The organism is Hymenobacter sp. BRD128 (assembly GCF_013256625.1).
Lineage (GTDB): Bacteria > Bacteroidota > Bacteroidia > Cytophagales > Hymenobacteraceae > Hymenobacter.
This window is the reverse complement of sequence record NZ_CP053908.1, coordinates 3,598,511-3,709,108: the sequence shown is the minus strand read 5'-3', so window position 1 is coordinate 3,709,108 and position 110,598 is coordinate 3,598,511. Positions and strand designations below refer to the sequence as shown.

At 62.2% G+C, this 110,598-nt stretch carries 113 protein-coding genes, 2 tRNA genes and 1 pseudogene (2 of these 116 only partly in view); 66 read left to right on the top strand and 50 right to left on the bottom strand.

The window, feature by feature from the left end:
• From GKZ68_RS16475 to GKZ68_RS16460, 4 genes are all read left to right on the top strand, one after another.
• A protein-coding gene (locus GKZ68_RS16475; protein ID WP_173116691.1) for a hypothetical protein crosses the window boundary here: on the top strand, window positions 1-549 show its 3' portion. 27 nt of this gene lie to the left of the window's left edge; the window shows 549 of its 576 coding nt (coding positions 28-576); the start codon falls outside the window, past its left edge; the stop codon is at window positions 547-549.
• A 77-nt stretch (window positions 550-626) separates the two neighbouring features.
• Window positions 627-803 (top strand): hypothetical protein, encoded by a 177-nt coding sequence (locus GKZ68_RS16470; RefSeq protein WP_173116689.1) that lies wholly within the window; start codon window positions 627-629, stop codon window positions 801-803.
• Window positions 754-1,038 carry a hypothetical protein gene (locus GKZ68_RS16465; protein ID WP_173116687.1) on the top strand — a complete coding sequence of 95 codons (285 nt, stop codon included), beginning with the start codon at window positions 754-756 and terminating at the stop codon, window positions 1,036-1,038. The genes GKZ68_RS16470 and GKZ68_RS16465 overlap by 50 nt, the downstream gene beginning before the upstream one ends.
• A gap of 12 nt (window positions 1,039-1,050) precedes the next feature.
• Entirely contained in the window at window positions 1,051-3,096 is a 2,046-nt protein-coding gene (locus GKZ68_RS16460; protein WP_173116685.1) for a prolyl oligopeptidase family protein, read from the top strand.
• A 20-nt stretch (window positions 3,097-3,116) separates the two neighbouring features.
• On the opposite strand, the gene GKZ68_RS16455 is transcribed toward GKZ68_RS16460, so the two are convergent.
• The 4 genes from GKZ68_RS16455 to GKZ68_RS16440 all read right to left on the bottom strand — a co-directional run bounded on the left by GKZ68_RS16455 (window position 3,117) and on the right by GKZ68_RS16440 (window position 5,505).
• A complete protein-coding gene (locus GKZ68_RS16455) occupies window positions 3,117-3,419 on the bottom strand; it encodes a DUF4286 family protein (protein WP_173116683.1) in 303 nt (100 codons plus the stop codon).
• A 29-nt stretch (window positions 3,420-3,448) separates the two neighbouring features.
• Window positions 3,449-3,889: a DUF6526 family protein gene (locus GKZ68_RS16450; protein ID WP_173116681.1), complete on the bottom strand. Its 441-nt coding sequence runs from the start codon at window positions 3,887-3,889 to the stop codon at window positions 3,449-3,451.
• 116 nt (window positions 3,890-4,005) lie between these two features.
• Window positions 4,006-4,392 carry a hypothetical protein gene (locus GKZ68_RS16445; RefSeq protein WP_173116679.1) on the bottom strand — a complete coding sequence of 129 codons (387 nt, stop codon included), beginning with the start codon at window positions 4,390-4,392 and terminating at the stop codon, window positions 4,006-4,008.
• 141 nt (window positions 4,393-4,533) lie between these two features.
• A complete protein-coding gene (locus tag GKZ68_RS16440) occupies window positions 4,534-5,505 on the bottom strand; it encodes a cation diffusion facilitator family transporter (RefSeq protein WP_173116677.1) in 972 nt (323 codons plus the stop codon).
• Window positions 5,506-5,755: 250 nt separating this feature from the next.
• Between GKZ68_RS16440 and GKZ68_RS16435 the strand changes: the two genes are divergently transcribed.
• A complete protein-coding gene (locus tag GKZ68_RS16435; RefSeq protein ID WP_173116675.1) occupies window positions 5,756-6,913 on the top strand; it encodes a zinc dependent phospholipase C family protein in 1,158 nt (385 codons plus the stop codon).
• A gap of 116 nt (window positions 6,914-7,029) precedes the next feature.
• On the opposite strand, the gene GKZ68_RS16430 is transcribed toward GKZ68_RS16435, so the two are convergent.
• From GKZ68_RS16430 to GKZ68_RS16410, 5 genes are all read right to left on the bottom strand, one after another.
• Complete coding sequence (locus GKZ68_RS16430) at window positions 7,030-7,728, bottom strand: ATP-dependent Clp protease proteolytic subunit (RefSeq protein WP_173116673.1); 699 nt, start codon at window positions 7,726-7,728, stop codon at window positions 7,030-7,032.
• 89 nt (window positions 7,729-7,817) lie between these two features.
• Window positions 7,818-8,084, bottom strand: coding sequence for a hypothetical protein (locus GKZ68_RS16425; protein WP_173116671.1), 267 nt, complete (start codon window positions 8,082-8,084; stop codon window positions 7,818-7,820).
• A 4-nt stretch (window positions 8,085-8,088) separates the two neighbouring features.
• Complete coding sequence (locus GKZ68_RS16420; RefSeq protein ID WP_173116669.1) at window positions 8,089-8,649, bottom strand: RNA polymerase sigma factor; 561 nt, start codon at window positions 8,647-8,649, stop codon at window positions 8,089-8,091.
• A gap of 139 nt (window positions 8,650-8,788) precedes the next feature.
• Window positions 8,789-11,263, bottom strand: coding sequence for a TonB-dependent receptor (locus tag GKZ68_RS16415; RefSeq protein WP_173116667.1), 2,475 nt, complete (start codon window positions 11,261-11,263; stop codon window positions 8,789-8,791).
• A gap of 265 nt (window positions 11,264-11,528) precedes the next feature.
• Entirely contained in the window at window positions 11,529-11,858 is a 330-nt protein-coding gene (locus tag GKZ68_RS16410; protein ID WP_173116665.1) for a hypothetical protein, read from the bottom strand.
• Window positions 11,859-12,099: 241 nt separating this feature from the next.
• On the opposite strand from GKZ68_RS16410, the gene GKZ68_RS16405 reads away from it, so the two are divergent.
• The 6 genes from GKZ68_RS16405 (at window position 12,100) to GKZ68_RS16380 (ending at window position 21,042) form a co-directional block, all read left to right on the top strand.
• Window positions 12,100-12,615 (top strand): hypothetical protein, encoded by a 516-nt coding sequence (locus GKZ68_RS16405; protein ID WP_173116663.1) that lies wholly within the window; start codon window positions 12,100-12,102, stop codon window positions 12,613-12,615.
• A 128-nt stretch (window positions 12,616-12,743) separates the two neighbouring features.
• Window positions 12,744-13,211 carry a hypothetical protein gene (locus tag GKZ68_RS16400; protein ID WP_173116661.1) on the top strand — a complete coding sequence of 156 codons (468 nt, stop codon included), beginning with the start codon at window positions 12,744-12,746 and terminating at the stop codon, window positions 13,209-13,211.
• A 113-nt stretch (window positions 13,212-13,324) separates the two neighbouring features.
• Window positions 13,325-15,154, top strand: a complete 1,830-nt coding sequence (htpG, locus tag GKZ68_RS16395; RefSeq protein WP_173116659.1) for a molecular chaperone HtpG — start codon at window positions 13,325-13,327, stop codon at window positions 15,152-15,154.
• A 107-nt stretch (window positions 15,155-15,261) separates the two neighbouring features.
• Window positions 15,262-16,875: a carboxylesterase/lipase family protein gene (locus GKZ68_RS16390; RefSeq protein ID WP_173116657.1), complete on the top strand. Its 1,614-nt coding sequence runs from the start codon at window positions 15,262-15,264 to the stop codon at window positions 16,873-16,875.
• A 181-nt stretch (window positions 16,876-17,056) separates the two neighbouring features.
• Window positions 17,057-20,092 (top strand): AsmA-like C-terminal region-containing protein, encoded by a 3,036-nt coding sequence (locus tag GKZ68_RS16385; protein WP_173116655.1) that lies wholly within the window; start codon window positions 17,057-17,059, stop codon window positions 20,090-20,092.
• Window positions 20,093-20,196: 104 nt separating this feature from the next.
• A complete protein-coding gene (locus GKZ68_RS16380; RefSeq protein ID WP_173116653.1) occupies window positions 20,197-21,042 on the top strand; it encodes a DUF4382 domain-containing protein in 846 nt (281 codons plus the stop codon).
• A gap of 27 nt (window positions 21,043-21,069) precedes the next feature.
• Here the strand turns inward: GKZ68_RS16380 and GKZ68_RS16375 are convergent, their stop codons facing one another.
• The 7 genes from GKZ68_RS16375 to fumC form a co-directional block, all read right to left on the bottom strand.
• Entirely contained in the window at window positions 21,070-21,681 is a 612-nt protein-coding gene (locus GKZ68_RS16375; protein ID WP_173116651.1) for a thioredoxin family protein, read from the bottom strand.
• Window positions 21,682-21,785: 104 nt separating this feature from the next.
• Window positions 21,786-22,277 (bottom strand): DinB family protein, encoded by a 492-nt coding sequence (locus GKZ68_RS16370; RefSeq protein ID WP_173116649.1) that lies wholly within the window; start codon window positions 22,275-22,277, stop codon window positions 21,786-21,788.
• A 145-nt stretch (window positions 22,278-22,422) separates the two neighbouring features.
• Window positions 22,423-22,881 (bottom strand): hypothetical protein, encoded by a 459-nt coding sequence (locus GKZ68_RS16365; protein ID WP_173116647.1) that lies wholly within the window; start codon window positions 22,879-22,881, stop codon window positions 22,423-22,425.
• A 65-nt stretch (window positions 22,882-22,946) separates the two neighbouring features.
• Complete coding sequence (locus GKZ68_RS16360; protein ID WP_254244041.1) at window positions 22,947-23,363, bottom strand: diacylglycerol kinase family protein; 417 nt, start codon at window positions 23,361-23,363, stop codon at window positions 22,947-22,949.
• Entirely contained in the window at window positions 23,338-23,931 is a 594-nt protein-coding gene (locus GKZ68_RS16355) for a GNAT family N-acetyltransferase (RefSeq protein ID WP_173116645.1), read from the bottom strand. Before GKZ68_RS16355 ends, GKZ68_RS16360 begins: the two co-directional genes overlap by 26 nt.
• Before the next feature lie 66 nt (window positions 23,932-23,997).
• Window positions 23,998-24,615 (bottom strand): hypothetical protein, encoded by a 618-nt coding sequence (locus GKZ68_RS16350; RefSeq protein WP_173116644.1) that lies wholly within the window; start codon window positions 24,613-24,615, stop codon window positions 23,998-24,000.
• Window positions 24,616-24,704: 89 nt separating this feature from the next.
• Window positions 24,705-26,114: a class II fumarate hydratase gene (fumC, locus tag GKZ68_RS16345; protein ID WP_173118495.1), complete on the bottom strand. Its 1,410-nt coding sequence runs from the start codon at window positions 26,112-26,114 to the stop codon at window positions 24,705-24,707.
• 132 nt (window positions 26,115-26,246) lie between these two features.
• Here fumC and GKZ68_RS16340 point away from each other — a divergent pair, with 132 nt between their 5' ends.
• From GKZ68_RS16340 to GKZ68_RS16325, 4 genes are all read left to right on the top strand, one after another.
• A complete protein-coding gene (locus GKZ68_RS16340; protein ID WP_173116642.1) occupies window positions 26,247-26,423 on the top strand; it encodes a hypothetical protein in 177 nt (58 codons plus the stop codon).
• 240 nt (window positions 26,424-26,663) lie between these two features.
• Window positions 26,664-28,922 (top strand): M28 family metallopeptidase, encoded by a 2,259-nt coding sequence (locus tag GKZ68_RS16335; RefSeq protein WP_173116639.1) that lies wholly within the window; start codon window positions 26,664-26,666, stop codon window positions 28,920-28,922.
• A 202-nt stretch (window positions 28,923-29,124) separates the two neighbouring features.
• The gene (locus GKZ68_RS16330; protein ID WP_173116637.1) at window positions 29,125-31,290 is read left to right on the top strand and encodes a S9 family peptidase; all 2,166 of its coding nucleotides are present in this window, start codon (window positions 29,125-29,127) and stop codon (window positions 31,288-31,290) included.
• Between the two features lie 293 nt (window positions 31,291-31,583).
• Entirely contained in the window at window positions 31,584-32,549 is a 966-nt protein-coding gene (locus GKZ68_RS16325; RefSeq protein ID WP_217275392.1) for a proline iminopeptidase-family hydrolase, read from the top strand.
• A gap of 5 nt (window positions 32,550-32,554) precedes the next feature.
• On the opposite strand, the gene GKZ68_RS16320 is transcribed toward GKZ68_RS16325, so the two are convergent.
• From GKZ68_RS16320 to GKZ68_RS16305, 4 genes are all read right to left on the bottom strand, one after another.
• The gene (locus tag GKZ68_RS16320; protein ID WP_173116633.1) at window positions 32,555-33,577 is read right to left on the bottom strand and encodes an energy transducer TonB; all 1,023 of its coding nucleotides are present in this window, start codon (window positions 33,575-33,577) and stop codon (window positions 32,555-32,557) included.
• Between the two features lie 95 nt (window positions 33,578-33,672).
• Window positions 33,673-34,311: an RNA polymerase sigma factor gene (locus GKZ68_RS16315; RefSeq protein ID WP_173116631.1), complete on the bottom strand. Its 639-nt coding sequence runs from the start codon at window positions 34,309-34,311 to the stop codon at window positions 33,673-33,675.
• Between the two features lie 85 nt (window positions 34,312-34,396).
• Complete coding sequence (locus GKZ68_RS16310) at window positions 34,397-34,747, bottom strand: hypothetical protein (protein ID WP_173116629.1); 351 nt, start codon at window positions 34,745-34,747, stop codon at window positions 34,397-34,399.
• Between the two features lie 82 nt (window positions 34,748-34,829).
• On the bottom strand, window positions 34,830-35,096 hold the full coding sequence (locus tag GKZ68_RS16305; protein WP_173116627.1) for a hypothetical protein: 267 nt from the start codon (window positions 35,094-35,096) through the stop codon (window positions 34,830-34,832).
• Window positions 35,097-35,251: 155 nt separating this feature from the next.
• Between GKZ68_RS16305 and GKZ68_RS16300 the strand changes: the two genes are divergently transcribed.
• The 3 genes from GKZ68_RS16300 to GKZ68_RS16290 all read left to right on the top strand — a co-directional run bounded on the left by GKZ68_RS16300 (window position 35,252) and on the right by GKZ68_RS16290 (window position 38,072).
• Window positions 35,252-35,653 carry a hypothetical protein gene (locus tag GKZ68_RS16300; RefSeq protein ID WP_173116625.1) on the top strand — a complete coding sequence of 134 codons (402 nt, stop codon included), beginning with the start codon at window positions 35,252-35,254 and terminating at the stop codon, window positions 35,651-35,653.
• Window positions 35,654-35,770: 117 nt separating this feature from the next.
• The gene (locus tag GKZ68_RS16295) at window positions 35,771-36,799 is read left to right on the top strand and encodes a hypothetical protein (RefSeq protein WP_173116623.1); all 1,029 of its coding nucleotides are present in this window, start codon (window positions 35,771-35,773) and stop codon (window positions 36,797-36,799) included.
• A 94-nt stretch (window positions 36,800-36,893) separates the two neighbouring features.
• Complete coding sequence (locus GKZ68_RS16290; RefSeq protein ID WP_173116621.1) at window positions 36,894-38,072, top strand: SMP-30/gluconolactonase/LRE family protein; 1,179 nt, start codon at window positions 36,894-36,896, stop codon at window positions 38,070-38,072.
• Here GKZ68_RS16290 and GKZ68_RS16285 read toward each other — a convergent pair.
• On the bottom strand, window positions 38,048-38,734 hold the full coding sequence (locus tag GKZ68_RS16285; RefSeq protein ID WP_173116619.1) for a hypothetical protein: 687 nt from the start codon (window positions 38,732-38,734) through the stop codon (window positions 38,048-38,050). The genes GKZ68_RS16290 and GKZ68_RS16285 overlap by 25 nt on opposite strands.
• Window positions 38,735-39,182: 448 nt before the next feature.
• On the opposite strand from GKZ68_RS16285, the gene GKZ68_RS16280 reads away from it, so the two are divergent.
• The 8 genes from GKZ68_RS16280 to lpdA all read left to right on the top strand — a co-directional run bounded on the left by GKZ68_RS16280 (window position 39,183) and on the right by lpdA (window position 49,173).
• A complete protein-coding gene (locus GKZ68_RS16280; RefSeq protein ID WP_173116617.1) occupies window positions 39,183-42,122 on the top strand; it encodes a 2-oxoglutarate dehydrogenase E1 component in 2,940 nt (979 codons plus the stop codon).
• Between the two features lie 139 nt (window positions 42,123-42,261).
• Window positions 42,262-43,932 (top strand): 2-oxoglutarate dehydrogenase complex dihydrolipoyllysine-residue succinyltransferase, encoded by a 1,671-nt coding sequence (gene odhB / locus GKZ68_RS16275; RefSeq protein ID WP_173116615.1) that lies wholly within the window; start codon window positions 42,262-42,264, stop codon window positions 43,930-43,932.
• A gap of 194 nt (window positions 43,933-44,126) precedes the next feature.
• Entirely contained in the window at window positions 44,127-44,837 is a 711-nt protein-coding gene (locus GKZ68_RS16270) for a Crp/Fnr family transcriptional regulator (RefSeq protein ID WP_173116613.1), read from the top strand.
• 433 nt (window positions 44,838-45,270) lie between these two features.
• Window positions 45,271-45,723, top strand: coding sequence for a hypothetical protein (locus GKZ68_RS16265; RefSeq protein WP_173116611.1), 453 nt, complete (start codon window positions 45,271-45,273; stop codon window positions 45,721-45,723).
• A gap of 68 nt (window positions 45,724-45,791) precedes the next feature.
• Window positions 45,792-46,475, top strand: a complete 684-nt coding sequence (locus tag GKZ68_RS22205) for a carboxypeptidase-like regulatory domain-containing protein (protein WP_173116608.1) — start codon at window positions 45,792-45,794, stop codon at window positions 46,473-46,475.
• A gap of 163 nt (window positions 46,476-46,638) precedes the next feature.
• A complete protein-coding gene (locus GKZ68_RS16255) occupies window positions 46,639-47,019 on the top strand; it encodes a hypothetical protein (RefSeq protein ID WP_173116606.1) in 381 nt (126 codons plus the stop codon).
• Between the two features lie 129 nt (window positions 47,020-47,148).
• Complete coding sequence (locus GKZ68_RS16250; RefSeq protein ID WP_173116604.1) at window positions 47,149-47,667, top strand: hypothetical protein; 519 nt, start codon at window positions 47,149-47,151, stop codon at window positions 47,665-47,667.
• Between the two features lie 99 nt (window positions 47,668-47,766).
• Window positions 47,767-49,173, top strand: a complete 1,407-nt coding sequence (gene lpdA, locus GKZ68_RS16245) for a dihydrolipoyl dehydrogenase (RefSeq protein ID WP_173116602.1) — start codon at window positions 47,767-47,769, stop codon at window positions 49,171-49,173.
• Between the two features lie 78 nt (window positions 49,174-49,251).
• Here lpdA and GKZ68_RS16240 read toward each other — a convergent pair whose 3' ends face one another.
• The gene (locus tag GKZ68_RS16240; protein WP_367949231.1) at window positions 49,252-49,518 is read right to left on the bottom strand and encodes a DUF805 domain-containing protein; all 267 of its coding nucleotides are present in this window, start codon (window positions 49,516-49,518) and stop codon (window positions 49,252-49,254) included.
• 340 nt (window positions 49,519-49,858) lie between these two features.
• On the opposite strand from GKZ68_RS16240, the gene GKZ68_RS16235 reads away from it, so the two are divergent.
• Together GKZ68_RS16235 and GKZ68_RS16230 are read left to right on the top strand one after the other, a co-directional pair.
• A complete protein-coding gene (locus GKZ68_RS16235; RefSeq protein ID WP_173116600.1) occupies window positions 49,859-50,203 on the top strand; it encodes a hypothetical protein in 345 nt (114 codons plus the stop codon).
• A gap of 116 nt (window positions 50,204-50,319) precedes the next feature.
• Window positions 50,320-50,601 carry a hypothetical protein gene (locus tag GKZ68_RS16230; protein ID WP_173116599.1) on the top strand — a complete coding sequence of 94 codons (282 nt, stop codon included), beginning with the start codon at window positions 50,320-50,322 and terminating at the stop codon, window positions 50,599-50,601.
• Window positions 50,602-50,671: 70 nt separating this feature from the next.
• Here the strand turns inward: GKZ68_RS16230 and GKZ68_RS16225 are convergent, their stop codons facing one another.
• Window positions 50,672-51,517: a hypothetical protein gene (locus GKZ68_RS16225; protein WP_173116597.1), complete on the bottom strand. Its 846-nt coding sequence runs from the start codon at window positions 51,515-51,517 to the stop codon at window positions 50,672-50,674.
• Window positions 51,518-51,638: 121 nt separating this feature from the next.
• Between GKZ68_RS16225 and GKZ68_RS16220 the strand changes: the two genes are divergently transcribed.
• Window positions 51,639-52,403, top strand: a complete 765-nt coding sequence (locus tag GKZ68_RS16220) for a hypothetical protein (protein WP_173116595.1) — start codon at window positions 51,639-51,641, stop codon at window positions 52,401-52,403.
• A gap of 76 nt (window positions 52,404-52,479) precedes the next feature.
• Here GKZ68_RS16220 and GKZ68_RS16215 read toward each other — a convergent pair whose 3' ends face one another.
• A complete protein-coding gene (locus GKZ68_RS16215) occupies window positions 52,480-52,938 on the bottom strand; it encodes a cold-shock protein (protein ID WP_173116593.1) in 459 nt (152 codons plus the stop codon).
• A 106-nt stretch (window positions 52,939-53,044) separates the two neighbouring features.
• Entirely contained in the window at window positions 53,045-53,662 is a 618-nt protein-coding gene (locus GKZ68_RS16210; protein WP_254244040.1) for a pseudouridine synthase, read from the bottom strand.
• A gap of 123 nt (window positions 53,663-53,785) precedes the next feature.
• On the opposite strand from GKZ68_RS16210, the gene GKZ68_RS16205 reads away from it, so the two are divergent.
• The 4 genes from GKZ68_RS16205 to GKZ68_RS16190 all read left to right on the top strand — a co-directional run bounded on the left by GKZ68_RS16205 (window position 53,786) and on the right by GKZ68_RS16190 (window position 57,754).
• On the top strand, window positions 53,786-54,655 hold the full coding sequence (locus GKZ68_RS16205) for an SDR family oxidoreductase (protein WP_173116589.1): 870 nt from the start codon (window positions 53,786-53,788) through the stop codon (window positions 54,653-54,655).
• Between the two features lie 125 nt (window positions 54,656-54,780).
• A complete protein-coding gene (locus GKZ68_RS16200) occupies window positions 54,781-55,455 on the top strand; it encodes a hypothetical protein (RefSeq protein ID WP_173116587.1) in 675 nt (224 codons plus the stop codon).
• A 201-nt stretch (window positions 55,456-55,656) separates the two neighbouring features.
• On the top strand, window positions 55,657-57,108 hold the full coding sequence (locus tag GKZ68_RS16195; protein ID WP_173116585.1) for an aldehyde dehydrogenase family protein: 1,452 nt from the start codon (window positions 55,657-55,659) through the stop codon (window positions 57,106-57,108).
• Between the two features lie 46 nt (window positions 57,109-57,154).
• Window positions 57,155-57,754 (top strand): Uma2 family endonuclease, encoded by a 600-nt coding sequence (locus GKZ68_RS16190; RefSeq protein ID WP_173116583.1) that lies wholly within the window; start codon window positions 57,155-57,157, stop codon window positions 57,752-57,754.
• A gap of 1 nt (window position 57,755) precedes the next feature.
• On the opposite strand, the gene GKZ68_RS16185 is transcribed toward GKZ68_RS16190, so the two are convergent.
• From GKZ68_RS16185 to GKZ68_RS16165, 5 genes are all read right to left on the bottom strand, one after another.
• Window positions 57,756-58,166: a hypothetical protein gene (locus GKZ68_RS16185; protein WP_173116581.1), complete on the bottom strand. Its 411-nt coding sequence runs from the start codon at window positions 58,164-58,166 to the stop codon at window positions 57,756-57,758.
• Between the two features lie 92 nt (window positions 58,167-58,258).
• Window positions 58,259-58,612, bottom strand: a complete 354-nt coding sequence (locus GKZ68_RS16180) for a hypothetical protein (RefSeq protein WP_173116579.1) — start codon at window positions 58,610-58,612, stop codon at window positions 58,259-58,261.
• A 104-nt stretch (window positions 58,613-58,716) separates the two neighbouring features.
• On the bottom strand, window positions 58,717-61,677 hold the full coding sequence (locus tag GKZ68_RS16175) for a response regulator (RefSeq protein ID WP_173116577.1): 2,961 nt from the start codon (window positions 61,675-61,677) through the stop codon (window positions 58,717-58,719).
• 236 nt (window positions 61,678-61,913) lie between these two features.
• Complete coding sequence (locus GKZ68_RS16170) at window positions 61,914-63,551, bottom strand: GMC family oxidoreductase (RefSeq protein ID WP_173116575.1); 1,638 nt, start codon at window positions 63,549-63,551, stop codon at window positions 61,914-61,916.
• The gene (locus GKZ68_RS16165; protein ID WP_173116573.1) at window positions 63,448-63,915 is read right to left on the bottom strand and encodes a hypothetical protein; all 468 of its coding nucleotides are present in this window, start codon (window positions 63,913-63,915) and stop codon (window positions 63,448-63,450) included. The genes GKZ68_RS16170 and GKZ68_RS16165 overlap by 104 nt, the downstream gene beginning before the upstream one ends.
• 99 nt (window positions 63,916-64,014) lie before the next feature.
• Between GKZ68_RS16165 and GKZ68_RS16160 the strand changes: the two genes are divergently transcribed.
• Window positions 64,015-64,185 (top strand): hypothetical protein, encoded by a 171-nt coding sequence (locus GKZ68_RS16160; protein WP_173116571.1) that lies wholly within the window; start codon window positions 64,015-64,017, stop codon window positions 64,183-64,185.
• A gap of 10 nt (window positions 64,186-64,195) precedes the next feature.
• On the opposite strand, the gene GKZ68_RS16155 is transcribed toward GKZ68_RS16160, so the two are convergent.
• Window positions 64,196-64,336 carry a hypothetical protein gene (locus GKZ68_RS16155; RefSeq protein WP_173116569.1) on the bottom strand — a complete coding sequence of 47 codons (141 nt, stop codon included), beginning with the start codon at window positions 64,334-64,336 and terminating at the stop codon, window positions 64,196-64,198.
• Window positions 64,337-64,368: 32 nt separating this feature from the next.
• On the opposite strand from GKZ68_RS16155, the gene GKZ68_RS16150 reads away from it, so the two are divergent.
• A complete protein-coding gene (locus GKZ68_RS16150) occupies window positions 64,369-64,929 on the top strand; it encodes a type 1 glutamine amidotransferase domain-containing protein (RefSeq protein ID WP_173116567.1) in 561 nt (186 codons plus the stop codon).
• Between the two features lie 109 nt (window positions 64,930-65,038).
• Here GKZ68_RS16150 and GKZ68_RS16145 read toward each other — a convergent pair whose 3' ends face one another.
• Together GKZ68_RS16145 and GKZ68_RS16140 are read right to left on the bottom strand one after the other, a co-directional pair.
• A complete protein-coding gene (locus GKZ68_RS16145; RefSeq protein WP_173116565.1) occupies window positions 65,039-65,530 on the bottom strand; it encodes a hypothetical protein in 492 nt (163 codons plus the stop codon).
• A 26-nt stretch (window positions 65,531-65,556) separates the two neighbouring features.
• The gene (locus GKZ68_RS16140; RefSeq protein WP_173116563.1) at window positions 65,557-66,240 is read right to left on the bottom strand and encodes a porin family protein; all 684 of its coding nucleotides are present in this window, start codon (window positions 66,238-66,240) and stop codon (window positions 65,557-65,559) included.
• A 107-nt stretch (window positions 66,241-66,347) separates the two neighbouring features.
• On the opposite strand from GKZ68_RS16140, the gene GKZ68_RS16135 reads away from it, so the two are divergent.
• Window positions 66,348-66,421: transfer RNA gene (locus GKZ68_RS16135), tRNA-Val, on the top strand.
• 59 nt (window positions 66,422-66,480) lie between these two features.
• On the opposite strand, the gene GKZ68_RS16130 is transcribed toward GKZ68_RS16135, so the two are convergent.
• Entirely contained in the window at window positions 66,481-66,909 is a 429-nt protein-coding gene (locus GKZ68_RS16130; RefSeq protein WP_302051995.1) for a BLUF domain-containing protein, read from the bottom strand.
• Between the two features lie 191 nt (window positions 66,910-67,100).
• Between GKZ68_RS16130 and GKZ68_RS16125 the strand changes: the two genes are divergently transcribed.
• Window positions 67,101-67,307, top strand: a complete 207-nt coding sequence (locus GKZ68_RS16125; protein WP_173116559.1) for a YqaE/Pmp3 family membrane protein — start codon at window positions 67,101-67,103, stop codon at window positions 67,305-67,307.
• Window positions 67,308-67,339: 32 nt separating this feature from the next.
• Here the strand turns inward: GKZ68_RS16125 and GKZ68_RS16120 are convergent, their stop codons facing one another.
• Complete coding sequence (locus tag GKZ68_RS16120) at window positions 67,340-68,866, bottom strand: GH3 auxin-responsive promoter family protein (protein WP_173116557.1); 1,527 nt, start codon at window positions 68,864-68,866, stop codon at window positions 67,340-67,342.
• Window positions 68,867-69,087: 221 nt separating this feature from the next.
• Window positions 69,088-69,825, bottom strand: a complete 738-nt coding sequence (gene lptB / locus GKZ68_RS16115; protein WP_173116555.1) for an LPS export ABC transporter ATP-binding protein — start codon at window positions 69,823-69,825, stop codon at window positions 69,088-69,090.
• Window positions 69,826-70,348: 523 nt separating this feature from the next.
• Between lptB and GKZ68_RS16110 the strand changes: the two genes are divergently transcribed.
• The 8 genes from GKZ68_RS16110 (at window position 70,349) to GKZ68_RS16075 (ending at window position 80,323) form a co-directional block, all read left to right on the top strand.
• A complete protein-coding gene (locus GKZ68_RS16110; protein ID WP_173116553.1) occupies window positions 70,349-72,202 on the top strand; it encodes a DUF4331 domain-containing protein in 1,854 nt (617 codons plus the stop codon).
• Between the two features lie 30 nt (window positions 72,203-72,232).
• Window positions 72,233-76,060, top strand: a complete 3,828-nt coding sequence (locus GKZ68_RS16105; protein WP_173116551.1) for a DUF4331 family protein — start codon at window positions 72,233-72,235, stop codon at window positions 76,058-76,060.
• Between the two features lie 78 nt (window positions 76,061-76,138).
• Window positions 76,139-76,348, top strand: coding sequence for a PID-CTERM protein-sorting domain-containing protein (locus tag GKZ68_RS16100; RefSeq protein ID WP_173116549.1), 210 nt, complete (start codon window positions 76,139-76,141; stop codon window positions 76,346-76,348).
• Between the two features lie 189 nt (window positions 76,349-76,537).
• A complete protein-coding gene (locus GKZ68_RS16095; RefSeq protein ID WP_173116547.1) occupies window positions 76,538-77,044 on the top strand; it encodes a phosphoheptose isomerase in 507 nt (168 codons plus the stop codon).
• Window positions 77,034-77,432: a DoxX family membrane protein gene (locus GKZ68_RS16090; RefSeq protein WP_254244039.1), complete on the top strand. Its 399-nt coding sequence runs from the start codon at window positions 77,034-77,036 to the stop codon at window positions 77,430-77,432. The genes GKZ68_RS16095 and GKZ68_RS16090 overlap by 11 nt, the downstream gene beginning before the upstream one ends.
• A gap of 75 nt (window positions 77,433-77,507) precedes the next feature.
• Window positions 77,508-78,920 (top strand): APC family permease, encoded by a 1,413-nt coding sequence (locus tag GKZ68_RS16085; protein WP_173116545.1) that lies wholly within the window; start codon window positions 77,508-77,510, stop codon window positions 78,918-78,920.
• A gap of 16 nt (window positions 78,921-78,936) precedes the next feature.
• Entirely contained in the window at window positions 78,937-79,509 is a 573-nt protein-coding gene (locus GKZ68_RS16080; RefSeq protein ID WP_173116543.1) for a Crp/Fnr family transcriptional regulator, read from the top strand.
• Between the two features lie 73 nt (window positions 79,510-79,582).
• Window positions 79,583-80,323 carry an SDR family oxidoreductase gene (locus GKZ68_RS16075; RefSeq protein ID WP_173116541.1) on the top strand — a complete coding sequence of 247 codons (741 nt, stop codon included), beginning with the start codon at window positions 79,583-79,585 and terminating at the stop codon, window positions 80,321-80,323.
• Between the two features lie 8 nt (window positions 80,324-80,331).
• Here GKZ68_RS16075 and GKZ68_RS16070 read toward each other — a convergent pair whose 3' ends face one another.
• Genes GKZ68_RS16070 through rocD form a run of 5 tightly spaced genes read right to left on the bottom strand, consistent with a single transcriptional unit; the run spans window position 80,332 to window position 84,372 of the window.
• Window positions 80,332-81,054, bottom strand: a complete 723-nt coding sequence (locus tag GKZ68_RS16070) for a DUF92 domain-containing protein (protein ID WP_173116539.1) — start codon at window positions 81,052-81,054, stop codon at window positions 80,332-80,334.
• A gap of 4 nt (window positions 81,055-81,058) precedes the next feature.
• Window positions 81,059-81,574 carry a GNAT family N-acetyltransferase gene (locus GKZ68_RS16065; protein ID WP_254244038.1) on the bottom strand — a complete coding sequence of 172 codons (516 nt, stop codon included), beginning with the start codon at window positions 81,572-81,574 and terminating at the stop codon, window positions 81,059-81,061.
• Window positions 81,575-81,583: 9 nt separating this feature from the next.
• On the bottom strand, window positions 81,584-82,570 hold the full coding sequence (gene hemB, locus GKZ68_RS16060; protein WP_173116537.1) for a porphobilinogen synthase: 987 nt from the start codon (window positions 82,568-82,570) through the stop codon (window positions 81,584-81,586).
• A gap of 56 nt (window positions 82,571-82,626) precedes the next feature.
• The gene (locus tag GKZ68_RS16055) at window positions 82,627-83,157 is read right to left on the bottom strand and encodes a hypothetical protein (RefSeq protein ID WP_173116535.1); all 531 of its coding nucleotides are present in this window, start codon (window positions 83,155-83,157) and stop codon (window positions 82,627-82,629) included.
• 12 nt (window positions 83,158-83,169) lie between these two features.
• A complete protein-coding gene (rocD, locus tag GKZ68_RS16050; RefSeq protein ID WP_173118492.1) occupies window positions 83,170-84,372 on the bottom strand; it encodes an ornithine--oxo-acid transaminase in 1,203 nt (400 codons plus the stop codon).
• 167 nt (window positions 84,373-84,539) lie between these two features.
• Between rocD and GKZ68_RS16045 the strand changes: the two genes are divergently transcribed.
• The 7 genes from GKZ68_RS16045 to GKZ68_RS16015 all read left to right on the top strand — a co-directional run bounded on the left by GKZ68_RS16045 (window position 84,540) and on the right by GKZ68_RS16015 (window position 87,497).
• Complete coding sequence (locus GKZ68_RS16045) at window positions 84,540-84,695, top strand: DUF5522 domain-containing protein (RefSeq protein ID WP_173116533.1); 156 nt, start codon at window positions 84,540-84,542, stop codon at window positions 84,693-84,695.
• A gap of 124 nt (window positions 84,696-84,819) precedes the next feature.
• The gene (gene rpmB, locus GKZ68_RS16040; protein ID WP_173116531.1) at window positions 84,820-85,059 is read left to right on the top strand and encodes a 50S ribosomal protein L28; all 240 of its coding nucleotides are present in this window, start codon (window positions 84,820-84,822) and stop codon (window positions 85,057-85,059) included.
• A gap of 210 nt (window positions 85,060-85,269) precedes the next feature.
• On the top strand, window positions 85,270-85,452 hold the full coding sequence (rpmG, locus tag GKZ68_RS16035; protein WP_133659579.1) for a 50S ribosomal protein L33: 183 nt from the start codon (window positions 85,270-85,272) through the stop codon (window positions 85,450-85,452).
• A gap of 8 nt (window positions 85,453-85,460) precedes the next feature.
• Window positions 85,461-85,616 carry a DUF4295 domain-containing protein gene (locus GKZ68_RS16030; protein WP_173116529.1) on the top strand — a complete coding sequence of 52 codons (156 nt, stop codon included), beginning with the start codon at window positions 85,461-85,463 and terminating at the stop codon, window positions 85,614-85,616.
• A 192-nt stretch (window positions 85,617-85,808) separates the two neighbouring features.
• A complete protein-coding gene (gene ftsY, locus GKZ68_RS16025; RefSeq protein WP_173116527.1) occupies window positions 85,809-86,786 on the top strand; it encodes a signal recognition particle-docking protein FtsY in 978 nt (325 codons plus the stop codon).
• A gap of 88 nt (window positions 86,787-86,874) precedes the next feature.
• Window positions 86,875-87,318 (top strand): hypothetical protein, encoded by a 444-nt coding sequence (locus GKZ68_RS16020; RefSeq protein WP_173116524.1) that lies wholly within the window; start codon window positions 86,875-86,877, stop codon window positions 87,316-87,318.
• A gap of 105 nt (window positions 87,319-87,423) precedes the next feature.
• A tRNA-Asn gene (locus GKZ68_RS16015) sits at window positions 87,424-87,497 on the top strand.
• Between the two features lie 95 nt (window positions 87,498-87,592).
• Here the strand turns inward: GKZ68_RS16015 and GKZ68_RS16010 are convergent.
• From GKZ68_RS16010 to GKZ68_RS16000, 3 genes and pseudogenes are all read right to left on the bottom strand, one after another.
• Window positions 87,593-87,931 carry a DUF3500 domain-containing protein gene (locus GKZ68_RS16010; protein ID WP_173116522.1) on the bottom strand — a complete coding sequence of 113 codons (339 nt, stop codon included), beginning with the start codon at window positions 87,929-87,931 and terminating at the stop codon, window positions 87,593-87,595.
• Between the two features lie 73 nt (window positions 87,932-88,004).
• A pseudogene (locus GKZ68_RS16005) lies at window positions 88,005-89,692 on the bottom strand (sodium/solute symporter).
• An 88-nt stretch (window positions 89,693-89,780) separates the two neighbouring features.
• Entirely contained in the window at window positions 89,781-91,412 is a 1,632-nt protein-coding gene (locus tag GKZ68_RS16000; protein WP_173116520.1) for a glycoside hydrolase 43 family protein, read from the bottom strand.
• A gap of 135 nt (window positions 91,413-91,547) precedes the next feature.
• Between GKZ68_RS16000 and GKZ68_RS15995 the strand changes: the two genes are divergently transcribed.
• The 12 genes from GKZ68_RS15995 to GKZ68_RS15940 all read left to right on the top strand — a co-directional run bounded on the left by GKZ68_RS15995 (window position 91,548) and on the right by GKZ68_RS15940 (window position 104,028).
• Entirely contained in the window at window positions 91,548-92,618 is a 1,071-nt protein-coding gene (locus GKZ68_RS15995) for a hypothetical protein (RefSeq protein WP_254244037.1), read from the top strand.
• 73 nt (window positions 92,619-92,691) lie between these two features.
• Complete coding sequence (locus tag GKZ68_RS15990) at window positions 92,692-93,486, top strand: NTP transferase domain-containing protein (RefSeq protein WP_173116518.1); 795 nt, start codon at window positions 92,692-92,694, stop codon at window positions 93,484-93,486.
• Between the two features lie 135 nt (window positions 93,487-93,621).
• Window positions 93,622-94,479 (top strand): transketolase, encoded by an 858-nt coding sequence (locus GKZ68_RS15985; protein WP_173116516.1) that lies wholly within the window; start codon window positions 93,622-93,624, stop codon window positions 94,477-94,479.
• 8 nt (window positions 94,480-94,487) lie between these two features.
• Window positions 94,488-95,441 carry a transketolase family protein gene (locus tag GKZ68_RS15980; RefSeq protein WP_173116514.1) on the top strand — a complete coding sequence of 318 codons (954 nt, stop codon included), beginning with the start codon at window positions 94,488-94,490 and terminating at the stop codon, window positions 95,439-95,441.
• A 53-nt stretch (window positions 95,442-95,494) separates the two neighbouring features.
• Window positions 95,495-96,793: an aminotransferase class III-fold pyridoxal phosphate-dependent enzyme gene (locus tag GKZ68_RS15975; protein ID WP_173116512.1), complete on the top strand. Its 1,299-nt coding sequence runs from the start codon at window positions 95,495-95,497 to the stop codon at window positions 96,791-96,793.
• A gap of 209 nt (window positions 96,794-97,002) precedes the next feature.
• Window positions 97,003-97,809, top strand: a complete 807-nt coding sequence (locus GKZ68_RS15970; protein ID WP_173116510.1) for an SDR family oxidoreductase — start codon at window positions 97,003-97,005, stop codon at window positions 97,807-97,809.
• Window positions 97,810-97,888: 79 nt separating this feature from the next.
• Window positions 97,889-98,416, top strand: a complete 528-nt coding sequence (locus GKZ68_RS15965) for an HAD family hydrolase (RefSeq protein WP_173116508.1) — start codon at window positions 97,889-97,891, stop codon at window positions 98,414-98,416.
• A gap of 132 nt (window positions 98,417-98,548) precedes the next feature.
• Window positions 98,549-99,433: an N-acetylneuraminate synthase family protein gene (locus tag GKZ68_RS15960; RefSeq protein ID WP_173116506.1), complete on the top strand. Its 885-nt coding sequence runs from the start codon at window positions 98,549-98,551 to the stop codon at window positions 99,431-99,433.
• Window positions 99,434-99,645: 212 nt separating this feature from the next.
• Window positions 99,646-100,680 (top strand): sterol desaturase family protein, encoded by a 1,035-nt coding sequence (locus GKZ68_RS15955; RefSeq protein WP_173116504.1) that lies wholly within the window; start codon window positions 99,646-99,648, stop codon window positions 100,678-100,680.
• On the top strand, window positions 100,677-101,060 hold the full coding sequence (locus GKZ68_RS15950; RefSeq protein ID WP_173116502.1) for a multidrug efflux SMR transporter: 384 nt from the start codon (window positions 100,677-100,679) through the stop codon (window positions 101,058-101,060). The genes GKZ68_RS15955 and GKZ68_RS15950 overlap by 4 nt, the downstream gene beginning before the upstream one ends.
• 71 nt (window positions 101,061-101,131) lie before the next feature.
• A complete protein-coding gene (locus GKZ68_RS15945; protein ID WP_173116500.1) occupies window positions 101,132-102,259 on the top strand; it encodes a hypothetical protein in 1,128 nt (375 codons plus the stop codon).
• Window positions 102,205-104,028 carry a hypothetical protein gene (locus tag GKZ68_RS15940; RefSeq protein WP_173116498.1) on the top strand — a complete coding sequence of 608 codons (1,824 nt, stop codon included), beginning with the start codon at window positions 102,205-102,207 and terminating at the stop codon, window positions 104,026-104,028. The genes GKZ68_RS15945 and GKZ68_RS15940 overlap by 55 nt, the downstream gene beginning before the upstream one ends.
• A gap of 9 nt (window positions 104,029-104,037) precedes the next feature.
• Here GKZ68_RS15940 and GKZ68_RS15935 read toward each other — a convergent pair whose 3' ends face one another.
• From GKZ68_RS15935 to GKZ68_RS15925, 3 genes are all read right to left on the bottom strand, one after another.
• A complete protein-coding gene (locus tag GKZ68_RS15935; RefSeq protein ID WP_173116496.1) occupies window positions 104,038-104,541 on the bottom strand; it encodes a DUF2721 domain-containing protein in 504 nt (167 codons plus the stop codon).
• 125 nt (window positions 104,542-104,666) lie between these two features.
• Window positions 104,667-105,470, bottom strand: a complete 804-nt coding sequence (locus GKZ68_RS15930) for an alpha/beta fold hydrolase (RefSeq protein ID WP_173116494.1) — start codon at window positions 105,468-105,470, stop codon at window positions 104,667-104,669.
• A 269-nt stretch (window positions 105,471-105,739) separates the two neighbouring features.
• On the bottom strand, window positions 105,740-107,077 hold the full coding sequence (locus GKZ68_RS15925) for an NAD(P)/FAD-dependent oxidoreductase (RefSeq protein ID WP_173116492.1): 1,338 nt from the start codon (window positions 107,075-107,077) through the stop codon (window positions 105,740-105,742).
• Between the two features lie 169 nt (window positions 107,078-107,246).
• Between GKZ68_RS15925 and GKZ68_RS15920 the strand changes: the two genes are divergently transcribed.
• The gene (locus GKZ68_RS15920) at window positions 107,247-107,852 is read left to right on the top strand and encodes a DUF4136 domain-containing protein (protein WP_173116490.1); all 606 of its coding nucleotides are present in this window, start codon (window positions 107,247-107,249) and stop codon (window positions 107,850-107,852) included.
• A gap of 67 nt (window positions 107,853-107,919) precedes the next feature.
• Here GKZ68_RS15920 and GKZ68_RS15915 read toward each other — a convergent pair whose 3' ends face one another.
• Entirely contained in the window at window positions 107,920-109,356 is a 1,437-nt protein-coding gene (locus GKZ68_RS15915) for an acyl-CoA synthetase (protein ID WP_173116488.1), read from the bottom strand.
• Window positions 109,317-109,634, bottom strand: a complete 318-nt coding sequence (locus GKZ68_RS15910) for a hypothetical protein (RefSeq protein ID WP_173116486.1) — start codon at window positions 109,632-109,634, stop codon at window positions 109,317-109,319. The genes GKZ68_RS15915 and GKZ68_RS15910 overlap by 40 nt, the downstream gene beginning before the upstream one ends.
• Before the next feature lie 122 nt (window positions 109,635-109,756).
• Between GKZ68_RS15910 and GKZ68_RS15905 the strand changes: the two genes are divergently transcribed.
• Entirely contained in the window at window positions 109,757-110,203 is a 447-nt protein-coding gene (locus tag GKZ68_RS15905; RefSeq protein WP_173116484.1) for a DUF2141 domain-containing protein, read from the top strand.
• Between the two features lie 4 nt (window positions 110,204-110,207).
• Here the strand turns inward: GKZ68_RS15905 and GKZ68_RS15900 are convergent, their stop codons facing one another.
• Window positions 110,208-110,598 carry the 3' portion of a YdeI/OmpD-associated family protein gene (locus tag GKZ68_RS15900; protein ID WP_173116483.1) on the bottom strand. 41 nt of this gene lie beyond the right edge of the window, so the window shows 391 of its 432 coding nt (coding positions 42-432); its start codon lies off the right edge, out of view — the gene reads right to left on this strand; the stop codon is at window positions 110,208-110,210.

Genomic DNA, 110,598 nt, shown 5'->3' with positions numbered 1-110,598 from the left:
GCACCGGCGCTGCTGGCGGCCGCCCTGCTGCGCCCCCTGGCTAGCCCCGCCCAAACGCCCCTCGGCCAGCCCTCGCTCGATGAGGCTAAGGTGCAAATCTGGTGCGCCACGGCCCGCTACGTGTATGCCGATGCCGGCCGGCCGCAGCTGCAGCGCACGCTGCGCTGCGAGGGCGGCAACCTGGCTGCGCTGGCCGCGAGCCTGCGGCCCGACAGCCTGCGCATCTACTCGGTGCTGTATGCGCCCATTGAAGGCAAGGGCAAGATTTATAAAGGGTTAAAGGATAATCCGGCCCGGTTGGCGGCGCTCACCAAAGCTATTATCAGCAAGCTGAAAGCCTCGCCCGCCCGGCAGCGCGACCCCGCCCGGCTGGCCGGCCTGCAAACCTTGGAAAAAAAGCTGACCGACTACGTGCAGACCGGCCTGCCACCTACCGACCCCGCCCCCGCCCCCCAGGCCGCTGCCGAAGCCAACTCTAACGCCGGCCTGGCCGAAGCCGCCGAGGCTAGCGGCGGGGCTACCCCCCCGCCCGCCCCACCGCGCCCGTAGCCGCCGAGCCACTGCTGAACCGTATTTTTGCCCCGCTAGCTCTTATTCTGAGCATTTTAAGCCTGGTACTTTACGGGATGCTGCGCCTGAGCCTGGGCCGCGAGCTGCGCCGCGCCAGTCCGCCGGCCAGCCGCGAGTTCACGGCTGCCCAGCGCCAGCAAATCGAGGAGCTGGTAGCCCAGCGCGTAGCTGAAAACCAGCGCGTTGCCCACCTTACCCCTGCTGCCGACCCTGATGCGCAGCGGCCGGGCTAGCCACGGCCGCGGCTGCGCCGTATGGGGGGAGATGATGCGCCCAACTTCTCTTTTTATCGGTATGTTGGCCGGGCTGCTGCTGTGCGGCTGCCGCATCTCGAGTTCGCATGCGCCGGGCTATAAGGAAGCCGTGCGCACCAATGCCATTTCCAATAAGCACCTTGTCAGCGAGCCGCCCGCGCTGGAGCGCCCCGCGCCCCGCGTGGGGCCGGACTCCGCAACCATTGTGCACTAGTTTTTTCCCGGTTTGACTTACCCCGCCGCCCGCCGCGACCCGCAGCCCGATACCTACTTTGGCACCTCGGTGCCCGACCCCTACCGCTGGCTCGAAGACCCCGACGCGGCCGAAACCCAGGCGTGGGTGACGGCCGAAAACGAGGTCACGTTTGCTTACCTCGACCAGATTCCGTTTCGTAGCCAGCTGCGCGAGCGCCTCACCCAGCTCTGGAACTACGCGCGCTACGGGGTGCCTAGCCGTGAGGGCGACTTGCTGATTTTCAGTAAGAACGATGGCTTGCAAAACCAGGCCGTGGTGTACGCGGTGCCGGTAGGCCAGTCGCTCGACGCGGCCGAGGTGCTGCTCGACCCCAACCAGTTTTCGGAAGATGGCACCACCGCGCTCATGGGCCTGCACTTCAGCCCCGACCACCGCCACCTGGCTTACACCACCAGCGGGGGCGGCTCAGACTGGCAGCAGATTCGGCTGCTCGACCTGGCCAGCCGCCAGCCCCTGGCCGAAACCCTGGACTGGGTAAAGGTGTCGGATGTGGCCTGGGCCGGCGCGGGTTTTTACTACAGTGCCTACGACGCGCCCCGGCCCGGTGAGGCTGCGCTGGCCGGTAAAAACGAGTTTCACAAGGTATACTACCACCGCCTGGGCACGCTCCAAAGCCAAGACGAGCTGGTGTACGAAAACCCCGACATGGCGCTGGGCTTCCGCATCGCCAGCACTACCGAGGATGAGCGCTGGCTGTGCCTGAGCCTCACCGATGGGCTAGCCGATGGCAACCGCCTGCTGGTGCGCAACCTGCGCGACCCTAGCCAGGCCACCACCTGGACCACGATTCAGCCCAGCTATGAGTTTGACACGAGTGTAATTGGCAACGTGGGCGACGAGCTGTTGCTCTATATCAACGACCACGCGCCCAACTACCGCGTGGTGCGCGTGCACCCTAGCCGGCCCACCGAGTGGCACGACGTTATTCCCGAAGCCGCTGAAAAACTCGAAGGTATTAGCCAGGCGGCGGGCTGCCTGCTCGCTACTTACCTGCACGATGCCAGCTCGCAGGTGAAGGTGTATGCGGAGGGTGGCGAGTTTCGGCACGAAGTGGCGCTGCCGGCCATCGGCACGGCGGGCGGCTTTGGCGGGCGCCGCACCGATGAGGTGCTGTATTATGCCTTCACGTCGTTTACGTACCCGACTACGATTTATCGCTATGACCCGGTGGCTAACGTGAGTACCGTGTTCAGGGCGCCGCAGGTGGATGTGCAACCGGCTGATTATGAAACCACTCAGGTTTTTTATGCCAGCAAGGATGGGACGAAAATCCCGATGTTCATCACCCACAAAAAAGGGCTGGTGCTGGATGGGCAGAACCCGACCTACCTCTACGCCTACGGGGGCTTCAACGTGAGCCTTACGCCGGGCTTTTCGGTGGCTAGGCTCCTGTGGCTGGAGCGGGGTGGCGTGCTGGCCATCCCGAACCTGCGCGGCGGCGGCGAGTACGGCGAGGCCTGGCACCAGGCCGGCATGACGCCCCACAAGCAAAACGTGTTTGATGACTTCGTGGCGGCGGCCGACACGCTCTTTGCCCAGGGCTACACCAGTCCGGAGAAGCTAGCCATCGCGGGCGGCTCGAATGGCGGCCTGCTCGTGGGCGCGATTATGACGCAGCAGCCCGACCTGTGCCGCGTGGCCCTGCCCGCCGTGGGCGTGATGGACATGCTCAAGTACCAGAAATTTACTATCGGCTGGAATTGGGCGCCCGAGTACGGCACCTCCGACGACGAGGCGCAGTTTCATAACCTGCTGGCCTATTCGCCTTTGCATAATCTAAAACCCGGTACCGCTTACCCGGCCACGCTCATTACTACTGCCGACCATGATGACCGCGTGGTGCCCGCGCACTCCTTCAAGTTTGCCGCCGAGCTGCAACACTGCCAGGCCGGAGCTAGCCCCGTGCTCATCCGCATCGACGTAAATGCCGGCCACGGCGCCGGCAAAAGCACCCAGCTCCAGATAGCCGAGTGGGCCGACATGTGGAGCTTCACGCTGTTTGAAATGAGCAAGTAGCGCGAAGCCGGAGCGCCACGCTACTCCACCACCTCCAGCACGGTGCGGAAGGAGTGGTATTTGCCCGCAAATTTTTGGTCCATTTCCTGGCGCAAGGCGGGAGCAAAGTGCTGCTGATACGCCTCGAGCTGGTCGAGGCTAATGCTGAAGTACTGCGCGGCGTAGGTTACGCCGTTGTCCTCCTCGTTGAGCAGGCGCAGCAACTGGCTGCGGATAAAACAGCCCGTGCCCACTACTTCGGCCATGTGGTGCTCGCGCATGTAGGCAACCCACTCGTCGGCAATGCTGGGCTCTAGGCTGGTGGTGACGTTGTAAAGAATCATAAGCGTAAGCGGAAAATGGCGGGCTAGCCTCAGACGCGCATGCCATCGAACTGATAGTCGTTGATGCGGGCCAGAATGGCCTTGGCGTCGAGTTTCTCGGCGGCGGCGGCCTGGGCCAGGGCGGGCAGCTCCTGGTCGCCGGCCAGGCGCAGGGTAAGTATTTGCTTGAGAGTCAGGTTTTTTTCGAGCGCGGCAAAGCGCTGGCCGCTCAGCTCAAAATACCGCTGGCGCACTTCGAGGCGGGCTAGCCGGTCTTGCAGCGTGAGGGCGTAGTGCTGGCGCAGCATCACCAGGGTAATAAAAAACAGCAGCGTGACGGCCGCCAGCGAAAACCACAGCCGCGAAATTTCGGAGTCGTCGCCGGCCACGCCCACGTAGCGCCGCACCGTGTAGCCCACCATCAGCAGCGTGAGGGGCAGCAGCACAAAGTGGTGCAGCGGGTAGTAGCGGGCAGGGTTTTGGGCGGCCATGAGGCGAAAATGCAAGGCTGGTGAGTAAAAACAAGCATACGGGCAAAATGAAAAAAGCTCCGGTCCGGGCCGGAGCTTTTTCAATTACCTTAGGCAATGAGCTTTAAGAAAGCTACTTACATACCCTTGCGGGCATCTTTTGCGGCTTGCTTTTCCATTTTCATCTGGCTCTTGGCGGCTTTCTCCTGGGTGCGGGCAGCCTTGGCATTCTGGCGCTCCATTTTGAGCTGCTCCTTCTGCTGCTTGGCCTGCTGGCGCTGGGCCTTCATCTGGTGCTTGAGGTCGCGGGCCTGGCTCTGTTGAGCTCTGAGGGCCCGGCGGTTTTCGGCTACCGACTGGTCGGCCATCCGGCGCTGGTCGCGCTGCTGGTCGTAGGTAGCCTGGGTGCTCTGCACCGTTTGCGGCGTGGCAACGGCCGGGTCAGTAGTCGTGGTTTGGGCGTGGGCCGAAGTGGTGGCGAAGCTGGCTAGCCCGAAGGCTGCCAAAATAACGAGAGATTTCATCAATAAAAGCCTTTTAAAACAGGCTGGCCTTTCAACGAAATCGGCGCTCAATGGTTGGGCTGGCGTAGCAAATAATAACCCGTTGCGCTAGAAAAAGGACCCTGTTTACCAGGGCTTTATCTGAAAATTATCCCCTCCGCTTTAGTGCGTATGATTGCTCAGCGCCCCAGCCGCGGCCGGCACCGCGCAGCCGCTTTGGCAGCCGTGCTCCAGCTCCGTATCCTCGACCTGCACCGTGCTGTGGTGGATGTGAAACTCGCGCAGCAGCCCTGCCGAGAGGCTGGCCAGCCACGTAGCATCGGCGCCGCCGGGGCGCACTAAGTGGGCCATGAGGGCGGTGTCGTGGCCATCACTGCTCATGCTCCAGATGTGCAGGTCGTGCACGCTCTGCACGCCCGGCTGGGCCAGCATAAATTGCTGAACTTTCTCTAGGTCAATGCCATTGGGCACGGCTTGCAGGCCTAGCCGGATGGTATCGCGCAGCAGGCCCCACGAGCCCGCAGCTATCACGGCCAGCAGCCCGAGGCTGATAAGGGGGTCGAGCCAGGCCCAGTGCGTAAAGTAGGTGATGGCCCCGCCCACCACCACGCCCAGGCTCACCAGCGCATCGGTGAGCATGTGCAGATAGGCGCCGCGCACGTTCACATCGCCCTTCTGCCCGGCCCGGAACAGCCAGGCCGTGAAGCCATTAACCAGAATGCCGGCCCCGGCCAGCCCCATTACGGCCACGCCATTTACGGGCTCGGGGTGGCGCAGGTGGTCGATGGTTTCCCACAAAATGAAGCCGAGCGCGCCGTAGAGCAAGGCCGCATTGAGCAAGGCCACCTGGATGGTGGCGCCCCGGTAGCCAAACGTGTAGCGCCCGGTGGCCGGGCGGCCGGCCAGCCAAGCCGCGCCCCAGGCCAGGGCCAGGCTCAGCACGTCGCTCAGGTTGTGGCCGGCATCGGAGAGCAGCGCGGCCGAGTTGGCCCACAGCCCGCCGATAACTTCAGCCACTACGAAGGCTAGGTTCAGCCCAATGCCGATGGCGAAGGCGGCGCTAAACTTGCCTCCGGCTGGCGGGGCGGCGTGCACGTGGCCGGCGTGCGAGTGGTCGTGGTGGTCGTGGGGCATAAGGCAAAATAGGTAAGCTTTCTGCTTGAACGCAGGTGCGGGGCGCGAGATTCAGGGGAGTAAAAGGAAAGCTATCGGCAGGGGAGCCGGCTAGCCGGGGCAATCGCAAGGTAGCGCTCGCGGCCCGGCGGCTTGGCGAGTGGCTAGCTGGGGTAATAAATCTTCGGCAGCGCGTAGGGGGGCGGTGCGGCTAGGGTATCCTCAAGGGGAAAAGCGGCTGGTTGCCAAATTTTCAACTCAGCCCGCTGCTATGCGTTCATCTTTTGCCAAACCAAGCCCGCTGCTGCTGCTAATTATCTGGCTGGGAATCAACCTGCCAGCCGAGGCTTTCTCGGCGCTGGCCCATCTGGCCGTAGTAGATTCCTGCTGGACCCGGGGGCTGGTGCCGGCGCTTCAGGCGCGCTACCCCGGCGCCACCGCGGCCCAGCTCGACGAGGCCCGCAGCTACGCCTACGGGGGCGCGCTGCTCCAGGACCTGGGCTATTTTCCCGGCAACGCATCGCTTTTTTCCGACCTCACGCACTATGTGCGCAGTGGGGAGTTTGTGGAGGCCTTGCTGGCCGATGCCCGCGACCGCAACGAGCTGGCCTTCGCGCTGGGCGCGCTGAGCCACTACGCGGCCGATGCCAGCGGCCACCCGGCGGGTACCAATGCCGTAACCGGGCTGGTATTTCCGGAGCTGCCCGCCGCGCCGGGCACTGCGCTCACGTATGCCCAGGCGCCGGCCCAGCACACGCAGGTTGAGTTTGCCTTCGACGTGGCCGAGCTGCAAGCGGGCCACTACCGCAGCGAGGAGTTTCACGCCCGCATTGGCCTGCGTGTGTGCCGGGCGCTGCTGGAGCGCAGCTTTCGACGCACCTACGGGCTGCCCCTGGGCCGGGTGCTGCCCCACGTGCCCGAAGGGCTGGCGGCCTTTCGCCTGGTGGCCACGCAGCTGCTGCCGGCAGCCGTGCGGGCCAGCCAGTATGTACCCCAGGCGCGGGTGCGCCAGCTGCCGCTGGCCGAGCAACTGGCCTATTACCGGCGCCTCAACTCGGCCCGTTTTTGCCGGGCGGGCCGGCGGGCCGACCACCTAAGCCTGCAAATGCGCCTGCTGGTGTGGCTGGTGCCCACGCTGCCCCGGCTGGGCGTAGCCCGGCTGCTGGCCTTCCGCCCGCTGCCTGCTGCGGCCGTCGCCACCATGCGGGCCGGCTTCGCTACGGCGCTCGGTAGCTACTCGGCGCTGCTCGGGCACGTGGGCGAGCCGCTGGCCGACCTCAATCTGGACACTGGCCAGCCCAGCCGCCCGGCCGACTACCCCCTGGCCGACCGCACCGCCGCCGCCTGGGCGGCGCGCCTGGCCCAGGCCCGGCTTCCGCTGCCACCGCCGCCGCTGGCGGCCACCCTAGCCGATGGCGCCTCGCAGTAGCACCGCGGCGGGACTAGCCCGCCCGCGCCGCGGCCGAAAAGCTACCGCAGTGCTTTAGCGCTACTTGTTTTTTGTAGCTCGCCTATCGGTAAATATCTACGCGATTTGGTTGCCTACTAAGTAGTTGGGCGCGTCAATACTTCGTCAATCAGCCCGTATTCTTTGGCTTCGTCGGCGCGCATCCAGTAGTCGCGGTCCGAGTCGTCGTGAATCTGCTGGTAGGTTTTGCCAGTGCGCTCGGCGTAGATGCTGTACAGCTCGTGGCGCAGCTTCACCACCTCGCGGGCCGTGATTTCAATGTCGGCCGACGGCCCCTGCACGCCGCCGCTGGGCTGGTGAATCATCACCCGGGCGTGCGGCAGCGCCGAGCGCTTGCCGATGGCCCCGCCCGCCAGTAAAAAGGCGCCCATCGAAGCCGCCAGCCCCGTGCAGATGGTCGATACGTCGGGGTGCACATATTGCATGGTGTCGAAAATGCCCATTCCGGCATACACCGAGCCCCCGGGCGAGTTGATGTACAAGAGGATATCCTTCTTGGCATCGGCCGACTCCAGAAACAGCAGCTGGGCCGTGATGATATTGCCGATAGTCTCTTCCACGGCCGTGCCCAGAAAGATAATGCGGTCCATGATAAGGCGCGAAAACACGTCGATTTCCCGGAAATTCTGCGGGCGCTCCTCAATTACCGAGCGGGTCATGCTGGTCACATAAGGGCGGGCTAGCCCTTCGGCGTGGCGTAGGTACTGGTCCACGGCCAGGCCGTTGAGCCCCTGGCCCTTCACGGCAAATTTGCGAAATTCGGCTTGCGTAAGCATGGTAGTGTTTTTGATACTGAAAAAGGCAAGGCGCAGCCAGCTTCGCTTTCTAAACGAAGTGGGTAAAGCCCGTAAAATCAAGAAATCAATCAGTTAAGCCCAAGGGCGCCGCGCAGCCAGGCGGCTATGCGGTGCGGCCACGCGCCAAGGGGCGGGCCATACAAGCGCGTATGCAGAGCGGCTAGCTCGCGCCGCAACTGGTGCCGCCCCGCCGCCCGCAGGCCGGCGTAGAGGCGTTGCTGCGCCTCGGCATCGGCTTGCAAATCAGCATCCAGCAGCAGTTGGAGCTGCCACTCGGCGGCCGGGCTATGCAGCTGCTGCTCAATGCGCAGGAGGCGTTCGAGTTCGGGACGCATAGGCTTAGGCGGACGTGGTTTCGGCCCCGAAGGCGGCCCGTACCGATTGGCGCAGCCGCTCCAGGCACTTGAATTTTTGCACCGTGGCCGAGCGCACGCTGCCGTAGCCGTGGCTAGCCGTAATCTGGGCTAGCGGCTGCTGGAAGTAGTAGAAATCCAGTAAGATGCGCTTGCATTTCTCGCCCAGCCGCTCCACGTAGTCGAGCACGGCTACTTCGGTTTCGGCCGGCTCGCTGGCGAGCGGCTCCAGGCTGGCGGGCAGGGTTTCGTGGGGCAGGCGGGCGCGGCGGCGCTGCTCGTGGCGCCAGAGGTTGCGGCTGATGCCCACCAGGTAGGTGCTGGCCGAGGCCGTGAGCACCAGCGTGCCGCCCACGGCCTGCTCATAAAGCAGCAGCAGCGCATCCTGAAAAATGTCCTGCGCATCCTGCGCCGACCCACCGTGGCGGCCCACGTGCCGCCGCACCAGCGGAAAGGCGCCGGCGTAAAGCTGCGCAAGGGCCTGCGCGCGGTCGGCCAGCAGGGCTAGCCGCAGGGCGGCCGGGTCAGAAAGCGAAGTAGCAGACATGGTACTAGTTAATCCATTTTTGGCGCAACTATCACCCGGGGTTCTCAAAAATAAAACCCACCTGCCGCCGGGCTAGGGCGGTAGGTGGGTTTAAGGTTGTGATTTAGAAGAAACTGTAGCTGTTACTAGCTTGGCCCGTCTACTTAAAAACCAGCGGCACTACCACTTTCACGCTCAGCGTGCGGCCGATGTTGTACACCCCGCGCCGGCCGCTGAGGTAATTAACCTGCTCGTACTTGAGGCGGCTGAGGTGGCTCTGGTAGGCCACGTCAAACAGATTGTTGGCCGTGAGGTAGAGCGAGAACATCGTGCGGCCCCTGGCGTCGGCCACGTCGGTGCCCAGGCCAGCATTGAATAAGGTGTAAGCTGGCGTGGCCGTTTCGGTGTCGAAGGCGGCGAAGTAGCGGTTTTGGGCGAAGGTCTGCTCCAGCTGAAAGCGGGCGTACATATTCGTAAAGCGCTTGCCCTGGCGGCGGAAATTGCCGCGCAGCTCACTTTGCAGGCGGTCGGCCGGGATGAAGGGTAGAAACTGCTGGTCGGCGGGCACGTCGAGCTGGCGGGCCCGCACCATCGAAAACGAGTTTTCGAAGTGCAGCCAGTCGAGCGGGTGGGGGTGAAAATCGAGCGTGACCTCGCCGCCCAGCAGCCGCGCCTGGCCCTGCACGTAGTTAAACAAGCCGATGTCCGGCCCCCGCGACACGAGCGAGTCGGTGCCCGCCCGGTTCAGCACGCGCTGCTCGAAGATGTAGTTGTTGATGCTGTTCTCGAAGGCATCGACCGTGAAGCGCACGTGGTCGCTGGTGTAGCTCACGCCGGCATCGACCTGCAGGCTGGTTTCGGCCTTGAGGCTGGCATTGCCCACCTCGTAGCGGATAGTGCCTTCGTGCACGCCATTGGCCCCCAGCTCGGCAATGTTGGGCGCCCGGAAACCTCTGGATAGGTTGGCCTTCACCGTGAGACGGTCGCTCAGGTTGTAGGCCGCGCCCAGGCTGCCGCTGTAATTTTGAAAGGTGCTCAGGAAGCCCGGAAACTTGGTTTCGGCGCCCGGCGTGGTGGGTGCGGTGGGCTGCTCGGTCACGCCGTCGAGGTACAGGCTCTGGGCCGAGATGCGGCGCACATCGTAGCGTAGCCCGCCGCTGAGGTCGAGGCCGCCAAACGATTTTTTCAGTACCCCAAACACGCCGCCTTCGGTCATATCATAGGCCGGAATGAGGAATTTAGTGGCCAGGTTGCGGTTTTGCTGGCGCAGGCCGGTGGTGCCCACCGCCACGTTCCAGCCATTAAGCTCGGGCAGGAAGTAGCGCAGCGCGTAGTCCACGGTGCGCAGCTGAAAGTAAAGCTGCGGCGTGTCGGGGGCCAGCACGTCGCCAAATTCGCGGCGCAGGTTCTGCTGGTAGTTCACCTGCAGGGCTAGCCGGCCGCCCCGGTCGCCGACGATAAAGCTGTTGTCGGTGCCAAAGCGCAGGTGGTTAATGCGCTGGCGCGGCACGGCCAGCGCGTAGCCGCGCAATTCATCGTCGCTCACGATGCGCGATTCAACGGTGTTGCCCACCGCCACGTCGCGCACGAAGCGCCCGCTCAGGCTGTCGCGCCCGCCTTCCACCAAGCCCAGGTTTTGGTTGAAGGTGCTGAATGTGAAGTGCGAGTAGCCCCAGCTTTTGTTCAGGCCCACGTAGCCGTTGGCGTCCCACTCGTTAAAGCCCGAGTTGAAAACCTTGCCATCGTAGCGGTTCTGGTAGTTGCCGGCCACCTTGCGGGTGCCGCGCACCAGCCAGTTGAGGCCGTTGATATTGCCCGCGTTTTCGAGCGAGTAGCCCTGCTGGCGGTTGTTGGTCTGGTAGTTGGCCGTGGCCGTGCCCGTAATGTGGCCTTCGGCAATGGGGTCGGGCGCCAGGAAGTTGATGACGCCCGCCATCGCGTCGGAGCCATAGAGCAAGGAGCCCGGCCCCTTGATAATCTCGGCCCGGTCGATGCTAAACTCGTCAATCTCAATGCCGTGCTCATCGCCCCACTGCTGGCCTTCCTGCTTGGCGCCATTGTTTAGCGTCACCACGCGGTTGTAGCCTAGCCCGCGCACCACGGGCTTGCTGATGGCCGCCCCGGTCGTAATCTGGCTCACGCCCGGCGTGTGGGCAATGGCGTCAATGACGTTGGTCGATGACGTTTGATTGAGCCGGGTGCGGTCGATAACCGTGGTGGGCACTGGCGAGCGGCGCAGTTCGGTGGCCTGGCTCACGCCCGTGACCACCACCTGGCCGATTTCGGTGGCCGCCGGCGTCAGCTTGAGGTCGAGCGGCTGGCCGCTGCCAGTGTCTACTGTCTGATTGACAGTATTATACCCTAGCGAAGTTATCTGCACTAGAAACCGGCCCCGGGGTAAATTATTAAAATTGAAATGGCCATCGGCATCGGTGGCCGTGCCCTGCTTGAGGTCGGGAAAAATGACGTTGGCGCCGGGCAGCGCCTGGCCGGTAGCCGCATCGGTGAGGCGCCCGCCAAACGTGGCCGCCGCCCGCGTGCGGGCCGGCGCCACAACGGGCGCTACCTGGCCCGCTGCCGAAAAAGAAAAGGCTAGCGTGCTGGCTACCACCACTGCTGAAGAGGTACGAAGCATAAAAACCGCGAAATGAAAAGGAAGGACTTTCGCGCCGCTAGCCTAAGCCGGCTAGCTGTTACTTACTCACCACGTAGGCGGGCTCCGCAAACAAGCCCCGGCCAACGGCCAGGGCCTGTCTGCATTTTCTCTAAAACCAAACCAGAGAAAAAACCGGAGCCCCTGGCCGCGCAAGGCTAGGTAGCAAATAACTTTCACTCAGCAATAAAGCTGAGTGGTAAGCGAAAGGCTTGAAAAAAATAAAAAGGTTGCGTCCGGGCACTCGCTAGGCCTGCGGTGGGCCGCGCAACGCCGTGCCCCGCAAGGCTACCGCCGAGGCGGCCAGCTGTGCCGGCACCACCAGCGGCCGGTAAATGACCTGCACCCGAGGCTGCGGCAGGCGCACCGGCAGGGCCGGCGCAAAAGACACGCTGTAAAACGTTTCGGTGTGGCAATGCGTGTGGCGGGGGCCTAGCAGCTCGTGGTCAGTGCGTTGGCGGGTGGCCGCTGCCTCGGTGGTGTGGGCGTGGCGGTGCAAAGCCAGCACCCATGCTTCGGGCAGCAGCGTCCGCAGCAGGCAGAGCAGCAGCAACAAGGCGAGGTAAGGGCGAAGCACGGGCCGCAACACAGTAACGCTAGGTAAGCAGTAGAAAGGAGGCCGCCGGGGCAAAATGGTTGCATCGGCCAGGCAAAAGTACGGGGGGCAAAAGCGAAATCTGCATTCTAATTGCAACGTAGTTACAAAATAAATTGCGCCGGGGGCAGTAGACCCGGCTGGCGGCTAGCGCCGGCCCCTGGATAAATTAGTAAACGCGGGGTGTATCTTGCTGCCCGCTATTACGTTGCCGCATCTCCTAATGTTGGTTTATCCCACTCGCTGGCAGTTGTTTGTATTGCCGCTGAGCTTGCTGCGGCTGGACGTGGCACATGCCCGGGTGCCGGCCCTGTTGCCGGGGCAGTGGGCGATGCGCCAAGGCAGCTTTGTGGCAAACCAAACCGTGCCGCCCGACATTTTAGCACGCATGGATAACCCCGAAATGGCCGAGCTGAAGCGGGAAATGACCGGCGGCACGCCGCATCTGGTAGTTGAGTTGCAGCCCGGCGGCACCTGCCAGTTTCTGGGGCAGCCTGCCCGCATCAAAACCGGCACGTGCGCCGTTAAGGGTAAAACCCTACTGGCGCAAAGCCCCGGCACGCAGGGCGGCTCGTCGTTCGACCGCCAAGAAATGGTGCAGTTAAGCCGCCGCCGGCTGGTAATGGAGTTTCTGGTTGGCGACAAGCTGCCCGGGGTGCTCGAAGAAGCGGAATATCGCCGGGTGCAGCAACCCGGAAAAATCAAATTTTTTTCACACCAAGCCGACCAAATCAAATAGTTTTGCGTATGTGTGCCGCTTCACTGTGACATCGACGACTCGGCAGCCGTTAAAACATGGTGAAGCTGGAAAATAAATTTATGATTATCAGCTCAATAGCTGAACTTTGCGTTCAGTTTGATAAACCGTTGGATTTGGTGCGAGTGGCCTGGGTGGCTGGTCGCAACATGCGCTATTTTCAGCAAGCCTTCACGCAGCTGCAAAGCGTGATTACGCAATTGGAAGCGGGCCGGATAGTGCTGGAGCTAAATGCGATGCCCGATATTCCGGTATATGACCAAATTTGGCTTAGCACCAATTTTATGCCGGCCCTACTCAAGCTGCCGCTAAAGCAGGTAGTAGTGGTACTCTCGGCCCGGCGCATCTACAACCAGCAGGTGGTAGAAGGAGTGCTAGCCGCTTCGGCAATGAACATCCGGTTCGATGTGCAGTTTTTTGCCCAGCCTGAGGCAGCCCTGGCCTGGCTCACCGACGACTCGCCCCGCCTGCCGGCGCTCTTGCGCGAGTGGGCTGGCAGCTGCGGCGCGCTGGCCCCCACTACCGACGAGGTAGCCGAGCCCCGCCCACCCTACGGCCGGCCGGGGCACTCCGACTAACTGCCAACCTGGCAGCCAGCCAGGCATTGGAATAGCCTTTGAACTACTGGGCTGATTGACGGGCGCTGCCTGTTAGTCAGCCTTTTATTGTTTTTCAACCTTTTGCTAGTCCCATGTCTGAAACCGGCTCTATTTCCATCCATACCGAGAACATCTTCCCGATTATTAAGAAGTTCTTGTATTCTGACCACGAGATTTTTCTGCGCGAGCTGGTCAGCAACGCCGTCGATGCCACCCAGAAGCTGCAAAGCCTGGCCCGCCAGGGCGAATTTAAGGGTGAGCTGGGCGAACTGAAGGTGCGCGTGACGGTGGATAAAGAGGCGCGCAAAATCACGGTGTCGGACCACGGCCTGGGTATGACGGCCGACGAAATCAAGAAGTACATCAACCAGATTGCCTTCTCCGGCGCCACCGAGTTTGTAGAGAAGTACAAGGAGACGGATGCCCAGGCGAAAGACCAGATAATCGGACAGTTCGGTCTGGGTTTTTACTCGGCCTTCATGGTGTCGAAGGAAGTAGAAATCTGGTCGAAGTCGTATAAGGAAGATACCCTGACCGCGCACTGGACCTGCGACGGCTCGACCCAGTACACCCTCGACGAGCCGACCGGCGAACACGCCAAGGCCGAGCGCGGCACCGACGTGGTGCTGCACGTGGCCGAAGATTCGGACGAGTTTCTGGAAGAGGCCCGGCTGCGGACCATTCTGGAGAAGTACTGCAAGTTTTTACCAGTGCCGATTGAGTTTGAGGGGCAGTTGGTTAATGACACTACGCCCATCTGGACCAAGCAGCCGGCCGACCTGACCGACGAGGACTACAAGAAGTTTTACCGCGAGCTGTACCCGATGAGCATGGACGAGCCGCTGTTCTGGATTCACCTGAACGTGGACTACCCGTTTAACCTGACGGGCATCTTGTACTTCCCGAAGGTGAAAGACGAGTTGCAATTCTCGCGCAACAAGATTCAGCTCTACTCGCGCCAGGTGTTTATCACCGACGAGGTGAAGGATGTGGTGCCCGAGTTTTTGATGCTGCTGCACGGCGTGATTGACTCGCCGGATATTCCGCTGAACGTGTCGCGCAGCTTCTTGCAAGCCGACGCCAACGTGCGCAAAATCAACACCTACATCACCCGCAAGGTAGCCGACAAGCTAGCCGAGCTTTTCCGGAAGGACCGCGCCGGCTACGAGGAGAAATGGGCTGATATTGGGCTATTTGTGAAATACGGCATGCTCTCGGACGACAAGTTTTATGAGCGCGCCAAGGACTTCGTGTTGTTGAAAAGCGTGGATGGCAAGCTCTACACGCTCACTGAGTACACTGAGCACGTGCAGGCTAGCCAGAAAGACAAGAACGACAACACCGTGGTGCTTTACACCACCGATGCCGAGGCGCAGCACGGCTTCGTGGCGGCGGCTCAGGAGCGGGGCTACGACGTGCTGAATATGGACCAGGTGCTCGATGCCCACTTCATTGGGCTGCTGGAGCAAAAATTGGAGAAAACCACGTTTAAGCGCGTGGACTCGGCCACGGCTAGCCAGCTCATTGAGAAGGAAGAAGCCCCGGCCAGCGTGCTGAGCGAGGACGACCAGAAGAAGCTGGAAGAAGTGTTTCAGGGGGCTATCAGCAACCCGGCGATGCACGTCAAAGTGGCGGCCTTGTCGCCGCAGGATGCGCCGGTGGTGATTACCCAAAACGAATTTATGCGCCGCATGAAGGACATGCAGCGCACCGGTGGCGGGGGCGGCATGCAGATGTTCGGCAACATGCCCGACTCGTTTGACGTGACCGTGAACGCCAACAGCCCGCTCGTAACCAAGGTGCTGGCCGATGGCGGCGACACCATCGCCAAGCAGGCCTTCGACCTGGCCCTGCTAGCCCAGGGCCTGCTAAAAGGCGAGGCGCTGACGGCCTTCGTGAAGCGCAGCACCGAGCTGCTGTAGCAGCTTCAGGATTGTTGCAGGCCGAAAGTCCCCGCTACCTCAGGGTAGCGGGGACTTTTTTTGGTGCCTGGCAGTGGGGCCAAAGGCCTGGCAGCTACCTTGCCACTATGAAAATATTCTTTCTTTTTCCCACCCTGCTGCTGGCCACCACGTTGCTGGCGCAAGACCTTGCTCACAGTCGTGTTCGCGTAGCGGGCGGGATGCTGCAAGGCGGCCTCACTACTGCTGGCATTCACACCTTTAAAGGAGTGCCCTACGCCGCGCCGCCGGTAGGCAATCTGCGCTGGCGCGAACCTCAGCCCACCCCGGCCTGGAAGAATGTGCGCCCGGCCACGCAGTTTGGCCCGCGCGCCATGCAGCTGCCGCTGTTTGGCGACATGAATTTTCGCTCAAACGGCGTGAGCGAGGACTGCCTCTACCTCAACGTGTGGACCGGCGCCAAGGCTAGCCAGGAAAAGCGGCCGGTGCTGGTGTATTTCTACGGCGGCGGCTTCGTGGCCGGCGATGGCTCGGAGCCACGCTACGACGGCGAGAGCCTGGCCCAAAAAGGCATCGTAACCGTGACCGTGAATTATCGGCTAGGGGTGTTTGGCTTCATGGCCCACCCCGAGCTGACCAAGGAATCGCCCAACCATGCCTCGGGCAACTACGGCCTGCTCGACCAGGCCGCTGCTATTCAGTGGGTAAAGCAAAATATCGCCGCTTTTGGGGGCGACCCCCGGCACATTACGATTGGGGGCGAATCGGCGGGCTCCTTTTCGGTGAGCGCCCAGATGGCGTCGCCGCTCGCCAAGGGACTAATAGTCGGCGCCATTGGCGAAAGTGGGTCGCTGCTAGGCTTGCAGCCGCTGCCTACCCTGGCCCAGGCCGAGCAAACCGGCGGGGCCTTTGCTGCCACCGTGGGCGCTAACTCGCTGGCGGCGCTGCGGGCGCTGCCGGCCCAGCAGCTGTTGGAGGCTAGCGGCAAGCAGGGCGCGCCGCGCTTCTCAACCAACGTAGACGGCTACTTCCTGCCGCGGCAGCCCACCGAAATCTTTGCCGCTGGTCAGCAGGCGCACGTGCCCCTGCTGGTGGGTTGGAACTCGCAGGAGATGGCCTACCAAATGGTGCTCGGTCCGGCCGCGCCTACTGCGGAAAACTACCGGGCGGCCTTGCAAAAGCTATACGGCGAGCAAGCGGCGGATATCGAGCGCCTCTACCCCGCCGCCACCGACGCGCAGGCCGAGCAGGCCGCCACCGACCTGGCCGGCGACCGCTTCATCGCCTACAGCACCTGGAAACTGGCCGATGCCCAAATTCAGACCGGTGGCCAGCCGGTGTACCGCTACCTCTACGCCCGCCCGCGCCCGGCCATGACGCCCGAAATGGGCAACGCCACCGCCAACCTGGCCGGCGGCGTCACCAAGGGCACGGGCGCCGCTAGCCCCGCGCCGCCCGCCAAAGGCGCCGTGCATTCGGCCGAGATTGAATATGCGCTGGGCAACCTGCCCACTAACAAAGTATTTGCCTGGACGCCTGATGATTATAAGGTGTCGAAAACCATGCAGGGTTACTTCGTCAATTTCATTAAAACCGGCAACCCCAACGGCGCTGGCCTGCCCACCTGGCCGGCGGCTAGCCAGCAGGGCGGCCAGTTTCTGCGCCTCGACGTGACTACCCAGGCCGAAGCCGACCAGACGCGCGCGCGCTACCAGTTTTTGGAGCAGCACGCGGGGAAATAGCAGTAGTTGTTTCAATCCACTAAAACGCCCCACTGCCGCCCGGCAGCGGGGCGTTTTAGTGGATGAAGTTCTGGTGTTCGTAGAAAAAATGCCGGGCTAGGGTGCATTCGGCTTCATTTTCGCGTTAAGCTGGGTTAAGTGGGCGCGTATTTTTGCCCGGAGTCTAAATTATTCTCTTGCTATGCGTAAGATTCTGCTTGGTTTTCTGGCGTTTGTGGTGCTGCTGGTGGTGGCGCTGGCCGCCGCGCCCTTTCTGTTCAAAGACAAGCTGCGGGCGCTGGCCGACAAGCAGATAGCCCAGCGCGTGCGGGCCAAGGTGCAGTACAACCCCGCCGATATCGGCGTGACGCTGCTCAGCACTTTTCCTGATTTGGGGCTCGATATCAAAAACCTGCGCGTCATCGGCCTCGACTCGTTCAGCCGCGACACGCTGGCCTACCTGCCCGACCTGAAGGTGGGGCTCGATTTGATGACCGTTATCAAAGGCCAGCAGATTGACGTGAAAAGCGTGGCGCTCGACCGGCCCGAGTTCTCCATCAAAGTGCTCAAGAGCGGGCTAGCCAACTGGAATATCCTGATTTCGAATTCGGCCGCCGCGGCTAAAGGCCAGGATACGAGCCAGGTAAACCTGGCCATTCGGGGCTGGGAGGTGACCGATGGCCGCCTGCGCTACGACGACCGCAGCATCCCGTTCAGCTTCGATGCGCGCGGCGTGAACCACACCGGCAAGGGCGATTTTACGAAGAACGTGTTTGACCTGACCTCGAACACGACCATCGATAAGCTCACGGCCAACTACAACGGCATTGATTACCTGACGGATAAGCAAGTGAATGCCGACGTGGCCATGGAGATGGACCTGAACAAGAACCTGTACACGTTCAAGGAAAACCGGGTGAAGCTCAACGACTTTCCGTTTGGCTTCGCGGGTGCCATTGGCCTGCCCAATGCCACGGATATCACGTATGATATCACCTTCAAGGCGCTGCAAACCGACTTCAAGAACATCCTGAGCCTGGTGCCGGGCGTGTTCAATGCCCAGTTTAAGGACGTGCAGGCGAGCGGGCAGGTGGCCTTCAATGGCTACTACAAGGGCGTGCAAAACAAGCTGCGCATGCCCGGCTACGGCGTGAACCTGACCGTGGCCAACGGCCGCTTCAAGTACCCGCAGCTGCCGCAGGAGGCCCGGAATATCAACGTGGCGATGGTGGTGGACAACCCCTCGGGCTTTACCAACAACGTGAAAGTCAACGTGTCGAAGTTTCACCTCGACCTGGGCACTAACCCCGTGGATGGCTACGTGACCGTGGACGGGCTAGCCCCGATGAAGGTAGACGGCCGCGTGAAAGCTAACGTGAACCTGGCCGAGGCGCTGAAAGTGTACCCCGTCGCCGGCGTCACGGCCCGCGGCCAGCTTTTCGTGGATGCTACCGGCAAGGGCACTTACTCGAAAACCCAGATGCCGGTGGTGAATGCCGCGATTAAAATGACCAACGGCTACCTGAAATCGAACAAATTTCCGGCGCCGATTGAGGATATTAACCTGAGCGGCACGGTGATGAACTCGACCGGCCAGGTGAACGATACCTACGTGAGCCTGCCGCAGTTTCACATGGTGCTGGAGGGCGAGCCGCTCGACGGCCGCCTCACGGCCCACAACATTAACTCGCCCATCTTCGACGCCAACGTGAAGGGCACGGTGGACCTCACTAAAATCACCAAAATCTTCCCGCTCCAGGGTATGACCGTGACGGGCCGCGTGAGCGGCAACGTGGCCGCCGCCGGCAACATGGCCGATGTAGAAGCCGGCCGCTACCAGAACGTGAAGGCTAGCGGCACGGTGCAGGCCCGCAACGTGACCTACCGGAGCAAAGACCTGCCGCAGGGCGTGAGCATCAGCAGCGCGGCCGGGACGTTTAATAACAACCAGATTGTGATTCAGCAGCTTAACGGCACGGCCGGCACCTCCGATTTTGCCGCCAACGGCACGGTGAGCAACTACCTGGGCTACCTCTTCACGCCCGGCCAGCCGCTGCGCGGTACGATGAATGTGACCTCGCACAACTTCAACGTGAACGAGTTTATGGTGGACCCGGTAAGTGAGAAATCGACCGCCGCCGGCAAGGCCGCCCCGGCCAAGGCTAGCGGCGTGGTGCCGATTCCAAAGTTCTTCGACCTGGTGCTGAACAGCAAGGCCGACAACGTGACGTATGACAACCTGAAGCTGAATAATGCCAGCGGCACCGTGACGGTGAAGAACGAAGTGGCGACGCTCCAAAACCTAACTTTTAACACGCTGGGGGCCACCTTCGGCACCACCGGTAGCTACAACACCCAGGACTTGGCGCACCCCAAGTTTGACCTGGGGCTGAACATCAAGAACCTTGATTTTCAGAAAGCGTTTGCCTCATTCAACACCATCAAGGCGCTGGTGCCGCTGGCTTCGCAGGTGCAGGGCATTTTTGGCACCAACTTCAGCGTGAGCGGCGAGATGGGCCAGGATATGCTGCCCAAGCTGAGCACGCTCACCGGTAAAGGCTTGTTTGACATCGTGAAAGCCAGCGTGTTGCAGTCGCCGGTAATGTCGCAGATTTCAAGCCTCACCACGCTGCCCGAACTCAAGAACCTGCAAGTGCTGAACAAGATTGTGGACGCCCAGATTGTGAACGGCAACTTCCTGGTGAAGCCCTTCGACCTGACCATCGGCGACGTGAAAATGACGGTGGGCGGCTCAAACAGCCTGGCCGGATTGCTCTCCTACGTCACGGCCATCAACGCGCCCACCGGCAAGCTGGGTAGCGCCCTGAGCAGCAAGCTCACGCAGCTCACGGGCGTGCAGAATATTCAGGGTACCGACCGCGTGACGCTGGGCCTCAACATCGGCGGCAGCATCACGAGTCCGGTGGTGAAGCTGACCAGCGGCAGCCTCAAGGACCAGGGCAAAGCCATCGTGACCAACGTGGTGAAAACCAAGCTCACCGACGCGCTCATTGGGCTAGCCAACAAGAACAAGGCGAAAACCGACAGCACGCAAAAGGCGACTGCCACTGCGCAGCAAACCTCGCAGGAACAACTGCAACTCGAAATTCAGAAGAAGAAGCTGGAGGCCCAGGAGAAGGCCAGGCAAGCCATCGGCGCGGGCCTGAACAGCCTGTTTGGTGGCCGGAAGAAAGCCGCCGCACCCGCCCCGGTGCCGGCCGACACTACGAAAAAGTAGGATATTTTGAAGTAAGTGCGGCCATACTTGGCAGCGTTTTTGAGGAAGCAGGCCCGGCAACCGAAAGGTTGACCGGGCCTTTTTACGTCTCTAGTCTCTTTTCTATGACCACTTATCGTCTCTTGCACTTGGCGGCAGCCGCTTCGCTAGCCCTGGCTGGCTGCTCAAAAAACACTGATACTGCCAACGCCAGCGCGGCCAAGCTGGAAGTGCGCCTGACTGACGCGCCGGGTAATTTTAACGCCGCAGTGCTTGATGTGCAGCAGGTTGAGGTGCATCTTAAAGACGAAAACGACCCTAGCGGCTGGCAAACGCTGGCCTTCACGCCGCAGGCGGTGAACGTGCTCGACTACGTGAATGGCAAGTCGGCGCTGCTGGTGAGCACTGATTTTGCGCCCGGCAACCTCAAAGAAGTCCGCCTCATTTTGGGGCCCAACAGCTACGTGGTAGGCACCGACGGCCAGCAGTATGCTCTCAAAACGCCCAGCGGCCAGACCTCGGGCGTGAAGCTGAAATTGGATAAAGTGACGCTGGCAGCCGGCTCGACCTACCAGCTGCTGCTGGATTTCGACGTGGCTAAATCCATCGTGGAGCGCGGCAACTGGAGGGTGAGCAACGACAAAAAGGGGCGCTACTTGCTCAAGCCGGTCATTCGGCTGGTGGCGCAGGACCTGCGCGGTGGCCTGCGCGGCACCGTGAGCCCGGCCGCTGCCCGGCCGCAGGTGCTGGCCATCCGGGCCGCCATCACGGGGCCCGACACAGTGAGCACGTTTGCCGATGCCTCGGGCGCTTACCAGCTCAATGGCCTGGCGGCTGGTACGTATCAGGTGCAGTTTTTCCCAACCACGGTGGTCCCGGCTGGCCAGCCAGCTTATAAAGCCGTGGTGCGCCCCGGCATAACCGTGACCAACGACCAGATAACCGACCTGGGCGTAACGGCGCTTAATTAAGCATCCTAGCCTTTTTTGTAAGAAGGGCTAGCTCAGCTTTTGCACCAGCGCCAGTAGTTCGTGCTGGGTAGTGCGGGTAGCGTCGTGGTCGTACCAGGCCTGCACCTGGGGCACGATTTCCCTGAAGGGCGTTTCGCGCGCTTTCAGGTCGTGCAGGATAGCTTGCAGCGGGGCCGGGCGCGGCCCCCATACGGCTGCTTCGGTGAGGGTGTCGGCGTGCAGCAGCACGGCAATCGGGATGGCCCGGCCGCCGTTGGTGAGGTACTTATCGATAAAGTCGGGATGCGAGTCGCGCAGAAAATAACGCGTTTCGAAGTGGCCGCCGCTAGCCCGGGCCACTGCCTCTAGGATGGGGCCGGTCTGGGAGGCGTCGCCGCACCAGCCTTCGGTGATAATGGCCCAGATGTAGTGCCCGGTGAGCTTGTGCAGCGCCGCCTGCAGCTCGGGTAAAATGCTGACGGTAGGCTCAATGCGGTCGATGCGCGCCACGTTTTCACGGTAGTGCGGCAGCAGCTTGGCCAGGGTTTCATCGGGCGTTGGCGTGGCGAGCACCTCGCTGATGTGTTGGCGGTAGGCAGGGTAAGTGAGGCCAGTAGCTAGCTGGTCGGCGGTGAGCACGGGGGCAGTAGTGGCGAGCATGAGTAAGGCCGAATGAGTTAGGAACAGCGCCATAACGTAAAAGCCACCCCTGGGGGCAGCTTTTACGGTGAAAATCTAAAGAGTCCGGCTCAGAAAGCAACGGCCTACAATTGCGGCTGCACCTGGCCGGCCTGCTCGCGGCAGTAGGTGATAAAGTCGGAGTTTACGGGCTCCAGGCCAGCCTCGCGCATCTTGATAGCCACCTGCCCGCGGTGATAGCTGGCGTGCACCACGGCGTGGGTCAGGATGTCGCTCACCTGCGAGTCGAAGGCATCGCCCTGCGAGTTGGTGTACTGAATGTGGCGGGTCAGCTCGGCCTCGTCGGTGGTGGCGCACAGCTCGGCCAAGCGCTGCGAGGTTTGCTCGTGCCAGTGGTGCAGGCCGGCCAGGTTGTGCTCCTGCCATACCTTGAGCGGGCTAGCCGTGCCGCTGAGGCGGGCAATCCAGATGGCCTGGGCGTTGATAACGTGGCTGAAGATGCGCAGCGCGGCCTTTGGCTCGTCGTGGCCGGCGGCCACCGACGAGTCGAGGCGGCGCAGCAGCGTTTCGTTGGCCCACACGTTAAAAACGCCAAGCTTGGCGATGGTGTTAATCATGGCTTTGAAAGTATGAATTATGAGGTATGAATTATGAGTTAGAGGTCGTACTTCATGAATCAAGCAGCCAAAGCTACGGCTAGCCTTGCTGGCCAAGTGCGGGTAAGCAATTCATGACTCATGCCTATTAACTCCTAATTGCTTCTTACCGTGGGTCTTGCCACACGAGCTGCTCGTTGGTGCGGCGCTTCTCAAAGTTGGCGCACTTGCCATCGCCCTTGCCCGTGATGCCGCCTTCGGGGTGGCACAGCACTTTGCCTTGCGCATCGTAGAGCGTCGATTGCTGGTCGCAGCAGGGAGCCGTTTCGTAGTACACCGTTGCGCCCTCGTACTGGTAGCGTGAGATGCGGATAATTGGGTTGCGCTTGCGCGTGGCCAGAATGCTCTGGATGCGGTTGCGCAGCCATTGGGGCCGGGCGGTGCTGTCGAGGCGCATATCGCGGGCGGGCACGGCGTCCACGGTATTGGTGCTGGTAGGGGCGCGGGTATCGTCCGACACAAAGGTTTCGGCGGGCGGCGTGGTGGGGGTGTTCACCACGACATCTTGCTGGCAGGCGCCCAGCAGCAAGGCTAGCGCGGTAACCGGAATAAGCGAACGGCGCATAGGGGCGGTAAGTAAAAAAGTCGGCATAAATATCAGCTCTGCTTACGCCAACCCGCGCGCAATAGTTAGCGCGGCCACAGGGCCCAAAGCCGGGGGCCAAACACCAGCGCGCCCACCGCCAGCGCCCCGAGTGCCGCCAGCAGCACGGCGCCGGCGGCCACATCTTTGGCTTTGCCGGCCAGGGGGTGATACTCGGGCGACACCAGATTGGTGAGCGTTTCGATGGCCGTGTTGAATAGCTCGGCGGCCCACACGCCGGCCACCGCTAGTGCCACCAGCGCCCACTCGATGCCCGTGAGCTTTACATAAAGCCCCAGCCCCAGTGCCAGTACCGAGGCCACGGCGTGAAACTGCAAGTGCAGCTCGGACCGCAGCGCCGCCCCCACGCCCCGAAAGGCGTGCCCAAAGCTGGCCGCGCGGCGGCGCAGCAGGCCCGGCTGGCCGGGCGGCAGGGGGCTAGCCACGGACGTCGAACTCGGCAAAAGTGGTGCGGCGCAGCTCGGGCCATTCGGGGCGGATGATGCTGAAAATCACCGTGTCGCGTCGGTAGTTGCCCTGCGTGAGGCGGTGGCTGCGCAGGGTGCCTTCCTCGGTGGCACCCATGCGGCGCATGGCCGTTTGCGACTTGTGGTTGCGGCTGTCGGTTTCGAGTTCCACCCGCTCGTAGTTCAGCTGGTCGAAGGCGTGGGCCAGCAGCAGGTGCTTGGCCGCGCGGTTGAGGCCGGTGCGCTGAAAATCGGTGCCCACCCAGGTATAGCCGATGCTCAGCTTCTGGTTGTCGGGGTCCACGTTGTAGTAGCTGGTGCTGCCCGCCAGCCGCCCGCTAGCCCTATCAATGAGAACAAAAGCGTAGCGGCGGCCCGCCTGGCGGTCGCTCACGGCCTGGGCCAGGTAGTCGGCCAGGCTCAGGGCGTCGTCGGCGCGGGTAATAGTGTATTCCCAGATAGCGGGCTCGAAGGCAATGGCCTTTAGGTCCTCAAAATCGGCGGTGTCGAGTGGGCGCAGGCGCACGCGGCTGTTTTCCAGGACGAGGTTTTGGGTGAAATCCATGGCGCAGCAGGCAGAATGATAGGCCGCAAAGATGCAAAAAAACCGCGCCCGATGGCTGGCTAACCCTCACGGCTGCGCCGGGCAGTGGCTAGCCACGTAGGCTTGGTAGGCGGCGTAGGCGGGCTCCTGCACCAGGCTTTTGAGGGCGCGCACGTGCGGGTCGGCGAGGTCGCTGGCCTGGCTGCGCAGCCGCATAAACCGCAGGCCGGTTTGCAGGGGCGCGCAGTCGCCGGCCTGGGCTAGCTGCTTGGTTTTCAGTAAAGAGTAATTGAATGCCGCCTGCTCGCTGGCCTGCGAGTCGCGCTGGGCAGGCGGCACCTGGCTGAAATAATGCAGGTGCCCGATTTCGTGGTACAGCACTACCACCAGCCGATTATCGTCAAAGCCTGGCTGCGGGTGCTCCAGAAAGCGCCGGTCGAGGCGCACCGCGCCGTTGCCAAACGCGGCGGCCGGGCTGCCGAGCGGGCCCGCATTCGTCACCACTACGAAGCGCCGCAGCAGCTGGTCGTGCTGGCGCACGTCGGCCAGCGCCGCCGTAAACTTGGGATACTGCCGCGCCGCCTGGGCCAGCACCGCCTGCGCCGTAGCCGCAGCGACGGGCACCGCCTGCGCCAGCTGGGCGCGGCTTAGGAGGGGGAGAGCTACTAATAATGAGCTGAAAAGCAAAGGGTAGCGCACAGGCATTGCGTTAGTGGTAAAGCAAAAAGCCCGTCATGCTGCGCTTGTCGAAGCATGACGGGCTTTTATAAAAAACGTTACCCTGCGGAAGAAGGCTAGCCCACGTTAATTGCGCCCACCATGTCCTCGGGCTTCAGCCACTCGTCGAACTGCTCGGGGGTGACGTAGCCGAGCTGCACGGCGGTTTCCTTGAGGGTCGAGTGGTTTTTGTGGGCCGTCTGGGCAATTTCGGCGGCTTTGTAGTAGCCGATGTGCGGGTTGAGGGCCGTCACCAGCATCAGGCTGCTATCAACGTGCTTCTTGATGTTGGGCAGAATGGGCTCGATGCCTACGGCGCACTTGTCGTTGAAGGCCACGCACACGTCGCCGATGAGGCGGGCCGAGTGCAGGAAGTTGTAAATCATGACCGGCTTAAACACGTTCAGCTCGAAGTGGCCCAGCGAGCCGCCCACCGTGATGGCCACGTCGTTGCCCATCACTTGGGCGGCTACCATCGTCATGGCCTCGCACTGGGTGGGGTTTACCTTGCCGGGCATGATGCTGCTCCCGGGCTCGTTGTCGGGAATCGAGATTTCGCCGATGCCCGCGCGCGGGCCGCTGCTGAGCATGCGCACATCGTTGGCAATTTTCATGAGGCTCACGGCCACCGTTTTGAGCGCGCCGTGGGCTTCCACAATGGCGTCGTGAGCAGCCAGGGCCTCAAACTTGTTTTCGGCGGTCACGAAGGGCAGGCCCGTGAGGTCGGCAATGTGCCTGGCCACGTTCTCGGAGTAGCCGGCGGGCGTGTTGATGCCGGTGCCCACGGCGGTGCCGCCCAGCGCTAGCTCGCTCAGGTGGGCTAGCGTATGGTGGATGGCGCGCAGGCCGTGGTCGAGCTGCGACACATAGCCCGAAAACTCCTGGCCCAGCGTCAGCGGCGTGGCGTCCATGAAGTGGGTGCGGCCGATTTTAACGATTTCCTTAAATTCTACGGCCTTCTTTTTCAGCGTATCGCGCAGCTTGGTGATACCCGGAATCGTGGTTTCGACCAGGATTTTGTAGGCCGCGATGTGCATGGCCGTCGGGAAGGTGTCGTTGCTGCTCTGGCTCTTGTTCACGTCGTCATTGGGGGCCAAAAACTTCTTCTCGTCCGAGAGCAAACCGCCGTGCAGCACGTGGCCGCGGTAGGCAATCACCTCGTTCACATTCATATTGCTCTGCGTGCCCGAGCCGGTTTGCCACACCACCAAGGGAAACTGGTCGGCCAGCTTACCGGCCAGTATTTCGTCGGCCACGCGGCCGATGAGGTCGGCCTTTTCGGCGTCGAGCACGCCCGCGTCGCGGTTGGTGAGGGCGGCGGCTTTCTTCAAGTAGGCGAAGGCTTTGATGATTTCCTTCGGCATCTTATTGATATCCTGCGCAATCGGAAAGTTCTCGATGCTGCGCTGGGTTTGGGCGCCCCAATAGGCGTCGGCGGGCACTTGCACCTGGCCCATGGTATCTTTTTCGGTGCGGAACTGGCTCATTTGAACGGGGTAGAAGTGAAAAAGCTGCCGCTGGCAACGGCCGCAAAAGTACGCCGCCCGGCCGGCGCGGGCAGCCACGCGCCCGGCTAGCCCGTACACCCAGCCAATCCCAATCGTTTTCAGCATTACCCCATGAACCAGCCCCCGCCCACCCCCGCTCCCCACACCGAGCCGCCCGTACCCACCGAAGGCAACGGCGTGCCCGATTACTCGCACCTCGAAATCCACACCGAATCGGACCTGCCCACCCCCGATAAAGCCGGCGGCAGCGCCACCGAGCCCGAAAGCGGCGGCGGCTACAGCGGCTAAGTTGCCCGGCCTCAACTCTTGCGCGGCGCTTTTGCGTGGTAGCTATGCGAGGGTTCGCTCCCAAAAAGAACGTCATGCTTCGACAAGCGCAGCATGACGTTCTTTTTGGGAGCGAAGCAACTTTCATAATAAGACGAAAAAACAGCAGGTTTCGGGGGCAGGCGGGCGCTATCTTTCGCCGGCCTATCGCCTGAGGTTTGAGCGGCAGGCGGTAATCCCTTTTCCGTACGTAACCTGCTTATGCTGAAACGCTACCCCCTGCTGCTGCTGGCCGCTAGCCTGCTGGCCCGCCCGCTGGCCGCCCAAACCGCTCCGCCCGCCGGTAAGCCGCTACTGGGCTTCGGGCCCACCACGGCGGCAGCCGAGTACCAGCTCGAAACCAAGTTCGACGCCCAGCTCAAGGCCGACGAGCTGCGCCAGTGGATGAAGCGCCTGGCCGCGCACCCGCACCACGTGGGCTCGCCCTACGACAAGGACAACGCCGAATTCATGGCCGGCCTGTTTAAAAGCTGGGGCTACGCCACGCGCATCGACGTGTCGTATGTGCTGTTTCCGACGCCCAAGCTGCGCAAGCTAGAGCTGGTGGCGCCGACTCCTTTCACGGCTAGCCTCACTGAAAAGCCGGTGCCCGAAGACGCCACTTCGGGCCAGACCAGCGAGCAGCTGCCCACCTACAACTGCTTCTCGAAGGATGGCGACGTGACGGCCGAGCTGGTATTTGTGAACCAGGGCATCCCGAAAGACTACGAGGAGCTGGCCCGCCGCGGCATCGACGTGCGGGGTAAAATCGTGATTGCCAAGTACGGCGGCTCGTGGCGCGGCATCAAGCCCAAGGTGGCCGCCGAGATGGGCGCCATCGGCTGCCTCATCTACTCCGACCCCAAAGACGACGGCTACGCCCAGGGCGACGTGTACCCCAAGGGCCCCTTCAAGCCCGAAACCGGCGCCCAGCGCGGCTCGGTGCTCGATATGCCCACCTACTCCGGCGACCCGCTCACGCCGGGCTACGGCTCGACCAAAAACGCCAAGCACCTCGACTACCGCACCGCGCCCACGCTCACGCAGATACCCGTGCTGCCCATCTCGTACGGCGACGCCCTACCCCTGCTTTCGGCGCTGGCCGGCCCCATGGCGCCGCCCGACTGGCGCGGCGCGCTGCCCATCCCGTACCACCTTGGGCCGGGGCCGGCCAAGGTGCACTTGCAGCTCGAGTTCAACTGGAAAACCGAGCCGGTTTACAACGTCATTGCCACGCTGCGGGGCCGGGAGCTGCCCGATGAGTGGATACTGCGCGGCAACCACCACGACGCCTGGGTCAACGGCGCCAGCGACCCGCTCAGCGGCATGGTGGCTGAGTTGGAGGAAGCCCGCGCCCTCGGCGAGCTGGTAAAAACCGGCTGGCGGCCCCGGCGCACGCTCATGTTCTGTGCCTGGGACGGCGAGGAGCCCGGCCTGCTGGGCTCGACGGAGTGGGCCGAAACCAACGCCAAGGACCTGCAAAAGCACGTGGTGGCCTACCTGAACACCGACAACAGCGACCGGGGCTTTTTGCGCGTTGCCGGCTCGCACACGCTCGAGAAGTTCTTCAATCAGGTGGCCCGCGATGTGCCCGACCCCGAAAAGCCGCTCTCCATCCTGGAGCGGCGGCGGGCGTATGACCTCGTGACGGGCACGCCCGAGGTGCAGAAGGATGCCCGTGAGCGCCCCGACCTGCGCATTGCCGCGCTGGGTGCGGGCTCCGACTACTCGCCCTACCTTCAGCACCTCGGTATTCCGTCGATGAACGTGGGCTTTGGCGGCGAGGGCGAGGGCGGCGAGTACCACTCCATCTTCGACTCGTTCGATGATTTCACACGCTTTAAAGACCCCACGTTTGCCTACGGCGTGGCTCTGGCTCAAACCATGGGTCGCTGCGAATTGCGTCTGGTCGATGCCGATGTGCTGCCCTTCGAGTTTCAGAACTTCTCGAACACCGTGGCTAAGTACAGCACCGAGGTCAAAAAGCTGACCGACGACATGCGCACCGAAACCGACAAGCAAACCAAGCTGCTGGCCGAGCAGCGCTACGAAGCCGTGTCGAACCCCGACCAGCCGCTGCTACCCCCCAAGGCGCAGGCCGCCGTGCCCCAGCTCGACTTCGCGCCCCTCGACGCGGCCCTACAAAAGCTGGCCCAGAGCGCCGAGGCCTACGAGCAGGCCCGCCAAAACCCCCTACCCCCCGACCGCCAGAAAACCCTCGACCAACTGCTGTACCAGGCTGAGCAGCAGCTCCTCAGTGCCGAAGGCCTGCCGCGCCGCCCTTGGTACCGCCACCAGCTATACGCGCCCGGTTTCTACACCGGCTACGGGGTGAAAACCCTGCCCGGTGTCCGCGAAGCCGTGGAGGAGCGCAAGTGGGCCGAGGCTGACGAGCAGATAAAGCGCACCGCCGCCGCTATCGACCGCTTCGCCGGGCAGGTAAATCGGGCGGCCGAAGTGGCTACTCCGAAAGTGCTGTAAGCTGAAAATGTATCCGCATGTCATTAACTCAAAAGAACGTCATGCCCATCTGGCGTCCGCTTGTCGAAGCATCTCTGCCGCGCCGCTAGGGTCATTTGACGGAGCGATAGAGATGCTTCGACAAGCGGACGCCAGATGGGCATGACGTTCTTTTAAATGAGCATGACCAACTAAACAGCTTCAAACGACTAGATGGAACATTATGAATAAATTTACCCTAGCCCTCCTAGCCAGCTGCGCCGCCCTGGCCGCTCACGCCCAGGCGCCACCTGAACTGGTGAAAGTCACTGACTTGCTGAAAATTGAGCAGCTCAACAATGTGACGCTGACCCGTGACGGCCGGCGAGCGGTCTTCACGGTGCTGGCCGTGGTGCCCGACGAGAAAAGCAAGGCCGACTACAAAAACCTGAGTCAGCTTTACACCATCGGCACTGAGGCGGGCGCCGTGCCCCGGCAGCTCACCTTCAGTAAGGACGGCGCCACGCAGCCCGCCTGGAGCCCCGACGGCCGGCGGCTAGCCTTCGTGCGCACGGTGGAGGACAAGCCCCAGGTATTTGTGATGCCCACCGATGGCGGCGAGGCCCGGCAGCTCACGCATTTCAAGTATGGCGCTACGGCGCCCAAGTGGAGCCCCGACGGCCGGCAGGTGCTGTTCGGGGCGGCCATTCCGCTGCGCGATTTCGTGAAAGACTCGCTGCTGAACGCAAGTAAATTCCTACCCCTCTGGTCGTACGAGAAGCCGGGCTTTTCCAAGAACTCGCCGCTAGGGTCGGCGCGGCCCAATGCCGACGGCACCCTGGCCGAAGTGCGCGCCTACCTCGATAAAAACGAGGTGGACAAGAAAGCCAAGGTGCTCGATAACCTTGATTTTCAAGATGAACGCGATGTGTCGGCCGATAAAAGCCTGGCCCAGCTTTTCCTGATTGATGCCACCGCCCCGGCCGCGCAGCCGGTGGCTATTACCCACGGCTTCTACCGCTTCAGCCAGGCTGAGTTTACGCCCGACGGCCAGCACCTGCTGCTGCTGGCGGCCATCGACTCGGTGCGCCACCCCGACCGCGCCCAGGAAAACGCCGTTTTTCTGGCCGACCTGCAGGGCCGCCACCTGCGCCGCCTACTGGGGCAGGACAGCACGTCTTACGCTACGCCGGTGGTGTCGCCGTCGGGCCGGTGGCTAGCCTTCCAGCAGTCACCCACCGGGCGCGTGGCCGTGCCCAAGCTCCAGCTGATGCCGCTGGGAGGCGGACCGGTCATCAGCATTCCGCTCGACCGCAACCCGGCCGGCCTGGCCTGGAGCAGCGACAGCAAGTACTTGTATTTCACGGCCCAAGCCAACGGCGGCGTGCCGCTGTACCGGGTGAATATCGGCACCCGCAAGCCCGAAAAGCTGACCGCCGACGACACGGGCATCCTGAGCTTCGACGTGGCCCAGGGCCACGTGGTGTACGCCCAAACCGGCGTGCGCAACCCCTCCGACCTGTACGTGGCCGATGCCAGTTTGCGCCAGCCGCACCGCGCCGGCACCTTCAACGACTGGGTGAAAACCCGGCGCCTTTCCTTACCCGAGAAGCACACCTTCACCAATGACAAGGGCCTAGCCGTGGACTACTGGGTGATGAAGCCCACCGCCTACCAGGCCGGCCAGAAGTACCCGCTGCTGCTCGACATCCACGGCGGGCCGGCGGCCATGTGGGGGCCGGGCGAGGCCAGCATGTGGCACGAGTTTCAATACTTCGCCAGCCAGGGCTACGGCGTGGTGTATGGCAACCCGCGCGGCTCGGGCGGCTACGGCGAGCAGTTTTTGCGGGCCAATATCCGCGACTGGGGCACTGGCCCGAGCAGCGACGTGCTCACGGCCCTCGACAAAACCGTGGCCGAAGGCTGGGCCGACCCCAACAAGCTGGTTGTGAGCGGCGGCTCCTACGCCGGCTACCTCGTGGCCTGGATTGTGAGCCACGACCACCGCTTCCAGGCCGCCTGCTCGCAGCGCGGGGTGTATGACCTGGCCACGTTCTTCGGCGAAGGCAACGCCTGGCGCCTCGTGCCCAACTACTTCGGCGGCTACCCCTGGCAGCCGGCCGTGCGGGCACTGCTCACCCGCGAATCGCCCATCACCTACGTCGAAAATATCACGACGCCCTACATCCTTTTTCACGGTGAAAACGACCGCCGCACGGGCTTCGTGCAGGGCGAGATGCTGTTCCGCAGCCTCAAAGTGCTGGGCCGGCCGGTCGAATACGTGCGCCACCCCGGCGGCACCCACGAGCTCACCCGCTCGGGCGACAACCGCCAGCGCATCGACCAGATGCTGCGCACCTACGAGTTCTTCGAGCGCTACCTGCGCACCAAAGGCGTGGCCGCGCAGTAGCTTTTTTGTGTTTAATCCATTCAAATAAGAACGTCATGCTCATCTGGCGTCCGCTTGTCGAAGCATCTCTGCCACGCCGCTAGGTTCGCTATTTCAGCGGCGCGGGAGAGATGCTTCACTGCGTTCAGCATGACGCTCTATTAGATTTCTAATTCTCTCTTTTTTCCTCCCCCATGAACCCACGTTTCCCCACCCACGCGCTGGCGCTAGCCCTGCTCGGCGGTGCGCTGCTCGCCGGCTGCGGCCAGTCGCAACCCACCACTGCCACGGCCGCCACGACGCCCGGCACTACCATGCCGGCCAATTATTTCCCAGCCGAGGAAAGCGGCGTGAAAACCGGCGGCATCCAGGTCATTCCCATCACCACGCCTAAGGGCAAGTTCAACGTCTGGACCAAAAAATTTGGTAATAACCCAAAAATCAAGGTGTTGCTGCTCAACGGCGGACCGGGCGCCACGCACGAGTATTTTGAGTGCATGGAGAGCTTTCTGCCGCAGGAGGGCATCGAGTTTATCTACTACGACCAGCTAGGGTGCGGCAACTCCGACAACCCCCGCGACACCAGCATGTGGAGCCTGCCGCGCTACGTGGAGGAAGTGGAGCAGGTGCGCCAGGCGCTGAATCTGACCAAAGACAACTTCTACCTGCTGGGCCACAGCTGGGGCGGCATCCTGGCGGCCGAGTATGCTTTCAAGTACCAGAAAAATCTCAAAGGCCTAATTATCAGTAATATGATGATGAGTTGCCCGGCCTATGGGCGCTACGCCGACGAGGTGCTGGCCAAGCAGATGAAGCCCGAAGTGCTGAAGGAAATCCGGCAGATTGAGGCTAAAAAGGACTTTAGCAACCCGCGCTACATGGGCCTGCTGGAACCCAACTTCTATGCCGAGCACCTGTGCCGCATCGTGCCCAACCCCGAGCCGGTGCGCCGCTCGCTGGGCAAGCTCAACCAGTCGCTCTACGTGACGATGCAGGGGCCCAGCGAGTTCGGCATTTCAGGTAAGCTCACCACCTGGGACCGTACCAAGGACCTGCCGCAGCTTACCATTCCGGTGCTTAGCATCGGCGGCAAGTACGATACCATGGACCCCGCGCACATGGCCTGGATTGCCACCCAGGTCAAGCAAGGGGCCGCGCTTATCTGCCCTAAAGGCAGCCACATGAGCATGTATGACGACCAGCAAACCTACATGACCGGCTTCGTCAAGTTTTTAAAAGCGGTGGACGACGGCTCGTTTAAAGCCGGCACCAACCTGTAGGGCCGCTACTCAAACTCGACCGGCACTTCCACAACCTGCGCGGCCCGGCGCCCGGCGCTGATGCCGGGCACCCAGGCCGGGCCTGCCCTAAGCAGGCGAATAGCCTCGGCGTCATAATCGGGGCGCAGCTTGCGCACGGCTTCGGCCTGCTCAATCTTGCCATCGGCGCCGAGGTGCAGGCGCACCAGTACCCGGCCCGACCGCCGGGTGCCATCCGGGCTTTCGGGCTCAAAATCGGCCGCCCCTTTTTTTAAGTACTCGCGCAACGCTGCGTAGCCGCCGCTGGGCGTGGCCGGTAGCGCCGGCGGCGGGGGCATGGCGGCGCGCATCTTAGCCAGCGGCTCGCTCACGCGGGCCGGCGCGGCCATTGCCGTGGGCGCGGCCGGCGAAATCGTAGGTATCCCGGCCAGTGCAGCCGAGTCACGGGCAGGTGCAGCGGCCGAGGCCGGGCTAGCGGCAGCTACGGGCGCTGCAGCTGCCAAATGCCGGGCCGTGCGCCCAGCCGCTACCGCTGCAGTAGCGCGCGCCCGCCGCGCCGTGCCGCGCCGCGGTGAGGGTGCTACCGCCACAGGGGCTGGCCCGGCCGGCGCGGGTGCCGCAGCTGGCTCGACCGGCCGGGGTGAAGGAGCTGCCACCACTACTGGCGCGGGGGCGTGCTGCCGCTGCTGCCAGGCCCACCACCCACCCGCTACCAACCCGAGTAGCAGGGCGGCCGCGGCGGCCAGCTGCGGGGCTAGCCAGCGGTGGCGCCGGGGCAAGGCCACCTGCCGCGCCGGCGCGGCTTGCTGCTGCACGCGCTGCCGCAGCCGCTGCTGAAGCCGGGCCAGCGCCTGGTCGGTAGTGGTGGGTGGGGTTTGCAGCAGGCCTTCCAGGATGTCGGCGCAGCGGGGGCAGGCCAGCGTGTGGGCCTCTACGCGGTGCTGGGCGGCCGGGGCTAGGGTGCCCGCCGCGTACTGGCGCAGCAGCGCCACCGGCAGGTGTGAGCCGGCCGGGGCAGTAGCGTTCAGCAGCGGGTTGGTGGGCAGCATTTAGCGGAATTAAAAGGTATGAATGATGAGTTGGGTGAGGAGGGATACAAAAAAAGCAGAGGCGAGCGGATAGAATCGGAGCGAAAGCCAATGCTTCATTCCTCATTCCGTATTCTTACTTCCTTGCTCAACGTGCGCTTGAGCATGCGGCGGCCGTTTTGCAGGTGGCTTTTCACGAGGTTGAGCGCTAGCCCGGTGAGGGTAACTATTTCCTGATACGATTTTTCTTCCAAGTAAAATAACTCGAGGCAGCGGCGCTGCTCAGTGGGCAGTTGGCCGAGGGCTGCTTCTAGGGCTTGCAGGTCGGCTTCGTGCTGGCTAGCCTCTTCGGCTTCGGCGCCGGCATCGGGCAGATGCCGGGCGGCGGCATTTTCCACATCAGCAGCCTCGGGCAGCAGCACCAGCGGGCCGCCGCTAGCCGTGCCGCGCTGCCGGGCGCGCAGCTCCATGAGGCAAAAATTGCGGGCCGTGGTGTAGAGCCAGGCCCCGAAGTTATCGGGCGCGTGGGTGCGCAGCTTCACCACCAGCTGCTCGAAAAGCTGCATGGCGGCGTCCTGGGCGTCCTCATCGGGCGGGGCCAGGTAGCGGCGGCACACCGCAAATACCTCGGGCAGGTGCCGCTCGTAGAGCAGGCCCAGCGCGGCCACGTCGCCCCCTTGGCGGTAGCGAGCCAGCACCTCCTGGTCGGAAAGGGCAGCGGCGGGAACAGGCGAGGCGCGGCGACGAAACAACACGGCAGCAAAATACGCCCGCCCGGCCCGAATACTCCACAAAAAAGCCCGCGCCGGAGGCGCGGGCTTTTAGCAGGTCTGGCTAGGCTTACTTATGAGCGGCTGCTTTCATGTTAGCCTTGGTTTGGTGGGCCGACTTGGCGGCGGCATCGCCCATGGCGTCCATTTTTTGACCAGCAGCTTCCATTTTAGCGCCCAGCTTGGCACCGGCTTCGTCCAGCTTAGTACCAATTTTCTCGCCGGCGGCGTTGGCCTTTTCACCCGCGCGCTCGGCGGCGGCGCCCATTTTGGCTCCTGCCTCGTCAATGTTAGGAGTGGTTACCTCGGTAGTAGTGGAGGTAGTGCCATCGGCGTTGGTGGTTTTGGTGGTGTCGGCCGAGCAGGCGGTGAAGCTCAGGGCTACGGCAGCGGCAAACCAGGTTTTCAGCGAAGTAGTCATGATGGTAAAAAAGAGAGTGAGAAAACAACGAGCCTTGAGGCGGCTGGGTAAGAAAACGTAATCCTGCCTGGTTGGGTGGCAGTTATTTAGTCTGGCCCTGGCTGGTAGCCGCGTCGGTAGCCGGGCTGCCTCCCGCCGTGGCATCCGAGGCTTTGGTGCTGGCGCTGTCCATTTGCACGCCGGCCTGGTCTTGGGCCACTTGGTTGTGGGCGCCCGTCGTATCGGCCGCGGCGGCCGCGTTGCTGGTCGTCGAGTCAGTGGTGGTCGTTTTATCGTTGGGGGTGCAGGCAGCCGCGCTGGCGGCCAGGGCCACGACGGCGGCCAGCCGCGTCAGGGAAGTTAATTTCATAAGTAGGCAGTAGTTGGGAAGTGAGGAACGCGTGCCGGTTAATCGGCTAGCTGCTAAAAGGTAACCTCTCGGTTCTGCTAGCCCGCGCCAACCGGGTAACTAACTTTTTAGGCCCGGCCTGAGTATAGCCAGCTAATCTATTCTTTCCCTCGCTCATGGACTCCACTGCTTCGACCCCGCACACCCCACCCACGCCCGAAATTCAACTGCACGTCAGCGACGAGCAAAGCACGGCCTTGCTCACCGATACGCTCAACCTGCTCGGCCAGGGCCTGCCCAATGCCGACGGCGCCACCGGCCTGCACGAGCTAGAGCGCTGGGAAACGGTACTGGCCGCCAGCGACCGCCCCGGCCTGGCCAAGATAAAGCAGGAGGTCAGCCTGTTGCGCCGCATGCTGTCTTCCAGCGACACCCAAAGCCACGAGGTGGCCGAGGTGCTGGCCAGCCTCGGCGCCGAAGCCAGCAAGGTGGCCGACGAGTCGGGCTCCGGCTATTCCGACGCCCTGCACAACCTAAGCAAGCTGCTGATTAAAGCCAGCAACCTGCTCTCGCGCTAGGCGTTGCTTTTCAAGCACACTGGCTGCGTTGGCCCTCGGCATCGTTCGGGGCCAAGGCAGCCAGTGTGCGTTTCGGGGCCGGCTGGCCGACCTTTGCAGCCGCAAGTTGCCTCGCTTATGATTACCCTCTACGACCCCTTTGAGGGGATGCAATTCGGCCCCGGCCGCTGTTTTCTCACCGGCCAGCCCGTGGGGCCCGCTGATACCATTCCGGTGTTTGCTGGCTGGCTGCAAGCCACTTACGGCCTGGCCGAGCGCCCGCTCTACCTGCTCGACCAGAGCCAGACTACCTACGCGGCGCTGCGCCTGCCGCTAGCTCCAGCGCTGCGCCCGCGCCTCGACGCGCTGGAGGCTGAAATTCAAGAAGCTAGCCAGGGTGGCCCAGCCGCGCTGCGTGCCCTGCCGCCCGCCCGGCTGTGGCAGTGGCTGGCCAAAATGTTCTACGGCATCTTCGTCACCGAGCTGTTGCAGCAGCAGGCGCCGCTCATCAAGCCGCAGTACCCATTGGCCGAGAATGCGCAGCTGGTGCAGCGGTTCCGGGCATTTTTTCAGCTCCTGCAGGGCCTGCGCGTGCCCACCGACTACGCCGACTTTGTGCCCGGCTCGGTGTTTGTGCTCGAAGCTGATGACGCTTACGATGCACCAGCTTTTGAGCTGGATGATGACCTGAACACCTTGGTTTTCAGTGTAAAGCTGGGGCAGGCCGTTATCGTGGCTACGCTGGTTGATATTGGTCTCATCAGCCAGGCCATGCGCCAGGTGGCGGCCGATGCCCAGCGCCCGCTGCACCCGGCGCAAATAGCGGAGTTTAAGGCGCGGGCCTACTACGCCGCTTATTTATTAGCGGTGGTGCCCGACATCTACCTGCGCCGTCCTACGCCCGCCGACGCGCCCGGCGCCGAGCTGGTGCTCGATGCGCTGGTCGACGACGTGACCTCGGCCATCTTCAACCCCTGGGATAACCTCGGCTACGGCCACACCCTCACGGGCCTATGGCCGCGCTGGGGCCTCACCGAAGCCCAGATTCTGGCTAATCCCTTCCAGCCCCTAAGCCTGCTTTACGACGCGGCCGGCCAGCCACAGTCCGCCGCCGAGGCCGCTGAGCAGCTCGCCGTGCGCACGTATCAACCTAAAGCGCACCGATAAGCAAGCTCGACCGAACGGCTAGCCCAGTTGGCTCGTATGCCAAGCCCCGGCCCCGCTTTCAGGCCGGGGTTTTCAGTTCCTTTTCCACTCCTTTATGCATTCTGCTCTTTTCCCAATTGGGGCCGCCACTGTGGCTAGCCTGCTGCTGGCTGGCTGCACCTCCGGCACCACTGCCGACAAGCCGCGCGGCACCATGCCCGCCGACTCGACCGCCGCCCACGTGCCGGCCCCCGCGCCGGCGGGTTCGCCGCTCACCATCGTGGCTGAGTTTACCGACCCGCAGGTGACGGGGGTGGCGGTGGCGCCGGGCGGCAAGGTATTCGCCTTTTCGCCGCGCTGGGACTTCAACCCCACCTACCCCGTGGCCGTGGTGGGGCCTAGCAATACCCTCACGCCGTATCCCGACGCCGGCTGGTGCATGTGGAACGACTCGGTGAAGGCCGAGCCGCTCAAGCACTGGATTTGCCCGCAGGCTGGCTACGTCGATAAGAAAGGCATGCTCTGGATAATCGACCCCGCCGCGCCCGGCCTCAAGTTCACGGTGCCCGGCGGCGTAAAGCTGGTCAAAACCGACCCCAAAACCAATAAGGTAGTGCAGGTTATCCCTTTTCCCGAGAGCGTGGCCCCGCGCCACTCGTATCTCAACGATGTGCGCATCGACCTGCAAAACAACTACGCCTACCTCACCGACTCGGGTACCGGCGCGCTGGTAGTGGTCGATTTGAAAACGACCAAGTCACGCCAGTTGCTAGCCAAGCAGCCCTCGACACTGCCCGACAAAAACTTCATTACAAAGGCTCAAGGCAAGGCGCTCTACGACCCGATGGGCAAGCCCGGCCAGTTTAAAGCAGATGGCATTGCGCTGAGCACCGACAACCAGTACCTCTACTATCGGGCTTTGTCGGGCCACTCGCTCTACCGCATTAAAACCGCCGTGCTGCGTAATGCTGCCCTGAGCCCGGCGCAGGTGCAAGCCACCGTGGAAAAGCTACCGGATGCCCCCGCCTGCGACGGCATGGAGCTCGATAGCAAAAACAACCTCTACCTCACCAATTTCGAAGAAGGCGCCATTTTGCGCCGCACGCCCGCCGGCAAAATCGAAACCGTAGTAAAGGAAACTCGTCTCGAATGGCCCGATACCTTCGCCTGGGACCCCGACGGCAACAACATTTATTTTACCACCTCCGCTATCCACAAAATGCCCAACTGGAACAAAGGCGTGGGCCAGCCACGTGAGCCGTTCCGCATCTATAAGATGGCGCTGGCAAAATAGATTTCCGGCTGGTGTTTAGTGCTGCCCCTGGCCAAGAACAGGTCGCGTCGGCTAGCCTGTACGGGGGCAGCGCGCCGTAGCCTAGCCAGGGAGGTAGTGCGCGCCCGGCTGGTATAGAGTACGGAGTCAGTCGACGTGGTGGGTGCAACTAGTTGAACCTTAACGTTTTTTGTGCAAATGTCGATTTTTTCGCGCACGTGCGTAAGAATATCCATGCAGTGGTGGTGCCGTCGGTTCATGGTATCGTGCACCGTATAAACGCCGTCCAGCTGCGGCGAAATCCCGCTCACCATCACTTGGTCGCCGTACTGAAAATCGCCGCCCCAGCGCGCCAGCAAGTCGCGCGAGAGCGCCATCCAACGCGTTTTACTAGTATAGCGCGGCTTGATAGTAGAGTTGTCGGCCGTCACAAACGGCTCCTCATCAGTCTGCCCAATCACCGGTTGGTAGGCAGTAGCCGTAACGGTATAAACCAGCGTCTTAGCAGCTTCCTTTTTTTTGGCGGTGCGCATAGCCGGCCGGGAGCTTCGGCTTTTCCCTTCGGTAGCCAAGAAAATGGTCATGCTGGCCGTAGGTTGGCTAGGGGTAGCAGCAGGGTGGTGAGCTACGCTCAGCGTTGCCGCCGCCAGCAATAGGTTGGTTAGTAGTTTGGCATTCTCCATCAGGTAATGGATAAGTTGGCCGCCGCTTAAGCCCGGCGTATTGGGCAGTCGCTGCCGCTAGGGCAGAAAGCCATTAACAGTAAATGAGATGCAATGGTTGTCGGCAAAACTGATTGTCCTATACTACAGGACGCTCAGCGCTGCATAGGGCGAGTGTGACTAAGAAAATTCTATAAATTACTGGCCGAGCCGTGTTAAACGGTAGCTGATAACATTATGGTTTGTTGTAGTGAAGCACTTGGAAAATCGATTTAAAACCAGCGGCTCCCCTTAAGCTATGCTAGGTATTTACCTTAAATTAGCCACCCGCAAGAGAGGAAATGATGCTTCTCTCTCAGACAAGTAATTGGTTATTAGTTTAATTTGTGTAATCGAATGTGAGTTTTTTGCTTAGCGGCAATTACTTTACTTTTGTGCTTAGTTAGCCTGTCTCTTTCAAATTCCCGTCATGGATACGTACTCCTATATCGCCAACGCCGACGCGGCGGCCATCGAAACGCTGTATCAGGCGTATCAGAATAACCCCGAATCGGTCGATTTTGGCTGGCGTAAGTTCTTTGAGGGATTTGACTTTTCGCAGCAGTTCCCCGAAGGCGCGCCCGTGGTGCCCGGCGCCAAAGGTGCCACTAACGGTGCGGCTGCCACCAACGGCAGCGCCCCCAGAACCGCCGCTAGCCCCGCGCCTGGCCCCGTGCCCCAGCCCGACGACTACGGTGTGCTGAATACTGAAGCCTCGACCAACAACGCGCCGGGCCTAGCCCAGGGCGCCGTGGCCGGCGACAAGGAAACGGCCGTGCGCAACCTCATTCAGGCGTTTCGTAGCCGCGGCCACCTGCGCGCCAAAACCAACCCCGTGCGCGAGCGCAAAGACCGCCAGGCCCGCCTCAATCTGGCCGATTTTGGCCTGAGCGACAGCGACCTGGATATTAAGTTTCGCCAGGGTGAGGACCTGGGCCTGGGCCAGGGCGCCACGCTGCGCGAGATAGTGGCGGCGCTCACGAGCATTTATGCTGGCACGGTGGGCTTCGAGTACACCTACATCCGCGACCCAAAAGTGCTCGACTGGTTTCAGCAGAAAGCCGAGCACGGTGCGCTAGCCTTCAACCCCGATGTGGAGTACAAGAAGCGCATTCTCAAGAAGCTGAACGAGGCGGTGGTATTTGAGAACTTCTTGCATACCAAGTTCTTGGGCCAGAAGCGCTTCTCGCTGGAAGGCGGCGAAACGACTATTCCTGCCCTCGACGCTATCATCAACCGCGCTGCCGAATTGGGGGTGAAGGAAATGATGATTGGCATGGCCCACCGTGGCCGCCTCAATGTGCTGGCTAATATCATGGGCAAGACCTATGAGCAGATTTTCAGCGAGTTTGAAGGCACGGCTACCCCTGACCTCACTATGGGCGACGGCGACGTGAAGTACCACATGGGCTACTCGTCGGAAGTGACGGCTACTAACGGTGAGAAAGTAAACCTGAAGCTAGCCCCAAACCCCTCGCACCTGGAGGCCGTGAACCCGGTAGTGGAAGGCTTCGTGCGGGCCAAGATTGAGCACCAGTACGGCGGCGACTACCACCAGATTTTGCCCATTCTCATCCACGGCGACGCGGCCCTGGCGGGCCAGGGCATCGGCTACGAGGTGACGCAGATGTCGCAGCTCGAAGGCTACAAGACGGGCGGCACGATTCACTTCGTGATTAACAACCAAGTGGGCTTTACCACTGATTTTGAAGATGCCCGCTCGTCGATTTACTCGACTGACCTAGCTAAGATTATCGACGCGCCGGTAATTCACGTGAACGGCGACGACCCGGAGGCGGTGGTATTTGCGGTGCGGCTAGCCACGGAGTACCGGCAGCAGTTCCACGCCGATATTTTTATCGACATGGTATGCTACCGCCGCCACGGCCACAACGAGTCGGACGAGCCCAAGTTCACGCAGCCCACGCTCTACAACGTCATCTCGAAGCACCCCAACCCGCGCGAGGTCTACAACGCCACGCTCGTGAAGCGCGGCGACGTAGATGCCGAGCTAGCCAACCAGATGGACCGCGAATTCCGCGACACCCTGCAGGCCCGCCTCGACCAAGTGAAGCAGCAGCCGCTGCCTTATAAGTACCAGGCGCTGGAAAACGAGTGGCGTACCCTGCGCCGCTCGACCAACGAAGACTTTGAGCAGTCGCCCGAAACCGGCATTTCGGCCGAAACGGTGGAGCGCGTGGCGAAGGCACTGACGACCATTCCCGACAATTTCCGGCCCATTAAGCAGATTGATAATTTGCTGAAGGAGCGCCGCAAAATGTTCTATGAAACGCGCGTGCTCAACTGGGCGGCGGGCGAACTGCTGGCCTACGGCTCGTTGATGAGCGAAAACCACACGGTGCGCGTGAGCGGCCAGGATGTGCAGCGCGGCACCTTCTCGCACCGCCACGCGGTGCTGCACGACGCCGAAACGTCGGCGCCCTACAACTCGCTCAACCATCTGGAAGGCGAGCATCAGCAGTTAAACATTTACAACTCACTGCTGAGCGAGTACGCGGTGCTAGGCTTCGAATTTGGCTACGCCATGGCCAACCCCACGGCGCTGGTGATTTGGGAGGCGCAGTTTGGCGACTTTGCCAACGGCGCGCAGACCATGATTGACCAGTTTGTGGTGAGCAGCGAGAGTAAGTGGCAGCGCATGAATGGCATCGTGATGCAGCTGCCCCACGGCTACGAAGGCCAGGGTCCCGAGCACTCCAACGCCCGCCCCGAGCGCTTTTTGCAGCTAGCCGCCGAAAACAACATCGTGGTGGCCAACATCACGACGCCGGCCAACTTCTTCCACGCCCTGCGCCGGCAGCTGACGTGGAGCTTCCGCAAGCCACTGGTGGTGATGTCGCCCAAGTCGATGCTGCGCAACCCGCTGGCCGTGTCGCCCATTGAAGACTTCACGAGCGGGCGCTTTCAGGAGGTGCTCGGCGATGGCTTTGCTGATGCCAAGAAGGTGAAGCGCGTGCTGCTGTGCTCGGGCAAGGTCTACTACGACCTGCTCGATGAGCAGCAGCAGTCGGACCGCAAAGACGTGGCCATCGTGCGCCTCGAGCAGCTGCACCCCTTCCCCAAAAAGCAGCTCGACGTGGAGCTAGCCAAGTACCCCAAGGCCAAGGTATACTGGGTACAGGAAGAGCCCGAAAACATGGGCTACTGGAACTACCTGCTGCGCTTTATGCGCCGCGACCTCGAAGACGTGGTGGCGCGCAAGCCCTCGGCCTCGCCCGCCACGGGCTACAACAAAGTGCACGTGAAGGAGCAGAAGGAAATCGTAGCCCGCGCCTTCGACAAGCCCCGCGAAGCCGTGGCCGACGAGCAGATTAAGGAAACCAACGCCGTCGCTAAGACGCTCGACTAGCCCTTTCCTGCGTAGTATAAGCAGCAGCCGGTGGCAGCAAACTGCCCCTGGCTGCTATTTTCCCTTCTTTATGGCCAGCAGCCGGCTGCTCCGTGCGTAGCGCTTTTTCTTTGCCTTTAATACCCTCTGCCATCCTCCCATGCCCACCGAAATTAAAATTCCCGCCGTCGGCGAATCCATCACCGAAGTCACGATTGCCAAGTGGCTGAAAAAAGACGGCGAGGCCGTGAAGCGCGACGAGGTAATCGCCGAGCTGGAATCAGACAAGGCTACCTTCGAGCTGCCCGCCGAGGCCGATGGCATCCTTAAAATACTGGTGGCAGAAGGCGAAACCATTGGCATTGGCACGGCTATCGCGCAGCTCGACGGCGCGGGTGCGGGCAACGGTCAGGCCGCCCCGGCGCCTACCGCTAGCCCCGCCGCTGCCTCCGCCGACCCGGTTTCGCAAGGTGAACAAAACCCGCAGGCCAGCGACCAGAGCGGCTACGGCGGCACGCCCGCCGACCGCCCCGACAGCGACCCGGCCACGCCCGGCGCACCCACCCCAGCCGCCGCTAGCCCCGCTGCGAACGGTGGGGGAGCGGTCGAAATGAAAATTCCCGCCGTAGGTGAGTCTATCACCGAAGTGACGGTGGCCAAGTGGCTGAAGCCCGATGGTGCCCAGGTGAGCCGCGACGAGGTTATTGCCGAGCTGGAGTCAGACAAAGCTACCTTTGAGTTGCCCGCCGAAGGCAGCGGTACGCTGCGCCACGCCGTGAAGGAAGGCGAAACCATCGGTATCGGCGCGCTTATCGCCCGCATTGAGGGTGGTAGCGGCGCTGCCGCTGCGCCGGCACCGGCGGCTAGCGCGCCGGCCGCAACGGTGCCGGCTGCCGCACCGCAGCCGGCTGGCAGCGGGGCTAGTACCTACGCTACCGGTGTGCCCTCGCCGGCTGCTGGTAAAATCCTGGGTGAGAAAGGCATTAACCCCGCCGACGTAGCCGGCTCGGGCCGCGATGGCCGTATTACTAAGGAAGACGCCCAGAATGCCCAGGCCAAGCCCGCCGCCCCTGCTCCGCAAGCCGCCCCGGCCGCCGCTAGCCCTGCCGCGCCAGCAGCCCCGGCCGGCGAGCGCGGCCAGCGCCGCGAGCGCATGAGCAATCTGCGCAAGACCGTAGCCCGCCGCCTGGTAGCGGTGAAGAATGAAACGGCCATGCTCACCACCTTCAACGAGGTGAATATGCAGCCTATCATGGACCTGCGCACCAAGTTCAAGGACAAGTTTAAGGAGAAAAACGGCGTGAACCTGGGCTTTATGTCCTTCTTTACCAAGGCCGTGTGCGTGGCCCTGCAGGAGTGGCCGGCCGTGAACGCCTACATCGACGGCGACAGCATCGTGTACTCTGATTTCTGCGACATCAGCATTGCCGTATCGGCCCCCAAAGGCCTCGTGGTACCGGTTATCCGCAATGCTGAGAAGCTGAGCTTCGACGGCATCGAGAAAGAAGTGGTGCGCCTGGCCGGGCTAGCCCGCGACAATAAGCTCACCATCGAGCAGATGACGGGCGGCACATTCACCATTACCAACGGCGGTATTTTCGGCTCGATGCTGAGCACGCCCATTATCAACGCCCCACAGTCGGCCATTCTGGGCATGCACAACATCATTCAGCGTCCCATCGCCGAAAACGGTCAGGTGGTTATCCGCCCCATGATGTACTTGGCCCTGAGCTACGACCACCGCCTCATCGACGGCCGCGAGTCGGTGTCGTTCCTGGTGCGGGTAAAGGAACTCCTCGAAGACCCCACGCGCCTGCTGCTTGGTGTTTAGAAAGTATTAAATGGTATTTTGAAAAGGCTACCCCTTATGAGGGGTAGCCTTTTTTTATAAACCTTGCTTTTTTAAAAAATTGACTATCAGTGTAAAATATGCTGAAATATTGTTCAAGTAAACATTTTCTTACTAAAAATTATGTTTGTTAAGTAGTAGCTTTGGGAGATTGCTCGCCTGAAAATTTGTGCTGTATGAGCCGTTTCATCTCCCCGAACTGTCATTCGTGCCCTAGTCGCCAAAGCCCGCTGCTAGGGTCTTGCCTGCTGGAAGAGCTGGAATTTATCGCCACTACCAAGTCGGCGCAGTTCTACCACAAGGGCCAGACAATTTACCAGCAGGGCAGCCAGGCGCTGGGAATGCACTGCATTCACCAGGGTAAGGTGAAGCTGGCCAAGGTGGGTGGCGACGGAAAGGAGCATATTACGCGCCTGGCGCGCCACGGCGATGTGCTGGGCTTTCGGGCGCTGCTGGGCGGCGGGCACTATACCAGCTCGGCCGTGGCCCTCGACGACTGCGTGGTATGTTTTATTCCGCGGCCTGATGTGCTGCGCCTCATTCAGTCCAACCGGCAGTTTGCCAACACCTTATTGCAACTGCTGGCCACTGGCCTGGGCGAAGCCGAAGAGCAGCTGCTGCGCCTGGCCTACAAGCCCGTGCGCGAGCGCTTGGCCGAGGCCCTGCTGCTGGTGCGCCGCACCTTCGACTCGGCCGCCGTGCCGGGCGAGCCCTATACGCTGGCCCTCTCGCGCGAGGACCTGGCTGCTCTGGTGGGCACGGCCAAGGAAACCGTGAGCCGCCTGCTCACCGAGTACAAAGACGCGGGTATCGTGGCCACGCGCGGCAGCCTGATAAGGCTACTCGATGAGGCGCAGCTGCAAGCCATCTCTACGCGCTATGACTGAGGCTGGCCATGCCTCCCAGTGGCCAGCAGCCAGCGCCTGTGCAGTAGCTCCGGGCGCTGGCTTTTTTGTGCTCTTCCCATAATGAGATAGCAAGGGCGATACCCTGGCCAAAGTGAGACGACGAAATATGCTTATTAAAAAAATATTTAAAAAATACAAAATAGTTTCCTAGGCGTCAGGTAGTGGGTTGACATAAATCAAATGAAAAATTGACGCTAATCATTTTTTTTTAACGGCTCTAATGGGAGCTTTGTATCAATCCGAAAGATACTTATAGCAAATAAAAAAATGTTTCTCTAAATTTTGCTTGCTGCTTGTTGATTTTCGGGTTTAATAAATTTTATCCTATTTTAATAGCTCGGTTACGGCAAGCTGAAATAGCTCAGTTGCCTGCTCGAGCCGCCCCTCGCGGGCTCGTTGCCGCCCGGGTATTATGAAGCTTCCTTTCTTACGCTACCTGCCTGGCTTGGGCAGCCCGCCGGTGCGCCAGGTGGTAGGCGCACCAGGCAGCATCTCCAATAGCCCCGCCGAAGCTGCCTTGCACTACCTGCTGGCCGAGCTGCCCGAGCTATTGCTGGCCGCCGTGCTCGACCTGCCTACCGGCCAGCTGCGGGCTACCTACGCCGCCGACCGGGCCTACCAGCCCAGCCTGCTCGCTGCCTCGGTGGCCGCCGTGGTGCAGCAAGCCCAGCTGCTGGGCCAGGGCCAGGCTGGCGAAGAGCCGGCCGAGGTGCTGCTGACCCTAGCCAGCCAGCTGTACTTGGTGCGGCTGCGGCCCGGCGGCCAGCAGGTGCTGTACCTGGCCGTAGGCAGCCACGATACCAACCTGGCGCTGCTGCGCCAGCTAGCCCAGCAGGCCGTGCAGCTGCTCGACGCAGCGGCTTAAGTGACAGCTACTGCTTCGCACAAGAAGTACACAATCGTTTTTTCACCTTTTTCCCCACTCTCCTTTCTATGAAGCTCACGGCTACCCCCTTTGACCCACAAACTGGCGAGCTGCTGCCCGTGTACCGCGATGCCTACCTGCGCGGCGACCTGGCCCGTACCTCGGCCCAGGCCGTGGAGGCCTACCTGCACCGCGATGCCGGCCAGGCTCACTCGACCGTAACGCGCTGGCACGAATTGCAGGCCGACGATGCTCCCGCTGCCCCCAGCTGGGTGCAGCAGCAGCTCGTTTTTATCCGCGAGCAGCCCCAGCGCTTTCGCCGCCGCGCCCTTAGCCTGGTGACGGTGAGCGCCTTGCTGGCCGGCGTGAGCATGGCCGCCACCAACCGCCCATCCAATGTGCTGCCGGTGACCAAGCTGGCGGTGCCCGGCACCGTGCCCGCCGTGGCTAGCCTGGAGGCCGCCGTGGCCCCGGCCGCCGCCCGCACCGTACTCGTGCACGGCCGCATTCTGAATGAGAAAGGGCTGCCGCTGGCCGGGGCTACCGTGCTGCGCAAGGGCACGGCCCAGGGCACCAGCACCGATGCCCAAGGCAACTACTCGCTGCGCGTGCCCGCCGATGGCCAGGCCACGCTGCAATACGGCTACGGTGGCTACACCGAGCAGGAGGTAGCGGCCACCCAAGCGAAAGCTGGTGAGGCCGTCACGCTCCAGCCCCGGGCGCTCAAGCGCCGCCACTGGCTGTTTTTCTAACTTATTGACTTACCGGGCCTAGCGGCCACCCGACGATGTGAAAGCGAAAACCTACCGCAAGCTAGTCGCCCGCAAGCTCCAGGAAGACGCCCGCAAACTGCAAGAGCAAGAACAAAAAGCTTTACCTAATTCAATTCCCTCTAATACCCCTATTTCTGCCACCATGGCTTATTCTAAAAACAGCCCCGCTGGGCAAGCAGTTGACGCAATTATTACTGATTTACCGAGCCTGATGGCCATTGCCGTGGTAGATGTTGGCTCGGGTATGGCCCTGGCTTCACACTCCAACTCGCCCAGCATCAACCCCGAAACCGCCGCCGCCTACAATACCGAAGTAGTAAAACAAAAGCAGAAAGCCATGTCGGCCCTTAAGCTGCAAGGCGAGACGATTGAGGACATCCTCATCACCCTCACCAACCAGCTGCACCTCATCAAGCTCAACCCGGCGGGCAGCAAGTTCATTTACCTCGTGGTGAATTCGCGGGATACCAACCTCGCCATTGCCCGCGAGGTGCTGCGCTCGCACGCCGCCAGCATCAACTAACTTCTGCCCAACAAACACGGCTCTTGCGAAGCCCGGCCGCCCGGCGGCCGGGCTTTTGCGTGCCAGGGGGCCGGCCATTTCGCAGGGCTTTGCGTTAAACCGCAAATCCTTTTCCCGATTTGCTATTTTATGAAAGCCAAGAAGTCGAAAACCCCGGCCGCGCCCCGCGCCGCCAAGTTCTGGCCCGCGCTGGGCTTCGCCGCCATCACGGGCGCGCGCGCTACCAGCGGCCCCATGTTTCTCAGCGATTATCTATCGAACCGCGCCCTGGCGCCGGGCATGGCCAAGTCGCCGCTGCGCTTTCTGGCGAAACCCGGCGTGGCTAGCCTCCTCAAAGTGCTGACGGCCGGCGAGCTGGTGGGCGACAAGCTGCCCAATACCGAAGACCGCATTGTGCCGCAACAGCTCTCGATGCGCGCCGCCTCGGGTGCCCTCGTGGGCGCTACCTGGTATAAGAGCCAGGGCGGCAGCGCCCTGAAAGGAGCGCTGGTGGGCAGCCTGGGCGCCGTGGCCGCCACCTTTCTTACCTTCTACCTGCGCAAAGGCCTCAGTGAGAAAACGGGTATCGATACCTCCACCATCGGCGCTGGTGAGGATGCCTTGGTGCTGGCCGGCGGCGTGGCGCTCAGCCCCAAGCCCAAGCGCTAACGATTGCGGTAAAAAGCGCGGGCTTCGGGGGCTAGCCGCCCGTGGGGCCCGCGTATCTTTGCCGGAACCTACTGGCGGCTTCGGCCTGTTTTTGTGCTTATGAATCAATACGACGTTACCGTTATCGGCTCGGGGCCGGGCGGCTATGTGGCGGCCATTCGCTGCGCTCAGCTAGGGCTCAAAACTGCCCTCATCGAGAAATACCCTACCCTGGGCGGCACCTGCCTCAACGTGGGCTGCATCCCGAGCAAGGCCCTGCTCGACAGCACCGAGCACTACCACAATGCCCACACTACATTCAAAGAGCACGGCATTGAGCTGGAAAACCTGCAGGTGAACATGAACCAGATGATAGACCGTAAAAACGGCGTCGTGAAGGCCAATGTGGACGGTATCGCCTACCTGATGAAAAAGAATAAAATCGACGTGCTGCGGGGAGTCGGTTCGTTTGTCGATAAGAACCATATCAGTATCGCGCCCACCGAGGGCGGCGAGGCGCAGCAGATTGAAACCAAGAACGTCATCATCGCCACTGGCTCCAAGCCTACGGTGCTGCCATTCATTCAGCAAGACAAGCAGCGCATTATCACCAGCACCGAGGCGCTGAATATTCGCGAAGTGCCCAAGCACCTTATCGTGATTGGCGGCGGCGTGATTGGCCTCGAAATGGCCTCGGTGTACGCCAGGGTCGGCGCCAAGGTGAGCGTAGTCGAATTTACCGATAGCCTCATTCCGACGATGGACCTGGCGCTGGGTAAGGAGCTGAAGCGTATTCTGGGCAAAATCGGCATCGAGTTTTACCTCGGCCACAAAGTAACCAGCGCCACCCGCGCCGGCGATACCGTGACCGTGACCGCCACCACGCCCAAGGGCGAGGAGCTGAAGCTGGAAGGCGACTACTGCCTCGTGGCCGTGGGCCGCGCGCCCTACACGGCCGGCCTCAACCTCGAAGCCGCCGGCGTGGCGATGGAAGAGCGCGGCCGCATCAAGGTCGATGCGCACCTGCAAACCAACGTGCCCGGCATCTACGCCATCGGCGACGTGGTGCGCGGCGCCATGCTCGCCCACAAGGCCGAGGAAGAAGGCACCTTCGTGGCCGAAACCATCGCGGGCCAGAAGCCGCACATCAACTACCTGCTTATTCCCGGCGTGGTGTATACCTGGCCCGAGGTGGCCGGCGTGGGCTTCACCGAGGAGCAGCTCAAGCAGGAAGGCCGCGCCTACAAGGTGGGCTCATTCCCCTTCAAGGCTAGCGGCCGCGCCCGCGCCAGCATGGACACCGATGGCTTCGTGAAGGTGCTGGCTGACAAGACGACTGACGAAATTCTGGGCGTGCATATGATAGGCCCGCGCATCGCCGACCTCATCGCCGAGGCCGTGACGGCCATGGAGTTCCGCGCCTCGGCTGAGGATGTGGCCCGCATGAGCCATGCCCACCCCACGTATGCGGAGGCCATGAAAGAAGCTTGCCTGGCGGCTACCGAGAACCGGGCTATTCATATGTAAACCAGTCTCTTCCAAACGCAACAGCGGCTGAAGCGCTAGGAGCTTCAGCCGCTGTTGCGTTTGGAAGAGACTGGCTACCTAGTAAGCCAGCACGGCTTTGGGGTCGGGGCCGTATTCATTATCACCCCGGGTGCCTTCGGTGCAGAATAGCACGAGCAGCCAGATAGCGCCTACCAGGGGCACAAAGGCAATGAGCATAAAAAAGCCGCTCTTGCCCACATCGTGCAGCCGCCGCACCCCCACGGCGAGGCTGGGAATGAGCAACGCCAGCGAGTAGAGACCGTAGAGAAGACCTACGCCATCGGGCGAAGGGTCGATAACAGCATCCAGAAACAGCGCGGCCAGGCTGAAAATGAATTAGAACAGGGTAAACATCCAGTATTCCTTGCGGCGGGCACGGCCCCGGAAAACGACGTAGTTTTTTAAGACGTGTAAAAAGTATTGCATGGGTGGTGTAAACAGTTATACCCCTACTCATAAGGCTTTTCGGAAAGCGCCCCGTTTATTAAAGTGGGTTCTGGGCTCCACCTGAGAAACATAGATACTACGTGGGCGCCACATATAGAAAAGAAAAAAGCACTAGGCTGCCGGCTGTGCTGCCGGCAGCCTAGCCGCGAGGGGCAACCTTCTGACGCCGGCTTGCGAATACGCTAGCCCACTGGTGGCGCTGCTGCCCTGCTTCGCTATGGCCTTCCCGTTAGAGTTTCTCCTCACCCAAGCTTTCCGCTACACGCTCATGCCTAAGGACAAAAAAAAGCACGCGAAGAAAAAAGACGAGCTATCGGGCGATATTCTGGATATGGCGAACCTCTCGCTCAAGAAGTTTCGCAAGGTGACCAAGCAAATAGGCAAGCTCAGTACTGGCCAGAAAGTGGTGGGCGGCCTGGCCCTGCTAGCCGCCGGCCTCACCTACCTGGCCCAGCAGCAAACCGATGCGCCGGCCACGGGCGACGACGACGCAGCAACGTCGGCAGTAGACCTATCGGCGCCGCGCAAGCGAAAAAAGGCGGCTAGCCCGGACGGCGAGTAGCCTAGCAAACAACGCCGCCGGGCACAACGGGGTGGGCTGGTGATGCACAACCTTTTGTGAGGGACTGCGAATACCCGGCTTGCAGTACTACTTCGCTTATTTTATTTCCAAGCACCATGAAAAAGAACAAAAAAAAGAAAATCGCTAAAAAAGCTACCCTACTCGGCGGCGCCGCCAAGTCGCTCAAGAAGCTGGGTAAAGGCAGCGTGGGCAAGCTCAGCACTACCCAGAAAGTACTGGCTGGCACCGCGCTAGGTGCCCTGGGCGTGCGCCTCCTAGTAAAGAAGCTGAATAAGCCCAAAACTGCGGCGGCCACCGATGCTGGCACTTCTACAGACTTTGCAGCGGCTAGCAACGCAGCCAAGGCCAACTATAACCTGAGCTCGCTGGAGGAGTAACCGCCTTGTCACGACTTGCGCGAAAGCCGCTGTTGCCCTCGGGCAGCAGCGGCTTTCGCGCTTACTAGCCCTAAATTTTTAGGGTTACCTGCTTGCTGGCGTAGGGTTGCAGCTCGTTGAGCTGCTGCGTTATCTGGCTTAGCCAGGCGGGTTGCTTGCTGGGGTCGGCGTAGACCTCGGTGTCGTATTTATCCTGCGTAGCCTGGGCTTCCAGCATCAGCTGGTGGTATAGGTCTTCTTGCCGGGCTTGTAGCTCGCGCACAGTGGGAACCTGCTCCTGAATGAGTTTGGTAAAGCGCCGGGCATAGATTTCGGAGATGTCGAAGTGGCCCTGCTCGTGGGCTAGGGTGTAGGCGGGGTTGCGGGTGCCTTTGAAATAGGACCGCTGGCAATCGAATACCGTTTCGATGGTCAGGCTCACCTTGCCTTGCAGCGGGTGCCCGGCGTAGTGGTAGCGCAGGCTGCTGCTGGTAGCCGCCTCAAAGGGCCGGTTGGCAGTACTGGCTTTGAAATCGACCTGCCGCAGCCGGCGGGCAGGATTCCAGACAATCTCCGTTTCGTAGGGCGTGAGGTCGGCCACGCGCAATGCCTTGGCCCGGATGCGGTGGCAGGTGCTCATCATATTGGGCTGCAGGTGCTCGTAAATACGCAGCACATTGGCCCCCAGCTGGCGCGCCTGCTGGGTAGCCAGCGCCACCACCGTTTCGTAGTCGCAGCTGAGCGTAAAGCCCGAGTCCTTAATGTAGATGGTGCCCAACTCCTCGGCCGGGCCGGTGAAGGCGTCGGTTTCCTTGATGACCAGAAAGCCCTCGGCCGGATTGGCGGTCCTGGCGGGCCCAGTAGCCTGCATCACGACTTTGGGCGCGCAACCTGCCAGTGCCAGCCCCAGGCTCAGGGCAATAAAAAATCGCTTCATAAATAGGCAGTAGCTAGGTAGCGGGGCATAAAAGATAGCGCTAGGCTATTTTGCGGCCTAAACTTAGCACCCAGTTCCGGCTGGGCGAGCAGCGAGTTCGCCGGCTCCTATTTCTTCTTCAATGCGAGCGATATTTCTGCTGCTAGCCAGCCTGGGTCTGGCTGCCTGCGGTGAGCAAGCCACTACGACTACTACCGAAAAAGCGCGGCCCGCCCCTGCACTCATGCCGGCTACCCCAGCGGCCCAGCCAACCCTAGCTGCCGTGCCGCTAGGTGCTCACTTCCTCCAGACCATGCGGGTCGGCAGCACTGCCCTGCGCTTCGACCCGGCCAGCAACGTGCAGGTCGATACCATTCAGGGGCGCTTTCTCCAGATTACGGCCCCCGACTCGCTGCCCCGTCTGCTCTTTCGCACCTCGCGGCGCGATACGGTGTGGACCGAGCTGCTGCTCGAAATGCCCGATAACTTAAACCAGGGCGGCGATATTACCCAAAGCACCATCACCTTTAGCCTCGACAACCTCGACCAGCAGGGCCAGCCCGAACTATTTGTCACTGTGAGCCAGTCGGACGTGGGCGGCAATGCTGGCCGCGAAGATTGGCGCTGGATAAATATCATCGACCTTACCCATAAGCCCTTGCTGCTACTGAGCGCCGGCACTGCTGCCGAAAGCGAGGCCTACCCTCAGTATGCAGCGATGCACGGCTCGCCCATTGAAGCTGGTGAAGGGGTGTCCGGCTGTAGCCGCCGCATCAGCCTGCGCCGGCACGAGGTGCTCATCGGGCCCATCAAAACCAAAGGCGATACCCCCGAATGCCCCCTAACTGCTCTTGCACCGGGTCGCTACCGCTACCAGAGTGGCCGCTTAGCATGGGTCGGAAAATAGGCGCTAGCCCTGGGCACACAAAAAAGCGTCTGAAACCTCAGGTTTCAGACGCTTTTTTATAAATCACAAGCTGTGTTTAGCTGGCCATTTTCACGCGCACGGCGGTCGGGCCTTTCATGCCCGGCTCTACCTCAAACGTGACCTTGTTGCCTTCGAGCAGCGTGAGGCCGCCGAGGGCGTTGGCGTGCACGAAAATGCTTTCCTGGCTCACGGCATCCTTGATGAAGCCGTAGCCCTTCGAGGAGTTGAAGAACGTGACGGTGCCGGTGCGCTGAGTATCTTCCGGCTCGCGGTCTTCCTGCTTGGGCACGCCTACTACGATATCTTCGGCGTTGATTTCCTTCTTCTTGCGGGTCGGGTCGGGCGGCGTGGTCGTAATGTTGCCATTCTCATCCACGTAGGCCAGCATCTCTTCCAGGCTGGAATCCTTCTTATTGGCCTGGCGCTCTTCGCGGCGCTCAGCTTTCTCCTGCTGCTTTTTCAGCCGCTTCTTTTCGTTCTCTTTCTTACTGAAACTTTCTTGCGCTCTGGCCATAGGGGGTTGATAGAGTATTCGGCTGCTGCCGGCGTAAAACCAGCACCGGGCGGCAACGGACTACTGTAGAACCACCTCGCACCGGAATAAGTCCCGAATCTACTCGTTAATTTTTGAAAAAACTGCTAACCTCGCGGCTAGCGCCCGCTGGCAACCCCTCGAGCCGCACTTCTCCCACGCGCACGCGCACCAGCCGCAGGGTCGGAAACCCCACGGCGGCCGTCATTTTGCGCACCTGCCGAAACTTGCCTTCGGTCACGACGATGGCTACCCAGCTGGTCGGCCCGTGGCGGTCGTCGCGAATGCGGCGGCCGCGCGGCGGCAAGTCGGGCGCGGCCGCCAGCAGGCGCGCCTGGCAGGGCCGCGTGCGGTAGGGCGTGCCGTGGAGGCTGATATCGACGCCCGCTTGCAGGCTAGCCAGGGCTGCGGGGGTGAGCAGGCCATCGACCTGGGCATAGTATTCTTTCTCGATGTGGCGGCTGCGCACCTGCTCGCTCACGCGGCCGTCGGTGGTGAGCAGCAGCAGGCCTTCGCTGTCCTCATCGAGCCGGCCGATGGCCATCGTGCCGGCCGGAAAATTGCCCAGCTCGCCCAGAAAGCGCTTCTTTTTTACTTCTTTGGCAAACTCGCTGGTGAACTGGCTGAGGTAGCCCCAGGGCTTGTGCAGCACAAAGTGGCGGTGGGCGGGCGCGGCAGAAGCTCGGGCTAGCGGTTGGTCGGTCACGAGTGAGGGAAAATATCCTGCAAAGAACCGCATATCCGGCTGTTTGGGCCAGGTTCGGGTAACCTCAGTTGGCCACTGTCGTTAAGCCTGAACGCAGTTTCAACTCCTTTTCCATAAGTTATAATGTCTGATAAGCCCACTGTTTTCCCACCTCAGCACCAAGAGGCGGGCGCCGGCCAGCCCGGCCTCGAATACAAGATGACGCCCGAGCCCGAGCACATTCGCCCCGGTTACAAAGGCGCCGACAAGCTACAAAACAAGATTGCCCTCATCACGGGCGGCGACTCGGGTATCGGGCGGGCCGTGGCCGTGCACTTTGCCCGCGAAGGTGCCGACGTGGCCATCTGCTACTTTCCTACCGAGCAGCAGGACGCCGAAAAAACCCAGCAGTTGGTGCAGGCCGAAGGCCGCCGCTGCCTGCTGCTGCCCGGCGACTTGAAAGTGCCCGCCTTTTGCGACGAAATCGTGGCCCGCACAGTGGCCGAATACGGCCAGCTCGACGTGCTGGTGAACAATGCCGCCGAGCAAAACTGGCACGACTCGCTCGAAGAAATTACCAACGAGGAGCTCGATAGCATCTTCAATCTCAACATCATCGCCATGTTCCGCATCACGCGGTCGGCGCTGAAGCACCTCAAGGAAGGGGCGGCCATTATTAATACCACCTCGGTGAATGCCTATAAGGGCAACGAGCAGCTGCTCGACTACACTTCGACTAAGGGTGCCATTGAGGGATTTACGCGGGCGCTGTCGTTGCAGCTCATCAAAAAAGGCATCCGGGTCAACTCGGTGGCGCCGGGGCCCATCTGGACGCCTTTCATCACGGGGGCCGGCCTGCTCAAGGTGCCGGTTTTTGGCCGCGAAGTGCCCATGGGGCGCGCCGGCCAGCCTTCGGAGGTGGCCCCGGCCTACGTATTCCTGGCCTCGGAAGACGCCTCCTATTTCTCGGGCCAGACGTTGCACCCCAACGGCGGCTCGGTGGTGAATGCCTAAGCTAAGCGTATTTAGTAAGCAACTGATTGCCAGGCCTTTTTGTAGGGCCTGGCAACATCATTTTTGGCCTGGCCGTATGACGGCAGAATTAGGCGTCAAGCCGCACCTTACTTGCTCTTAAACTCATGAAATTCACCATTCTCCTGCTGGCTACGGCCGCTACGGCTGCCCTTGCTTCCTGCTCGCAGGAAAAGAAAACTGAAACGACCGAAACCACGACTGTGCCCGGTGGCACTGCCACTACCACTACCACGACCACGGTGGATACCACCAGCTACCGCAGCAGCGCCGACCAGCTAGCCAACCAGGTAGCGGCCGACGTGCACGCCACCGATGCCGCCGCCAAGGCCCGCTTGCAGCAGATTTATTACGGCCGGGGCCGTGCCCTGCGCGCTATCGACGCCCGTACCGATACGGTGGGCCGCTACGCCGCCCTGCGCGACCTCAACGACCGCACCACCCGCGAGGTGCACACCGTAGTGACCGACCCCGCTGCCTACAACGCTTACACGGCTAACCAGGGCAACTATTACGCTGGCCCCTACACTGCTACCACTACCACGACTACCACCACTACCACCGCCACGCACCCCGGCGTGCACGCCAGCGTGAGCCAGGGCACCGGCGTGAAGAAAGTAGAAAACAAGGAAGACAGCCACAAGGTGAAATACGAAAATGGCGGCAAAATCAAGCGCCACAACGATGGCTCAGTGAAAATCAAGCGCGCCGATGGCACCAAAATCATCATTGATGAAAATGGCAACCGCAAGGTGAAAAAAGGCCTGAAAGGTATTTTGTAGTATCACCCGGTCTGGCCAACCAAAAAGCCTGCTACTCGCAGCGGTAGCAGGCTTTTTAGCGCCTAAGGGGTACCGGCCAGCCGTGGGCTAGCCTACACCCAGGCACTAGGCGTGGCAGTTGAAAGCCAGGCGCTATCTTTCATCCGTTCAAGTAGCTGCGCGCCGGCGGTGGGGCGTGGCTAGCGTGAGACGCTTGCGCTTATGGCCCTTTCTGCTTCTTTGCCTGTTGTGGCGGCTAGCCCCACGGCCAACCGCTTTGCCGCCGGGTTTGCCGCGCTGCGCGCCAATGCGCCGGCCCTGCGCGCCGAGGATGCGGCGGCCCGCCGCTGCCGGCTAGCCCGGCTGGAAGGCTGGCTCCTGGCCAACCGCGCCGCTATTCAACAGGCGCTGTACCAGGATTTTAAGAAGCCGCCCGAGGAAACTGACCTTACCGAAATCTGGCCTTCACTCACCGAGCTGCGCCACACCAGCCGGCAGCTCAAAAAGTGGCTGGCCCCACTGGCGGTGGGCACGCCAATGGCCCTGCTGGGCACCCGCAGCTGGGTGCAGCCCGAGCCCAAGGGCGTAGTGCTCATCATCGCGCCCTGGAACTACCCGTTTTATTTGGCCCTCGACCCGCTGGCCTCGGCCATTGCGGCCGGCAATGCGGTGGTGGTGAAGCCCGCCGAGCAAACGCCCGCTACCTCGGCGCTGCTGCGCCGGCTGGCCGAGGAGCTGTTTCAGCCCAATGAAGTGCTGGTGCTGGAAGGCGGCAAGGAGGTAGCCAGCGAGCTGCTGCGCCTGCCCTGGAACCACATTTTCTTCACCGGCTCGCCGCAGATTGGCAAAATCGTGATGCGCGCCGCCGCCGAGCACCTCAGCGGCCTCACGCTGGAGCTGGGCGGCAAGAGCCCGGCCATTGTAGATGACACGGCCAACCTGCGCGACGCGGCCGAGAAAATCGTGTGGGGCAAGTTCCTGAACGCCGGCCAAACCTGCGTGGCGCCCGACTACCTGCTGGTGCAGGCCAGCGTGCACGACGCGCTGGTAGCCGAGCTGCGGCGAGCTATTCATAACTATTATGGTGCTGACAATGAGGAAATTAAAGCGTCGCAGTCTTTCGCCCGCATTGTCAATGCCCACCACTTTGCCCGGCTGGCCGCCCTGCTCGAAGACGCCGAAGCGCGCGGCGCTACCGTGGCCCAGGGCGGCAGCTTCGACGAGCCGCAGTGCTACCTCGAACCCACTATTCTGACCCAGGTACCGGCCGGCGCGGCCATCCTGGAGGAAGAGATATTTGGCCCGTTGCTGCCCGTTCTCAGCTTCGAGCGCCTGCCCGAGGCGGCGGCCTACGTCAATGCCCGGCTGCCGCCGCTGGCGCAGTACGTGTTCACCACCAGCCCCGCCAACCGCCGCTACCTGCTCGATACCGTGGCGGCCGGCGGCGCGGCCGTGAACGAGACGATTATCCAGCTCGCGCACCCCGATTTGCCTTTTGGCGGCGTCGGCAACAGCGGTCTGGGCAAGGCCCACGGCTACGCGGGCTTCCTGGCGTTCAGCAACGAGAAGGCCGTGTTGCAGCAGCGCGTGGGCTTCACCGGCATCAAGCAGTTTTACCCGCCCTACACCGGCCGCGTGCGCCGCCTGCTCGGCTTGCTGCTGAAGTATTTGTAAGCCGGCCCCTGGCGACGTGGTGTACATTTGACGAAAAGAAGCAATCATGGGACAACCTGCCACGCCGCCCCGCCACTACACGCTGAAAGAATACTTCGCGCTGCAAGAAAAAAGCGCGGCGAAGTATGAGTACGTTGAAGGCGAGGCCTTTGCGGTGGGCGGCGCTAGCCTGGCGCACAACCTTATTAAGGGCAATCTGGTGGCAGCGCTGCGCCCGCCGGTGCGGCGCCAGGGCGGCCGGGTGCTCGACGAAAGCGTGCTGCTGGTGGTGCGGGCCAATGCTTTCTACACCTACCCCGACGTGCTGGTGACCCTCGACCCGGCCGACCGCCGCGACCCCTACCTGGTGCGCCACCCGCTGCTGCTGGCCGAAATCCTGTCATCCGCCACGGCCGAGTACGACCGTACCGAGAAATTTGCCAACTACCAGAAGCTGCCGAGCCTGCGCCATTATCTACTCATCTCGCAGAGCGCCTGGGTAGTCGAGTGGTTTCGGCGCGACGCCGCCGGGCAGTGGGTCTACACCCTGCTCAGTACCCCCGACGACGTGCTCGAAATTCCCGACCTGGGCCTGAGCCTGCCCCTGCGCGAACTCTACGACGACACCGACGTGGCCCCGCGCCGCGTGCTGCCGGGCCTGGAGTAGCCTAGCGGCGCTGCATCTCGGCCTGAATCTGGGCCTGCTTTACCTGCATTTCGCGGTAAGTCGTCGGCCCCAGAATAGCGCGTAGCTGCTTGTCAGAAGAGGTGTTGATGCGGGTCACCGCGGCTTTAAACTGCGGCGACTGGGCCGGGTACTGCTGGCGGGCCGCGTTTGCCTGCTCCACGGTCGAGCTGAGTACCTGGCGCACTTTACTGGTTTGGTCGGGGCGCAGGTGCAGCACGGTGGTCATGGCGTCGGCCAGGTCGCGGGCGGCGGTGGGCGGCGTGGGCGAGTCGGGCGTGCGCACGGTTTCGACCACCGGCGGTGGGGTGTCATGATGGCGATGAAAAATAGAGCAGCCGGAAGCCGCCAGGCTGAGCGTGAGGGCGGAAAAGAGTAGGCGAGCCGGTGTCATGGCAAAAAGAAGGAAGGGCGAAAGAAGCTTATCGGCTAGGGTACGGAGAAACCGCCCGGCCGGGTAATTCTGCCTTCTCAAAAAGCCCGAGGCTAGCGGTAGCCCCGGGGTGGGCGAGGCGGGTAGCGCAGCGGCATCATGCCGGGCCGCCGGGCCAATTGAAGGCGCCTGAATTGCGTTGGGCTCAGCAGCCGGCGCCGGGCCGCCTGGGCACTATCCTGAATCTGCTGGCTGGTAGGGCCAGCGGCCCCGGCTGGCCGCCGGTAAGCTGCCTGATATTGAGCCGATACGCTGTCGTTTAGCCGTTTCAGTTGGGCTACCTGCTGCGGCGTAGTGCCCGGCCCCAGCACCCGGTACACGTTCTGTGCGCAGTTGCCGAAGACCAGCAGCGCAACCAGGCCCAGCAAGGCTAGCCGCGTAGCAGCAGGAGTTCCTAGGCGTTTCATCGCCGGTAAGTTAGCGCTATTTCAGCGCGCCAAACATAGCAGGGCCGGGCAGCTCAAGAAAAGGCATTTCTTGAGCTGCCCGGCCCGTCGCAATCCTGGCTAATCTACACGGCCAGCAGGCGCGTCATCACATTGTCTTCCTGCAAGTCGAGCGCAATCTGGGCCAGCACGGCGCGCAGCAGCGGCTCGATGGCATCGACCAGCGCCGTTAGCGGCTCGGCGGCAAAGTCTTCGGCCCAGTTGTTGAGCTTCTCCACCGGCGGCAGGGGTTGCCAGGCGTTGAGGTGCTGCAAGCTGGGCTTGAGCGCGTGGGCCGTGTCTTTGAGCAAGCTCAGGTTGGCCTCGGCTAGCCCCCGGCGCAGGTCGTGCAGCGCCTCCTCGCAGCTTTCGCTGAAAGTGTGCAGCATAAATACCACAAATTCGGGGTCGCCCTGGCCAGCCTTCAGCAGGTCGTCGATGCTGTAGAGATTGGCGCTGGGCGCGGGCTGAACGGGCTCGGTGGCCAGCTCAGCCAGGGGCGTTAGCTCGGCCGGGGCCGCCTCGGTGGTGGCGGGCAGCACCCAGTCGTGCAGCAGCTGCAAGAGCTGCATTTCCTGGAAGGGCTTGGCCAGGTAGCCGTTCATGCCGGCACTCAGGCACTTCTCGCGCTCGCCACTGATGGCATTGGCCGTGAGCGCAATGATGGGCGTGGTGAGGGCCAGCTGCTGGCGCAGCAGCGCCGTGGCCGCGTAGCCGTCCATCACCGGCATCTGCACGTCCATTAAAATCAGGTCGAAGCGCTGGCGCTGCACCGCCTCCACTGCTTGGGCGCCGTGCTCGGCCTCAACCACGTGCACGTCGGCCTGGGTCAGGAAGGATTTAGCAATCTGGCGGTTAAAAGTATTATCCTCCACCAGCAGCACGCGCTTGCCTTGCAGGTGCTGGCGCTGCTCGGGCGTGAGGGGCGGCAGCTTGCGGCGCGTTATCGACTGGGCCGAGCCCACCGGCAGGTGCAGGATAAACCGCGTGGTAGTGCCCTTATTTTTCTGGCTGCTCACGGTAATTTCGCTGCCCATCAGTTGCACCAGGTCGCGGCAGATGCTCAGGCCCAGGCCCGTGCCGCCAAACTTGCGCGTCACCGACGAGTCGGCCTGGCTGAACTCGGTAAACATCGTGGCGATGTACGCCGGCTCGATACCGATGCCCGTATCCGTGACCCGGAACTCGACGGCTACCGTGTCGGCGGGTGCGTCGGGCTGGGGCGCTGCTGGCAGGCACTCCACGGTTACAATGCCTTTATTAGTGAATTTTAAGGCGTTGTCGGCCAGATTGAGCAGTACCTGCCGAATGCGGTAGGGGTCGCCGAGCAGCACGGGCGCCACCTGCGGGCTCAGTATCGTGACTAGCCCCAAACCTTTTTCGGCGGCCTTGAAGCGTAGCGTCTGCTCGACCTGGGCTAGCAGGTGCGTAGGCGAAAAGCCGATAATTTCGAGCACCAGCTTGCCGGCTTCGAGCTTCGAAAGGTCGAGCACGTCGTTGATGATGACGAGCAGATTCTCGGCCGAGGTAGCAATGGCCTGCTGGTAGGTCAGCTGGTCATCGGCCAGCGGAGTTTTGGCCAGTAGCTGGCTCATGCCCAGAATGGCGTTCATCGGCGTGCGAATTTCGTGGCTCGTATTGGCCAGAAACGCTTCCTTAAGGCGCGACGAGTCCTCGGCGGCCAGCTTGGCCTGGGTGAGCGTCTGCTCGGCCTTTACGCGCTCCGTGATGTCGAGCCCGTAGCACACAATGAGGTGCGGCGAGCCGTCGGGGTGAAACACCGGGTGCAGGCACCGCAGCAGGTGGCGCGTGCCATCGGGGTGTTCAAAACTCTCCTCGTAGGTCATCATTTGCCGGCGGCGAATAGCCTGCTCGAGCTGGCTGTGGCGCTTTTCGGCCATTTCGCGGGGCCGGCCGGTGCGCTCAAAGTAGGCAAAACTGTCTTTGCCAATGGCCCACTCCCGCACCTCCCGGTCGCGGATACCACGCTCATTGGCAAATAGATAGCGGCACTGCGCGTCGAAAACCCCAATGTCGCAAGGCAATTGGTTGAGCACAAACTCATAGAAAGCCTGTTGCTCGGCAATCTTTTGTTCGGCCAGGCGCCGGGCAGTCGTATCTACGCCCGTGCCCACCATCAGGCGCAGGCTGCCATCGGGGCCATACAAGGGCTGAAGCTGCCGCAGGCAGTGCTGCGGGCCCTGGTCGGTGAGCAGGGTTTCTTCCCACTGCGCCGGGGCACCGTACTGGCGCGCCTCTTCAAAATAGCGGCGGCGCTCGGCGGCCATCTCGGCGGGCAGCTGGTGATAAGTGCAGTATTCGGTGTCGGTTTTGCCGATGGCCCACTCGCGCAGGCCGACATTCTTGATAGCCTTGGTGTTGGCAAAGCGAAAGCGCTGCTCGGGGTCAAACACGGCTACTTCCACGGCCAGGGCATTCAGGATGGCTTCGTAAAACTCGTGCTGCTCGGCCAGCCGCTGCTCGCTGGCGTGCAGGGCGTTGCTGCTGGTGAGGTAGAGCGTGGCGCAGGTGTCGCCGGGGCCGGGCACCACCTGCAGCGAGTACCAGTTATCGGCCAGCATTACTTCCTGCTGCTGGGTGGCACCCAGGCGCAGGGCCGCCCGCACCAGCGATAATAAATAGCCGTTGGGCTGCCCGGCGCTGGCCAGCGCCGGCCCCAGGGCCTTGGCGGCGGGGTTGGCGTAGCGCACCTCGCCGGTGGCCGTGAGGCGCATTATCGGGTGCGGGTTTTGGTCCAGCACCTGGGTCAGGTGCGCTTCCTGCTGCCACAGGCCGGCCGCCGGGCCCAGCATGGCCTGGCGCCGGGCCAACACGTGCGGGCCTACCTGCCCCGAGGCGCCTTGGGGCACGGTGCCCAGCAGCGCCAGTAAGCGGCTACTCTGCACCTCCAGCTGCGTTTGCGCCTGGGCTAGCGCCTGCCGCAATTCAGCCAGTTGAGTTTCAGCCTGTATACGCCAATCTTTATCATCTTCTGAATGCGTATTGGAAGCAGATAGAGTAGAGGTAGAATCAAAAGCAATTGACATAAAATTAGAGAGCGGGAGTAGACTAGTAGCAAATATACGAGAAAGATATAGGCTAAAAGCTTTGCCAGCTGACTTTTAATTGTATAATTAATAGCACTATGAGTTTGATTGATTTGCACTATAGTTGGGCAGATTAAAAAAATAGTGCCCAGGTTATTCATCAGCGCATTTCAGCGCCTGTCTGATAATTGTAATAAAAAACGTGTACTTCGCCAAGAGTAGGCCGCGGCCCGCGGCTAGGCTGGTCTGGAGGCTTTCAAGCCCTGCGCCGTGTAGTGAGCCAGGGCCATAATCGTGAGCATGGGATTGGCGCCGCTGCACGCCGGAAAAGCTGAGCCGTCGGCCACGTACAGGCCGCGCACTTCCACGGTTTCGCCGTCGGGGCGCAGCGGGTGCGTGCGCGCCTGGCCGCCCAGGCGGCAGGTGCTCATCTGGTGGGCGCTGTAGAGGCCAAAGCGGTTGGGGCGCCAGGGCAGGCGCGCCAGGCTAGCCAGCAGCTCGGGGTTGTGCAGCACGCCATCCTCGGCGTGCAGCGTGGGTAGGGTGCCGTGGGGCAGGTACACGGTGTGGGCGCCGGCCGCCACGTGAATTTCGGCGGCGGCGCGCACGCCGGTCAGCATGCTCTTTCTATCAAAGGCCGACAGCCGGTAGTCGATGAGCGGCGCGCCCTGACGGTCTGCCTGCACGCGGCCGCCGTCGCGGTCGCGGGTGAGCACAATGAACGAGCCCAGATGGTCGGCAGCTTGCAGCAGCTGGCGGTGCTGCGTGCCCGAGCGCCAGGGCAGCACCATCGCCAGCAGGCCGGGGTGGGTGGGTGGCGTTTCGAGCTTTACGCCAAAGTTGGTGCCGCCCAGCCGCGTAAAGGTGTCATTGACAATGCTCATGCTCGGCCCGTGCCACGAGTGCATGGGGTGCGGGTAGTGCGCGGCCACCGCCACCGTGGGGTGCAGGTGCAGGTGCCGCCCCAGGTGCGGGTGCCGCAGCCCCGAGCGCAGCAGCAGCACCGGCGTCTGGATGGCGCCGCCCGCTACCACTACCCGCTCGGCCCGCACCGTAATGTGCACTGGCTGCCCGCCAGGGGGGGTATGCACGGCCTCGGCGCCAGTGGCGCGGCCCGCCACGATGGTCACGCGCTCGACGCGCGTATCGGGCAGCAGGCGGGCGCCGTGGTCGGCGGCGGTGCGCAAGTAGGTGTTGAGGGTGCCCTGCTTGAGGCCGTGGGCATCGCCCAGCGTAGAGTAGCCCAGCGCGCTAAAGTGCTGGTCAACTGCCATGAGGCCCTTCTCATTGCGCGGAATGAGCCGGGTGGCCTGCCCGAGCCGGGCCGAGCCATCGCGCAGGGCCTGGTTCTGGCCGTTGTGGCGCGGGTAATCGGTGTTCACGCTGAGCGCGGCGGCCACGGCGTCGAGGCTTTTTTGGAAATCAGAACTGAGAAATTGCGGCGCGTCGTGCTGGCTAGCCCATTCTGCCAGCACATAGTCGGGAGTGCGGAAGGCGCCGGCCCAGTTGACGGTGGTGCCGCCGCCCAGGCAGGCGCCGGCCAAGATACCCACACTGCCATCGCGGGTGCTGAGGGCGCCGCGCGCGTCGTAGAGGCGGCCCATCATATCCACTTCGCGCTGGGTAAAGTCGCGGCCGTGGAGGTAGGGGCCGGCTTCGAGCACCAGCACGTCGTGGCCGGCCTGGGCCAGCTCGCCGGCCACCACCCCGCCGCCCGCCCCGAGCCGATTACCAGCACCTGGCAGTGATAAGTAGTAGCGGTGGCAGGGGCTAGCGGCCGCAGCGGGCGCTCGGTGGCGCCGGGCGGGTCGCCGTCGGGCGGGGGCAGGGGCCAGGGTAGCCGAGCGCGGCCCAGGCGGGGTTGGGCGAGCCATCGGCCGGGCTGTCGCCATAATACAGGAAGGTGCATAGCTTGCGCAATGCCTGAAAACCCTGCCGCAGCGGGCCTAGCCGTGAGCCAGCCCAGCTCTGGAGCAGGCGTTCGCGCTGGGCCGGCGCCAAGGCGTGAAACGGCCGTAGCGGCCCCCACCAGGTGAGGCCGGCCAGCGGTTGATGCAAAATATCCAGCAGCTGCCCAAACTCGGCCTGCGCGCCCAGCGGCTGCGCCTGGATGGCCGCCGCCAGCTTGTCAAAATCTACCAGGGCCGAGCCGGGCGGTGGGCTAGCCGGCGCCGGCCCGGCCGGGATAAACGTGTCGGCCAGGGCGCGGAGCGTGGTGAGGCGGGCAGGAGTAAGCACAAACATGGGTGGGCAGGGATAGGCAGCTTACGCGCAGAGATTGAGGCAGAAAAGATAAGGGCTTTTTACCAAAGTAGTAGGCGTGCCGACTACTTGGCGATGCCAGGCTGCCGCCCGCCCGACCTCTGCGGCATGGCTAGGCTTGTGCGCACTCCCGAAATCCAGCACCGCATTCACGTCCAGGACCGCGACATACTGGGCCACTTCAGCAATGCCCGCGAAGACCAAGTGACTGAGCGCTACGCCCCGAACACGGCGAGCCCGGTGTAGCCCGCGTAGATTATGACCCCCGACGGCGGGCGTTGACCAGCGCGTGAAAACCGTGCGCCAGGAGCTGAAACAGGCCCGCCGCGCCGCTGGCCGGCCCGGCCGTAGCAACCCGCACCGAAAGGCGGGCGTAGAACGAGAACTTCGGCGGCAAACGTCCGCTAGCTTTTCTTTTCCACAATTCCCATGTCCCTTTTCAGCAGCGATAAACTCAAAGGCAAGCGCATTGCCATTCTGGCCACCGACGGCTTTGAGCAGGTAGAGCTTACCGAACCCCAGAAATTTCTTAAAAACGAAGGCGCCACGGTCGACGTCGTTTCCCTCAAATCAGGTTCCATCAAAGGCTGGGACAAAACCGAGTGGGGCGACAAAGTAGATGTAGACAAAACCCTGAGCGACGTTAAAGTGGCCGACTACGACGCCCTGGTGCTGCCGGGCGGCCAGATTAATCCCGATAAACTGCGCATCGAGCCCACGGCCGTGGATTTCGTGCGCGAGTTTGCCCACTCCGGCAAGCTGGTGGCCGCCATCTGCCACGGCTCCTGGACGCTCATTGAGGCCGACGTGGTACGCGGCAAGCACATGACCAGCTGGCCCAGCGTAAAAACCGACCTGCGCAACGCCGGTGCCCAGTGGCAGGACTCGGAAGTGGTAGTGGATGGCAACTTCGTAACGAGCCGCAAGCCCGAAGACCTCGATGCTTTCAACAAGAAAATTGAGGAGAAGCTGCTCGGTAAAGTCAGCTAGCCCTGTATTTGCACTGGGTAATTAGTGCCGCGTATTCCGTCTGCCATTGCGAGCCCCGCGCAGCAATGGCAGACTTTTTTGCTTATGGCAATAAGCAAGAAAGTGAAGGCTAGCGGCCTAGCAGCCACCACATTGCCACGTCAAAAACCAGCAGAAAAGCGCCTTGTAGCTGCACCGAGCGGCCGTAGCCGTCGAGGCGCTCGGGGCGCTGGGCGCTGGGATAGGTGGCGCGGTTGAGCAGCCACAGCGCTACCAATACGTAGCCAATGTCGAGCCCGGCGTTGAAGAGAAAAATCTGGCTGGTGAGCTGCACATCAGCCCGCGCATCGGCCAGCGAGAAGCCTAGCGGGGGCCGGCCGGGATGCGTGCGCAGGATGCCCACCGCCGCCAGCACGGCATTGACGAAGGCCCAGGCGCAGTTCATGAAATGAAAGTGGTGGGGCCACTCACGGCGGTCGGTGCGCGGCAGCTGGTAGCCGCTCACAACCAGGTTGAGCAGTGCCCAGGCACCCAAGATGCCCAGACCCCGGCCCAGTAGCAGCTCGTGGTGCTGGTAGGTGGCCAGCCAGGCCGGCGCAGCCGGCAAAACAGAAAGCAGCATGGTCACAAAGTAAGCCCTCGGCGGGGCTAGTGCGCGATGCCAATACCCAGGTACACCTGCAGCACCGAGTTGCGGATGTTGGGGTCGGTGACGAGCGTGCTCAGCGGCTGGCCGTTGTAAGTGAGGGCCGCCCCGTCTTTGTAGAGGTTGGCAAGGCTGAGGTCGTAGCGCACGCCCAGGCGGGCGGGCCCTAGCCGCGCCTCGGCGCCCAGCACACCCCCAAAGTCGAAGCGGTGGTAGCCGCTCTGGCTCACGTCGAGGTCTTGGCCGCCGCTGCGGGCGCCGGTGAGCACCGACACCTGCGGGCCAAGGTGAAAGCTGAGCGTTTCGGTGATGTTGCCCACAAACAGCACGGGCACGGCCAGGTAGTCCAGGCGATTAGCTTGCTGGCTACCAGTGGCCGGGGCCGTGCTCTGAAAACCCTTGCGCGAGTACAGCGCCTCTACTTGCAGCGAGGCAAAGTGCGTGAAGCCGTACTGCCCGTACACCCCGGCGTGAAAGGTACTCAGCTTGTCGCGATTCGTAAAAATGCTGGTGCCGCTGCCCTGCAAGTCGCTGTAGCTCAAGCCACCCTTGATGCCAAAGCCGGTGTTGCGGGAAGTAGTGCTTGCGCCTTCCGAATAGTCGCTGGCCGAGGGCAATCCCTTTACCTGGGCGTGAGCGGCGCCAGGGGCCGCGAGTGAGGCAAAAAGTAATAAGGCGTGTTTCATACGCAGTAGCAACGCCTGGCCAGGCCGAAAGTTGTGGGCAAAGCACCTGGCAATCGTCCGGCGGGCGTACTTTTGCGCTGGGCGAGCCGCGCGCGTCGCCCGGTTCCGGGGAGTTAGCTCAGCTGGTTAGAGCGCTACCTTGACATGGTAGAGGTCATCGGTTCGATTCCGATACTGCCCACGAAGAAACCCTTTGGCCCCTGGCCAGAGGATTTTTTTATGCTACCGCACGGCCTGGGGCTAGCCAGCGTCCGGGGCGGGCGCTAAAAACGTGCGTAGCAGCTGCAGCAACTGGGTATCGGCCGGGCTGAGGCCCTCCTGGGCTACCGCGAGCGCGGTGGGCGACACGTACCCGGCAAACTCGATAAACTGCGCCGGCGGCAGGGTATGATAGGCCATGCTCCAGTCAGCAAAGCTGCGCTGCGCAATTGCTTTATCAACCAGCGTGGTTACGTCGCGGTGGCGCGGGTCTTGCTGAATACGGGCGTAGAGCGCGTGCACCGTGAGCTGGTCGCCTTCTAAAACCTGAAAAAACTGGTCCTGGCCATACAGCAAAATGCCCGTTAGGCCGTGGCGCGCATTGAAGGCGCGGGCCTGCCCCAACAGCTGCTGGAGCTGCGGCTCGCTAAATGGCACAGTAGCCTGGCTTAAGTAGATAACCTGTTGCATCGGGGAGCGTGGAGCGGGCTAGCCAGCGGGCGGGGGCGCCGCAAGCGCGGGGCTGGCTATGGAGCCAATACGCTACGCGGTGAGGGTACGTTGCCGCCGGCCCGCGCGGCTACCCAGGCCGGCGGATGCGCTTGGTGACGGATAAAACCGGCAAATGCAGTACGTTTGCCGTGGTCTTTTCCTTCTGCACCATGCTGTTCGCCATTCTGCTGCCCGGTATTTCGATGATTTTTCGGGGCCACGTGCTCAAGGGCATTCTGTGTGGCATCCTGCACCTCACGCTGCTTGGCTGGATTCCGGCCGCCATCTGGGCGGTGGCTTCCTATCAGCAAGACCAGGCCGAAAAGCGCCACCGCGAAACCCTGGAGGTGCTGGCCCGGCAAGGGCGGTCTTTGTAAAGAATAAGGGGCAGCGCCGGCTACTTGTCGGGCTAGCCGGCCCCCAGCGCCAGCACTTCTTCCAGTACCTGGCGCGAGTTGGTTAGGCGCGGCACCTTGCGCTGGCCGCCCAGGCGGCCCCGGTGGCGCAGCCAGGCTTCGAAGGTGCCGGCCGGCACAAAGTGCACGCGCGGCGGGGCCAGCGCCAGGTCGCGGTGGCGCTTGGCGTCGTAGTCGGAGTTTAGCTTGCGCAATTCGCTGTCAAGCAGGTGGCTGAAGCGGCCGGCATCGGCGGGCGGCGGGCCACTCAGCTCCACGGCCCACTCGTGGCCGCCGCGCGAGGTGCCGGTAGCCGCCGCAAAGTAGACGGGCGCGGCCGTGAAATCGCGCACGGCGCAGCCCGTGGCCCGGGCCGCCGCCGTGATGGCCGCCTCGGCATTCTCCACCACTACTTCTTCGCCAAAGGCATTGAGAAAGTGCTTGGTGCGGCCCGTAATGCGCACCCGGTAGGGCCGCAGCGAGGTAAACCGCACCGTATCGCCCACTAGGTAGCGCCACAGCCCCGCGCTGCTGCTGATGACGAGCGCGTAGCTCGGCCCAATGGTCACGGCTTCGAGCGGTACCGGCCGCTGGTCGGGGCTGTCGAACTGCTCGGCGGGCAAAAACTCGTAGTAGATGCCGTGCTCCAGCAGCAGCAGCAGGTCGGGCGCGCCCGGCTCATCCTGCAAGGCGAAGTAGCCTTCCGAGGCATTGTAGATTTCCAGGTAGTGCAGCTGCCCGCCCGGCATCAGCTCCTCAAACAGCGAGCGGTAGGGGCCAAACGCCACCGCGCCGTGCAAAAACAGCCCTAGCCGGGGCCACACGGCGCGCAGGTCGTCGGCGCCGGCCAGGGCCAGCACGCGGCGCAGCAGCACCAGCATCCAGGTGGGCACGCCGGCCAGCACGCGCACATCCTGGCGCAGCACGTGCCGGGCGATGCGCTCGATTTTTTCCTCCCACTCGTCGAGCAGGGCTAGCGGCAGGGGCGGCGTGCGCAGCGCCTGCGCCCAGCCCGGCAGGCTCTGCATAATGAGCGCCGACACATCGCCGGCCACCGCTTGGCCGCCGAAGGGGCTGGGCCCCAGGCTGCCGCCCAGGCTCAGGGTTTTGCCGGCCAGCAGGCGCTGGCTAGGGTAGAGGTGCGCCAGCAGGGCCAGCATGTCGCGCCCGGCGCGGTAATGATTGTCGTGCAGCGCCTCCGGGGTGAGGGGAATGTACTTGCTGCGGGCGTTGGTGGTGCCGCTGCTGCGGGCCTGCCAGCGCGGGGCCGGGCCGGGCCACAGCACATTGGGCTGGCCGTGCAGCACCTTTTCCAGCTCGGGGTAGAGCTGCTCGTAAGTGCTCACCGGCACGCGCCCGGCAAACGCGCCGGCGCTCAGGCCGGGCGCGTAGCCGTAGCGCCGGCCCCAGTCGGTGCCCTGCGCCCGGCCCAGCAGGTAGCGCAGCACGGCCGCCTGCGCCGCCAGCGGCTCACGCTGCACCCGCGCCAGCCGGGGCAGGCTAGCCAGCTGAACGGCGCGGGCAACAAGCTGGTCGAGCATTTTGACTGGAGTGGGTAATGTGGAAATAAGTGAAATGCGGATAAATAACAAGCCAGGTCGGTTGCCAAGCCGCTAGCCCGGACCAGCCAATCTGCGCCCGGACTTGGCAACCGCGCTAGCTCGCCAAAAAGCCGGCGGGCAGCTTGGCTACGCATCGCCCAGGTGGCTAAAGCGTTACGTTATTTTCACATCCGCCGCATTCCCACATTTGGCACATTTTATTATTCAAAAGTCTTGCGCTTGAACTCGAAGTTGCGGCCCAGGTACACGCGGCGCACGGTTTCGTCGGCGGCTAGCTCCTCGGCGGTGCCGGCTTTCAGCAGCTTGCCCTCGAAGAGCAGGTAGGCGCGGTCCACGATGCTCAGGGTCGAGTTCACATCGTGGTCAGTGATGAGAATGCCGATGTTGCGGTGCTTGAGCTTGGCCACGATGCCCTGGATTTCTTCGGTGGCGATGGGGTCTACGCCCGCAAACGGCTCGTCGAGCAGCACAAACTTGGGGTCGACGGCCAGGGCGCGGGCTATCTCGGTGCGGCGGCGCTCGCCGCCGCTCAGCACCTTGCCCAGGTTTTTGCGCACGTGGCCCAGGCTAAACTCGTCGAGCAGCTCCTCCACCTTGTCGCGCTGGGCCTGCTTGGGCAAGTCTGTCATTTCGAGCACCGAGAGAATGTTTTCCTCCACGCTCAGGTCGCGGAACACGCTGGCTTCCTGGGCCAGGTAGCCCATGCCGCGCCGCGCCCGCTGGTAGATGGGCAGGCGCGTTACTTCTTCGTCATCCAGGAAAATGCGGCCGCCATTAGGCTTCACCATGCCCACCATCATGTAGAAGCAGGTGGTTTTGCCGGCGCCGTTGGGACCCAGCAGCCCTACTATTTCGCCCTGCTCCACGCTGAGCGACATGTCGTTGACGACGGTGCGGGCTTTGTATTGCTTGACGAGGTGCTCGGCGCGGAGTATCATAGGCTATGGGGCAAAGGTAAAACCGGGCGCGCGGGCCGCGCGCTAGCCTGCCAAACCGCCGGGTGCGGTCCGATGGTAGGCCTTGCGTACCCGGCCACTCAACGGCTCCGCTCTGGTCTGAAATCGGGTAAAACCTACGGTTGCTAGCCTGATGAATAATAATTCTGAAAAAGTTCCTATTAGCGGAATCCGAAGATTAGGTATTAGCGTAAGTGTTTGACTAGCCGTTAAATAGTTTGGTGAGTAAGTAATCGCTTTTCTACGCATCGCTCTTCGTTTTTCCGCCCTGCCGGCTTGCCGGGCCCGTGCGGGCAGTAAGCAGCGCCCAGCCTTTGGGAATAGCTGCATCTGGAGTACGCTACTTGCTTTTTAACCGGGGTTTTCGCCCTTATCCGCTGCGGCCCGGCCACGCTATTTTTCTTTAATTATCAGGTTAAATTATTGATTTATAACCCACTGAGGTGTCAGTGTGGCTTGCGGCGCTATTCTCTTTTTCCCCACCTTTTCCCTCCCATTTTTTCCCATGAAGCACCAATTAACCAAGCCAACGCAGTGGCTGGTGGCGGCTTGTGCCGTCACGGCGCTCTCGGTCTGGAGTGCCACGCGCTACACGCGCCTGGAGGCCAGCAGCCACCGCGAAGCCCCGCTCATTGCCGACGACCCGCTGGCCGACAACACCGACGTTTATGCCTTTGTGGACCCCAATGACGCCACCCGGGTGGTGCTTATTGCCGACTACATCCCGTTTCAGCTGCCGCAGGGCGGCCCCAACTACTACACCTTCGGCGAGAATGTGCGGTATGAGATTCACGTTAAAAACAACGCCACTACTACCGGCGACGACATTACCTATCGCTTCACTTTTACACGGACCAACCAAGACGGAACGACGTTTTTTAACGTGCGGCTCGGGCAGCAAAATCTGAAAACCACCTACACCTGCGAGAAAATCGTGAATGGTGGCGCGCCGGTGGCTATCGTCACCAACGGCGTGGTGCCGGCTTATAATATCGGGCCGCGTTCCATCAATTCGGGCGTGGGCCTGGCGCAGGCTTCGTACACGGCCTACCGGCAGGGCGCGGTGGCCAATGCTACCGGCGGGGGTAATGAGCAGGTATTCTGCGGCGCGTCCGACGACCCGTTTTTCGTGGACCTGGGGGCGGTGTTTGATTTGGCTGGCCTGCGCGTGAACCGCGGCAGCCGCGACGGCCTGAGCAAGTACAACGTGCACTCGATTGCGCTGAGCGTGCCGATTGCTACCCTGCAGAAAAGTGGCCAGCCAGTATCGGCCGCAAAAAACATTCTGGACCCCGACTACGTGATTGGCGTGTGGGCCTCGGCTAGCCGCCCGGCCATGCGCACGCTCAACGGCAGCAGCGGCAGCGGCACCACCACGGCCAGCGGCAGCTACGTGCAGGTGTCGCGCCTGGGCATGCCGCTGCTCAATGAGGCCATTAACCCCATTGGCGCCAAGGACGCCTGGAACCGTACCACACCCTACGCCGAGGCTAGCGCCACCGATGGCTACCTCTCCAACCCCGAGCTAGGCCTCTACACCGCTGACAACACGCCGGTGGCCCCAGCCGCGCCCAAGTCGGCCGGCCAGACTTTCTACGGTGAGGCCGTGCCGGCCCTGATGGCCTTGCGCATGCAAACCAAGTCGCTGTATGGCCGCCTGCCCGCGCCATATGATGGCGGCTTCGACTTCCGCAACCAGGCACCGGGCCTGTACCCGCTCAAGGGCACGCCGCTGGTAGCTAATACCGCCCTGGCCGACAATCTGTACGGCAACTACCTGCTGGTGGCTAACAGCCCGCGCTCGGTGGATTTGAAGCCGATTTTCCACACCGGCGTGCCCAACCTGCCGCCCTACCAGCTAGCTGTCAATAAGAAAGATGGCCTTCCACTGTCGGCTGGTAAGCCATTCATAAACAACTTCTTGCCACTGAGCGGCACCGCCAATGGCGGCCCCGGCGGCGACATGCTGCGCCTGAACATGGCCGTGCCCGCCACCCCGCGCAGCTCGCCCGATTTCAGCAACCAGGGCCTGATTGCGGCGGCCGTGCTGGGCCTCACCGACCCGCGCTTTAACACCACCCAGGCCTTACAGAATATCCCAAACATGGACGGCTTTCCCAACGGGCGCCGCCTCGAAGACGAAGTAGTGAAGATTGAGTTGCAGGCCGTGGGCGGCGCCGTGCTGGCGGCCATCGGCCTGTGGTACGACGACTTTGGCCCCACCGCCACTAACCCCGTGACGCCGAGCCTGAAGGGGGTGCTGAATTTCACCGCCGGGGTCGAAAAAAACGACACGACGTTCCGCGCCAGCTTCCCCTACGTGCAAACGCCCTGGGAGGGCTACCGCGTGCGCCGCTAACTCATTGTCTCACTACTATCGTCTATTAAAATGAATTCCAAACAGTTACGCGCTTATGTCGCGCTGCCGGCCCTGGTGGCTGCGGCAGTAGGCGGCCTGGCCACCTGGAGCCAGCTTCGCTACACGCCCCTGGAGGCTTCTTCGCACCGCGAAGCCCCGCTGATTGCCGACGACCCGGTGGCCGACAACACCGACCTCTACGCCTTTGTGGACCCCAACGACGCTACCCGGGTAACCATCGTGGCCAACTACATTCCGTTTGAGCTGCCGCAGGGCGGGCCCAACTACTCGACTTTCGGCGAGAATGTGCGGTATGAGATTCACGTCAAGAACAACGCCTCTAATACCACCAGCGACGATATTACCTACCGCTTCACCTTCACGCGGGTGAACGAGGACCCGACCACGTTTTTCAACATCCGGCTCGGGGCTCAAAACCTGAAAACCACTTATACCTGCGAGAAAATTGTGGGTGGCGTATCGACTACCATCGTGACCAACGGCGTGGTGCCGGCCAATAACGTGGGGCCGCGCTCCATCAGCGGCGGGGCGGGGCTAGCCAAGGCCAACTACGAAACCGACGTGCGCGAGAGCGCCATTACCACGGCCGGCACGGGCGAGAAAATGCTGTGCGGCCCGGCCGACGACCCTTTCTTTGCCGACCTGGGCGCCATTTTCGACCTGGCCAACATTCGGCCCACCAAGGCTACCGATGGCTTGTCGCATAAGAACTGCCACTCGATTACGATGAGCATTCCGATTACGGTGCTCCAGAAAAACGGCAAGAATGCGCCCTCTACCATCCTGGACCCCGACTACGTAATCGGGGTGTGGGCCTCGGCCAGCCGCCCGGCCATGCAAACGCTGAGCAACACCGCCAACCCCACCAACAGCGGCGACTGGGTACAGGTGTCGCGCCTAGGCATGCCGCTCACCAACGAAGTAATTACCCCCATCGGCGGCAAAGACGCCTGGAATGCCCGCACGCCCTACACCGAGTCGAGCGTGACCGACGGCTACCTCTCCAACCCCGAGCTGGGCCTCTACCTGGCCGACAACTCGCCCATGAACGGCGCCGCGCCCAAGCCCGCCGGTCAGACCTATTACGGCGAGGCGATTCCGAACGTGGCGGCGCTGCGCATTCAGAGCAAGTCGCTGTATGGCCGCGCCGGCTTTCCGGCCAATGGCTTCGACTTCCGCAATGGGGCCGATGGCCTATATCCGCTCAAGGGCAACCCGGCCCTGGTGGGCACGGCCTTCGACCCCGCTACCTACGGCAACTACCTGCTGCCGGGGCCCGGCCAGCCGCGCTCGGTCGATATCAAGCCGATTTTTCACACCGGCGTGCCTAACCAGGCGCCGTATCAGCTAGCCACCGGCAAAACGATGCTGGCTCCGGGCAGTGGTTCCGCCGTGAATCCGCTTAGTGCTGGTAAGCCATTTATCAACAATTTCCTGCCAGTGGTGGGTGATATGCTGCGCCTGAATATGGCCGTGCCGCCCACTCCGCGCAACTCGGCCGATTTCAGCAACCAGGGCCTGCTGGCCGCCGCCGCGCTAGGCCTCACCGACGGGCGCTTTAACAAGGACGCCAGCTTGCAGAATATCCCGAACATGGACGGCTTCCCCAACGGCCGCCGCCTGGAGGATGCCGTGGACCAGATTGAGCTGAAGGCTGTGAGCGGCGTGGTGCTGGCGGCCATTGGCCTGTGGTACGACGACTTTGGCCCCACCGCCACCAACCCCGTGACGCCGCAGCTCGGCAACGTGCTGGGCTTCACGACCGGCGTGGAGAAAAATGATACGACCATCCGGGCCAGATTCCCCTTCCTGCAAACGCCCTGGAGCGGCACCAGTCCGGCCAGTGGCCCCACCAACAGCATCGTGGCGCCTGACCTGATAGTGAGCACGGCCATGCCCGTCGAGGCCGGCACGTATAACAACATCACCATCACCAAAACTGGCGCTGCGTCGTTCAACGGCCCCATCGTAGTAAACGGCGCCCTGGTAGTGCAAACCGGCGGCATCCTGAGCACCCGCGGCGTGCTGGCTACCAACTGCCAGGCCATCACCGGCGCGGGCACGTTTGAGCTGCAAGCCGGCGCTACGCTGCGCATCTGCGCCACCGACGGCATTGCCGCCACCGGGGCTAGCGGCGCTATTCAACTCACCGGCAGCCGCTCGTTCTCCAACGATGCCAGCTACGAGTACATTGGCTCCGATGCCCAGACCTCGGGCGCCGGCCTGCCCAGCCGCGTGCGTAGCCTCACGGTCAACAACGCCGCTGGCCTCACCCTGAACAACGGCGGGGTAGCCGTGGCCCAGACGGTAGCCCTCACCAATGGTAACCTGACCACCAGCAGCAGCCAGCTGCTGACGCTACTTTCGACGCCCACCGCCGGCACCGCCCTCGTGGTAAACACCAACGGCATCGTGAGCGGCCCGGCTACCATGCAGCGCGCCATCGACCCCACTTTCAACGCCGGGGCCGGCTACCGCCACTACAGCTCGCCGATGGTGAACAATACGCTCAGTAATCTGACGTCGAACGTGGCGGGCTTCACCCCGATTTACAACACGGCTTACAACACGGCGCCGATGCCTAGCGCCGTAACGCCCTTCCCGAACGTGTATGCCTACGAGCAAAGCCGCGTGACGACCAGCGGCAACGCCGGCTCGATAGACTTCGATAAGGGCTTCTTTGTGCCGCTGGCTACCGATGCCATGACGCCCGTGCGCGGCTACGACCTCAACATCCCGGCTAGCTCGACAGTAGCCCTGATGGGCACGCTCAACAACGGTCCGCAGAGCATCAGCGGCCTGGCGCGCGGCCCCCAGACGCAGAGCGGCTGGCAGCTGCTCGGCAACCCGTATCCGTCGCCCATCGACTTCACAGAAGTGAGCGGCGTAACGGCCGGTGTAACGCGCACCAACCTCGACGATGCCGTGTACGTGTACCAGAGCACCGGCCAGTACGTGGGCTCGTACCGCAGCTACGTCAACGGCCTGGGTGGCAGCCCCTTGGTGGCTTCGATGCAGGGCTTCTTTATGCGGGTAACTACCCCTGGCAGCAGCAATGGCAGCCTGGCCCTAACCAACGCCGCCCGCGTCACCACCTTCGCCACCACGCCGAGCTTTAACCGCAGCACCGCCGATACCCGGCCCCAGGTGCGCCTGCGCCTGCAGGGCAGCACCCCGCTCATCGACGAAACCACGGTGTATTTCGAGCAGGGCGCCACGGCCGGCTTCGACCCGCGCTTCGACGCCTTCAAGCTGCCCAACTCGTCGGGCATGAGCGTGAGCAGCCTCATTACCAACAGTGAGCTGTCCATCAACGGGCTGGCCCCGCTCACGGGCGCGGCCGTCACGGTACCGCTCAACGTGCAGGTGTCGGGCGCTGGCAGCTACAGCTTGAATGCCATTGACTTGCTCAACTTCAACTCGGCCACGCCGGTGTATCTGCTTGATACCCAGACCGGCGCCCGCGTCGACCTCGGCAAGCAACCCGTGTACAGCTTCACGGCCAATACGGCCTCGCTCACCGGCCGCTTCAGCCTGCTCTTCGGTGCCGCGCCGCTGGCTACCGCCCCGGCCGCCGTGGCCGACCAAGTGAAGCTCTTCCCGAACCCCGCCAAGGGCAGCTTCACGGTCGTGGTGCCCGCCGAGCTGGGCCGCACGGCCGTCACGGCCACGCTCTTCAACCAGCTCGGCCAGCAGGTGGCCCAGCAGACGCTGCCCATGACCGCCGCCGGCGCCTCGGCCCAGTTCGACGTGTCGTATTTGTCGCTGGGCGTATACACGCTCCGCCTCAAGTCGGGTGATAACCAAGTGACTAAGCGCGTAGTAGTAGCCCAATAGTGCCCCGGGCGGCTAGCTGCCCTGCTCGGGGTAGCTAGCCGCCCGCCAGGCGCCTTTTCCCTTCAAAGCCTTCCTCCCATGAAAAATAATTTTCTCCTAAAGCCGCTGGCCATCACCGCCGTGGGCCTGCTGCTGCTATCCGCCGCCCAGGCCCAAACTCCCGGCTCGGGCGGCCCCACGCCCCAAACTCCCACTGCGGTGCCCATCGATGGGGGTGCCACGCTGCTGCTGGCCAGCGGTGTGGCGCTGGGCCTGAAAAAGCTGCGCGACCGCCGCCGGGCACGCTAGCCCCATTCGTTACACACAGCGCCGGCTCTTCCCGCAGGGGAGGGGCCGGCGTTTGTGGTGTATAAGCGGCCCTGGCTTGCCCAATTGCTGCCTGGCGAGCGGCCTTGCTGCCGCTCGCTGCTAGCTTTGCCCCTAGCCGAAGGCCGGGCGCCGGCTTCCGGCGGCGCGTATCACCCAGCAAATTTTCCAATGCCAGCTTCCGACCCGCAAAAACAGCAGCTTTTTCAAACTATTGCCGAGCGCCTCAGCGCCCAGGGCTTTCGCGTAGACCGCCACGACCCGAGCCGGCCCTGGGGCGGCTTTTTTGTCATTGACGAAAGCCAGGCACAGCAGTTTGCCGACGCGTATTTCAACGGCCTCGACGTGGCCAGGCTGCGCATCGCGGGCCAGCTCAGCCCCAAGATTTTGCTCGTGGCGCCGCACCAGCGCCTGAGTTGGCAGTACCACTACCGCCGCGCCGAAATCTGGCAGGTGGTGGAAGGCCCCGTGGGCGTGGCCATCAGCGACACCGACGAGCAAACCGAAGTGAAATCGTACCAGCCCGGCGAGCGCATCGTGCTGGCCCAGGGCGAGCGCCACCGCCTGGTAGGCCTGGCCGGCTGGGGCGTCATCGCCGAAATCTGGCAGCACACCGACGCCGCCAACCCCTCCGACGAAGACGATATCGTGCGGGTGCAGGACGACTTTGGCCGCTAGCCCCGCCGCGCCGGTCCGGGAGCCCGCCGGTCGCCGCTGGCTGCGCTACGGGCTGGCGCTGCTCTTCGTGAGCGCGGGCCTGCTGCATTTCGTGCGGCCCGAGCCGTTTCTGCGCATCGTGCCGCCGGTGCTGCCCGCGCCCCGGCTGCTGGTGCTGCTGAGCGGCGCGGCCGAGGTAGCCGGCGGGCTGGGCCTGCTGCTGCCCGCCACCCGGCGCCTCGCCGGCTGGGGCCTGCTGGCGCTGCTGGTAGCCGTGTTTCCGGCCAATGTGTACATGGCGGGGCTAGCGGGCCGGCTGGGTATTCCGGCCTGGGTGCTGTGGGCGCGCCTGCCGTTGCAGCCGCTGCTCATGTGGGTGGTGTGGCGGGCGGCCCTGCGGCGGGGCTAGCGGGGCTATCCATTCGCCGCTAGCTTTGTTAGCTAGTGCCGGGGTCAGTTTGCCTTGGCTTTACTGCTTTTTTACATGTCGCAGCCTACTCTGCAACGCCGCCTGGGCCTGGTGCAAGCCACCGCCCTCAACATGATTGACATGGTGGGCATTGGCCCGTTTGTCACGCTGCCGCTCGTGATGGGTTTTATGGGCCCCAACTTCTTGCTGGCCTGGCTGGTGGGGGCGGCGCTGGCCGCCGTCGATGGCCTCATCTGGAGCGAGCTGGGTGCGGCTTACCCCGAGGCGGGCGGCTCGTACCGCTTTCTCAAGCTGGCCTACGGCGAGCAGAAATGGGGGCGCTACATGTCGTTTCTCTACGTGTGGCAAACCCTGATTCAATCGCCACTGGTGCTGGCTTCGGGCGCTATTGGTTTTGCACAGTATTTCAGCTACTTGGTGCCGCTGCCGCAGTGGTGGCAGCCTAAGCTGGTGGCGGGCTCGGTCGTTCTGTTACTGATTGCGTTGCTGTATCGCCGCATCGAGGACATTGGCAAGCTGGGCGTGGCGCTGTGGGTAGGCGTGCTGAGCCTTATGGGCTGGCTGATTTTCGGCGGGCTTACCCACCCCAACCACCCGGTGGCCTGGCTGCCGGCCGGCGGCGTGGGCAAGCTGCCCGCCCTGCTGCTGAGCGTAGCGATGGGCCAGGCGGCCGTCAAAACCATTTATTCTTACCTCGGCTACTACAACGTGTGCCACCTGGGTGCCGAGATTATTAAGCCTGAGCGCGTCATTCCGCGCAGCATTTTTCTGAGTATTCTGGGCATCGCGGCGCTGTACCTATTGCTGAATTGGAGCGTGGGCACCGTCATTCCGTGGCAGGAGGTGCAGAGCTGGCAGGCCGGCGCCGGCGACAAGTCGCAGTTCATTATCAGCGTATTTATGGAGCGGCTCTATGGCCACGGGGCAGCTACCGTGGCCACGGGCATGGTACTGCTGGTGGCGTTCGCGTCGCTCTTCGCGGTGCTGCTCGGCTACTCACGCATCCCCTACGCGGCGGCGGCCGATGGCGAGTTTCTGCCCGTGTTTGGCAAGCTGCACCCCACCAAGCAGTTTCCCTACGTGTCGCTGCTGCTGCTAGGCGGCGTAGGCTTCGTGTTCAGCCTGTTGTTTCGGCTAGGGGAGGTGATTTCGGCCATCCTGGCCATGCGCATCTTGGTGCAGTTTGTGGGGCAGGCCGTGGGACTGGTGCTGCTGCGCCGCCGGCGCGGCACGGCCTCCTTGCCCTTCAAGATGCCGCTCTACCCGCTGCCCGTCATCGTAGCCGTTATCGTGTGGCTAGCCGTGTTTGCGGGCATCGCGCCGGCTGAGGTAAGCTGGGGCGGCCTGCATTTCAAGCTCTATTTTCAATTTGCGGCCCTAGGCATGATGGCGCTCGGCACCCTGGCTTTTCTGCTCTGGAGCCGGCGGCAGGCCAAGTGGCCGTTTGCAGCCCGGCGGGCGGTTTAAATAGGTATTCCGCGCTATGTCCTCCTCCCTCATCGAGTATCTACAGCGTTTTAGCCCCATTCCCGCCGCCGACCGCTCGCTCATTGACGCCGCGTGGACCGTGCGAGCGCTAGCCGAAGGCGAGCCGTTAGTAGTGGCCGGCCAGGTGTGCCGGGAGTTGTTTTTTATTGAAGAGGGTGTAGTACGGATTGTGGTGCCGCAGGCTACTGGTAAGCAGGTGACGCATTTTTTTTTGAAGGAGGGGCAGTTTTGCACCATTTTGGCCAGCTTTACCACGCAGCAGCCGGCCACCGAAGGCATACAGGCAGCTTGTGCCGGGCGGGTGCTGGCCATTAGTCGGGCGCGCCTAGAGGAGCTGTACCAGCAGCTGCCGTATCTGCAAGGGCTGCTGATGCAGCTTATTCAGCAGGGCCTACTCGATAAAATCGCGATGCGCCGGGCGTACCTCGGGCAGAATTCGACCACGCGCTACCAGCAGTTTCTGTTGCGGCAGCCCGAAGTGGCCCGGCGCGTGTCTTTGACCGATGTGGCTTCTTACCTGGGTATCACCTTGCAATCGCTCAGCCGCCTGCGCAAAAACCTGCGCTAGCCGGCTTTTTACCATTTGGTAAATGCGGCTTCAACTGGCTGCCAGACCTTTGTAACAACCACTAACCAAAGTCATGACCGCACAAGCTCTCACCGGATTTCTAACCAATAAGCGCGTAGTAGTACTGGGCGGCAGCGCTGGCATTGGGCTGGCTACTGCCCAGGCTGCCGCTGCTGAAGGCGCTGAGGTACTCCTTGTTTCGAGCAACCAAGCCCGTATCGACACCGCGCTGCAGACGCTGCCCGCCAGCGCCCAAGGCCACGCCCTCGACCTTACCGATGAGGCGCAGCTGCAAGGCTTTTTCGCGCAGTGCGGCGATTTTGACCACCTTATATTTACGGCCGGTGACGCCCTGCTCCTAGCCGAGCTAGCCACTACTGAGCTGGCTGCCGTACGGCGGGCATTTGAGCTGCGCTATTTCGGCGCGCTCGCCGCCGTGAAATACGCGCAGCCCCTGCTGCGGCCGGGGGGCTCGGTTGTGCTCACCACCGGCATCGCCAGTCGGCGCCCTAGCAAGGGCTGGGCCGTCGGGGCTAGTATTTGCGGGGCAATGGATGCGCTCACGCGCGCGTTGGCTGTTGAGCTAGCTCCTATTCGGGTTAATGCCGTGTCGCCGGGTATCGTCAAAACGGACCTTTGGGCCTCCCTACCTGAAAGCGAGCGCGCCGCCATGTACACCCATTTTGCTCAGCAGCTGCCGGTTGGTCGCGTAGGCGAGGCCACCGACATTGCACAAACCTACCTCTACCTGCTGCGCCAGCCTTTCGGCACGGGCCAAATCATTGTGGTCGATGGCGGCGGCGTGCTAGTGTAGCGGGCGCCCTAGCGCAACCAGTGCGCTAGGGCGCCCGCTACACTAGCACCCGTGAGTGTGTTAAGAAAATTGACCGCATTGTTGCCTAAGTAGCCGCGCCGTTCCAGCGTGGCCCCCAGCACCGAATCGGCCAGGTTGCCGGCCGTGCCGGCCATCAGCAGCCACCCAAACGCCGGTCCCCAGCCCGCGCCCAGGCAGTAGCCGGCCGCCAGCACGGCGGTGCCGGCTAGCCCCAGGGCGGTGCCTTCCAGGCTCACCACGCCGTTGAGGCCGCGCGTATCGGGCCGCAGCGTGAGGACGTTGTAGTAGCGGCGGCCGTACACGTTGCCCAACTCCGAGGCCAGCGTGTCGGCAGTGGCGGCGGCAAAGCTGCCGGCCAGCATCAGGCGAGCTAGCGGGGCGTGGAGTGGCCATTGCCAGGCCCACAGGCCCAGTGCGCCCGCCACACCAGCATTGGCTACCACCTGGCCGGCCGTGCGGCGGCCCCGGTTTTCTTCGGCTAGCCCCAAGCGGCGCTTATCGGCCACGCGCCAGCCGGAGGCCGCAGTACCTAGGCCAAAAAAGAGAGCTAGCAGCGCCAGGCCAGTAAAGCCGCTGCCCAAATAAATAAGGACCCCCAGCCCACCGCCCGTCCACACGGCGGCTGTGGTTAGCTTGCCCGCCCGCACGCTATAGGCCATACCCAGGCCGAGCAGCGCCACTACCAGACCGAGGCGAAGCAAGTCAGTCATGGCACTACCCTAGCCGTTTCTCGTAGCAAAAGAACCGCAGTCCCGGTCGAAACGCCAGCTTTATCTCACCCGCAAAGCGGTAGCCTAGCTTCGGAAACAGCCGCTGCGTGGCCACATTCTCCGAATTGGTATCGATGCGCAGCGTGCGCAGGCCGAGCTGGCTAGCCTCGTGCTCGGCCTGGCGCAGCAGGGCGGCGGCCACGCCCCGGCCCTGGGCAGCGGGCGCCACCGCCAGCCGATGCGTCACGAGGGCCGGCTCGGTGGCGTCCCAGTCGGCATCGGCGTATTCGGGGTCCTGGTCCTGGGTGAGGGCGGCCACGCCTTCTATTTCGCCTAGGCGCTCGGCCACCCACAAGTGCCGGCGCTCAATGTCCTGCCGAAAAACAACTTCGTTAGGGTAGTCGCTGGTCCACTGCAGGTTGCCGCTGGCATTCATCAGGGGCACCACGGCGCGCACCAGCGCCACAATGGCCGGCAGGTCGGCCGCCGTGGCGCGGCGAATAGTCAGGTCGTGCGTCATAATCGGGGGCTAGCCGCGCCGCAGCAAGGCGGCCGCGTCCTTGGCGAAGTACGTGAGGATGGCGTCGGCGCCGGCGCGCTTGATGCTCATCAGCACCTCCATCATGGTTTTTTCGCCATCGACCCAGCCGTTCTGGGCGGCCGCTTTGATGAGGGCGTACTCGCCGCTCACGTTGTAGGCCGTCACGGGTAGGTTGGTGCTGTTTTTTACTTCCCGAATAATGTCGAGGTAGCTCAGGGCGGGCTTAATCATCACCATGTCAGCGCCTTCGGCTTCGTCGAGGGCTAGCTCGCGCAGGGCTTCGAGGCGGTTGGCGGGGTTCATCTGGTAGCTTTTTTTATCGCCTTTTTTGGGCGCCGAGTCGAGCGCGTCGCGGAACGGCCCGTAGAAGGCCGACGCGTACTTGGCAGTGTAGCTCATGATGCTGACGTGCGAAAACGCGTTGCGGTCGAGCACGTCCCGAATCCAGGCCACGCGGCCGTCCATCATGTCGCTGGGCCCGATGATATCGGCGCCGGCGCGGGCCTGGGCCAGGGCCATCTGGCCCAGCACTTCAAGCGAGGCATCATTTAGGATTTCGCCCGTTTCCTGGTTCACTACGCCGTCGTGGCCGTCGCTGGAGTAGGGGTCCATTGCCACGTCGGTCATAATTACCACGTCCGGAAACTGGCGCTTGATGTCGGCCACCGTCTTGAGGTACAGACCGTCCATGTTGGTCGATTCGCGGGCCAGCGGGTCTTTCACCGCGTCGGAAAGGCCCGGAAATGGCGCAAATGAGTGAATACCCAACTCCACGGCGGCCCCGATTTCGTCGATAATACGGTCGGCCGAGTAGCGGTATACGCCGGGCATCGACTTCACTTCGAGGCGCTGGTTCTGGCCTTCGACTACAAAAACCGGGTAAATAAAATCGTGGGCGGTGAGGCGTGTTTCCTGCACCATGTCGCGGATTACCTGCGACTTACGATTTCGGCGGGGGCGGTGAGTTGGAATCATAGCAAAGAGAACAAGCGACCGGGGCTTTTGTGTGCCCGGCCCGGTGCAAAAGTACCCTAGGCCTTTTTCTTCTTGCCGCCACTCACCAGCGAATACAGCAGAAACAGCACCACCAGCGCGCCCACTGCTAGCCCCAGTCCGCCCCAGAAACTCACGCCCGGAATAAGGGCAAACAGTGCCGCCAGGCCCGCCAAAATAGCTAGTACCACGCCAATGACGAATAAGCCAATATTACCCAGCCCGCTTTCGGCGGCGCCCTCGGTAGTGTGCCGCCGGCTTGGGTGGCGGGGCTGCGGCGGCTCGGCGAGGGTAGGGGCCACGACCTGAGCGAGCGTGGCCGGCGGCAGGGCTTTGAGGGCTGCCACCAAGTGGCGCGGGCGCAAGCGCCGGGCCGGCTTAGCAGGGCTAGCGGCTACCACTGGCGAAATGCTGGCCTCGGCCAGCGGCTTAGCTAGCGGCGCATTGGGGGCCGGCGGCGCGGCCACCGCCACCGCCGTAGACGGCGCGGGCTGAAACTGAAACGCCACCTGCTGACTGTGGCAGCCCGCCAGCAGCAGAGCCGGCACCAGTACTAAGGGTTTTCTCATAAGGCCTTATACTCAAAAAGCCCGGATAACGTCGGCAATAAGGGCGCAGGCCTCGCGCAATTCGGCTTCGGTAATGACCAGCGGCGGCGCAAAGCGGATAATATCGCCGTGCGTGGGCTTGGCCAATACCCCGCGCTCCATCAGGCTCACGCACACGTCCCAGGCCGTGCGGCCGTCTGCGCTCGGGTTGATAACCACGGCGTTGAGCAGGCCCCGGCCGCGCACCAGGTCTACCGTGTCGGGGCATTCGCGCTGCACCTGGCGCATCTCTTCGCGGAAAATCTCGCCCAGCCGGAAGGCATTGTCGGCCAGTTTTTCGTCGAGCAGCACATCGAGCGCGGCCTGCAGCACGGCGCAGGCCAGCGGGTTGCCGCCGAAGGTAGAGCCGTGCTGCCCCGGCTGAATGGTGAGCATAATCTCATCGTTGGCCAGCACCGCCGACACCGGCAGCACGCCGCCGCTCAGGGCCTTGCCCAGGATGAGGATGTCGCCGCGCACACCTTCGTAGTCGGTGGCCAGCAGCTTGCCGGTGCGGCCCAGCCCGGTCTGTATTTCATCGGTGAGCAACAGCACCTTATGCTGGCGGCACAGCGACGCCGCGCCGGCCAGGTAGCCCTCGCTCGGCACCACCACGCCGGCCTCGCCCTGAATAGGCTCAACCAGATAGCCGCACACGTGCGGGTCGGCCAGGGCCTCGGCCAGGGCCGCCAGGTCGTCGTAGGGTACTACCTGGTAGCCCGGCACGAAGGGCCCGAAGCCGCCCGTGCTGTCGCCATCGGTGCTGAAGGAAATAATGCCCGTGGTGCGCCCGTGGAAGTTGTGCTCGGCCACCACGATGCGCGCCTGGTTGGGCGCAATGCCTTTCTCTTGGTAGCCCCACTTGCGGGCCAGCTTGAGGGCGGTTTCGACCGCCTCGGCGCCCGAGTTCATTAACAAGGCCTTATCGTAGCCGAACAGCTCGCAGAGCTGCTGCTCGGCCGCCCCTAGCCGGTCGTTGAAAAAAGCCCGCGAGGTGAGCGTGAGCTTCTGCGCCTGCTCGGTGAGCGCGCCAATAATGCGCGGGTGGCAATGACCTTGGTTAACAGCCGAATAAGCCGAGAGGAAGTCAAAATACTGCCGGCCAGCCACATCCCACAGGTGCACGCCCCGGCCCCGGCTCAGCACCACGGGCAGCGGGTGATAGTTGTGGGCACCGTACTGGTCTTCGAGCTGCATTAGCTCTTCGGCGCGCGAAGTGGCGGGGCATGGGTAGGCATGGGCGTAGTGATAGAAAGGGTGGGAGCGAGCGGCTAGCCAACGGCTAAGGTACACCTCCTTAACTGCTACCGGCGGCCGGTGGTTGCCGCCCGCCCGGCCCTGGCCCGCGTATTTTTGCTCGCACAATGCCCGCTCCCCAGCCCCAGCCGCTTCAGCCCGGCGACTTCTACTACACGCCCGAGGGCTACCTCGTCTTCACCGAGCAGTACCACCGGCGCCGGGGCACTTGCTGCGGCAGCGGCTGCCGCCATTGCCCCTGGAAGAAACCAAAGTCAGTCTAGCTAGCAACCAGTACCGGCTATTTCAAATTCCTGCGGGCTCATTCTCAGTCAATTTGGTAATTGACTGAATTTTGCCGATATTTGCGGCCCGTTTCGGAATAGCATCATCTAACCCTTCGATATCATGGCCCGAGTTTGTGATTTGACCGGCAAGCGTACCCGCGTAGGCAACAACGTATCGCACGCCAACAACAAAACCAAGCGTAAGTTCTACCCTAACCTGCAGAAAAAGCGCTTCTACATCCCCGAGCAAGACGCCTGGGTAACGCTGCGCGTAGCCGCTTCGACCATCCGCACCATCAACAAGAATGGCATTATGGCCACCTTGAAGAAGTCCAAGGAGCAAGGCTTTATCGTTTATTAAGGCTGATAAGGAAAAAACTTTCGGGCCTGCCACAGCGCCGAAATCTGGTTTGCCACGTGGCTAGCCCGGTTCCGGCGCTCCTGCTGCTAGGGTGCTTGCCAGGTTGGCCAGCCTCAGCCGCAGGTGGCAGACCAACAAGGTTTTGCGGTTTACTAAAAAAACCGTACCTTTGCAGTCCTAAAATTAAAAATTAACCCCCCTCCCGTCGCGATGGCCAAGAAAGGAAACCGGGTGCAGGTTATCATGGAGTGCACCGAGCATAAAAACTCGGGTATGCCGGGCACCTCGCGCTACATCACCACCAAGAACCGTAAGAACACCCCCGAGCGTATCGAGCTGAAGAAATTCAACCCGATTCTGCGTAAAATGACTGTTCACAAGGAAATTAAATAACCTGCGTCATGGCTAAGAAAGTAGTAGCAACGCTGAAAACCGCCACCGGCAAAGACTGGGCGAAAGTTATTCGCGCCGTAAAATCAGAGAAAACCGGCGCCTATACCTTTAAGGAGGAAATGGTGCCCGTAGATAAGGTCCAAGACGTGCTGGCTGGCAAGTAAGCCGCCTGGCCGCTGATGAAGCAAAAAAGTCCCACCTTCGTGGGACTTTTTTCGTGTTTGGGTAAATCCAAAACGTCATGCGGAGCGCAGCGAAGCATCGCGCGTGTATCACTAACCTTTAGCCGTTAGAAATTACTGCTGCACGCGAGATGCTTCGCTGCGCTCTGCATGACGTTCTTATAGTAATAGCATATGGGCCTCTTCGACTTTTTTAAGAAAGACAAGGAAAACAAGGAGCAGCAACAGGCCCTCGACGAAGGCCTGCAGAAGACGAAAACCAATTTCTTCGACCAGCTCAGCAAGGCCGTGGTGGGAAAAAGCACCGTGGACGAGGCCGTGCTCGACGACCTCGAAACACTGCTCGTGCACGCCGACGTGGGCATCGACACTACGGTAAAAGTCATCGACCGCATCGAGAAGCGCGTGGCCCGCGACAAGTACGTGAGTACCAATGAGCTCGACCGTATCCTGCGCGAAGAGATTGCGGGCCTGCTCGATGGCAATGCCGGCGCCACCGGCTCGCGCGCTATCCTCGACCGGCCCGACAGCCCCGGCCATCCGTTCGTGATTATGGTAGTGGGCGTGAATGGTGTGGGCAAAACCACGACTATCGGTAAGCTAGCCCACCGCTTTCACAGCGCGGGCAAGAAGGTGGTGCTCGGTGCGGCCGATACCTTCCGGGCCGCCGCCGTGGACCAGCTTATTGTGTGGGGCCAGCGGGTGGGCGTGCCCGTCATCTCGCACGGTATGAACACCGACCCCGCCGCCGTGGCCTACGACGCTGTGCTGAAGGGCGTGGAGATGGGCGCCGACGTGGTGATTATCGACACCGCCGGCCGCCTGCACAATAAGGTGAACCTGATGAACGAGCTCAGCAAAATTAAGCGCGTGATGCAGAAAGTTATTCCCGAGGCGCCGCACGAGGTGCTTCTGGTGCTCGATGGCAGCACCGGCCAGAATGCCTTTTTGCAGGCCAAGGAATTTACCCGCGCTACTGAGGTATCGGCCCTGGCCATCACCAAGCTCGACGGCACAGCCAAGGGCGGCGTGGTTATCGGCATCTCTGACCAGTTTAGCATTCCGGTGCGCTACATCGGAGTGGGCGAGAAAATGACGGATTTGCAGCTTTTCGACCGGCATACGTTTGTGAACTCGTTGTTCAGAAAGTAATCTTTTTCAAAAAAGTGACCTAGCAAGAGCGCCCGGTAAACTACCGGGCGCTCTCGTTCGTTGGCAGGATTCTTACTTATCCCAAGTGATGCGCATCTTATACCTAGGGCTGCTGGCCAGCGGGCTGCTAGCTGCCTGCAACTCCACTACTAGCACCACTACGACCATCCCCAACGTGCCGGTAAACGTGCAGCTTGACCTGCTCGACCAGCAAAATAAAGCCCTGCGCTTCGACAACGGCGTGGTGGCCATCCCGCCGGGCAGCGCCAACGGCCAGGGTGGCGTGAAGGGCATCTACGTGGTGCGCCAGAATGCGACCACGTACAGCGCCTTCGAGCGCAACTGTCCCTATCAGCCGCTCAATAGCTGCGCCACCATCAGCCTCGACCGTAGCTCGCACCTGTTTTTTAAGGACAGCTGCTGCGGCTCACAGTTTGGCCTTCAAGGGCAGGTAACGGGCGGCCCGGCTCCGCGCTCGCTGCGCCAGTACAGCACCAGTCTCAGCGGTAGTTTACTGACAATCACGAATTAATAGATTTTTTTGCAAAAAAACCGGCAATTATTGACTAGGGCTTGTTTTTTCAAAAACACCTTTCCTATCTTTGCAGCCCGAAAGCGCCGGTTTCGGGTACGATTAGCTTCCTTAGCTCAGCCGGTTAGAGCATCTGACTGTTAATCAGAGGGTCCCTGGTTCGAGCCCAGGAGGGGGCGCTACTTCTGAAAAAAGCCCTGTAAGCACTTAGCTTACAGGGCTTTTTTGTTAATGTACTCTCTGATTCAGTTCGGCCTGATAAGTTAGGCTAGCTTTAGTCCTCCCTGTAGAAATTGCCACCGTAATTGCGCATATGGTCGCGCCAGATGCTGTGGTAGTGAATCTGACCATGATAAATAATGGCGGGCTGGTACACAAACTCACTCCAAACGCCAGGGTCATCGATGCGCACGTAGTCGCCCTGCGTAGTGAAGTTGCCGGTGCCCGCGTAGGCGACGTAGGTATCCGCCAGTTGGCCCCTGTGAGCGGCCAGTAGGCTAGCGTCAGTTGCATCATCCGAGTCGTTGACCCAAGGGGAAATTGTGGCTAGCGCGAGCGCCTGCTGGTCCGGCCGCCGCCCCGTATTGGCCTGCCTATGCCCACCGCAGCCCATCGGCACCGCGCTAAATGCAAAGGGCCCCTAGCGCAGCTAGGGGCCCTTTAAACAAGATACAGGAGCTAACGGCCTACCAAAACACCGAGTACAGGGCCACGATGATGCCAACAATCAGCACCGCGCCACCCACGAAGGTGGCGTGCGGCTTGAACATCGACGAGTCGATTTCGAGGCCGTTAGTTTTCACGCCGCGGGCGTTTTCGATGAGGCTGATGAGCACCATGCCGATGATGCAGAACACGAATACGAAGCCCATGCGGTCGAGGAACGGAATCTCATACACGCTAGCCCCGGCAGGCTTCACGGCAAAGCCGAAGGGTGCCAGGAAGGAGAGGTCCAGGCGGGTGGGTAAAAACTTGAGCACTACCGACAGCAGGAAGCCACCGATAGTAGCAAATAAGGCGGCGCTCGACGTGGCTTTTTTCCAGAAGAAACCCAGGATGAACATGGCAAAAATACCCGGCGACACGAAGCCCGTGTATTCCTGAATGTACTGAAAACCACCCTTTTTGTCGATGCCCAGGTGCGGGGCGATGAGTACGCCCAGAATCATGGCCACGACCACGGCAATTTTGCCGGTGGCTACCAGGGTCTTCTCCGAAGCAGTAGGGTTGATGACCTTCTTATAAACGTCGAGCGTGAAGATGGTGGCAATCGAGTTGGCCTTGCCGGCCAGCGAGGCCACCACGGCCGCCGTGAGGGCGGCAAACGACAAACCCTTGAGGCCCACCGGCAGGATGTTGAGCAGCACCGGGTAAGCACGGTCGGGGTTGAGGTCGGCCCCCGAGCCGAACTCGCCCGCGCCAAACACATTCTGCTTGTAAAGCACGTAGGCCGCGATGCCCGGAATAACCACGATAACCGGCATCAGCAGCTTCAGGAACGCCGCGAACAGCAGGCCGCCGCGGGCGGTGGGCAGGTCGGCACCGAGGGCGCGCTGCGTGATGTACTGGTTGCAGCCCCAGTAGTTGAGGTTCACAATCCACATACCCCCTAGCAGCACCGTGAGGCCCGGCAGGTCGAGGTAGTTAGGGTTATCGCGCTTGAAAATCATGTGGAAGTGGTCGTTGGCCGCCGTCTTCATAATGCTGAAGCCATTGAGAATGCCGGTGGTACCGTTGTGCTCGGCCACCAGCGTGAGCGCCAGGTAGGTAGTGGCCAAGCCCCCAGAATGAGGAAGAACACCTGGATAACGTCCGTAAAACCAATTACTTTCATGCCGCCCAGCGTGATAATCACGGCGAAGATGGCCAGCGCGTACATGCAGAAGTTCAGGTTCAGGCCCGCGATGCTGCTCACGGCGATGGCGCCGAGGTAGAGAATCGACGTCAAATTCACCACCACGTAGAGCAGCAACCAGAAAATGGCCATAATCATGGCCACCGTGCCGTTGTAGCGCTGGTGCAGAAACTGCGGCATGGTGAAAATCCGGTTTTTGAGGTACACCGGAATGAAGAACACCGCCACGATGATGAGCGTGATGGAAGCCATCCACTCGTAGGTGGCGATGGCTAGCCCCATCTTGAAGCCCGAGCCCGACATACCCACAAACTGCTCGGCCGAGATGTTGGAGGCAATCAGCGAGGAGCCGATGGCCCACCACGTGAGCGAGCCTTCGGCCAGGAAGTAGTCTTTCGAATCGCCCTCAATGGTGCCGTCGTGGCCCGTCTTGCGGTTATAAATCCAGATGCCGTAGCCGGCGACTATCAGAAAGTAAACAAAAAAGACTATGTAGTCTAGCGTAGCCAGCTGGTGCATAGGGCGGGAAAAAACGAATGGAAAACGAAAGTAGGGCAAATATCCGCTAGCCGGGCTATGCAAACGATTGCGCAACCGAAAATCGCGGCTACGGCGTCACGTGCCACCAGTCGATAGCCACGGTGCCCGGCGGCGCGTTGGTGCTGGCACTCAGGCAAAACAGCCCCAGCTTGGCCCCAACCCACTTGCCCTCGCGCGCCGTAAACTCGGGGCCGAGCGGCCGAAACTGCTGCCCATCGGCGCTGTAGCTAAACTGGCAGTGCGCCCCGGCCCGCACCGCCACGCGCAGGTAGAGGGGCTGGCCGGCGGCCAGCGGCGGCGCGATGGCGACGGTAGTTTCGGCGGTGCCCTTATCGGCCTGGAGGCACACGGTCTGGCCGAGGGCTAGCCGGCCGTCGGCTTGGCGGGTGAGGGTAAGCGTGGCGTAGTCCAAGCCCAGCACCACGAGGCCAGCGCGGTCGCCGGGAGGTAGGTTTTGCAAACTGAGCTTGGTAGTGGCCGTGAACTGCTCGGCGGGTAGCTTTTGCAGCAGCAGGTTGGGCACGAGGTAGAGGTTCCGGGCCTCGGCCGGGGCGGGCCCGGCGGCCAGGGCTAGCTGGCCGGGCCCGGCCGCCGGGCCGCTGGCTAGCCACTGCGGCTGCGGGTTAGCCTGCCACTGCCATTGCAAGCCGGGCCGGCCGCTGGCAAACTCGTCGGAGGTGGCGGGCACGACCACCGACCCCTTGCCCGTCACGGCCGGCTTGCGGTGGCTGAGCACGGGCTCGCCGGTGCCATCGCCATCAGCGTCGAGGCCCATTACGGGCCAGTCGTTTTGCCAGGTCATGGGCTGGAGGTGCACCACCCGGCCGTAGGCGCCCTGGTCCTGGAAATGCAGAAACCAGTCTTGCTGGCCATCGGGCGTATCGACCCAGGCGCCCTGGTGCGGGCCGTTGATGGGGCTTTTACCTTGAGCTAGTACGATTTTGTCTTCGTAGGGCCCGAATACATTTTTGCTGCGCAACGCCACCTGCCAGCCCTGCGGCACGCCGCCGCCCGGTGCAAAAATGTAGTAGTAGCCGTGGCGCTTGTACAGCTTGGGCCCCTCAATAGTGGGGTGGTGGGCGTGGCCATCAAACACCAGCTTGTCCTCCCCTAGCAAACTCAGGCCATCGGGCGCCATTTCGCTCACGTGAATGACGCTCTTGAGGCCGGCTCGGCTGCCCGCGAAGGCGTGCACGAGGTAGGCGCGGCCGTCCTCATCCCAGAAAGGGCAGGGGTCAATCCAGCCCTTGGCGGCCTTTACGCACACCGGCGCGCTCCAGGGGCCGGCCGGATTCCGGGCCGTGGTCACGAAAATGCCCAGGTCGGGGTCGGGGTAGTAGAGGAAAAACTTTTTGTCATGAAACCGCAGGGCGGGCGCCCACACTCCGTTGCCGGGCTGCACGTGGTCGTAGCGGCTGGCGGGCGGCTGCGTGGGCAGCGCGTGGCCGATTATCGTCCAGTTCACCAGGTCTTCGGAGTGCAGAATGGGCAGGCCCGGCACGGCATTAAAGCTGGAAGAAGTGAGGTAGTAGTCGGTGCCCACGCGCACCACGTCGGGGTCGGAGTAGTCGGCGTAGAGAACCGGATTTTTGTAGCTGCCGTTGCCCAGGTCGGGCACCCAGGGGGCCAGCGTTTGGGCCGGCGCTATCAGGGCCAGGCCGGCCGTGGCTAGGGCAAAAAACAGGGCAAACAGGCGCATAGCGGGCGGGCAAAGACAGCAGTCAAAACCTGAAAGTAGAAAAAGCCAGGCAGTAGCTGCACGAATCGAAGATTAATTTGGGGCGGGCGAGTAAGCTGCCGTTGTATTTTTGTAGGCATACCTACTTTGTTGCTTGTGAAAAAAGCGCTGTACCTCATCGGCTCGCCCAACCAAACTACCCAGATGCACCGCGTGGCGCAGCTCCTGGAAGATGAGTACGAGCCCTATTTCAGCCAGCTTTACTACGATGGCTGGATGCGCGGCTTCTACGAGTGGCTGCTGCGCAATCATATCCTCGACAAGACCATTGTGCAGGGCCTGGTGAAGGAAAAAGCCGACCGCTACGTGGCCCAGCACCAGCTGCGCCGCGACTTCGAAAACCGCGAGCTAGGGCTGGAGTATGACCTCGTGGTATGCTGCTCCGATATTGTGGTGCCCTGGCCGCTGCTGGCCAAAACCAAGTCGATATTCGTGCAGGAGGGCATGACCGACCCCATGCACCTGTGGGCGCGGCTCGTCAAGCGCTTCACCCGCTTTCCCATCCTGGCCATCGGCACCTCGCTCAATGGCATGAATAATTGCTGCGACATCTACTGCGTGGCCTCGGAGGGCTACGCCGAGCATTTCAAAATGATTGGCGTGGACCCCGGTAAGCTGGTGGTGACGGGCATTCCCAACTTCGACGACGTGGAGAGGCTGCGGAACAATAATTTTCCGCACCGCGGCTACGTGCTGGTGGCCACCACCGACATGCGCGAAACCTTCCGGCCCGACAACCGCAAGAAATTCATCCGCCACGCCACGCGCATTGCGGCTGGCCGGCCCATGATTTTCAAGTTTCACCCCAACGAGGACATGGCCCGCGCCACCGCCGAGGTCAAAAAATACGCCCCGCCCGGCACGCGCATCTATACCGAAGGCAATACCGAAGAGATGATTGCTAACGCAGTAGAGTTGATAACCCAATACAGCACCGTAGCTTACGTGGGGCTGGCGCTGGGTATTCCGGTGCATTCCTACTTCGACGTGGCCGACCTCAAGCGCAAGCTGCCCATTCAGAACGGTGGCACCAGTGCCCAGCGCATTGCCGACATTTGCCGGCAGTTTGGGCGCTTCACTGGGACCGGGCCGCAGTTTTTGCGGCAGTACCGGCCAGTGGCCGGCCCGCTCGCAGCGGCGCCGGTGGTGGCAGCCAGCGCGCGCTAGCTGGCCAGCAGGAACTCTTGGGCTATTTATGATACACTTTGTGCCGACGGCGTTACGTTTTATACCCTAGCCAATGCTTACCCTCATCCAGGCCCGGCGCGGCTCCTCGCGCCTCCCCGACAAAGTCAGCCTCGACCTCGTGGGCCGGCCGCTGCTGGTGCGGCAGGTCGAGCGGGTGCAGCAGGCGGGCCGGGCGGGCCGCGTGGCCGTTATTACCACCACCGACCCTAGCGACGACCCGCTGGCCGAACTGTGCCAAAGCGCTGGTATCGACGTGTTTCGGGGCAATGCCCTCGACCTGCTCGACCGCCACTACCAGGCGGCGCGGCACTTTGGTGAAACCGAGGCCGTAGTAAAAATCCCGAGCGACTGCCCGCTTATCGACCCCGCTATTATCGACAAGGTGCTCGGGATGTATGCGGCCACCAAGGGCCAGTATGACTTCGTGAGCAACCTGCACCCCGCCACCTACCCCGATGGCAACGACGTGGAGGTAATGACCCTGGCCGCCCTCGAAACGGCCTGGCGCGAGGCTAGCCGGCCGCTGGAGCGCGAGCACACCACGCCCTTCTTCTGGGAAAATCCGGAGCGCTTCCGGCTAGCCAACGTGACCTGGGAAACGGGGCTCGACTACTCGATGTCGCACCGCTTCACCATCGACTACCCGGCCGACTACGATTTTATAAAAGCCGTGTACGAAGCGCTTTACCCCACCAACCCCAGCTTCGGGCTGGAGGATATTCTGACTTTATTAAAACAAAGGCCAGACATTTACGCCTTGAATGCCGACCTGGCCGGCGTAAACTGGTACCGCAACCACCTGGATGAACTAAAAACCGTGGACGCGGGCAATACGAAGCAATTGTAATTCAGTAAATACCGTCAGGCTGAGCTTGCCGAAGCATCTCATTCGCGGTCATTAGGTTAGTAACCCTAGCGGCCCGGTAGAAATGCTTCGGCAGCCTCAGCCTGACAATGATTTTGATTTGACGTTTCTGTTTCTATGACTTCCGAAAAAAAACAAGCGCTTTCTGAGCTCGCCCTGCGCGTGCGCGAGCACATTGTGCGCCTCAGCACCGATGGTGGCTGCTTCACCGGGGCCTCGCTGAGCTGCGCCGACCTGCTGGTATATCTCTACGCCGACTTCCTGAACGTGCATCCGGGTAACCTTACGGACCCCGAGCGCGACTACCTCTTTCTGAGCAAAGGCCACGATGTGCCGGCCCTCTACGGCACGTTTGCCGAGCTGGGTTTTATGCCCAAGGAGCGGCTAGCCAACCACTTGAAGTCGAACGATAGCATCTACTGGCACCCCAATCGGAGCGTGCCGGGCGTCGAGTTTCACTCGGGCTCGCTGGGCCACCTGCCGAGCGTGGCGCTGGGCGTAGCCATGGATGCCAAGCTGCGCGGCCAGCAGCAGCACGTTATCGTCATCACCGGCGACGGCGAGCTGAATGAGGGCACCTGCTGGGAAGCCCTGCTGGTAGCCAGCGCCAAGAAAATGAACAACCTGACGCTGGTGGTGGACCGCAACCACTTCCAGGCCAATATCGCCACCGAGGAGCTCATTCCGTTGGAACCGCTAGCCCCCAAATTCGAGGCCTTCGGCGCCATAGTGAAGCGCATCGACGGCCACGACTTTGCGGCGCTGGAAGAGGCGTTCACCGCCCTGCCCTTCAGCGAGGATAAGCCGTCGGTTATCATCTGCGACACGGTGCGCGGCCGGGGCCTGCCCAGCATCGAGCGCCGCGCCGACCGCTGGTTCTGCAACTTCAGCAGCGAGGAAATCACCTCGCTCCTCAAAGAGCTGCACAGCCAGGAAGCCACCAAGCTTACCAGCGAAACGCTAACCGTTAGATAATTACTGCAATGAATTACGAACAGCTTATCCACGAAACGGCCCTGGCCGACGAGCGCCTGCTGGTAATGACGGCCGAAAACCGCGCCCTTATCCGCAACCTGCCCGGCCCGCTGGGCGCCCGCTTCATCGACACCGGCATCACGGAGCAAACCATGATTGGCGCCGCCGCCGGGCTAGCCCTGCGCGGCCGCGTGCCGGTGGTGCACGCACTAGCTACCTTCCTCACGCTACGGGCCTTTGAGTTTATTCGCACCGACGTGGGCATTCCGCACTTGCCAGTGAAAATCAGTGCCTTCGTACCCGGCTTTTTGTCGGATGGCAACGGCCCGACCCACCAAGCTATCGAAGACGTGAGCCTGATGCGCGGCATTCCCGGCATGACGGTTTTCGCCCCCGCCGATGAGCAGGATATGCTGGCCATGCTGCCCGCTATCTGGGCCTCGCCCGACCCCGCCTACCTGCGCGTGACCACCCGGCCGGCTACCTATCAGCACGAGCCGTTTGTGCTGGGCAAGGCCGAAATTGTGAGTGAAGGCAAGGACATCACCATCCTCACCTACGGCATGCTCTTCGAGCAAGCGCTCATTGCCAAGGATTTGCTGACCGAAGCCGGCTACTCGGTGGGCCTCGTGAACCTGCGCAGCCTCAAGCCCCTCGACACTGAAGCCGTGCTGAACGTGGTGCGCGGCGGCTCGCTCGTGGTGACGCTGGAGGACCACTTCCAGACCGGCGGTCTCTACTCCATCCTGGCCGAGCTATTGCTGGAGCACGAGCTCACCGCCAAGGTGCTGCCGCTAGCCCTCAAGGAGCGCTGGTACAAGCCCGGCCTGCTGAGCGAAGTGCTTGAATACGAAGGCTTTACCGGCCAGCACATTGCCCGCCGCATCGGCGAGCGCCTCGGCGATGGGGAGCACTCGTTCGGCGCCAAAACCAAGGTAGTCGAAAACGAATTTGCTGAGTAGATTTTCCTGGCGTTTATCAACTTTTGCCATTTATAGCCTGCTAATCTCATCTTATGAAATTCCCCAAATCCGACGACCTCTACGCCCGGGCGCAGAAAATCATGACCCCGGTTACCCAAACCCTCGCCAAGGGGCCAGGCCAGTACACTAAGGGGGCTAGCCCGAAGTACGTGAAGCGCGGCAAGGGCTCGCACGTGTGGGATGTCGATGGTAACGAGTACATTGATTATCAGATGGGTATCGGCCCGCTGAGCCTGGGCTACGCTTACCCGCGCGTCGATGAAGCCATCAAGGCGCAGCTAGAGGATGGCATCACGTTCTCGATGATGCACGAGCTGGAAGTGGAGGTGGCGGAGCTGATTCACGAGATTATTCCGAATGCCGAGAGCATCCGCATCTCCAAAACCGGGGCCGACGTGTGCTCGGCGGCGGTGCGCGTATCGCGCGCCTTCACCGGTCGCAAGGACGTGCTATGCTGCGGCTACCACGGCTGGCACGACTGGTACATCGGTACCACGAGCCGCGACAAGGGTATTCCGCAGGAAAGCAAGGACTTGGTAGCCGCGTTCGAGTACAATAACCTCGACTCGTTCAAGGAATTGCTGACGCCCGACGTGGCCTGCGTTATCCTGGAACCGTTCATTTTCGACGCGCCCAAGGACAACTTCCTGCACGAAGTGGCCCGCCTCTGCAAGGAGAACGGTACGCTGCTGATTTTTGACGAGATGTGGACCGGCTTCCGCATCGCCATCGGCGGTGCGCAGGAATATTTCGGTATCACGCCCGACCTGGCAGTGTACTCCAAGGCCTGCGCCAACGGCATGCCCATCGCGCTGCTCACCGGCCGCAAGGACGTGCTGCAACTGTTTGAACAGGACGTATTTTTCTTCACCACCTTCGGCGGTGAGGCGCTGAGCCTGGCGGCGACCATCGCCACCATCAGCGAGATGCGCGAGAAAAACGTGCCCGCCTTCCTGGCTAGCCAGGGCAACAAGCTGAAGGAAGGCTACAACCAGCTTGCCGCCGAACTCGGCCTGAGCAGCTACACCAAGTGCTATGGCTACGACTGCCGCAGCATCGTGACCTTCGATGCCAGCGCCGGCAACCCCTTGGAAGTAAAGGCTTTCGTGCAGCAGGAGCTGTTCAAGCAGGGCATTCTGTGGGGCGGCTTCCACAACATGAGCTTCTCGCACACCGATGAGGACGTGGCCAAAACCCTGGCTGCCTACCGCGCCGTGCTGCCCATGCTGAAAGACGCTATCGACAAAGGCGACGTGGCCAGCCGCCTCGAAGGCGAGCCGGTAGAAGCCGTGTTCCGCAAGGTGACCAATGCCGCGCCGGTGAAGAAATAGGTTTTTTAGGTCCTATTCGCACACCTCACCCCCTAGCCCCCTCTCCAAAAAAGAGGGGCAACTAGTTTCTAGTCATAGCGCCCGCAGTTTTTATATAGCCTTAATAATTCGCTTGCTCAGTCAGTTTCTAGAAACTAAAACTAGAAGCTAGTTCCCCTCTTTTTTGGAGAGGCGGCTAGGGGTGAGGTGGATAGGTGAACGATAACCCAATGAATTTCTTCGACTTAACTAATAAAACGGCCATCGTCACGGGTGCGTGCGGCCTCATCGGCCAGAAGCATTGCGAGGCCCTGGCCCTGGCCGGCGCCAACGTGGTCGTGGCCGACCTTCACCTCGACAAGGCCCGTGAGGTGGCCGCTAGCCTGCCCGGCGGCATCCACCTGCCCTTAGCCGTCGATGTTACCTCGCCCGAGTCGCTGGCCGCCGCCCGCGATACCATCATTGAGCGCTTCGGCCACATCGACGTGCTGGTGAACAATGCGGCCATCAACGACATGTTTGAGAACCCGGCGCTGGCCGCCGACCTCAGCAAATTTGAGAATTTCCCGCTCGCCACCTTCCGGCAGGTGCTGGAGGTGAACGTAACCGGCATCTTCCTGGCGGCGCAGGTTTTTGGCACGCCGATGGCCGCGCAGGGCCACGGCTCCATCATCAACGTGGCCAGCACCTATGGCATTGTGGGGCCGGACCAGAGTATTTACCGCAACGAGGCCGGTGAGCAAACATTTTATAAGTCACCCTCTTACCCCATGACCAAAGGCGCAGTGGTAAACTTCACTCGCTACCTGGCCGCCTACTGGGGCGCCAAGGGCGTGCGTGTGAACACCCTCTCGCCGGGCGGCGTGGAGAACAGCCAAGATGCCTTCTTCGTGAAGCAGTACAGCGCCAAAACGCCCTTGGGCCGCATGGCTGCGCCCACCGACTACCAGGGCGCGGTCGTGTTTCTGGCTTCTGATGCCTCGGCCTATATGACGGGCGCCAACCTCGTGGTGGACGGCGGCTGGACGGCCATATAGCCCCGTGGCGCGGATTCATAGAATCCGCGGTACTGGCCGCCGTGTATTAATTTCGGATAGAATTTCACCAAACCCTTACATGAAGCACGCCGACCTTACTGCCAAAGCTAGCCGTATCAAGCTCGTCCTCACCGACTGTGATGGCGTGCTCACCGACGGTGGCGTGTATTATGGCGAGAGCGGCGAGGTGCTCAAGCGCTTCAATATCCGCGATGGTATGGGAGTGGAGCGCCTGCGCGCCGTGGGCGTCGAAACGGGCATCGTGACCGGCGAGCGCTCGCCCTCCGTACTGAAGCGCGCCGAGAAGCTCAAAATCACTGAGTTGCACCTGGGTATTAAAGACAAGGCGCCGCTGCTGGGCGAGATACTGGCCCGCACCGGGCTAGCGGCCGAGCAGGTAGCCTTCATCGGCGACGATACCAACGACGTGGCCATTCTGGGCTTGGTAGGGCTGGCGGCCTGCCCCGGCGATGCCACCGTTTTTGCCCGCAACGCGGCCGACTACCGCTGCCGGGCGCGCGGCGGCCACGGTGCCTTCCGCGAGTTGGCCGAGTTGATTATCAGCTGCCAGGGTGGGGCACCGCTGCCCGACCACGGCTCGGAATAAGGGCCGCTATAAAATAAAATTGAGTTGAGTGCGTCAGTTGGCGGCGAGGTAGCCCAAACTACTTGCCAACTGCGCGGTTAGGTTGCTTTTCGTTCTTTTCTTGGCTTTTATTTTTTCGCCCACCATTTTAGTATGTCTGTAGTTCAGATTAAGAAGAACCGCGCCATTGGCCCCGGCCAGCCGTGCTACATCATTGCCGAAATCGGCATCAACCACAACGGCTCGCTCGACCTGGCCAAGCAGCTCATCGACGCGGCCGTAACGGCCGGCGCCGACGCCGTGAAATTTCAGAAGCGTACCCCCGAGCTGTGCGTGCCCAAAGACCAGTGGGAGAAGATGCGCGATACCCCCTGGGGCCGCATGAGCTACATCGACTACAAGCGTAAAACCGAGTTTGGCCAGCAGGAATACACGGCCATCGACGACTACTGCAAAGCCAAGGGCATTGATTGGTTTGCCTCGTGCTGGGATGAGCTTTCGGTCGATTTTATGGAGCAGTTTCAGCCCGTGCTCTACAAAATGGCCAGCGCCTCGCTCACCGATAAGCCGCTGCTCGACCGCGTGCGCGCCACCGGCCGCCCCCTCATGCTAAGCACCGGTATGAGCACCCAGCAGGAAATTACCGATGCCGTAGCCTACGTAGGGCTTGACAACCTGATGATTGCGCACAGCACCTCGGCTTATCCCTGCCCGCCACAGGAGCTAAACCTGCGCATGATTCAAACGCTGCAAGCGCAGTTTCCGGGCACGCCCATCGGCTACTCGGGCCACGAAACCGGCCTGAGCACCACCGTAACGGCCGTAGCCCTGGGCGCCACGTTCGTCGAGCGGCACTTCACCCTCGACCGCGCCATGTGGGGTAGCGACCATGCCGCCAGCGTCGAGCCCGGCGGGCTAGCCAAGCTGGTGCGCGACATCCGCGACACCGAGGCCGGCCTTGGCGACGGCGTGAAAGTGGTGTACGAGAGCGAGAAGGAACCCCTGCGCCGCCTGCGCCGCGAGGTAACGGCCGCGTAAGTTTTTATAGTAAATGAACGTCATGCTGAGCTTGTCGAAGCATCTCGCTCGTGGTCGCTAGGGTGCCAGCCCAGCGGTGCGAGGAAGATGCTTCGACAAGCTCAGCATGACGTTCGTATTTTTACGAGAAGCGCTTAGCGAACCGGGTGTAAAGCGAACATTACCCCGCGCCCGGCAGTTAGGGGCAGAGTTAGTCAATTACCAAACACGCTATGCTGGAGCCGCTAAGCAAGTTTTATCAAAGCCTGGATGCCGTAGGCCGCACCACGATGATAACCACGCCCATCCTGCTGCTGGCGGTGATAGTGCTGCTGGTGCTCGAACGCAAATTTCCCTACCGCAAGGGCCTGCCGTTTTTTCGCGAAGGGCTGTTTGTGGATTTGTTCTGGTACACGCTGGTGCAGAGCTACTTCCTGCAAATTCTGATTTTCGGGTTCATCATCGCGCCGCTGGCCGCGCACTTCGGCGCGCGGTTTCACTTGGTAAGCAACTGGCCGGTAGTGGCGCAGGTCGGCTTTTTCGTGATAACCCACGACTTCTACATCTACTGGTTTCACCGCTTTCAGCACAGCAGCGCGTTCTTTTGGCGCACCCACGAGGCGCACCACTCGGGCAAGCAGGTAGACTGGCTAGCCGGCTCGCGCTCGCACGTGATGGAAATTATCATCAACCAGACTATTGAGTTTGCCCCCATCATCTTGCTCGGGGCCAACCCGGTAGTGGTGCCCATTAAGGCCCTCATCGATGCAGTGTGGGGGATGTACATTCACGCCAATATCGACGTGAAATCGGGTAAGCTTCAATACGTTATCAACGGTCCGGAAATGCACCTCTGGCACCACGCCGACCACGAAGAGGTATACTACGCTAACTTCTCAACCAAATTTGCGGTCTGGGACTGGCTCTTTGGCACCGCCTTTTTGCCCCAAAACCGCAAGCCTGAGCGCTGGGGCCTGCCCTACGCTTTTCCGAAGGACTACTTTGCGCAGCACGCCTTTTCGGTAGTGCGCTTTGATGAGAAAGCCCTAGCCGAGCGCTCGGCGGCCTTTCGGGCCTACCACGGGGTGCGCTGGCGGGTACTGAGCTGGCTAGGCCAGCGCGTGCCGGCGGCTAAGGTGCTGCAAGGCTGGGAAGTGCCCGAGGAGGTGCACCAAACTGTGCCCGCCCCCCGCCCCGGCGGCAACCCCACGGCCGAAACGACCGTTGCCACCGAATCTTCTCGCCCTGCCGTAACCGCCGCGTCTTGACACTAAGCTTTAACCCTGCCTGGCTCTACCTGTTGCTCGCTTCCGTGATGGAAGTATGCTGGAACTACAGCCTCAAATACACGAGCGTGGCCAAAGTCAAGGCCATTGACTGGTCGCATTTCTTTACCTCGGCCGCGGGCGTGCTCACGCTGCTGCCGGCTATCGGCTACGTTGGGTTTGGCGTGGCCAACGTGTTCTTTTTTTCTAAAGCACTCAACGTCATTCCCGCTTCCACGGCCTTTGCCATCTGGATGGGCATGGCTTTGGTAGGCATTAAAATAGTGGATACGCTGGTGCTGAAAGAGGCTTTCCAGTGGGCGCACGTGTTCTACATCGGCTGCATTCTGGTTGGTATTATTGGCCTGAAGCGCACGGCCTAGCCGGCCAGCCGCCGCGCGGTAGCTGGGCCGTAATTTGCTGGCCTATGTGCCGCTTACCCTTGCTTCTGCTTTTGCCCCTGCTCGTCGCTTCGGCGGCCGCGGCCCAAAGCTTACCCGTTCTCAGCCAAAACCCGCCCAACCTGCGCTGGCAGGAAATCCGCAGCCCGCACTTTCGGGTGTTGTACCCCAAGGGGCTCGACACGGCGGCCCAGCGCACGGCTAGCCGCCTGGAGGCCGTGCACGGCCCCGATGGCGCCACGCTCGGAGTACAGGCCCGGCCCATTGCGGTGGTGATGCAAAACCAGACCACGGTGAGCAACGCTTTCGTGACTTTTTTGCCGCGCCACGCCGAGTTTTTTACCACTCCCGACCAGGGCCAGGGGCTGGGCACCGTGGACTGGCTCGACGGGCTGGTGGTGCACGAGTTTCGGCACGTCAATCAGTTCGATAAGGCTAGGCAGGGCTTTGGGCGGGTGGTGGTGCCGCTGCTCGGCGATGGCGGGCTGGGGGTGGCGGCCGTGGGCGTGCCGCAGTGGTTTTTTGAGGGCGACGCGGTAGGTAGCGAAACGGCCCTCACGCGCAGCGGGCGCGGGCGCATCCCGTACTTCGGCGTGGGCCTGCGGGCGAACCTGCTCGCAGACCGGCTCTATAACTACCAAAAGGCAGTAAGTGGCTCGCTGCGCGATAATGTGCCCGACTGGTACGTGCTGGGTTACTACCTAACCTCTTATGCCAAAGCCCACTACGGCCCCGACGTGTGGCGCCGGGCGCTGGATGAATACTACCGCTTTCCGTTCTACCCGTTCTCGTTTTCCAACGGCCTGCGCCACACCACCGGCCTGCGGGTGGAGGACCTGTACGCCCGCACCATGCGCGAGCTCGACTCGACCTGGCGCGCGCAGCAGGCTAGCCGGCCCGCGCTCACGCCGGTGCGCGAACTGGCCGGGCAGGCCGATACGCGGGTATTTACGCAGTACCAATACCCGCAGTACGTGAACGATAGCACGGTGCTGGCCCTGAAAAGCGGGCTCGGCGACATCGCGCAGCTGGTGCTGCTAGGTCGGCACGGGCGCGAAAAGCGGGTATTCACGCTGGGCCAGCAGAATATTCCGCAAATGCTGTCGGTGGGTGGGGGCAAGGTGGTGTGGCCCGAGTTTCGGCAGGCCCCCGCTGGGGCCAGCGCATCTACTCCGAGCTGAAGGTGCTGGATTTAAAAACCGGCCGCCTCACGCGCCTAGGGCGGCGGCAGCGCTACGCCGCCGCCGCGCTCTCGCCCAACGGCGAGCTTATCGTGGCCGTGCGCACCGACGAGGCCTACCACCACGCGCTGGTCATTATCGATGCCACGACCGGCGCGGTGGTGCGCACGCTGCCCAACCCGCACAACGATTTTTACCAGCAGCCGCGCTGGTCGCCGAGCAGCCAGGCCATCGTGGCGGTGGCGCTGAGCGCGGCCGGCAAGACTTTGCAGCTCATCGAGCCCAACAGTGGCCTGACGGTCAATATGCTGCCGGTGGCCAACGTGAACCTGGCCAACCCCCAGCTGTGGGGCGAGTACGTGCTCTACAATTCGCCGCAGTCGGGCGTCGATAACATCTACGCCGTCAATTACAGCACGCACCAGACTTACCAGGTCACGAACCGACCCTTCGGGGCCTACCACGCGGCCGTGAGCCCCGACGGGCAGCGCCTGGCCCTGCACGACTACCGCGCCACCGGCGCCCGCGTGGTCGAGCTGCCCCTCGACCCTAGCCGCTGGCTAGCCCTGCCCGCGCCCGCGCAAGCCGATGCGCCCGAGCCCTTTGCAGCGGCACTGGCGGCTGGCGAGCCGGGGGCGGCGCGCATCACGGCGCTGCTAGCCTCGCCCGATTCGAGCGGGCCGCGCTACGGGGTGCGGCGCTACCGGCCGCTGGCCCACGCCTTCCGCGTTTTCAGCTACGGCGTGGTGCAGAGCCCGAGCGGCAATGCCGTGAGTGTGGGCCTGCGCTCGCAGGATTTTTTGAGTACGACCCAGCTTTTCGCGGGCCTGAGCTATGACCAGACCGAGCGCACCCTGGCTGCCACCGGCGCGCTCAGCTACCAGGGCCGCTACCCGGTGCTCGATGTGGAGGCCACTTACGGTGGGCGCAACGCCACCCGCTACTTCGACCGCGCGCTGCCGCTCGACAGCCTACGCGGCACCCAGTGGCAGTATGCCCGGCTGCTGGCCGGGGTGCGCCTGCCGCTGGTGCTCACGCGCTCCAAGTATTTGCAGGCGCTTACGGTGAGCGCCTACTACTTGCACGAGCGTGTATATAACTACACGGCCACGCTGCGCAGCCTCTCCGAAGTCGGCCCCAACACGCCGCTGCACGCCGTGCAAACCTCGCTGGGCTACGCCAGCCAGCTCAAGCAGAGCGCCCGCGACGTGGCGCCGCGCGGCGGCGCTACGCTGCTGGCTACCTACCGCACCACGCCCTTTGGCACGGCCTTGCAGGCTAGCCAGGTGGGCGTGCAGGCGGGTGTGTATTTGCTGGGGCTAGCCAAGCACCACGCGGTGCGGCTGCGCGGCGGCTTTCAGTATCAGCAGCAGAATCAGTACAATTTTACCGCTGCCATTTCCTTTCCCCGGGCCGAGACGAGCTACGTGAGTTTCGATAGGCTAGCCGTGGGCAGCATTGACTACAGCCTGCCGCTGGCCTTCGTGCACTGGTCGCTGGGGCGGGTGCTGTATGTGCAGCGGCTGCGCGCCACCGCGTTTGGCGATTTTGCCCAGGGCAGCAGCGTGGTGGGCCTGCGGGCCACGGCGGGCGGCCCGGTGGTGCCCACTCGCTTATACCAGGATTACCAAAACTACGGGGCCGATTTCATGGCCCTGTTCAACGCCTTTCACCTGCGCACGCCCCTGGAGGCCGGCGTGCGGGTGGCCTACAGCAGCTACCAGCGGGCCTGGGTGGTGCAGCCGCTAGCCTTCAGCGTGCGCCTGTAGCGCGGCTTGCTACTTCGCCAGGCGGTCCTGGTCGGCTTTAGTGAATTGGGTGAGATACGCCGTTTCCTCGGCCACGTCGGAGCGGGCCAGGCCCGATTCCTGAATGAGCAATACACTAGCGTAAAGTAGGATAAGCGCCCCGGCTACGCTCAGGGCGGCGATAATCCAGGCCCGCGAGATATTAGTCAGCTCAAACACCCCGATGGCCAGGATGCTGCCAATAAAAATGCTCAGCGTGAGGTGCAGGCTGGTCATGGCTTTTTGCAAAAGCCTAGCCCGCCGAATGGCAAACAGCAGCTGCTGCGTGAGGTGGCCGTGCTCGGCCGGGTCGGGCGTGGAAGTGGTGGCCTGCTGCTGATTTTGGCGCAGCCGCTGGGCCACCTCGCGCTGCCGGTCGAGGCTGCGGCTCAGTCGCTGCGAAGTAGTGAGAATGAGTGAGCCGCACGCCGACACCAGAATGGCCGGCGTAAACATCGCCAACAGGATGGAGAGCGTGCCCGAAAGATTAGCCATAGGGCACAAAAGCAGGATAATCCATTACTGAACGCGCCCCGGTTGCCCGGGTTGCGGGCCGCCGGGGCGCGGGGAGCAACCCGGGCCGAATCCCTAGTTTACCGACATGCCATAGTGCGGCACGCTCAGAAAGAACTCAATCTCCCGCAGGGTTTGCTCGGGGCGGTGAGGTGGGCGCAGTGGCCGGGCGTGTCAATCACCACGAGCTGGCTATCTATCAAATTTTCATTGAGATAGGCGCCCACGGCCAGCGGCGCAATCACGTCGTGCGCGCACTGTAGTATCAGCGTCGGGGTGGTGAGCAGGGGCAGGTCGGCGCGGTGGTCGCAGAAAAATGTGACGCGGGCAAAGTGCTGCGCAATGGCCGGGTTGGTTTGCATAAAGCTGTTGGTCAGCTCCATCACCAGCTCGGGGCGCTCGCTGCCCATCATCACCGGGGCAATACCCTGCGACCAGCCGGGGTAGTTGTTTTCCATCGCGGCCAGCAGCTCGTCAATGTCTTTTTGCTCGAAGCCCCCGGCGTAGCCCGCCGCGTTGATAAAGCGCGGCGAGGGGGCCAGCAGTATCAGCTTGCCAAAGCGGGCCGGCTCCTTAATGGCCGCCAGCACCCCAATCATCGAGCTAACCGAATGACCAACGAAGACCATGTTTTGCAGGTCCAGCTCGTGCAGCACGGCCAGCAGGTCGTCGGCGTGGGCAGCCAGCGAGCCGTACTTGGCATAGTCGTAGGCGGCGGTGTCCGACTGGCCGGCGCCCACCAGGTCGAGCCGCACTACGCGGTAGCGGTCCTCAAAAGCGGGTGCCAGCAGGCGCCAGGTGCTTTGGTCGGCCCCTAGCCCGTGCAGAAAAACGATGGTAGCAGAGGCGTTGCTGACCCCCGAAATAGTAACATTGCTACGACGGCAGGCAGGCGAGGGCTGGGTACTCATTTCTGAATAAGAATGCTGGTTTAGGGTTAGAAATACGAAATGTCGGTTACGAATGGTTTGGCAAGATTACAGAATTTTCTGGGAATGATGCTAAACACAAGCGAGTTCCCCGGTGGTTTTTATAGGTTGCAGTTGCTGTGCATAGTAAGCGCGTGCATTTCACGCCGCTAACCAGTTGCGTATTAAAGTCGGCTAAGGCTAATAAAAAAAATACCCGGCTGCGTCAGCCAGGTAATGAGAGGCCGCCGCCAGCGCGGCCGGCTCGATGCTCAGACAATGGGTTTTATTTCTACCTCGCGCTCTTTGAGCGGGGCCTTGGGCTTGCCGATAATGTAGCGCATGCCCTTGTCCTGGGTGATGTAGTTCCAGGCCCAGGCAATAAACACGGCAATGCGATTGCGGAAGCTTACCAAAGCCAGCACGTGCACCAGGCTCCAGCCTAGCCAGCCCAGCCAGCCGGTAATGTGGTATTGCTTGCCAAAGAGCTGAATATCACCCACGGCGCGGTGCCGGCCAATGGTAGCCATCGTGCCCTTGTCTTCATAGGCAAAAGCTTGCAGGGGCTGCTTGTTGAGCAGGCGCTTGATATTTTCACCCAGTAGCCGGCCCTGCTGAATGGCGGGCTGCGCCACCTGCGGATGGCCTTCGGGAGCCTCTTTGGTGGTCATTTGGGCAATATCGCCAATGGCAAATACGTTGTCGTAGCCAGCCACCTGACTGAATTCATTTACCTGGTAGCGGTTCGATTTGAGCAGCGCGGCCGGGTTGAGGCCCGCCACCGGCGCGCCCGTGACGCCCGCCGCCCAAATGAGCGTGCGCGTAATGAGCTTGTCGCCGCTCTTCAGCGTCACGGTGTAGCCGTCGTAGGAGGTCACCCGATTGTCGAGCCACACCTGTACGCCTAGCTCCTGCAAGTACTTGAGGGCGTGCGCCGAAGCCTCATCCGACATACCTTTAAGCAGCACCGGCCCGCTCTGCACCAGGTGAATGTCCATCTGCTTCAAATCCAGCTCGGGATAGTCGCGCGGAAACACGTGGGCGCGCAGCTCACTCAGCGCGCCGGCCATCTCGACGCCCGTGGGGCCGCCGCCCACTATCACAAAGTCGAGCAAGCTGTTGAGCTGCTCCACGTCGCCGATTTGCAGGGCCTGCTCAAAGTTGGAAAGCAAAGTATTGCGCAGCTCGATGGCATCGGTAACGCTCTTGAGGCTGATGGAATTTTTCTCCATCTGCTTGTCGCCGAAGTAATTGGCAGTGGCGCCGGTGGCGAGCACCAGGTAGTCGTAGCGCAGCAGGCCAATGGTGGTTTCAACTACCTGCTCTACCGGGTCGATGGAGCGTACCTCGGCCATGCGGAAGTAGAAGTTTTCCTGCTCATTCAGAATTTTGCGAAACGGCGAGACCACGCTGTCGGCATTCAGGCCAGCCGTAGCTATTTGATAGAGTAAGGGTTGAAAAGCGTGATAGTTCTGCTTATCGATGAGCACTACCTGCACCGGCGCATCGGCCAGCGCCTTGGCTAGCCGGAGCCCGCCAAAGCCGCCACCTACTATCACGACGCGCGGCTTGCCGAGGTCGGCGATTTTCGTTAGTCCTTCCACTTCCATAGGGCCAAAGATGCGCAGGGACGGGCACACGGCCCGGCAGTTGCCAGCCCATACGGCCCGGCTAGCCCGCGTGTTGGCCCCCAGACCCGCAAAGTAAGCTCGACGTAACCTCGGCCGACCAAAAAAGGTATTGCCTTGACGCATACACCATCCATCTCGTCCTTTTCCCATGAAAAAAATCCTCTTAGGCCTTGCGCTAGCCCTCGGGGGCGGCCTGAGTGCCTGCTCCTCCGCCGTGAACGTGGAGCAGCAGTCCAACGTGAATTTTGCCAACTACCGCACCTTTGACTTTGCTGATACGGAAGTAAAAACCAACGGCGACCAGAACCCGCTGCTGCGCAGCCCCATTGCCCAAGACCACATCAAGCAGGCCATCGCGAGCGAAATGGCCAAGCGCGGCCTGCGCGAGGTGGACAGTAATCCCGACCTGCTCATCACAACGCACACCTACGTAGAGCAGGCCGAGCGCACGGTGTACGATACCTATCCCGGCCCCAATTATGCGTATCCCTACGCCGTGGGCTACCGGGGGGCCTTCCTACCCATCAACTACGGCTACTGGTACACGCCCTCGTACTACAGCCAGCCGCGCACCGAGCAGTACCGCGAGGGCACGCTCATCATCGACTTCATTGACCGCCGCACCAACAACCTCGTGTGGCGCGGCTCGATGGCCGACCCGGTCGATGACCCCGCCCGCCTGGGCAGCGACTTCAGCAGGTCGGCCAAGGACATTCTGGCTAAATTCCCGGTCGATAAAGAGAAGAAATCGTAGCCCGCTAGGCTCCGCCTGGGCGCGCCGCTGGCCAACAGGCTAGCGGCGTGCTTTGCGTTTCGGGTAGTTAGGCTCCTTCACGCTCCTTCTCGTAAAAAAACTCCGCCTCGCCGGCCGGCCCGCGCCGCTGCTGGGCTTCGCGGGCGCGCAGCTCCACGCGGCGGATTTTGCCGCTGATAGTCTTGGGTAGTTCTTCAACAAACTCCAGGATGCGCGGCATTTTATAGGGCGAAAGCTGGGCGCGGCTATAGGCAAAAAGCGCTCGGGCCAGCGCGGGGCTAGCCCCGGTGCCGGGCCTAAGGATAACGAAGGCCTTGATTTCATGGCCCTTAATTGGGTGGGGCGAACCCACCACGGCGGCCTCGACCACGGCCGGGTGCTCGACGAGCACACTCTCCACCTCAAACGGCCCCACGCGGTAGTCGCTCGACTTTATTACGTCGTCGTCGCGGCCCACAAACCAGAGGTAGCCGTCGGGGTCGCGGTAGGCCTTGTCGCCGGTGTAGTACAGGCCGTGGCGAAACACGCTGGCCGCCCGCTCGGGCTCGCCGAAGTAGCCGGTAAATAAGCCGTTGGGCCGGCCGGTATCGGTGCGCACCGTGATGTGACCTTCGGCCAGGTCGGGTAGGCTAGTGCCTTCGTCATCCGCGATTTCAATGTCGTACATAAACGACGGCCGGCCCATGCTGCCCAGGCGCACGGCATCGCCGGGCAGGTTGTAGACCATGCAGGTGCTTTCCGACTGCCCGTAGCCGTCGCGAATGAGCTGGCCGGTGCCGCGCTGCAAGGCCTCAATCACTTCGGGATTAAGCGGTTCGCCGGCGCTCACGCACTCGCGAAAGCTGAAGTCGTGGGCCGCCAGGTCTTCGAGTACCAGCAGCCGCAGCACCGTGGGCGGCGCGCAAAATGTCGTGACCCGTTCTCGAGCCAGGGCCGCCAGCAGTGGTTCGGCCGCAAAGCGGCCGCTGCCCTGGTAGGCTACCAGCGTCGCGCCCACGCTGAGGGGCGCAAAAAAGCTGCTCCAGGCAAATTTGGCCCAGCCGGCCTGCGCGATGTTGCAGTGCCGGTCGGCGGGGCGCAGCCCAATCCAGGCCGCGGTGCTGAGGTGGCCCACGGGGTATGAAAAGTGCGTGTGCGTCACCACCTTAGGCAGGCCCGTGGTGCCCGAAGTGAAAAACAAAAACAGCGGGTCGTCGGCGCGGGTGGTGGTGGCTTCGGCGTCGGTGGGCAGCTCGGCTAGCCCCTCAAAACCGACCCAGCCGGGGCGCTGGGCGCTGGGGCCACCCACCAGCATCTTGAGCCGGATGGGCTGGCCCAGGGCCTGCTCGGCGGCGTCAATTTTGGCGGCGTTTTCCAGGTCGGCAATCACCACGGCGGGCAGCAGCCGGCCGAAGCGGTACTCCAGGTCCTTCACCGTGAGAATACTAGCCGCCGGAATCAGTAGTTGCCCGCCCTTGATGCCGGCTACGTAGGTGGCCCACAGCTCGGCGCACACCGGCACCATGAGTAGCACGGCCTGCTGGGGCAGCACCTCGGCGGCGCACCATTACCTATGCCGAGCTGGTTGGCCTGGCCCGCCAGCTCGGCATAGGTAATGGTGCGCCGGCCCGCATCACCGGCCAGCACCAGGGCGGGCTTGTCGGGATGGGTGGCCACGTGCAGGCCTTCCAGAATTTCAGTGGTCCAGTTAAAGTATTCGGGCTTGGGCACCGGCCGGGCGGCTAGCTCATGGTAAGTGCCGGCCTCGGCAATACGCTGAAATTCTTGAAAGTAGCGTTGCATACGGTGGAGTAGCGAAGAGCGGGAGCGCGCAAGGTAGCCACCGGCCGGCGCGGGGAGGCTAGGAACGATTTGCGGCCGGCCGTAAGTTTACGGAGCAACCAGCCGCCCGTTAGCGCCTCCCCATGAAGACTTTGCCATTGGCCGCGCTAGTACTGAGCGGCTTTTCGCTGGGCGCCGCGCCCCCGCCGCCGCCCGCCAAGGCCACCGAAACCGTGACCGTCGTCGTGTCGGCGCTGGCCTCGACGCAGTCGGTGGTGAAGCTGAACTTTTACAACGCCGCCGACAAATTCCTGCAAAAAGACCAGCAGGCATTTCGGGTAGTGGTGAAGCCGGAAGGCAAAACCGAAATATCGGTGCCCGTGGAGCTGACGCCCGGCGAGTGGGCCGTGGCCCTGACCCAGGATACCAACAATAACGACAAGCTCGACAAGAATTTTCTGGGTATCCCAACCGAGCCCTACGCGTTCTCCAACAACGTGCGCCCCCGCTTCGCCGCCCCCAAGTTTGAAGAGTGCAAGTTTATGGTGAGTGGCCCCGGCAAAGTAGTAACTATAACTAGTTGGAATTAAAGCACTAGCTAGCCCGAAACGGATGGCCGCCCTGCGCCAGCCGCTCGGCTAGCTCCACGGCGTAGCGGGCGCGGGTATCGGGGCGTTTGGCATCGGCCACCTTGCGCGCCATCGCCCGGCGCATGGCCCCGGTGTGGGCCTGAAAAGCCACTTCGGCCTCGGGCCAGGCGGCCAGGGCCTCGGCTAGCTCGTCGGGCAGGGCCACGTAGTCGGGGTTGGGGTCGGGTGCCAGGCTTATTTCCAACGCCTGGCCGATGGCCAAGCCTAGCCGCTGGCACAGGGTTTTGCGCAGCATGAGGTAGCGCCCGCCACCTTCCTGCGGCAGCAGGCCCAACCGCTCGGGGTGGCCGTTGAGCGTGGCAATAACGCGCTTCGTGGCCTTGCCGCCTACCGCC

Bases quoted from the DNA above. Each gene is read 5' to 3' on its own strand.
- GKZ68_RS16470 (WP_173116689.1), top strand. From the start codon at position 627: ATGCTGCGCCTGAGCCTGGGCCGCGAGCTGCGCCGCGCCAGTCCGCCG.
- GKZ68_RS16455 (WP_173116683.1), bottom strand. From the start codon at position 3,419: ATGATTCTTTACAACGTCACCACCAGCCTAGAGCCCAGCATTGCCGAC.
- GKZ68_RS16450 (WP_173116681.1), bottom strand. From the start codon at position 3,889: ATGGCCGCCCAAAACCCTGCCCGCTACTACCCGCTGCACCACTTTGTG.
- GKZ68_RS16445 (WP_173116679.1), bottom strand. From the start codon at position 4,392: ATGAAATCTCTCGTTATTTTGGCAGCCTTCGGGCTAGCCAGCTTCGCC.
- GKZ68_RS16440 (WP_173116677.1), bottom strand. From the start codon at position 5,505: ATGCCCCACGACCACCACGACCACTCGCACGCCGGCCACGTGCACGCC.
- GKZ68_RS16435 (WP_173116675.1), top strand. From the start codon at position 5,756: ATGCGTTCATCTTTTGCCAAACCAAGCCCGCTGCTGCTGCTAATTATC.
- GKZ68_RS16430 (WP_173116673.1), bottom strand. From the start codon at position 7,728: ATGCTTACGCAAGCCGAATTTCGCAAATTTGCCGTGAAGGGCCAGGGG.
- GKZ68_RS16425 (WP_173116671.1), bottom strand. From the start codon at position 8,084: ATGCGTCCCGAACTCGAACGCCTCCTGCGCATTGAGCAGCAGCTGCAT.
- GKZ68_RS16420 (WP_173116669.1), bottom strand. From the start codon at position 8,649: ATGTCTGCTACTTCGCTTTCTGACCCGGCCGCCCTGCGGCTAGCCCTG.
- GKZ68_RS16415 (WP_173116667.1), bottom strand. From the start codon at position 11,263: ATGCTTCGTACCTCTTCAGCAGTGGTGGTAGCCAGCACGCTAGCCTTT.
- GKZ68_RS16405 (WP_173116663.1), top strand. From the start codon at position 12,100: ATGTTGGTTTATCCCACTCGCTGGCAGTTGTTTGTATTGCCGCTGAGC.
- htpG (WP_173116659.1), top strand. From the start codon at position 13,325: ATGTCTGAAACCGGCTCTATTTCCATCCATACCGAGAACATCTTCCCG.
- GKZ68_RS16390 (WP_173116657.1), top strand. From the start codon at position 15,262: ATGAAAATATTCTTTCTTTTTCCCACCCTGCTGCTGGCCACCACGTTG.
- GKZ68_RS16385 (WP_173116655.1), top strand. From the start codon at position 17,057: ATGCGTAAGATTCTGCTTGGTTTTCTGGCGTTTGTGGTGCTGCTGGTG.
- GKZ68_RS16380 (WP_173116653.1), top strand. From the start codon at position 20,197: ATGACCACTTATCGTCTCTTGCACTTGGCGGCAGCCGCTTCGCTAGCC.
- GKZ68_RS16375 (WP_173116651.1), bottom strand. From the start codon at position 21,681: ATGCTCGCCACTACTGCCCCCGTGCTCACCGCCGACCAGCTAGCTACT.
- GKZ68_RS16370 (WP_173116649.1), bottom strand. From the start codon at position 22,277: ATGATTAACACCATCGCCAAGCTTGGCGTTTTTAACGTGTGGGCCAAC.
- GKZ68_RS16365 (WP_173116647.1), bottom strand. From the start codon at position 22,881: ATGCGCCGTTCGCTTATTCCGGTTACCGCGCTAGCCTTGCTGCTGGGC.
- GKZ68_RS16355 (WP_173116645.1), bottom strand. From the start codon at position 23,931: ATGGATTTCACCCAAAACCTCGTCCTGGAAAACAGCCGCGTGCGCCTG.
- GKZ68_RS16350 (WP_173116644.1), bottom strand. From the start codon at position 24,615: ATGCCTGTGCGCTACCCTTTGCTTTTCAGCTCATTATTAGTAGCTCTC.
- fumC (WP_173118495.1), bottom strand. From the start codon at position 26,114: ATGAGCCAGTTCCGCACCGAAAAAGATACCATGGGCCAGGTGCAAGTG.
- GKZ68_RS16340 (WP_173116642.1), top strand. From the start codon at position 26,247: ATGAACCAGCCCCCGCCCACCCCCGCTCCCCACACCGAGCCGCCCGTA.
- GKZ68_RS16335 (WP_173116639.1), top strand. From the start codon at position 26,664: ATGCTGAAACGCTACCCCCTGCTGCTGCTGGCCGCTAGCCTGCTGGCC.
- GKZ68_RS16330 (WP_173116637.1), top strand. From the start codon at position 29,125: ATGAATAAATTTACCCTAGCCCTCCTAGCCAGCTGCGCCGCCCTGGCC.
- GKZ68_RS16325 (WP_217275392.1), top strand. From the start codon at position 31,584: ATGCCGGCCAATTATTTCCCAGCCGAGGAAAGCGGCGTGAAAACCGGC.
- GKZ68_RS16320 (WP_173116633.1), bottom strand. From the start codon at position 33,577: ATGCTGCCCACCAACCCGCTGCTGAACGCTACTGCCCCGGCCGGCTCA.
- GKZ68_RS16310 (WP_173116629.1), bottom strand. From the start codon at position 34,747: ATGACTACTTCGCTGAAAACCTGGTTTGCCGCTGCCGTAGCCCTGAGC.
- GKZ68_RS16305 (WP_173116627.1), bottom strand. From the start codon at position 35,096: ATGAAATTAACTTCCCTGACGCGGCTGGCCGCCGTCGTGGCCCTGGCC.
- GKZ68_RS16300 (WP_173116625.1), top strand. From the start codon at position 35,252: ATGGACTCCACTGCTTCGACCCCGCACACCCCACCCACGCCCGAAATT.
- GKZ68_RS16295 (WP_173116623.1), top strand. From the start codon at position 35,771: ATGATTACCCTCTACGACCCCTTTGAGGGGATGCAATTCGGCCCCGGC.
- GKZ68_RS16290 (WP_173116621.1), top strand. From the start codon at position 36,894: ATGCATTCTGCTCTTTTCCCAATTGGGGCCGCCACTGTGGCTAGCCTG.
- GKZ68_RS16285 (WP_173116619.1), bottom strand. From the start codon at position 38,734: ATGGAGAATGCCAAACTACTAACCAACCTATTGCTGGCGGCGGCAACG.
- GKZ68_RS16280 (WP_173116617.1), top strand. From the start codon at position 39,183: ATGGATACGTACTCCTATATCGCCAACGCCGACGCGGCGGCCATCGAA.
- odhB (WP_173116615.1), top strand. From the start codon at position 42,262: ATGCCCACCGAAATTAAAATTCCCGCCGTCGGCGAATCCATCACCGAA.
- GKZ68_RS16270 (WP_173116613.1), top strand. From the start codon at position 44,127: ATGAGCCGTTTCATCTCCCCGAACTGTCATTCGTGCCCTAGTCGCCAA.
- GKZ68_RS16265 (WP_173116611.1), top strand. From the start codon at position 45,271: ATGAAGCTTCCTTTCTTACGCTACCTGCCTGGCTTGGGCAGCCCGCCG.
- GKZ68_RS22205 (WP_173116608.1), top strand. From the start codon at position 45,792: ATGAAGCTCACGGCTACCCCCTTTGACCCACAAACTGGCGAGCTGCTG.
- GKZ68_RS16255 (WP_173116606.1), top strand. From the start codon at position 46,639: ATGGCTTATTCTAAAAACAGCCCCGCTGGGCAAGCAGTTGACGCAATT.
- GKZ68_RS16250 (WP_173116604.1), top strand. From the start codon at position 47,149: ATGAAAGCCAAGAAGTCGAAAACCCCGGCCGCGCCCCGCGCCGCCAAG.
- lpdA (WP_173116602.1), top strand. From the start codon at position 47,767: ATGAATCAATACGACGTTACCGTTATCGGCTCGGGGCCGGGCGGCTAT.
- GKZ68_RS16235 (WP_173116600.1), top strand. From the start codon at position 49,859: ATGGCCTTCCCGTTAGAGTTTCTCCTCACCCAAGCTTTCCGCTACACG.
- GKZ68_RS16230 (WP_173116599.1), top strand. From the start codon at position 50,320: ATGAAAAAGAACAAAAAAAAGAAAATCGCTAAAAAAGCTACCCTACTC.
- GKZ68_RS16225 (WP_173116597.1), bottom strand. From the start codon at position 51,517: ATGAAGCGATTTTTTATTGCCCTGAGCCTGGGGCTGGCACTGGCAGGT.
- GKZ68_RS16220 (WP_173116595.1), top strand. From the start codon at position 51,639: ATGCGAGCGATATTTCTGCTGCTAGCCAGCCTGGGTCTGGCTGCCTGC.
- GKZ68_RS16215 (WP_173116593.1), bottom strand. From the start codon at position 52,938: ATGGCCAGAGCGCAAGAAAGTTTCAGTAAGAAAGAGAACGAAAAGAAG.
- GKZ68_RS16205 (WP_173116589.1), top strand. From the start codon at position 53,786: ATGTCTGATAAGCCCACTGTTTTCCCACCTCAGCACCAAGAGGCGGGC.
- GKZ68_RS16200 (WP_173116587.1), top strand. From the start codon at position 54,781: ATGAAATTCACCATTCTCCTGCTGGCTACGGCCGCTACGGCTGCCCTT.
- GKZ68_RS16195 (WP_173116585.1), top strand. From the start codon at position 55,657: ATGGCCCTTTCTGCTTCTTTGCCTGTTGTGGCGGCTAGCCCCACGGCC.
- GKZ68_RS16190 (WP_173116583.1), top strand. From the start codon at position 57,155: ATGGGACAACCTGCCACGCCGCCCCGCCACTACACGCTGAAAGAATAC.
- GKZ68_RS16185 (WP_173116581.1), bottom strand. From the start codon at position 58,166: ATGACACCGGCTCGCCTACTCTTTTCCGCCCTCACGCTCAGCCTGGCG.
- GKZ68_RS16180 (WP_173116579.1), bottom strand. From the start codon at position 58,612: ATGAAACGCCTAGGAACTCCTGCTGCTACGCGGCTAGCCTTGCTGGGC.
- GKZ68_RS16175 (WP_173116577.1), bottom strand. From the start codon at position 61,677: ATGTCAATTGCTTTTGATTCTACCTCTACTCTATCTGCTTCCAATACG.
- GKZ68_RS16170 (WP_173116575.1), bottom strand. From the start codon at position 63,551: ATGGCTCGCCCAACCCCGCCTGGGCCGCGCTCGGCTACCCTGGCCCCT.
- GKZ68_RS16160 (WP_173116571.1), top strand. From the start codon at position 64,015: ATGCCAGGCTGCCGCCCGCCCGACCTCTGCGGCATGGCTAGGCTTGTG.
- GKZ68_RS16150 (WP_173116567.1), top strand. From the start codon at position 64,369: ATGTCCCTTTTCAGCAGCGATAAACTCAAAGGCAAGCGCATTGCCATT.
- GKZ68_RS16145 (WP_173116565.1), bottom strand. From the start codon at position 65,530: ATGCTGCTTTCTGTTTTGCCGGCTGCGCCGGCCTGGCTGGCCACCTAC.
- GKZ68_RS16140 (WP_173116563.1), bottom strand. From the start codon at position 66,240: ATGAAACACGCCTTATTACTTTTTGCCTCACTCGCGGCCCCTGGCGCC.
- GKZ68_RS16130 (WP_302051995.1), bottom strand. From the start codon at position 66,909: ATGCAACAGGTTATCTACTTAAGCCAGGCTACTGTGCCATTTAGCGAG.
- GKZ68_RS16125 (WP_173116559.1), top strand. From the start codon at position 67,101: ATGCTGTTCGCCATTCTGCTGCCCGGTATTTCGATGATTTTTCGGGGC.
- GKZ68_RS16120 (WP_173116557.1), bottom strand. From the start codon at position 68,866: ATGCTCGACCAGCTTGTTGCCCGCGCCGTTCAGCTGGCTAGCCTGCCC.
- lptB (WP_173116555.1), bottom strand. From the start codon at position 69,825: ATGATACTCCGCGCCGAGCACCTCGTCAAGCAATACAAAGCCCGCACC.
- GKZ68_RS16110 (WP_173116553.1), top strand. From the start codon at position 70,349: ATGAAGCACCAATTAACCAAGCCAACGCAGTGGCTGGTGGCGGCTTGT.
- GKZ68_RS16105 (WP_173116551.1), top strand. From the start codon at position 72,233: ATGAATTCCAAACAGTTACGCGCTTATGTCGCGCTGCCGGCCCTGGTG.
- GKZ68_RS16100 (WP_173116549.1), top strand. From the start codon at position 76,139: ATGAAAAATAATTTTCTCCTAAAGCCGCTGGCCATCACCGCCGTGGGC.
- GKZ68_RS16095 (WP_173116547.1), top strand. From the start codon at position 76,538: ATGCCAGCTTCCGACCCGCAAAAACAGCAGCTTTTTCAAACTATTGCC.
- GKZ68_RS16085 (WP_173116545.1), top strand. From the start codon at position 77,508: ATGTCGCAGCCTACTCTGCAACGCCGCCTGGGCCTGGTGCAAGCCACC.
- GKZ68_RS16080 (WP_173116543.1), top strand. From the start codon at position 78,937: ATGTCCTCCTCCCTCATCGAGTATCTACAGCGTTTTAGCCCCATTCCC.
- GKZ68_RS16075 (WP_173116541.1), top strand. From the start codon at position 79,583: ATGACCGCACAAGCTCTCACCGGATTTCTAACCAATAAGCGCGTAGTA.
- GKZ68_RS16070 (WP_173116539.1), bottom strand. From the start codon at position 81,054: ATGACTGACTTGCTTCGCCTCGGTCTGGTAGTGGCGCTGCTCGGCCTG.
- GKZ68_RS16065 (WP_254244038.1), bottom strand. From the start codon at position 81,574: ATGACGCACGACCTGACTATTCGCCGCGCCACGGCGGCCGACCTGCCG.
- hemB (WP_173116537.1), bottom strand. From the start codon at position 82,570: ATGATTCCAACTCACCGCCCCCGCCGAAATCGTAAGTCGCAGGTAATC.
- GKZ68_RS16055 (WP_173116535.1), bottom strand. From the start codon at position 83,157: ATGAGAAAACCCTTAGTACTGGTGCCGGCTCTGCTGCTGGCGGGCTGC.
- rocD (WP_173118492.1), bottom strand. From the start codon at position 84,372: ATGCAGCTCGAAGACCAGTACGGTGCCCACAACTATCACCCGCTGCCC.
- GKZ68_RS16045 (WP_173116533.1), top strand. From the start codon at position 84,540: ATGCCCGCTCCCCAGCCCCAGCCGCTTCAGCCCGGCGACTTCTACTAC.
- rpmB (WP_173116531.1), top strand. From the start codon at position 84,820: ATGGCCCGAGTTTGTGATTTGACCGGCAAGCGTACCCGCGTAGGCAAC.
- rpmG (WP_133659579.1), top strand. From the start codon at position 85,270: ATGGCCAAGAAAGGAAACCGGGTGCAGGTTATCATGGAGTGCACCGAG.
- GKZ68_RS16030 (WP_173116529.1), top strand. From the start codon at position 85,461: ATGGCTAAGAAAGTAGTAGCAACGCTGAAAACCGCCACCGGCAAAGAC.
- ftsY (WP_173116527.1), top strand. From the start codon at position 85,809: ATGGGCCTCTTCGACTTTTTTAAGAAAGACAAGGAAAACAAGGAGCAG.
- GKZ68_RS16020 (WP_173116524.1), top strand. From the start codon at position 86,875: ATGCGCATCTTATACCTAGGGCTGCTGGCCAGCGGGCTGCTAGCTGCC.
- GKZ68_RS16010 (WP_173116522.1), bottom strand. From the start codon at position 87,931: ATGGGCTGCGGTGGGCATAGGCAGGCCAATACGGGGCGGCGGCCGGAC.
- GKZ68_RS16000 (WP_173116520.1), bottom strand. From the start codon at position 91,412: ATGCGCCTGTTTGCCCTGTTTTTTGCCCTAGCCACGGCCGGCCTGGCC.
- GKZ68_RS15990 (WP_173116518.1), top strand. From the start codon at position 92,692: ATGCTTACCCTCATCCAGGCCCGGCGCGGCTCCTCGCGCCTCCCCGAC.
- GKZ68_RS15985 (WP_173116516.1), top strand. From the start codon at position 93,622: ATGACTTCCGAAAAAAAACAAGCGCTTTCTGAGCTCGCCCTGCGCGTG.
- GKZ68_RS15980 (WP_173116514.1), top strand. From the start codon at position 94,488: ATGAATTACGAACAGCTTATCCACGAAACGGCCCTGGCCGACGAGCGC.
- GKZ68_RS15975 (WP_173116512.1), top strand. From the start codon at position 95,495: ATGAAATTCCCCAAATCCGACGACCTCTACGCCCGGGCGCAGAAAATC.
- GKZ68_RS15970 (WP_173116510.1), top strand. From the start codon at position 97,003: ATGAATTTCTTCGACTTAACTAATAAAACGGCCATCGTCACGGGTGCG.
- GKZ68_RS15965 (WP_173116508.1), top strand. From the start codon at position 97,889: ATGAAGCACGCCGACCTTACTGCCAAAGCTAGCCGTATCAAGCTCGTC.
- GKZ68_RS15960 (WP_173116506.1), top strand. From the start codon at position 98,549: ATGTCTGTAGTTCAGATTAAGAAGAACCGCGCCATTGGCCCCGGCCAG.
- GKZ68_RS15955 (WP_173116504.1), top strand. From the start codon at position 99,646: ATGCTGGAGCCGCTAAGCAAGTTTTATCAAAGCCTGGATGCCGTAGGC.
- GKZ68_RS15935 (WP_173116496.1), bottom strand. From the start codon at position 104,541: ATGGCTAATCTTTCGGGCACGCTCTCCATCCTGTTGGCGATGTTTACG.
- GKZ68_RS15930 (WP_173116494.1), bottom strand. From the start codon at position 105,470: ATGAGTACCCAGCCCTCGCCTGCCTGCCGTCGTAGCAATGTTACTATT.
- GKZ68_RS15925 (WP_173116492.1), bottom strand. From the start codon at position 107,077: ATGGAAGTGGAAGGACTAACGAAAATCGCCGACCTCGGCAAGCCGCGC.
- GKZ68_RS15920 (WP_173116490.1), top strand. From the start codon at position 107,247: ATGAAAAAAATCCTCTTAGGCCTTGCGCTAGCCCTCGGGGGCGGCCTG.
- GKZ68_RS15915 (WP_173116488.1), bottom strand. From the start codon at position 109,356: ATGGTGCCGGTGTGCGCCGAGCTGTGGGCCACCTACGTAGCCGGCATC.
- GKZ68_RS15910 (WP_173116486.1), bottom strand. From the start codon at position 109,634: ATGCAACGCTACTTTCAAGAATTTCAGCGTATTGCCGAGGCCGGCACT.
- GKZ68_RS15905 (WP_173116484.1), top strand. From the start codon at position 109,757: ATGAAGACTTTGCCATTGGCCGCGCTAGTACTGAGCGGCTTTTCGCTG.